This is a genomic window from Pseudomonas sp. SCA2728.1_7, assembly GCF_018138145.1.
Lineage (GTDB): Bacteria > Pseudomonadota > Gammaproteobacteria > Pseudomonadales > Pseudomonadaceae > Aquipseudomonas > Aquipseudomonas koreensis_A.
The window spans coordinates 567,116-682,458 of sequence record NZ_CP073104.1 but is presented as its reverse complement, the minus strand read 5'-3'; the positions used below and the strand labels follow the sequence as shown (position 1 = coordinate 682,458).

The following is a 115,343-nucleotide window of genomic DNA, read 5'->3' as shown; positions in this document are numbered from 1 at the left end:
GTTGGCCGAGGTCGGCCATGATGTCGTGTGCATGGACGTCGACCAGAAGAAGGTCGAGCTGTTGCGCCAGGGCCATGTCAGCATTTTCGAACCGGGGCTGGCCAGTCTGGTGCGCGAAGGTCTGGATTCGAAACGCCTGCAATTCACCACCGATGAACAACTCGCCGTGCAGCACGCTCGCGTGGCGTTTATCGCCGTGGGTACGCCGTCGCGTGAGGACGGTTCGGCAGATCTGCGTTACGTGCTTTCGGTCGGCGATGCGATTGCCCGCCATCGTGAGCAGCCGTTGATCATCGTCGAGAAATCCACGGTGCCGGTGGGCACTGGCGATACCCTGCGCACGCACATCGAAAAAGCCTTGATCAAGGTCGGCCGCCTGCTGCAGTTCGATATCGTCTCCAACCCGGAATTTCTCAAGGAAGGCTCGGCGGTTGCCGACTGCCGCCGTCCGGACCGTATCGTTATCGGTTGCGAAGGCGATGAAGTGCGCGACGTGATGCGTGATCTGTACTCGCCGTTCAACCGCAACCACGACCGCATCATGTTCATGGATCTGCGCAGCGCCGAGCTGACCAAGTACGCCGCCAACTGCATGCTGGCGACCAAGATCAGCTTCATCAACCAGATTGCCGAACTCGCCGAACACCTGGGCGCCGACATCGAATCGGTGCGCCAGGGCATCGGTGCCGACACGCGCATCGGTTACCACTTCATCTATCCGGGCTGCGGTTATGGCGGGTCGTGCTTCCCGAAAGACATGCGCGCATTGATCCATAGCGCCGAAGAGGCGCACTGCTCCAGTGATTTGCTGCAAGCGGTCGAAGCGATCAACCAGCGGCAGAAACACAAGTTGTTCGAGCGCATCAACGCGTTCTACAAGGGTGACCTGCGCGGCAAGACCTTTGCCCTGTGGGGGCTGGCGTTCAAACCCAACACCGACGACATGCGCGATGCGCCGAGCCGTGTATTGCTCGAGGAACTGTGGGCGGCCGGTGCCAGCGTGCGCGCCTTCGACCCGGAGGCCATGCAGGAAACCCAGAACCTTTACCCGGACGAATCGAAGCTGATGCTGATGGGCACGCCGGAATCGGTGCTGCCCGGCGCCGATGCCTTGATCATCTGCACCGAGTGGCAGCAGTTCAAGGCACCGGATTTCGACCTGATCAAACAGCGCCTCAACACCCCGGTGATCTTCGACGGGCGCAATCTGTACGACGCCGAGCGTCTGGCGCGCAACGGCTTCCAGTACTTCCCGATGGGCCGTGGCGAATCGCGTAAGTTGCCGATCCCGCTGCAACAGTGGCCGCACGCGTCCGACGTCGCTTGATCACGTTATCGCCTGAAATCCGCCGGCAGTCCCTGATCGCAGGGTTGCTGGCGTTTTTATTGTTCATGGCCGGGGTCCACGGGCAGGCCCCGATCGGTTTCGATTCGCGGTTCGTGTTGTTCGCGCAGGAAATGCTGCGCCATGGGCCGACGGTGTTTCCGACCACCTATGGTCAGCCGTATGCGGATTACTCAGCGGTTTCGACGCTGTTCATCTGGCTGCTGTCGCTGCCGTTCGGCGCGGTGAATGCGTTTACTGCGTGGGCGCCAAGTGCCTTCGCCGGTGCGCTGATCGTGACGTTGATGTATCGCCTGCTGGCACCGTACTCACGGCGCTGGGCGTTGATCAGTATTGCCTTGCTGATGCTCACCAGTGGCTTTGTCACTGAAGTGCGCGCGGTGTCGCAGGACTTGATGCTCGCAGCGGTGGCCTTTGCGGTGTTCTATCTCGGTTATGCCCATGATCATTTTGCCGGCAAGCGTCACTGGCTGCTGATTTTCGCTTTGCTGTTGCTCGGCTTCGGTATTCGCGGGCCGATTGGTCTGGTGGTGCCGACCGGCATGCTGTGCAGCTATTACCTGCTCAACCGTGAGTGGACGCGGCTGCTGGTGTTCGGCGTACTGGCTTCGATATGGCTGGCCGCGTGTGTCGGGTTGTTGTTATGGCTGGCGCAGGTCAGCGGTGGCGCGGTGTTCCTGCAGGACGTGATCCGCATGCAGTTCATGGGGCGCATGGACGGCAGCGAAGGCGTCAGCGGTTCGCTGTATTACTTCACCAGCTCGCTCGGCAACTATGCGCTGGCCTATCCGCTGGCATTGCTGGTGCTGGCAGCGGCCTGGCTGAGCAGACCGCAGCAGCGTGGCCCGGCGCTGCGCCTGGTGCAGTATTGCGCGGCAGCCGGGCTGATTGTGATGGTCGGCCTGTCGATTCCGCAGGCGAAGAAGGCGCGGTATCTGCTGCCGATGCTACCCATGGCGGCGATCATTGCGGCGTATCCGTTTCAGGTGGCGCATGGGCGGGTGTTCCACTATTTGCGCGGCTTGATCATGGGCTTGTGGCTGGTCACACCGGGCTTGCTGCTGGTGGTTTTGCTGATCGCCCGACGGCGCTTTCCCGAGCAATTGGGTGAGGTTTCCATTGTTTTGATCGCGTTGGGCGTGCTGCAGCTTTTGGCGTTGTCGCGATTATTGATCCGGGGTTGGCGCACCGAGGTATTGGCGTTGTCAGCCGTATTGGCGTTGTGGACGGTGTACTCGGCAGTGTTTGAACCGGTGGAGCGGCGTTTGTACGACACCCGGACGTTCAGTCGCGCGGTGTTCGCCCAGGTGCAGCAAAACCCCGCGCCACTGGTACTGCATGGCATGGGCAAGGACGCGAAAGCGATCAAGTTCATGGTCAATATCGGGCAGGATCTGCAACCGCAGTTCAGCGACTCTATCCAGCAACTGGAGACGATCAAAGGCCCGGTTTGGCTGATGATGGATCGCAGTGATCTGCCCTCCCTCAAGGGCACGCCGCTGGAAAGCGCGCAGCCGGTGTTGAACGGGCGTTTCGACAAAAACGACTATGTATTGCTGTGGCTGAAACCGTAACCTGTCCAGCTCTTGACCGACAGGATGCGCCTCAACATGACCTTCGACGTACGCCGCGCCAGCCTTGCTGACGCGGTAGCCCTCCCCGCGATCGAGCGTTCGGCAGCGCAATTGTTTCGTCTTGATCCGCCGTTGGCGTGGCTGGCTGATGCCGAGGTGCCCGATGCTGCCCGACATCGGCAGTCCATCGAACAGGCATACGTGTGGGTTGCTGAAAACAGCGAAGGGCAACTGACTGGATTTGTTCGTGCTGTCGACATCGATCAGCACCTGCACATCGAGGAGCTATCCGTCAGTCAGGCTTTTCAAGGACAAGGCATGGGTCGCGCACTGGTTGCGGCAGTCATTGAACAAGCGCGCGTGATGCGGTTGAACTCAGTGACATTGACCACGTTTCGCGACTTGCCATGGAATGCGCCGTTTTATCAACGGATGGGATTTGTCGAGCTGACGCTTGCGCAAGCTGATCGCCATTTACGCGATGCGCTGCAAGCCGAAATCGCCTGCGGATTTCCCCCAGAGCGACGCTGCGCCATGTGCCTGCCCCTTTCCTGAAGACAACACAAATCCCCTGTAGGAGTGAGCCTGCTCGCGATAGCGTCTGCACATTCAACACTTCATTGGCAGATCTACCGCTATCGCGAGCAGGCTCACTCCTACAGGGGAATGGTGTTATGGCGGCTTGACCGGTGATGATTGCCCGGTAAGGATGGCGCACGCCCGCCAAGCATTTGAAATAAGGACATTGACCCTTCGTGGCCACCTACTCGCGCCTCATCCGCCGGTTGATGATCAGTTCACTGACCGTTGTCATCAGCCGCGCCCTGATCAGTCCGCTACTGACGCTGTTCCTCAGCAACAAACTCGGCCTCAACCCGCAAGACGTCGGTTTGCTGTTGGGCATCGCGGTGTTCAGCGCCACGTTGTTGTCGCTGTACGGTGGTTACATCATCGATCGGCTCGACAAACGCCAGTTGCTGATCCTGACCATGCTCTCCAGCGGTATCGGTCTGATCCTGCTGACCTTCGCGCAGAACCTGTATCTGGTCACCCTGGTGCTGATCATCAGCGAAACGGCGTCGGCGCTGTTCCTGATTTGCTCTAAAGCCATCCTCAGTGAAAACCTGCCGGTGGGCCAGCGGGTCAAGGCGTTTTCCCTGAACTACACGCTGACCAACATCGGTTACGCCGTCGGCCCGATGATCGGCGTGGTGATCGCCGGCGTTCAGCCGTCAGCGCCGTTTATCGTCGCGGGCGCGATTGCCATCGGCAGCATTTTTCTGCTGTTCGGTGCCGCGCGCGAAGTGAGCCCGGTCGCCGCGGTCGCTCAGCCACAAAGCTTTCTGAAAACCCTGATCATCCTGAAAAACGACCGCACGATGATCCTGTTTACCCTGGGCTGCCTGCTCAGCACGCTGGTGCACGGGCGTTTCACCCTGTACCTGTCGCAATACCTGCTGGTGACCCACACCCAACAACAGACGCTGGACACCATGGCCGCCCTGCTCGCCTGCAACGCGATCACGGTGATTGTGTTGCAGTACCAAGTCGGTCGATTACTCACCCGTGAGCACCTGCGCCACTGGATCGCCGGGGGCACCGCGTTGTTCATCATTGGTCTGATCGGCTTCAGTCTGGCCGACAGCCTGGTCGGTTGGTGCGTGGCGATGTTCATCTTCACCTTGGGCGAGATGATCATTTACCCGGCAGACTTTCTGTTCATCGACACATTGGCCCCGGAAGAACTGCGCGGCAGCTACTACGGCGCGCAGAACCTGGCAGCGCTGGGCGGTGCGGCCAGTCCAGTCATGTGCGGATTTCTGTTGATGCACACGCCAGCGCCGAGCATGTTCTATGCCCTGAGCGCACTGGCGGCTGTGGGCGGCTACTTGTGCTTCGTCAGTGGCCGTCGCGCCGCTTAAATTCAAAATTAATGCACTAAAGCTGCATTAATATGAATTTGTCAGCATCGAGATTGATCGGCAAACTGTGCACGTTCCTCCCCCAATGTTGGAACGCTTCGAGGGCTTTCCGGATATGCCGGACAGTCCTTTTTTTTGCCTCGAATTTGCTGCAAGGATCGGATTCACATGCTCGCTCGCTGGTTGCCCGCCGCCATCAATACCCGCCCGACCGAATGGAGCCGTGCCGCCATCGGCATGGCCTTGGGCACGTTGTTCAGTGTGTGGTTGTGTGCGCAAGTATTCGGCCATGAAGTCGCCTATCACCTGATCGGTCCATTGGGTGCTTCGGCGGTGTTGCTGTTTGCCGTGTCGTCCGGCGCTCTCGCCCAGCCTTGGTCGATTCTCGGCGGCTACTTGTGTGCCGGCGTTGTGGCGTTGCTGGTGGCCCATGTGCTCGGGCGCACGCTCGGCAGCGCCTGTCTGGCGGCGGGCATGGCGCTGATTCTGATGTGCTGGCTGCGTTGCCTGCATCCGCCCGCTGGCGCCTTGGCCCTGACGTTGGTGCTGGCCGATCCGGCGACTATTGCCCTGGACTGGAAAGCCATGGAACCGGTGATGCTCGGCGCGGCGTGCATGCTGCTCAGCGCCTTGGCCTACAACAACCTGACGCGGATTCGTTACCCGAAACGCGCGGCTGAACCGGCGCCGATCGTTGCGCCTGTCGACAGTCACGCGATCACCGCCGAAGACCTCAAACTGGCGCTGGCGGATATGGAGGCGTTCATCGACATCACCCCCGAGGATCTGGAACAGTTGATCCACGCCAGTGAACTGCACGCCAAGCGTCGCAGCATTATCCAAACCTTCCGCTGACTCCGTGTAGGAGCTGCCGCAGGCTGCGATCTTTTGATCTTTAAAATCAAAGTCAAAAGATCGCAGCCTGCGGCAGCTCCTACATGAGCGCGCACATTTCGACCAAGGCAAAAACGCAAACTCCCCCTGCGAATATCCCGGTTGTACACGGCAAATTTGCACTGTTACGATCCGGTAACGCTCGCGCGCGAGCTTCTCGAATAAAGACAATAAAAGCAGGGAGTTACTGATGACAGCTCAGGCTTCATCCCAGCGGACACCGTCCATGGATGCCACGCAACACGAAGTGCTGGCCGACGTTCGCAACCACATCGGTCACCTGACCCTCAACCGCCCCGCCGGCCTCAATGCCATCACCCTCGACATGGTGCGTTTGCTGCAACAGCAGCTCGATGCCTGGGCGACTGACGCCGATGTCCACGCCGTTGTGCTGCGCGGTGCCGGTGAAAAAGCCTTCTGCGCCGGTGGCGATATTCGTTCGCTGTACGACAGTTTCAAAAGCGGCGACACGCTGCATGAAGATTTCTTTGTCGAGGAATACGCCCTCGACCTGACGATTCATCACTACCGCAAACCGGTGCTGGCGCTGATGGACGGTTTTGTCCTCGGCGGCGGCATGGGCCTGGTGCAAGGCGCCGATCTGCGCGTGGTCACCGAGAGGAGCCGCCTGGCGATGCCGGAAGTGGCCATCGGTTATTTCCCGGATGTCGGTGGCAGTTATTTCCTGCCGCGCATTCCCGGTGAGCTGGGGATTTACCTGGGCGTCAGCGGCGTGCAGATCCGTGCCGCCGATGCGCTGTATTGCGGCCTCGCCGACTGGTATCTGGACAGCAGCAAACTGGCGCTGCTCGATGAAAAACTCGATGTGATGGAGTGGCAGGACACGCCGCTGAAAGCGCTGCAGAACCTGCTGGCCAAACACGCCGTGCAGACCTTGCCCGATGCGCCACTTGAGACCTTGCGCCCGGCCATCGATCACTTTTTCGCCCTGCCGGACGTGCCGAGCATGGTCGAGCAATTGCGCGCGGTGACCGTCGCCGACAGCCACGAATGGGCGACCACCACCGCTGACTTGCTGGAAACCCGCTCGCCGCTGGCCATGGCCGTTACGCTGGAGATGCTCCGTCGTGGGCGCCATCTGAGCCTGGAACATTGCTTCGCTCTGGAGCTGCATCTGGATCGTCAGTGGTTCACCCGTGGCGACCTGATCGAAGGCGTGCGCGCGCTGCTGATCGATAAAGACAAGACACCGCGCTGGAACCCGCCGACCCTCGCTGCGCTGGACGCTAGGCATGTCGCGAGTTTCTTCCAAGGCTTTGATGAGAGCGGGAGCTGAGCCATGCACGATCTCGAATTGACTGAAGAACAAGTAATGATCCGCGACATGGCCCGGGACTTTGCCCGTGGTGAAATCGCACCCCATGCGCAGGCGTGGGAAAAGGCTGGCTGGATCGATGACGCGCTGGTCGCGAAGATGGGCGAACTGGGTTTGCTCGGCATGGTCGTCCCTGAAGAATGGGGTGGCACCTACGTCGATTACGTCGCCTATGCCTTGGCCGTGGAAGAGATTTCCGCGGGTGATGGCGCGACCGGCGCCTTCATGAGCATCCACAACTCGGTCGGCTGCGGCCCGGTGCTCAATTACGGCAGCGAAGCACAGAAACAGACCTGGCTGGCGGATCTGGCCAGCGGGCAAACCATCGGCTGCTTCTGCCTGACCGAGCCGCAGGCCGGCTCCGAAGCGCACAACCTGCGCACCCGCGCCGAACTGCGTGACGGCCAGTGGGTGATCAATGGCGCCAAGCAATTTGTCAGCAACGGCAAACGGGCGAAGCTGGCGATCGTGTTTGCGGTGACGGATCCGGATCTGGGCAAGAAAGGCATTTCGGCGTTTCTGGTGCCGACCGATACAGCGGGTTTCATCGTTGATCGCACCGAACACAAGATGGGCATCCGCGCTTCTGATACCTGCGCGGTGACGCTGAACAACTGCAGCATTCCCGAGGCCAACCTGCTCGGTGAGCGTGGCAAAGGTCTGGCGATTGCCCTGTCCAACCTTGAAGGCGGACGCATCGGCATCGCCGCTCAGGCTTTGGGTATCGCTCGGGCGGCGTTTGAAGCGGCGCTGGTGTATTCGCGCGATCGCATCCAGTTCGGCAAACCGATCAATGAGCACCAGAGCATCGCCAACCTGCTGGCCGACATGCACATGCAGATCAATGCGGCGCGGCTGATGATTCTGCATGCGGCGCGACTGCGGACGGCGGGCAAGCCGTGTTTGTCCGAGGCCTCACAGGCCAAGTTGTTTGCGTCGGAAATGGCCGAGAAGGTGTGTTCGTCGGCGATCCAGATTCATGGCGGGTATGGGTATCTGGAAGATTATCCGGTCGAGAAGTACTACCGCGATGCGCGGATTACCCAGATCTATGAAGGCTCGAGCGAGATTCAGCGGATGGTGATTGCGCGGGAGTTGAAGAACTATCAGTTGTAATGGTGTTGGCCCCTCTCCCTCACCCCAGCCCTCTCCCAGAGGGAGAGGGAGCCGACCGAAGTGTCTGGCGTTATCCATCGACCTGAAAGACCGGGTCGATTATGGATTCAATAAAGCACCTTCAGGTCGGCGTACCTCCGCAGCCTTCGCTCTCCGGGAAAGGGGGCCGACCGAGGTATCTGGCGTTATCCATCGACCTGAAAGACCGCGTCGATTATCGATTGGATAAACCAGGTCGATCAGGGATTCAGTAAAGTTCTTTCAGGTCGGCGCAGATCATCAATATCCCCCAATCAGTCCCCTCTCCCTCCGGGAGAGGGTTAGGGTGAGGGGCTTTTCGCTTTAGACGCGTTACTTGCCTTTGAACGCAGCCTCACGCTTGGCAATAAACGCCGCCATCCCTTCCTTCTGATCCTGCGTGGCAAACGCCGCATGGAACACCCGACGCTCGAAACGCACGCCTTCCGTCAGGTTCACTTCAAAGGCACGATTCACGCTCTCCTTGATCATCATCGCAATCGGCAGCGACTTGCTGGCAATCACCGCTGCAACCTTCAGCGCTTCGTCCAGCAACTCATCGCTCGGCACAATCCGCGCAACGATGCCGCAACGCTCGGCTTCTACCGCATCGATCAAGCGCCCGCTCAGGCACATCTCCATAGCCTTGGCTTTACCGACCGCGCGGGTCAGGCGCTGGGTGCCGCCCATCCCCGGCAACACGCCGAGGTTGATTTCCGGTTGGCCGAATCTGGCGTTGTCGCCAGCCAGAATAAAGTCGCACATCAACGCCAGTTCACAACCACCGCCAAGGGCGAAACCGTTAACGGCGGCGATGATCGGCTTACGGCGATTGGCCACGCGATCGCTGTCACTGAACAAGTCGTCCATGTAGATCTGCGGATAGGTCAGTTCGGCCATTTCCTTGATGTCGGCACCGGCGGCAAAGGCCTTTTTCGAACCGGTGAGGACGATGCAACCGATGTTCGCATCGGCTTCCAGCGCATCAAGGGCCTGATTCACTTCATGGACCAGTTGCGCATTCAGCGCATTCAACGCCTGCGGGCGGTTGAGGGTGATCAGGCCAACGCGGCCGTGTGTTTCGAGCAGAATGGTTTCGTAAGTCATAAACAAATTCCTTCTTAAAGATTGCGCGAAATGACCATGCGCTGAATATCGCTGGTGCCTTCGTAGATTTGGCAGACGCGCACGTCGCGGTAGATGCGCTCCAGCGGGAAGTCGTTGAGGTAACCGTATCCACCGAGAGTTTGCAACGCCATCGAGCAGACCTTTTCGGCCATTTCCGAAGCGAACAGTTTCGCCATGGAGGCCTCGACCAGCGCCGGTTGGCCGCTGTCGCGCAGGGCGGCGGCGTAATGCACCATCTGCCGGGCGACGGCAATTTGCGTGGCCATGTCGGCTAGGCGGAATGCTACGGCTTGATGCTCGATGATCGGCTTGCCGAAGGTGTCGCGCTCACGGGCGTAATCGCGCGCCGCTTCAAATGCGGCGCGGGCCATGCCCACCGATTGCGAGGCGATGCCAACGCGCCCGCCTTCAAGGTTGGCCAGAGCAATCTTGTAGCCCTCGCCCTCTTCACCCAGGCGGTTAGCCACCGGCACCTTCACATCCTCGAAAAGAATCTGGCAGGTGTCGGACGCGTGTTGACCGAGCTTGTCTTCGACGCGAGCGACTTTGTAGCCCGGCGAATCGGTCGGCACGATAAACGCAGTGATGCCGCGTTTGCCGGCACTCGGATCGGTCACCGCAAACACAATCACGATCCCGGCGTTTTGCCCGGAGGTGATGAACTGTTTGCAGCCATTCAGCACATAGTGATCACCTTCCAGCCGTGCACGGGTTTTCAGGCTGCTGGCGTCGGAACCGGCCTGCGGTTCGGTCAATGCGAAGGCGCCGAGCATGGCGCCGCTGGCCAATGGTTTTAGAAAACGTTCACGTTGATCATCGTTGCCGAACTTGAGGATCGGCACACAACCCACCGAGTTGTGCACGCTCATGATCGTCGAGCAGGCGCCGTCGCCGGCGGCGATTTCTTCCAGGGCCATGGCGTAGGCCAGATAACCGGTGTCGCAACCGCCCCACTGCTCCGGCACGAGCATGCCGAAGAAGCCCAGCTCGGCCATCTCGCCGATGGCTTCCTTGGGGAAACGGTGCTCGCGATCCCACTCGGCGGCGAACGGCTTGAGGCGTTCCTCAGCGAACTGCCGGGCCATGTCGCGGATCTGGGTTTGGTCTTCGTTGGGAATCATGGTGAATCCTTAAATATCAGTCGCACCGCTTTCCCTGTAGGAGTGAGCCTGCTCGCGATAGCGGTGGATCAGACAGATCATTATTGACTGAAAAGACGCTATCGCGAGCAGGCTCACTCCTACAAGGGGATTGGTGTTGGGCTCAGTAAAGGCATTCCACAGCCATGGCCGTGGCTTCGCCGCCGCCAATGCAGATCGCCGCGATACCGCGTTTGAGCTTCTTCTGGCGCAGCGCCGACAGCAACGTCACCAGAATCCGCGCCCCCGACGCACCGATCGGATGACCCAAAGCACAAGCACCGCCATTCACATTCAACTTGTCATGGGGGATTTCCAGATGCGTCATCGCCGCCATGCCGACCACGGCAAACGCCTCGTTGACTTCAAACAGATCAACATCACCCAGCGACCAACCGGTTTTCTTGATCAGTTTCTTGATCGCACCAATCGGCGCCACCGGGAACAGGCCCGGGGTATCAGCGAACGCGGCGTGGCCATGAATTACGGCCAGCGGTGTCAGCCCGAGTTTTTGCGCCTGCGACTGACGCATCAGCACCAGCGCCGCCGCGCCGTCAGAAATCGAACTGGAGTTCGCCGCTGTCACCGTGCCGCCTTCGCGGAACGCCGGTTTCAGCGAGGCGATCTTGTCCAGTTTGGCTTTCGGCGGTTGCTCGTCATGGCTGATCAGCACCTGCTCTTTGCCGACGGTCACGGTCAGCGGGACGATCTCGTCCTTGAAGCTGCCGTCCTTGATCGCCTGCTGCGCGCGGGTGGTCGAGGTGATGGCAAAGGCGTCTTGCGCTTCACGGCTGAAGTGGTTGGTCTCGGCGCAATCCTCGGCGAAGGTGCCCATCAAGCGGCCCTTGTCGTAAGCGTCTTCGAGGCCGTCGAGGAACATCGAGTCAAGCACGCGGCCATGGCCCATGCGGTAACCGGCGCGCGCGCGATCCAGCAGATACGGTGAGTTGGACATGCTTTCCATGCCACCGGCAATCACCACATCGGCGCTGCCAGCGATCAGCATGTCGTGAGCGAGAATGGTGGTTTCCATGCCCGAGCCGCACATCTTGTTGACCGTGGTGCAACGGGTCGATTTATCCAGCCCGGCGCCCAATGCCGCTTGGCGTGCAGGTGCCTGGCCGAGGCCCGCAGGCAGTACGCAACCGAACAGCACTTCATCAACCGCGTCGCTGGCGACACCGGCGCGCTCAACCGCAGCCTTGATCGCCGCAGCACCGAGTTGCGGTGCGGTGAGGCTTTTCAGTTCGCCCTGAAAACCGCCCATGGGCGTGCGCACGGCGCTGACGATAACAATCGGATCGTTGGAAATAGTCATGACAAATCCTCCTTACTTGGCGGCCATGCGCAAGGCGCCGTCGAGACGGATCACCTCGCCGTTGAGCATGCTGTTTTCGATGATATGCCGAACCAGTGCGGCGTACTCGGCAGGCTTGCCCAGGCGCGGCGGGAACGGCACGCCGGCGGCCAGCGAATCACGCACTTCCGGGGTCATGCCGGCCATCATCGGGGTTTCGAAAATGCCCGGTGCGATGGTCATCACGCGGATGCCGAAACGCGCCAGTTCGCGGGCGGCCGGCAGGGTCAGGCTGGCGATCGCGCCTTTCGAAGCGGAATATGCCGCTTGACCGATCTGACCGTCGAACGCCGCCACAGATGCAGTGTTGATGATCACTCCGCGTTCGCCATCAGCGTTTGGCTCGGATTCGGCAATCGCCGCAGCAGCCAGACGCAGCATATTGAAGCTGCCGATCAGGTTGACGTTGATCACCTGAGCAAAGCTGCTCAGCGCATGCGGGCCGTTCTTGCCGAGGATCTTCTCGCCACGGACGATGCCGGCGCAGTTGACCAGACCATTGAGGCTGCCGAAGGCCTTGACCGTCGCCTGCACAGCGGCTTCGGCAGCGGCTTCGTTGCTGATATCGGCAACCACGCTTTGCGCGCCCAAACGCTGAGCCTGCGCGGCCACCGCTTCGGCATTCATGTCCACCAGCATCACTTTGGCGCCGGCACTCACCAGCAATTCAGCGGTAGCCGCACCGAGGCCGGATGCGCCGCCGGTAACGATAAAAACCTTGTTTTCGATCTGCATGACTGGACTTCCTGATTCAAGCTGAAACGTTATGCGCCGCGGCCTCTTGAGCCTTGGCGATTTCCTGGTTGCGCAAGATAAAGCGCTGCAATTTGCCACTCGGGGTCTTGGGCAATTCGCTGACAAATTCGATTTCACGCGGGTACGAATGCGCGGCCAGACGCTTGCGTACGTGTTGGCGCAGCTCTTCGGCCAGCTCCGGCGCGGCACGGTATTGCGCGCTCAGCACGACGAAGGCTTTGACCAGTTCGGTGCGTTCCGGATCGGGTTTGCCGACCACCGCCGCTTCAACCACCGCCGGGTGTTCGATCAGCGCACTTTCCACGTCGAACGGGCCAACGCGGTAGCCGGAGGTGGTGATCACGTCATCGCTGCGACCGACGAAACTGATGCTGCCGTCCGGGTTCCATTCGACGGTGTCGCCGCTCAGGTAGTAATCACCGACGAAGGCTTTGGTTGGCGCGCCTTCGTAACCGCCGAACCAGCACATCGGCGATTGCGGCCGGTCGATGGCGAGGATGCCCGGCTGGCCGACGCCGAGTTCGTTGTACTGATCGTCGAGTACGACTATACGGTGGCCCGGCGATGCGAAACCGGCGGCGCCGACATGAACCGCGTGGTCGAGACCGTGGTGGTTGCACAGCACCATGCCCAGCTCGGTCTGGCCGTAATGGTCGTGGATCACCACGTTGAGGTTGTCGGCAAACCAGCGGATCACTTCCGGGTTCAGCGGCTCGCCGGCACTGCTGACGATGCGCAGTTTGCCTTTGATCGACTTGGCGAACTCGTCACCGCCAGCAATCAGCAAGCGATAAGCCGTTGGCGATCCGGTGAGATTGGTGATGCCGTATTTGTTGATCACCCGGCAGGTGCTTTCGAGAGTGAACGGGCCATCGTAGAAGGTGATCGGGTGGCCCATCGACAGCGGACCGGTCACACCGAAATAGATGCCGTAAGCCCAGCCCGGATCGGCGACGTTCCAGAATGAATCTTCCGGGCGCAGATCGACGGCATCGCGGGTGTAGCTCTGGAAGGCGACGATGGCTTTTAGCGGTACTGACAGGGCTTTCGACGGGCCGGTGGTGCCGGACGTGAACATCAACAGGAACGGGTCTTCTCCGGTCAGCATGACCGGCTCGCAGACGTTGGAATAGTTGGCCAGTTCGGCCCAGAAGCTGAAATCACCTCGGACAATGCCCTGGCCTTTGGCGCCGCCGACGGTAACGAGCGTCGGGCAATCGGCGACTTCAGCGAGTTTCGGCCGGTTGACCGCGTCGGTGACCACGACTTTGGCGCCGGAACTGTTCAGGCGATGTTCGAGGGCTTTCGGGCCGAACGCGGTGAACAGCGGTTGATACACCGCGCCGATGCGCCAGGTGGCCAACACGGTGATGAGCAATTCAACGTTGCGCGGCAACAGCCCGGCGACTTTGTCACCTTTCTGCACGCCTTGGGCGAGAAGGAAATTGGCGAAACGCGCGGCTTTGTCCTGCAGCTCGCTGAACGTGTACGTCGCGCTGGCGCCATCGCGGCCTTCCCAGAACAGCGCAATGCGCCCCGGCAAGGCATGGCGGTCGCAGCACTCGACGCAGGCGTTAAGCGCCGCAAGCGTACCGCTGAGCGCGGCATCCACGGTGTGCTGATAGTTGAACTGTGCGGTGGCAGACAAGTAATCGCGCATTGCCAGAATCCCTCTGTTTTTTATTAGGCTGGGAAGCGTAAACAACAGAGGGATAGTCGCGCTGTGCGGGGGCTGGGGCAATGGTCAAAGCTATCAATGTGGCTGACTGGTTTGGCCATGCCTCAAGTTTTTTGTTGCATGGACTGGCGTTATCGCGAGCAGGCTCACTCCTACAGGGGAACGCATTTCAAATGTAGGAGTGAGCCTGCTCGCGATAGCGCCAGATCAGACAACCTCATTCAGGATCAGCGTGCGGTAATGGCCCGGATTCGACCCCGACCACTTGCGAAACGCCTTGTAGAACGAACTCGCATCAGCAAACCCCAAACGCGCGGCAATCTCGACAAAACTGATAGAAGGTTCCGCCAGCCAGACAATGGCCAACTCCTTGCGCACGCTGTCTTTGAGGCCTTGATAGGTCTGACCTTCCTCCGCCAGGCGCCGGCGCAAGGTCGAAGCGGACATACACAGTTGCTGGGCCAACGCTTCGGTTTCCGGCCACTGCTCGGCGGGCAGTTGCCGTAGATCCTGTTTGATCCGGCTGGCGAGACTTTCGGGATCGCGGTACTTGACCAGTATGTTGGCCGGGGCGTGGGCGAGAAAGCGTTTCAATTCCTCGGCGGTGCGCTTGATCGGCAGATCGAGGCAATCCGCCGAGAAGATCATCCGCGTACGAGGCCGATCAAAACGCAGGTTTTCCGAGAACATCACCCGATAGTCATCGGTGAATTCCGGCTCGGGACAGCGCAGTTCGATGGCCAGAATCGGAATGCGTCGCCCGGCCAGCCAGCAGGCTACGCCGTGGACAATCATCCAGTAGGTGAAATAGGTAAAGGCGCGGCGCGGCTCGGGATCGTCTTCGAGCAAGACGATTTCCGCCAGACTTTGCTGATGCACCAGTTGCGCCGGCATGCGCTCCAGCATCAGTGAGAGAAAACTCAACCCCGTGCTCAAACCCGCTGCGAGTGTCGGTTGCGCCATGGCGCTGCGACAGAGGAATTCAAGGCTGCCGGACTTGAGCTTGCGCGGGTCCATGCCGAAAAACTCGTCATCACCACGGCGGGCCAGCAGGCGCCAGAGTCTGGCGTATTGCGACGCCGGTACCCGGCCGTGGTCGGTTTGCAGCAACGCCGGATCGATCCCGACCTTGTTCAAGGCTTCTTCCGTGGCCACGCCCGGGGCACAACTTTGCAGCAGCGCTTCACGCACCAGTTGCACGGCGATGGTGTCTTTTTCCGACATGGAGCGCGGTGAACCTTGTTGTTTTTGAGTGGTGGGCATCTTACCGCAGGTGGCGAATTCAACACGAACCCCCTGTAGGCCTTCGCTTGCTCGCGATAGCGGTGGGTCTGAAAAATCAGCGCTGACTGACACGACGCCATCGCGAGCAGGCTCGCTCCCACAGGGTTCTGTGCTGGGGCAAAAAACAGGTTGTTCAGCTTGCGTTCAGGTTTATGTCAATCAATGTCATGTGAGAATGACTTTCATTATGTTACAACTTGTAACCTCTTCGAATGACTTGTTGGATACCGAATGCTCGTTCCCTTCCTGATCATGCTGCGCGAAGGCATTGAAGCCGCGCTGATCGTTGGCATTATCGCCAGTTACCTCCAGCAAACCGGCCGTGGTCAATGGATGCCCGCCGTGTGGATCGGCGTATTTCTCGCCGCCGCTCTCGCCCTGCTGGTCGGCGGTGGTCTGGAACTGGTCAGTGCCGAATTCCCGCAAAAGCAGCAGGAGCTGTTCGAAGGCATCGTCGGCCTGGTCGCCGTGGGCATTCTCAGCTCGATGGTGTTCTGGATGCGCAAGGTCGCGCGCTCGATCAAGCATTCGCTACAAGCCTCGCTGGATCAGGCACTGACTTCTTCGAAACACCAAGTGATCGCCTTGATCGCGATGGTCTTTTTCGCCGTCGCCCGTGAAGGCCTGGAGACGGTGTTTTTCCTGCTTGCGGTGTTCCAGCAAAGCGAAGGCCCGGGCGCGCCGATCGGTGCCCTGCTCGGGCTGATTCTGGCGATCATCGTCGGCTTCCTGATCTACAGCGGCAGCATGCGCCTCAACCTTTCGGCGTTCTTCAAGTGGACCGGACTGTTCATTCTGGTGGTTGCCGCCGGGATTCTCGCCAACTCGGTGCAAGCGCTGCATGAAGCCGGGCTGTGGAATCACCTGCAAACCGTGCTCTTCGACTTCAGCGCGACGCTGCCAATGGACGGCCCGTTGGGCTCGGTGCTGGCCGGCATGTTCGGTTATCAAGATGCGCCGACCGTCAGCACCCTCGGTGCGTATCTGCTTTATCTGCTGGTGGCGCTGGTGATGTTCTTTTACCCGGCTCCCGCGCCGAAGCCCTCCGCACAATCGTCTTCCGTTTCCAGCCAATAAGGGCATTCATGTCAAAGCCTAATACTCCTCAGGCCTCCCCTCCTCGCGCCTTGCGTTGGGCGGTGGCCGGTTCGGTGGTGGTGATGATCGCCGCCGGTGGTATGTTTTATTACGCCTCGAAAATGGCTGCGGCCAAGCGTCAGCACAACCACGATGAAGTGGTGGTGAACATTCATCCCGGCAGTTGCGAACCCAGCGCGCTGACGGTGCCGGCCGGCCGCGCCAGCTTCCGCATCGTCAACCGTTCTGACCGCGCGGTGGAATGGGAAATTCTCAACGGCGTGCTCGTCGTTGAGGAGCGCGAAAACATCGCGCCGGGCCTGAGTCAGGTCATCAATGCCAATCTGCAGCCCGGCGATTACGCGATCACCTGCGGCCTGCTGAGCAACCCGCGCGGCACGCTGCAGGTGACGCCGACGGCCGCTTCTGATGCTGCCGCGAAGGCCAAACCGTCGATGGTCGCTTTCGTCGGGCCGCTGTCGGAATTCCGCGTGTACCTGGCCAGCCAAAGCAGCGCGCTGACCAAAGCTGTGACGGCACTCAATCAAGCCATCGAAAGTGGCGATCTGAGCCAGGCGCAGGCGCTGTACCTGCCGGCACGTGCGGCTTATCAACGTCTGGCCCCTGCCGCGCAACGCTTGGCCGAACTGGACAACAGCATCAACGCCCGCGCCGATTATTTCGAAAAACGCGAGCAGGATCCGGCGTTCGTCGGCTTCCACCGCCTCGAATACGCCCTGTTCCAGCAACGCAAACTCGACGAACTGACGCCGGTCGCCCAGCGCTTGCTCAGCGACGTCACCACGCTCAAACAACAACTGCTCGCGCAGAGCCTGCCACCCGAACAACTGGTCAGCATCATCGTGCGCAACCTCAACACCCTGTCCGACGTCCGTGCTGCCAGCGGTGAAGAAGAACGCTACAGCCACAGCGACCTCAACGGTTTCGCTGCCAACGCGCAAACCGCACACAAAGTCGTCGACCTGCTGCGGCCAATGCTGAGCAAGTCGGCGGCCGAGCTGTTGCCGAACATCGACAAGGCACTGGCGGATTTCGACAGCGAACTCGACAGCTACAAGATCAAGGACGGCTACGCCAGCTACGACGCCATCAGCGGCGCACAACGCAAGCAGATCGCCGACAAGGCCCAGGCTCTGGCCGACGCATTGGATGGCATCGATCCCGCCCTCGGCCTCTCCGGCCTGTAAGCAGAAGACGAATTCCCGATGAAAGATATCGAACCACTCAACCTGCAACGTCGCCGTGTCTTGATGGGCATGGGCGCCGCCGGTGTCGCCCTCGCCGGGTCCGCCTTGAGCTGCCCGGCCATGGCTGCCGCGCCTGCGCAAGTCACCGAAGCACCGAGCAGCGACAAAACCGAAGACCGCCACGATTTCCACGGCGTGCATCAGACCGGCATCGTCACCCCGCGCCCGGCCTCGGGCATGCTGGTTTCCTTCGACGTATTGGCCAGTGATCGCGAAGACCTTGAGCGGCTTTTCCGCACCCTCAACGAGCGCATCGCGTTTCTGATGAAGGGCGGCCCGGTCGCACAGATCGACCCGAAATTGCCGCCGCCGGACTCCGGCATCCTCGGCCCGAACGTGACGCCGGACAACCTGACCATCACCGTTTCCGTCGGCGAATCGCTGTTCGACGAGCGCTTCGGTCTGGCCGAGGCCAAACCCAAACGGCTGATCCGTATGGTCGGTTTCCCCAACGATGCGCTGGATGCCGATTACTGCCACGGCGACCTGAGCCTGCAGTTCTGCTCGAACACCGCCGACACCAACATCCACGCCCTGCGCGACATTGTCAAAAACCTCCCTGATCTGTTGCTGGTGCGCTGGAAACAGGAAGGCAGCGTACCGCCGCAAGCCCCGGCGAAACCCGGTGTGCCGGCACAATCGGCGCGCAACTTCCTCGGTTTCCGCGACGGCTCGGCCAACCCGGATTCCAACGATGGCAAAGCCATGGATCGCCTGGTCTGGGTGCAACCGGGCAGCGACGAGCCGGCCTGGGCTGCGCATGGCAGCTATCAAGCGGTGCGGATCATCCGCAACTTCGTCGAGCGCTGGGATCGCACGCCGCTGCAGGAGCAGGAAAGCATTCTTGGCCGGGTCAAAACCACCGGTGCACCGATGGGTGGCCAGCATGAAAGCGAAGTCCCGGACTACAGCAAGGACCCGGCGGGCAAGCTGACCAAACTCGACGCGCACATTCGTCTGGCCAACCCGCGCACCGCCGCGAGCCAGGCCAACCTGATCCTGCGCCGGCCGTTCAACTACTCCAACGGCGTGAACAAGAACGGTCAGCTCGACATGGGCCTGCTGTTCATCTGTTACCAGGCCGATCTGGAAAAAGGCTTCATCACCGTGCAGACCCGCCTCAACGGCGAACCACTGGAGGAATACCTCAAACCGGTCGGCGGCGGTTATTTCTTCACCCTGCCGGGTGTCACCGGCGACAAGGATTTCATCGGTCGCTCGTTGCTCAACGCCACACAACCGAAAACCGCTGCCTGAAACAACATCTCAACACTGGAGCCGCCCCCATGAAAAAGACGCCACTCGCGCTATTGCTGACCCTTGGTTTGCTCAACACCCCGCTGTCGGCATTCGCCGCGACAGCACCGCTGGATCTGGTCGGGCCGGTTTCGGACTACAAGATTTACGTCACCGAACAACTCGATGAACTGGGCAGCCACACCCAGCAATTCACCGATGCGGTAAAGAAAGGCGACCTCGCCACCGCGCAAAAACTCTACGCGCCGACCCGCGTTTACTACGAGTCGATCGAGCCGATTGCCGAGCTGTTCAGTGACCTCGATGCGTCCATCGACTCGCGCGTCGACGACCATGAAAAAGGCGTTAAAGCTGAAGACTTCACCGGTTTCCACCGCATCGAATACTCGCTGTTCTCGGAGAAAAGTACTCAGGGCCTGAACGAGCTGGCGGACAAGCTCAACAGCGACGTCAAAGACCTGCAGACTCGCGTGGCTGGCCTGACTTTCCCGCCTGAGAAAGTCGTCGGTGGTGCCGCTGCGCTGCTGGAAGAAGTCGCCGCGACCAAGATCTCCGGCGAAGAAGATCGCTACAGCCACACCGACCTGTATGACTTCCAGGGCAACATCGACGGTGCGAAGAAAATCGTTGATCTGTTCCGTCCGCAGATCGAGCAGCAGGACAAGGCTTTTGTCGCGAAGGTCGACAAGAACTTTGCCACCGTCGACAAGATTCTGGCCAAGTACAAGACCAAGGATGGTGGTTTCGAGACGTATGACAAGGTGAAGGATAACGACCGCAAAGCGCTGGTTGGGCCGGTGAATACGCTGGCGGAAGACCTGTCCACGTTGCGTGGCAAGCTGGGTCTGAATTAAGTTTTGTAGCGCCTGTTGAGGCCCTATCGCGAGCAGGCTCACTCCTACATTAGGAATGCATTCCCCTGTAGGAGTGAGCCTGCTCGCGAAGGCATTTTCAGCCACACAAAATAATCTGAAGGTTTACAGAATCCGGTAGAGCAACCGCTCAATCCGCACCCGGCTAACGCGCTTGAGAAACTTGGCCACCCCGGCCGGGTATTCCGGCAACGTTTCCAGAGTCTGGAAGCTGTCGATCCGCGTGGTATGGCGGAAAATCTCTTCCAGTTCCTTCGCCCGCGGCTCCAGCCATTCGCCTTTCGGGTCATCGATCAACAACGCGTTTTCAAGATCCAGGCGGAACGCCCGTGGATTGAGGTTGTTGCCGGTCAGCAGCGTATAGCGCTGATCGATCCACATGCCCTTGAGGTGATAGGTGTTGTCACCATCACGCCACAAGTGCAGGTTCAACTGACCGCTGTCGATGTTGCGCTGATGCCGTTTGGCGAAGCGGCGCAGGCTGATCTCGTACAGATACGGCAGCGCCGCGATCACCTTGAACGGCTCGCTCGGCGGGATATAAAAGTCATTGGCGGTCTTGTCGCCGACGACGATGTCGATCTTCACGCCTCGGGCCAGCGCGCGGTTGATCTCACGGATCACGCCCAGCGGCAGGTTGAAGTATGGCGTGCAGATGGTCAGTTGCTTTTGCGCGCTGGCGATCAACTCAAGAATCGCCCGGTTCAACGGGTTTTTCTTGCCCACACCCAGCAAAGGTGTAACGGACAGACCGTCTCTGGCGGTGGTGCCCGTGGCGGTGTCGTAAGTGGCGTACTTCAGACGGCTGCGCAGATCACCGATGTCGTTGCGCAGGCTACGCGTGGTCGGCAGGTTTGGCAGATCCAGGCGATGCACCGCTTTCGATTCGATCAGGCCGTGCTTGACCAGGTGATGCATCGAGTCGGCCAGTTCGCGGCTTTGCAGGACGTGATAACGGTCGAAACGGTACTTGTCGAACTTGTGCAGGTAAACGTTGTTCAGGCTCGCACCGCTGTAGACCACGCAGTCGTCGATCACAAAGCCCTTCAGATGCAGCACGCCGAACAGCTCGCGGGTCTGCACCGGCACGCCGTACACCGGCACTTCGCTTTGGTGCGTGCGAGTCATTTCCTGATACCACGCCGAGTTGCCCGGCTGCTTGCCGGCGCCGATCAGCCCGCGCTGGGCACGCAACCAGTCGACCACCACGGCGATTTCCAGCTCGGGACGCTTGAGCTTGGCGGCGTGGAGTGCATCGAGGATTTCCTGACCGGCTTCGTCTTGTTGCAGATACAGCGCAACGATGTAGATGCGCTGGGTCGCGGCCGCGATTTTCTCGAGCAGGCAACGGCGGAACTCGGCGGCGCCGGACAGAATAGTCACGGCCTCGGCGGTCAGCGGAAAGCTGCGCAGTTTAGGCAGCAAGGAACGTTTGAAAAGCAACGGCATAGGGCTCGCAATGGGTCGAATCCGAAGAACCCGAGAGCTTACACCATCGCATCCTTCGGGTCTTGTTAGTGTCTGTAATGCCCCCTTCGCGAGCAGGCTCGCTCCCACAGGGGAATGCATTTCAACTGTGGGAGCGAGCCTGCTCGCGAAGGCAATTTCACAGCCGATAAAAATACCCGCTTGACCAAGGAGAACAATCGTTCTACTGTTCGCCACATGAACGAAATCACTAGCAACGACACACGCGACATCATTCTGGATGTCGCCGAAAAGTTGATCTACAAAAGTGGCATCGCTGCCACCAGCATGGATCTTCTGGTGAAAACCGCCGGCGTCTCCAGAAAAAGCATCTACCGTTACTTTGCCGACAAAGACGCCCTGACCGTTGCCGCTCTGCAACGCCGTGACGTGCGCTGGATGCACTGGTACAGAAGCGCTGTCGATCAGGCCGAAACCCCGGCCGATCGCCTGCTCAACCTGTTTACCGTGCTCAAGAGCTGGTTTGCCTCCGAAGGCTTTCGCGGCTGCGCCTTCATCAACACCAGCGGCGAGACCGGCGACCCGCAGGACCCGGTGCGCCTGGTCGCCAAAGAACACAAACAGAAGCTGCTCGACTACGTGTGCGAGCTGTGTACCGAACATGGTGCCGAGGATCCGCAACTGCTGGCCAAACAGCTGCTGATCCTGATTGACGGTGCCATTACCGTAGCGCTTGTGATGGGTGATCACAGTGCCGCCGATAATGCGCAATGCATGGCGCGAAAGTTATTGGACCTGTAACGCCTTAATAAGCCGGACAAGTTGTTTTAACCGTTAACTATTTCGGGAGACTGATATGTCTACTGCAGCCCAGGTACGTCCGCCATTGCCGCCCTTCAACCGTGAATCGGCCATCGAAAAAGTTCGTCTGGCCGAGGATGGCTGGAACTCCCGCGACCCGGAACGGGTATCGCTGGCTTACACCCTCGACACTAAATGGCGCAACCGCGCCGAATTCGCCAACAACCGCGAAGAAGCCAAGGCGTTTCTGACCCGTAAATGGGCGAAGGAACTGGATTATCGTTTGATCAAGGAGCTGTGGGCTTACTCGGATACCCGCATCGCTGTGCGTTACGCCTATGAATGGCACGATGATTCGGGCAACTGGTTCCGCTCTTATGGCAATGAAAACTGGGAATTCGATGTACAGGGCCTGATGTTCCAGCGCTACGCGTGCATCAATGACATGCCGATCAAGGAAAGCGAGCGCAAGTTCCACTGGCCGCTGGGCCGGCGCCCGGATGATCATCCGGGACTGTCTGACCTCGGTCTCTAAGCCAACACAGATCCAATTGTAGGAGTGAGCCTGCTCGCGATAGCGGTGTGTCAGTCAACATATAAGTTGAATGTTCAGACGCCATCGCGAGCAGGCTCACTCCTACAGGGGATGTGTGGGGTTCAAGCTACGGCGGCAGTCTTCTCGGCCTCCAGCTCGCGAACGAGCGGCAACACCCGCCGCCCGAAATATTCGACCTCTTCCTGAAAATGCAGAAACCCCGCCAACACCAGATCCACACCCACCGCTTTCAACGCCACGATCCGTTCGGCAATCTGCAGCGGCGTGCCAATCAGATTGGTCTTGAAACCATCGTTGTATTGCACCAGATCCTCAAACGTCGATTTTGCCCAGTTGCCCTCTCCTTCCGGCGATGCCCGGCCCGCCTGCTTCGCTGCATCGCCGAAGGCGTTCACGGCTTCCGGGTCAGCCTGATCGATGATCTGCGCAAGCACGGCGCGCGCTTCTTCTTCGGTATCACGGGCGATGACAAACGCGTTGACGCCAACTTTCACCGAATGATTATTCGCCGCTGCTTTGGCACGAATATCGTCGACCTGCGCCTTGATCCCTTCAACGCTGTTGCCATTGGTGAAATACCAGTCCGACACCCGCGCGGCCATGTCCCGCGCCGCACGGGAACTGCCGCCCTGAAAGATTTCCGGACGGCCCAGCGGTTTCGGTTTCAGGCTGTAATTGTCGAAGCGATAGAAGTCGCCGCGAAAGGTGAAGTTGTCCTGACTCCACACGCCGCGCAATGAACGAATGAACTCTTCGGAACGACGATAACGCTCGTCGTGCTCCAGCCAATGTTCGCCGATGGCCTGGAACTCGCCTTTGAACCAGCCACTGACAATGTTCACCGCGATGCGGCCATTGGTGAGTTGGTCGATGGTCGCCAGCTGTTTTGCGGCCAACGCCGGTTGCCACGGACCGGGCAGGATCGCGGCGATCACCTTGAGTTTGCTGGTGGCCGCGAGTAACGCGTGGCTGAACGCGACTGACTCATGCTGAAACTCGGCACCGTAACCGGCGGTGAAACGAATCTGCGTCAGCGCATATTCGAACCCGGCGGCTTCGGCGATCTGCGCCAGTTTGCGGTTGTAGTCGATGCCCCAATCGGTGCGCTGTTCGATCTTGCTGACCACCAGCCCACCGCTGACGTTCGGCACCCAGTAGGCAAATTTAACGGCTTGCTGACTCATTGGCGTGTCCTCGGGACATTTGCGGAGATGGGAGTGGTAGAGCAGCAAGCGTGCCAGGGTTGGAGTGCCTGGTTTTGTTGGTTTTTTCGATTGTGCAGATGTTTTGCACAAGGAGATTTGTTGTCTGGGTGTCGGGTGGGCAACAGTGGGTGACGGGGTGGCCGGACTGGCGTCATCGCGAGCAGGCTCACTCCTACGTTTTGGAATGCGTTCCCCTGTAGGAGTGAGCCTGCTCGCGATTGGGCTTTACGGGTCGCCGCAACAGTTGGAAATGAGTAACATGACCGCCCTCCCCGCAGCCAAATCTGCGCCCTGCCGAATAAGCCGATTCCATGCCTTTCGAACTCAGCGTTGACCTCACCACCCTCGCCATTCTGGCCCTTGTCGCTTTCATAGCCGGTTTCATCGATGCCATCGCCGGCGGTGGCGGTCTGTTGACCACGCCTGCACTGCTGACGGCCGGCCTGCCACCGCATCTGGTACTCGGCACCAACAAGTTGAGCTCGACCTTCGGTTCGGCCACCGCCAGTTTCACCTTCTACAAACGCAAGCTGTTCCACCCTCGACAGTGGACGCATGCGATTGTCGGCACTTTGATCGGCGCACTGACCGGTGCCGTCGTCGCCCATTACCTGCCGGCCGAATGGCTGAACAAGATGCTCCCGGTGATCGTCTTCGCCTGTGGCTTGTACCTGCTATTCGGCGGCACGCCAAAAGCGCCGCTTGACAGCGACGCCCCGATCAAAAAGAAATGGCAATCGACCCAAGGCTTCAGCCTCGGTTTCTACGATGGCGTGGCCGGTCCCGGCACTGGCGCATTCTGGACGGTGAGCAGCCTGCTGCTTTACCCGATCGATCTGGTCAAAGCCAGCGGTGTGGCGCGCAGCATGAACTTCGTCAGCAACATTGCGGCGCTGTCGGTGTTCGTGTTTTCCGGGCAGGTGGACTGGATCATCGGCCTGAGCATGGGCCTGTCGGTGATGGTCGGCGCGTTCTTTGGCGCGCGCACCGCGATCAGCGGCGGCGCCAAGTTCATTCGCCCGGTGTTCATCACCGTGGTGCTGGGTTTGACCGTGCGCCTAGCCTGGCAGCACTGGTTCAGCGTGGCCTAAGCGCCGCGCCACGTAGACGTCGATCAGGTAACGGGCAATCGACTTGGACGCCGGCAACGGCGGCAGATCGTGCACGTTGAACCACTGGGCGTCTTCGATCTCGTCTTCCTGACAGACAATCTCGCCACCGGCGTATTCGGCATGGAAGCCGAGCATCATCGAATGCGGGAACGGCCAGCACTGACTGCCCATGTACTGGATGTTCTGCACCTCGATCTGCACTTCCTCGCGTACTTCCCGAATCAGGCAATCCTCGGCCGACTCGCCAGGTTCAGCGAACCCGGCCAGCGTGCTGTAAACCCCGGTGACAAACCGTGGTGAGCGCGCCAGCAGGATCTCGTCGCCACGGGTAATCAGCACGATCATGCTCGGCGAAATGCGCGGATAACTGCGCAGGTCGCACGGCTGGCAATACATCGCCCGCTCACGCGGTACCTGCGTCATCGCTTGGCCGCAGTTGCCGCAGAAGCGATGTTCGCGCGCCCAGGTGCCAATCTGCGCGGCGTAACCGAGCACTTTGTAGATGGTGTGATCGCCATCGAGCATGAACGCCCGCAGACCTTTCCAGTTGCAACCCGGCACCTCACTGGCACTGCGCAACTCCAACAGGTACACCGGCTCACCATCGAGATGGCCAATGCCGTGCTCGGCGAGAACTGACAAGTCCTGACGCTTGAGCCATTCCCGTGGGAACAGCGCGCCGTTGTCGTCGAACAAAAAGCCTTCCGGGCTGCGCGCCACGGCCCAGCCGCCGGGTTGATCGGTGTCCAGTACTGCAGTGGTCCAGCGAGATGTCATGGTTTCTCAGTCCAGAAATTCGGGTTTCTGTTTGCTCATATGGGCGGCCATGGCCACGCGCAAGTCGGTGGATTGCAACATGGCGGCGTTCCAGGTGGCAACGTATTCGAGACCGTCGTCGATGCGATGGTCGCGCATGTAGCTGATCATTTCCTTGGTGCCGGTAACCGCAATCGGTGACTTCGAAGCGATCTCGCGAGCGATGTCCAGCACGCCTTCGAGCAGCGCGTCCTTGTCGCTGTAGACGCGATTGACCAGGCCAATGCTGCGCGCTTCGTCAGCGCCGAAGGTGCGACCGGTGTAAGCCAGTTCACGCAGCATGCCGTCCCCGATGATCCGTGGCAACCGTTGCAAAGTGCCAACATCGGCGGCCATGCCGATATCGATTTCCTTGATCGAGAATTGCGCGTCTTCGGCGGCGTAGCGCATGTCGCACGCGGCGATCAGATCGATCGCGCCGCCCAGGCAGTAACCCTGAATGGCCGCGAGTACCGGTTTGCGGCAGTTGTCGACGGCGTTGAACGAGGCTTGCAGGGTCAGAATTTTTTTACGCAGCAGGCGCGCGTTGCGGCCGACGTCCTTGCCCAGTTCATTGGCGACGCCGGCGAGCATCATCAGGTCGATGCCGGAGGAAAAGTGTTTACCATTGCCGCTGAGCACCACCACGCGCACTTCGTCGGTGTCGTCGATCCACTGGAAGATCTCGACGATCTCGCTCCAGAACGCGGCGTTCATCGAGTTGATCTTTTCCGGGCGATTGATCTGCACATGGGCGATGTTGTCGGCCAGTTCGACGCTGAAGGCGGAGTATTGAGTCATGGCAGTGATCCTTTACCGGGCTGAAAATGAGGCCCGAACTATAACAAGGCATCACAGTGGCGGTTCGGCCAAATGCGGGACTGTCTTGAGTTTTACTTCGCCTGTACTGACCTCTTCGCGAGCAGGCTCGCTCCCACCCTGTTGAAATGCATTTTCCCCTGTGGGAGCGAGCCTGCTCGCGAAAGCGTTCGATCAGTCACTACAAATCATCTGGCCAAACGCCGCAACCCAAACAACATCCCCCCCGCCCCCAACAACATCACCGCCAGAAACAACGGATAGGAAACCCACCACGGCGTCCCCGCCGTCATCATGCTGAACTCCGACATGCCACCAATACTGGCAATCAGGTTCAACGGCAGAAACACCACGTTGATCAATGTCAGTTTGCGCAGCAGGTTGTTCATGCTGTTGTTCATCAGATTGCCGCGCGCATCGATCAACCCGGAAAACACCGTGGAGTAGATTTCCGCCTGCTTGTAGCACTGGTTGTTTTCGATGATCAGGTCGTCGATCAGGCCAATCGCCTCACTGCCGAAATGCTGCTTCTCGGCATGATTGCGCAGGCGGGTCAGCACCGCGCCGTTGCTGTGCAGCGCGTTGATGTAATAGATCAGGCTTTCGCTGAGGTTGAACATCTGCACCAAGTGCTGGTTCTGCATCGATGCATTGAATTTCTGCTGCAGCTCGCGGGCGACCAGTTTGATCACCTTCAGGTGCCCGAGGTAGTGGTGGATGTTGTTGAACAGCAGGTCGAGCAAGACATCCAGCGGCGTATTCAGCGGCTGGCGGGTGCCGAGGCCGTGCAGCGGCGTGTCGTCGGTGGCGATCACCAGCAATTGCCCCGGCGCGAACAGCAATCCGCAGGACGACACCTCAAATGCCAGCGTGCCGCCACCGGAATAGTTTTCCGGGCGCTTCCAGATCAGGAACAAATGGTCGGGGTGAAACTCGATGCGCGAGACCTCGTCCGGATCCAGCGCTGACTCCAGTGCATGCTCATCGACCTTGAAATGACTGTGTAGCAAATCGCGTTCGGCAACATCAGGGTTGCTGAAAAGCATCACCTCGGCGTCCAGTCGTTCGACCCGCTGCAGGGCGCCGTGGCTCAGTGCAAAGCTGTTGATCATCGGCGCATCACCAGGCCTGACCGCGACGCTTGAGTTCCAGACGGCGCACGAATTCTTCCAGCACCAGTGAATACAGATCGTCGTGCAAATAGGCGTCTTCAATGCCGGCGTCGAGGTTGGGGTTGTCGTTGACTTCGATCACCACCACTTTGTCGCCGGCCTGCTTCAGATCGACGCCGTAGAGGCCGTCGCCGATCAGGTTGGCGGTCTTCACCGCCAGTTCCACTACAGCGCGTGGCGCCTCGTGGATCGCCATCGTCCGGCATTCGCCGTTGACGTCCTGACCCTTGGCCTTGTGGTTGTAGATTTGCCAGTGGCCCTTGGACATGAAGTATTGGCAGGCGAAGATCGGTTTGCGGTTGAGTACACCGATACGCCAGTCGTACTCGGTGTAGAAAAACTCCTGAGCCAGCAGCAACACCGAGTGTTCGAACAGTTCGGCGGTGGCTTCGAGCAAGGCCTGCTGACTTTCGACCTTGATCACGCCACGGGAAAAACAACCGTCGGGGATTTTCAATACCAGCGGAAAGCCAAGGCGCTCGCCCACGCGCTCGAAGTCTTCGGGTCGCTCCTTGTAGAGAATTTCGGTGGCGGGCATGCCCAGTTGATGGCTGTTGAGCAAGTCCGTCAGGTAGACCTTGTTGGTGCAGCGGAGAATCGATGTCGGGTCGTCCATTACCACCAGACCTTCGCTCTCGGCCTTCTTGGCGAAGCGATAGGTGTGGCTGTCGACGCTGGTGGTCTCGCGGATCAGCAGGCCGTCGTACTCGGCGAGACGTGCGTAATCCTTGCGTTCAATCAGTTCGACATCGATGCCCATGCCCTTGCCGACCCGGACGAAATTCGTCAGTGCCTTGGCATTGGATGGCGGCAAAGCTTCTTGTGGATCGTGCAGTATCGCCAGGTCGTAACGCGCTACTTGCGGCGAGCGCGGTACACGCCAGACTTTACGGCTGAAACCGTCCAGCGCATTGGCGAACTGATCTTCCTGATCATCGCGCAACTTGTGCAGGGCACCTGACTTTATCCATTCGATGTGCCAGCCGTTAGTTCGACGGAACTCAACTAACAGAATCGGACAGGGAAACACTTCAAACAACTGCCGTGCCAGATCCTGTAATGGCTCGATATGTGTTCGGCCAAAATACAGGGTCAGAGTAAAGCCTTCGGTATCACTGTAGAGATGATGACTGAGGGCTTTCTCCAGGGTTTTATCGAGATCGTCCAGCGCCAGGCCGTAGAGTGATTTTTTCGTCAGCTCGCTGATGGTGCGCACCGACGGAATCACCTTGTGCCCCCGCGCTTCGGCGAGCAACGAGCAGTAGTAGCCGTGGCCCAGGTACTTGTAGCTGCGACACAGGTTGATCACCTGCATGCGCTTGCCCGGTTCGCTGTCACAGCTGTGCTCGAGGTATTCCTGCGCCGTCAGGATGTCTTCGCTGGGGAAATATGAAGCCCAGTCTTCCTTGCGTTCGACAATAATCAAAACCTGACTGGATGTTTTAATCGCTGATTTTAAATAAGTTGCCGCCGGCAAACTTTGCTCGGATACTTCGCGCCAATGACCCTGTACCGCTGACATAGAGATTGATCCGTTGGAGAACAAGACCTTTTCTATTAAGCACGAAGTTTTTCGAAAGTCTCGTTTCGTTACGCAACTTTTACGGTGGTCATATGAAGGCTGTTTTTCGTTTGGCGGTAGTTGAAGACTTGCCGGCGCTGCTGGCGCTGGAAATGCAATGTTTCACCACGGACCGGCTCACCAGTCGCAGCTTTCAGTGGATGATCACCCGCGCTCACGGGCAGTTGCTGGTGGCGGAGTGCGATGGCCAACTGCTGGGCTATGCGTTGGTGTTGTTTCATCGCGGTACTTCGCTCGCGCGGCTGTATTCCATCGCGATCGCGGTTGAGGCGCGCGGCACCGGCCTGGGCAAGGCAATGCTGCAGCGCATTGAGGCGCTGGCGCTGGAACACGACTGCGCGTACCTGCGCCTGGAAGTGCGCCTCGACAACCCTGCGGCCATCGCGCTGTACGAGCGCAATGGCTACCGGCGTTTTGCGCTGATTCACGATTACTACGAAGACCACGCCGATGCGCTGCGGTTGGAGAAACGCATTCTTCAGCACCGCGACTCGCGCAGCATCAAGGTGCCCTACTACCGGCAAACCACCGATTTCACCTGTGGCCCGGCGTGCCTGCTGATGGCCATGGGTGCTCTGCAATCGGAACGTTTACTGGAGCGTCGAGAAGAACTGCAGATCTGGCGGGAAGCAACCACGGTGTTCATGACCTCCGGCCATGGCGGGTGCAGCCCGCAGGGATTGGCGTTGGCGGCGTGGCGTCGAGGCTACAAGGTGGGTTTGCAACTGAGCCTGGCCGGGCCATTGTTTCTCGACGGTGTGCGGGATGCGCATAAAAAAGACGTCATGCGCCTCGTGCACGAAGAGTTCACGGCGCAATTGCAGGAGACCGATGTTGAGTGTTTGATCGGTGCGTCTCTGGATCTGCCGCGACTGCTGGACGCCGGTGGACAGCCACTGGTGTTGATCAGCAGCTATCGACTGACGCGCTCCAAGTCGCCGCACTGGGTGGTCGTGACCGATTGCGATGAGGATTTTGTTTATCTGCATGACCCGGATGTCGACCATAGCCAGCATCGACAGCCCATGGATTGCCAGCACGTGCCGGTCAGTCATGGGGAGTTCGAGAAAATGTGCCGGTTTGGCCGGGGTAAACTGCGTGCGGCGGTGGTGCTGTATTCCCGCGAAACGTAAGCGTCCACATGTAGGAGTTGCCGAAGGCTGCGATCTTTTGATTTTGAAAAACAAGATCAAAAGATCGCAGCCTCGTTGCACTCGACAGCTCCTACAGGGGAATACCCGTCAAGGTGTGGGCTTCAGGCCGATCTGGTACAGCGAGCCGTTCTCTTCATCCGTCAGCACGTACAAGTAACCATCCGGCCCTTGCCGTACATCGCGAATTCGCTGCTTGAGTTCGCCCAGCAAGCGCTCTTCATGCACTACCTTGTCGCCATCGAACTGCAAGCGGATCAGCTCCTGAGTCACCAACGCGCCGATAAACGCATTGTGTTGCCACGGCTTGAAGCGGTCGGCATCGTAAAACGCCATACCGGTGACGCCCGGCGACTTCTCCCAGACATGTTGCGGTGCAACGGTGCCTTCGGCGGTTTTACCCTGGGCTTCCGGGATCGGCTGCATCGAGTAATTGATGCCGTGGGTCGCCAGCGGCCAGCCGTAGTTCTTGCCGCGTTCGATGATGTTGACCTCATCGCCACCGCGCGGGCCGTGTTCGTTTTCCCACAACGTGCCTGTCCAAGGATTGAGTGCCGCGCCCTGCGGGTTACGCAGGCCGTAGGCCCAGATCTCGGGCCGAACGCCGGACTGGCCGACAAAGGGGTTGTCATCCGGGACCTTGCCGTCCGGGTAGATGCGCACGACCTTGCCTTGCAGCTTGTCGAGATCCTGTGCGGTCGGCCGGTCGTTGTTCTCGCCCAGGGTAATGAACAGATAGCCATCGCGATCAAACACCAGCCGTGAGCCGAAGTGATTGCCGACTGAAAGCTTCGGTTCCTGACGGAAAATCACTTTGAAATCCTTCAGTGTCTTCAAGTCATCCGAAAGCCGCCCACGCCCGACGGCGGTGCCCGCCTTGTCGCCGGCCCCACCCCCTTCGGCATAGGACAGATAGACCAGACGATCCTGTTTGAAGTCCGGCGACAGCACGACATCCAGCAACCCGCCCTGCCCCTTGGCCCAGACCTGCGGCACACCGGAGATCGGCGCCGACAGTGTGCCGTCGGCCGCGACCACGCGCAGATTGCCGGGCCGTTCGGTCACCAGCATGCCTTGGCGGTCCGGCAGAAACGCCAGCGCCCACGGATGCTCAAGGCCTGCGGTGATGGTCGTGACTTCGAGGGTGCCCTGTTCGCTTTGCAGCTCTTTGGGGGCCGCGGCGAATGCCGGAGCGCTGATCAGCGCGCCGGCACACAGTGTGGCTAGAAGGGTTTTACGCAACATGCACGATTCCTTTTGTTCGTTTCAAGGGTCGACAGAAGCTCAGTCCTGCCGCTCAACGGTTGCTGTCTCCGCTGCGCGAAGGTGGATTGGGAATGAACGTCGGTGGCGTGCTCGGCACCGAGCGGATCGGCTGGCCGTTGCCAATACCCCGGTTCTCGACCGTAGGCTGACGTGGCGTCGGTACCGTGCTCGGCCCGCGGATGGGTGGAGTGCTGGGCTGGGTGCCCTGCATGCTGTTGGGGTTGGCCCGGCGTATCGGGCTGTTGTAGGGGTTATTGCTGTTGCCGGTCGGGCTTTGCGCCAGCAGGACGTCGGCATGAACCAGCCCGCCACTGAGGGCCAGGACGATGATGCCAAGCAGAATTCGGTTCATGACGCTGCCTCTCGATGGGGCCGGGGATAGAGCCTTCGAGTCCACGCTACGCCGAGGGTTCGGATTTGTTAACCCACAAGCCTTAAACAACATGTAACACGGCTTGACCGAGTCCCCGAAACCCCGTGCATTCCGGGGAAACTTTCAGTCACAGCCGCAGGTCATCCGATCATCACTCGGAGAACTCACCATGGCTCGGGCAATCTGGAAAGGCGCGATCAGTTTCGGACTGGTTCACATCCCTGTCGCACTGGTCTCGGCGACCTCGTCGCAGGGCGTGGATTTCGATTGGCTCGACAGCCGCAGCATGGACCCGGTGGGTTATAAACGGGTGAACAAGGTCACCGGCAAGGAAGTCACCAAGGAGAATATCGTCAAAGGTGTGGCCTATGAAAAGGGCCGCTATGTGGTGCTCAGCGAAGAGGAAATCCGCTCGGCGCACCCTGTCTCGACGCAGACCATCGACATCTTTTCCTTTGTCGATGCCGAACAGATTCCCCTGCAGAACATCGACACGCCCTACTACCTGGCACCCGACAAACGCGGTGGCAAGGTCTACGCGCTACTGCGCGAAACCCTGAGCAAAACCAATAAAGTCGCCCTCGCCCGCGTAGTGCTGCATACGCGCCAGTACCTTGCGGCGCTGATGCCGCTGGAGTCTGCACTGGTTCTGGTGAAACTGCGTTGGCCGCAAGAGGTGCGTGGCCTCGATGAGTTGGAATTAGGTCCTGAAGTGACCAAGCCGCAGCTGGCCAAGGGTGAACTGGACATGGCCAAACGGCTGGTGCAGGACATGAGCGCGGACTGGAAGCCCGAGGATTACAAGGATGAGTTCGAAGACAAGATCATGGCCCTGGTCGAGAAAAAGGCCCATGAAGGCAAGATCGAGGATGTTGAAACGGTGGGTGGTGAGGAAGAGCGCAAAACCGCTGATGTGATCGACTTGACCGAGCTGCTTAAACGCAGTCTGGGTGGGAAAGCGACGGCCAAGCCGAAGGCGAAGGCTGAGAAACCGGCGAAAGCTGCGCCGGCAAAGAAGACCAAGAAGGCTTCCTGATAGTAATCGGTTGCCCTTGAGATCGTCATCGCGAGCAGGCTCACTCCTACAGGGGAACGCATTTCAAATGTAGGAGTGAGCCTGCTCGCGATGGCGTCAGCAGCGTCTGCTTTGAATTCAGATCAGAATGAACACCGCCAGCAAGCCACCGAAGATCGCCCACTTCTCCATGTAGTAGCGCTTGCGATTACGCTTTTTCAGCTCTTTGCCACGCAGGCGGATCTTGTAGATCCGGGTAAACAAACGGTTGATTCCGCCAGTACGGTCGCCAGCATCGTTCGGTGCACCTGCCGCCGACATAACGCTACGGCTGAACCAGGCGTTGAACGCTGCGGCCCAGCGGTACTTCATCGGCCGCTCAATGTCGCAGAACAGGATGATGCGGTTCTTGTCGGTGGTGTTTTCGGCGTAATGAATAAACGTCTCGTCGAACATCACCGCTTCGCCATCGCGCCAGTGGTAGCTCTCACCGTCGACGTTGATATAGCAGCCAGCGTCGTTCGGCGTGTCCAGGCCCAGGTGATAGCGATAGGAACCGGCATACGGGTCGCGGTGACGCACCAGTTTCGAACCCGGTGGCAGCTCGGCAAACATCGCGGCCTTGATCGAACCGATGCTCTGCACCAGCTCGGTGGTGCGCGGGCACAGCTTCATCGCCGACGGATGGCTCTCGCCGTACCACTTCAGATAGAAACGCTTCCAGCCGCTTTTGAAGAACGAGTTGAAACCGACATCGTCGTACTGGTTAGAGCGCTTGATCTCACCGGCACGCAGCAGGTTCTGCCCTTCTTCGCGGATTTCTTCCCAGTGCGCCTGCAACGGGCTCAAGTCAGGAAACTCGCTCGGGTCCAGGTACGGCTGGTTCGGCTTTTTCGAGAACAGATAAAGGAAGCAGTTGATCGGCGCGAGAAACGTCGAATGGTCACTCAGTTGCCGACCGAGCTTGTGGCGCACACGCCCACGCAAATGAACGTATGCAATGGAAATGACATAAATAGCAGCAATGATGAGTTTCACGGAAATCGTCACACGTCAGAAAGTGAACAAACTGCGCACCCGGCGGCCTGAGGCCCAGCGTCTTATGCAGTGGTCTGAATACACATGGCACGTCCCTGGCCCGCGCCGTAACCGGACGCTCGGTGAAAGATGGCATTTTAGCCACAGTTTGTAACCGATAGTGAATCTTCAACTGTGAAAAACTGTCCCGTGATCATGCCAATCGGCGATCGTGGCGTGATCGCCCTATCGTTTAAAGAGCCAGACCAGTACAATCGCCGCCAAACTTTACGCGCCCCCCTTGGTTGATGACGGGACTCTCCCGCTTCAGCGCACTTTGACTCGGGCCAAGCGCTGCAGCCGCACCCTCGCTTTTTAAGAATGCTTCGCAGGAAAAACTCTTGATTTCTACAGCTAACATCACGATGCAGTTCGGCGCCAAGCCGCTCTTCGAAAACGTTTCGGTCAAATTCGGTGCGGGCAATCGCTACGGCCTGATCGGCGCCAACGGTTGCGGCAAGTCGACCTTCATGAAAATCCTCGGCGGCGACCTCGACCCGTCCGGCGGTCAGGTCATGCTCGAGCCGAACGTGCGTCTGGGTAAATTGCGCCAGGACCAGTTCGCTTACGAAGAATTCACCGTGATCGACACCGTGATCATGGGTCACGAAGAGCTGTGGAAGGTCAAGGCCGAGCGCGATCGTATCTACTCGCTGCCGGAAATGAGCGAAGAAGACGGCATGGCCGTGGCCGAGCTGGAAACCGAATTCGCCGAAATGGACGGCTACACCGCCGAGTCCCGTGCCGGTGAACTGTTGCTGGGCCTGGGTATCGGCATCGAGCAGCACTTCGGCCCGATGAGCGAAGTCTCGCCAGGCTGGAAACTGCGCGTATTGCTGGCGCAGGCGCTGTTCTCCGATCCGGAAGTGCTGTTGCTCGACGAACCGACCAACCACTTGGACATCAACACCATCCGCTGGCTGGAAAACGTGCTGACCCAGCGTAACAGCCTGATGATCATCATCTCTCACGACCGTCACTTCCTGAACAGCGTGTGCACGCACATGGCTGACCTGGATTACGGCGAGCTGCGTCTGTTCCCGGGCAACTACGACGAGTACATGACCGTGGCAACCCAGTCCCGCGAGCAACTGCTGTCGGACAACGCCAAGAAGAAAGCACAGATTTCCGAGCTGCAATCGTTCGTCAGCCGCTTCTCGGCCAACGCCTCGAAAGCCAAGCAGGCTACTTCGCGCGCCAAGGCGATCGACAAGATCCAGCTGGCCGAGGTCAAGCCTTCGAGCCGCGTGAGCCCGTTCATCCGCTTCGACCAGAACAAGAAGCTGCACCGTCAGGCAGTCATCGTCGAAAAAATGGCCAAAGGCTTCGACGGCAAACCCCTGTTCAAAGACTTCAGCTTCCAGGTTGAAGCCGGCGAGCGCGTAGCGATCATCGGCCCGAACGGTATCGGCAAAACCACGCTGCTGCGCACCCTGGTCAACGAACTGACCCCAGACGCCGGCGCCATCAAGTGGACCGACGCCGCGGAACTGGGCTACTACGCCCAGGACCACGCGCACGACTTCGAAGACGACGTTACCCTGTTCGACTGGATGGGTCAGTGGACTCAGGGCGAGCAGATGATTCGCGGCACTTTGGGCCGCATGCTGTTCTCCAACGACGAGATCCTCAAGTCGGTCAAAGTGATTTCCGGTGGTGAGCAAGGTCGCATGCTGTTCGGCAAGCTGATCCTGCAAAAGCCGAACGTGCTGATCATGGACGAACCAACCAACCACTTGGACATGGAATCGATCGAGGCGCTGAACCTGGCGCTGGAAAACTACCCGGGCACGCTGATCTTCGTCAGCCACGACCGTGAGTTCGTATCGTCCCTGGCCACGCGCATCATCGAGCTGAGCCCGGATGGCGTGACTGACTTCAGCGGCACTTACGATGACTACCTGCGTAGTCAGGGTGTAGTGTTCTAAAAAAGCAGCTTCTAGCTGTTAGCTTCAATAAAAAGCCCCGTCCTGTGTGACGGGGCTTTTTGCATGTGTTCGGTTAGAAATTCATTGGTTCAGATACCATCGCGAGCAGGCTCACTCCTACAGGGGAATGCATTTCAAATGTAGGAGTGAGCCTGCTCGCGATAGGGCCATCAGCAACGCGATCAATCCTCAGGAAAAATAGTTAGCCTGCTTTCTTTTATCTGACACCCAAGCCATGATGCGAACTCTCCCACCGCCGCCCGCGAACGAGTCCTCATGTCTGCGCAGCAACTGCCACCGCAAAGCTCCATGGCGATCACCCTGCAGATCGTTTCCATCGTGTTCTACACCTTTATTGCCTTCCTCTGCATCGGCCTGCCGATCGCGGTGTTGCCCGGTTATGTGCATGAGCAACTGGGTTTCAGCGCGGTGGTTGCCGGGCTGGTGATCGGCTCGCAGTACCTGGCCACCCTGCTCAGCCGGCCGATGGCCGGGCGTATGTCGGATACGATCGGGACTAAGCGAGCGATCATTTATGGCTTGTGGGGGATTGTCCTCAGCGGCCTGCTGACGCTGGTCTCCACGCTGCTACAGGACTTTGCGCTGACCAGCCTGATCATTCTGATTATCGGCCGTTTGCTGCTCGGTATCGCGCAGGGCTTGATCGGCGTCGGCACCATCAGTTGGTGCATGGGCCAGGTCGGCGTCGAACACACGGCAAAATCGATTGGCTGGAACGGCATCGCTTCCTATGGCGCGATTGCCATTGGTGCGCCATTAGGGGTGGTGATGGTCGCCGAATACGGCTTCACCAGCCTCGGCATCGCGCTGGCCGTGCTGGCGGCCGGTGCACTGCTGCTGATTCGCAATAAACCTTCGGTACCGGTGATACGCGGAGAACGGCTGCCGTTCTGGGCAGTGTTCGGGCGAATCGCTCCGTATGGCGCCAGCCTGACCCTGGCCTCGATCGGCTACGGCACGCTGACCACGTTCATCACCCTCTATTACCTCAACCGTGGCTGGACCGGCGCGGCGTATTGCCTGACGGTGTTTGGTGTGTGCTTCATCCTGTCGCGGCTGATGTTTATCTCGGCGATCAGTCGGTTTGGCGGGTTCAGGTCCGCCATCGCGTGTATGACCATCGAAACCTTGGGGCTGGTGCTGTTGTGGCTGGCGCCGTCGACCGCGTTCGCCTTGATCGGCGCGGGGCTAGCGGGGTTTGGTTTGTCGCTGGTGTACCCGGCGTTGGGTGTCGAGGCGATCAAGCAGGTGCCCAGTTCCAGTCGTGGTTCCGGGTTGGGCGCTTATGCGGTGTTCTTCGATCTGGCGCTGGCGATTGCCGGGCCGTTGATGGGCGCGGTGGCGTTGAATCTGGGGTATTCGTGGATATTCTTCAGTGCGGCGTTGTTGTCGGTGATTGGGTTGGGGCTGACTCTGCTGCTGCAGCGCCGTGCAACAATCTGAAGTCCGACACGGCCCCCTGTAGGAGTGAGCCTGCTCGCGATAGCGGTGTGTCAGTCGACATTTTCTTTTCTGACACACCGCCATCGCGAGCAGGCTCACTCCTACAGGGGATTTGCGGGGTTATTGATCCGCGGTTTGCATGCCCGCCCGGGTCGGTTTGCCCAAAGCATGCGAGAAGAAACGCCCGGCCTCGGAGATGAGGTTGCGGTGAATATCCTCGCGATCCACGCCATCAGCATCGGTACACAACGCCGGCATCGCGCGAATCTGCTCTTCGTTGCACGGCGCCATAAAGACGAAGTGCCCTGCCCCGGCCAGTAATTTGAAATCCGGCGCCGTCGGCAGTTTGCGCGCCAGCGCTGCAGCGTTCTTGTCGAAGGCCACCAGTTTGTCGCCATCGCCGCTGTAAAGCAGCACCGGCACATGCACATCGGCGAGGGTGTGGCGACCAAACTTCAAGCTCAGCGGCGCCATCAACAGCAACGCGTGAACACGCGGATCAGCCACCGGTTGCAGGTCATCGCGATCGACGATCAACTCACCCTGCGTATTGCAGGCATCACGATCATCCGGACGCTCCTGACAGTAACGACGCAGACGATCCAGATCCGGTTGCGCCCCGGACAGGATCAACGCCGTTTCGCCTCCCGCCGAATAACCAATTACCCCGACCTGATCGGCGTTGACGTACGGCGCAAGCATGGGGTCGCCAAGGGTCGCGGTGATAGCTTCGGAAATCTGGATCGGCCGCCCGTAGAGATTACTCAGGGTGCCCAATCGGCTGTGATCTTTGGAGTTGTCGCCTGGGTGGATCACCGCCACCACGACAAAGCCTTTGCGTGCCAGCGATGTCGCGAGATCGTGCAACGCCAGCGGCGTGCCGGTGTTGCCGTGGGAGAGCATTAGCATCGGAAAACGGCCGATGGCGACTTTGGTGTCTTCGCCAGCCTCGACGGAGTACCCCTCGAGCAGACTCATGTGCTCGCGGTCGCTTGAAGGATAGAAGGCGATGGCGCGCATTGGTTGCAGGTCCAGCGGATCGAGAAACGTCATCTCGTGGTAGCCGACGCTCCACACCGGGTGCCGTCCAGGCGCAGCGTGCACTGTGTTAAAGCTGCCCAGCAGGCAAATCAGTAACGTTGCACAAAGACGCATCATGGGATGCCCCACCCTGTTGTGACTCAATCGAAAGTTCCGTTGCGTTGCGGGCCTGAAACGCCGGGGATTCGGCGTTTCGGTACGACAATGCACTCAGACGCTGATTGTGTGACTGCATAACCCGGGCCAGATTATGTAACAGCCAGAAACAAAAAACTCCGTATTCGCCCCTTGCGGAACCAGAATACAGAGTTTTTTGAGTGTTACCTGAACAACAGCTGTTCTTTACGCAAGCCTTACGCCGCGGCGAACAATTGCTCGCTGATTTTCGCTTGAGCGGCGGTCATGGCGTTGTTGCGCACTTCGTCGCCATACGCCAGGCCTTCGGCACGGACGATTTCGATGTCGGTGATGCCGAGGAAGCCCAACACCAGCTTCAGGTATTCTTCGTGAGCGATGCCGCTGGCCTGACCGGCATGAATACCGCCAGCGGTGGAAACGATCACCACTTTCTTGCCACCGCACAGGCCTTCAGGGCCGGCTTCGGTGTAACGGAAGGTTTGACCGGCGACGGCAACGCGGTCGATCCACGCTTTGAGTTGGGTCGGTACGGTGAAGTTGTACATCGGTGCGGCGATGACGACGGCGTCGGCAGCGATGAATTCGGCCAGGGTCGAAGCGCTCAGTTCGGCTTCGTGCTGTTGTGCGGCGTTACGCAGCTCAGCGGTGGTGCCGGCGGCGACCAGAGTAGTCGACGAGAAGTGGCTGATGGCGTCGGCGGCCAGGTCACGGTAGGTCACCACGGCGCTTGGCTCGGCGGCTTGCCAGGCTTTGACGACTTCGCTGCTCAACTGACGGGAAGCCGAGTTGTCGCCCAGAATGCTCGAATCGATATGCAGCAGTTTCATGTGGAATCTCCTGGAAGGAATCGCCGGTGGCGACGGAATGGAGACAATCCTACGCAAGAAACCAATGGATGATTAGCCGCCTTAAATGCGATAGTTTGTCCCACTGATAGAACAGTTGGATTTCCCTATGCAAGACCTCAACGATCTCTACTATTTCGCCAAAGTCGTCGAGGCCGGCGGTTTTGCCGCGGCCGGGCGATTGCTCGGGATTCCCAAGTCACGCCTGTCACGGCGCATTGCCGAACTGGAAGAACGCCTAGGCGCGCGTTTGCTGCAACGCACCACCCGGCAACTCAATCTCACCGCCGTTGGCGAACGTTATCTGCGTCACTGCCAGGCCATGTTGCTCGAAGCAGAAATGGCCGATGAAGCGGTGGCGAGCATGTCGAGCGAGCCGCGTGGACGTTTGCGGGTGTCATGCCCTACCGGTCTGGCCCGGGAAATGTTGCCGTGGGTCATCAGCGAATTTTTAGGCAAATTCCCACAGGTGCAACTGGAAGTCGTCCTGCTCAATCGCCGGGTCGATCTGGTCGGCGAAGGTTTTGATGTGGCGCTGCGCGTGCGTGAACACGGTGATGAAGACCCGTTGCTGGTCACTCGACGCTTGCGTCAGGCGCAAATGGTTGTAGTAGCCAGTCCGGCGTTTTTACAGGGCCAGACGATCAATCATCCGCAAGACCTGAAAAATCTACCGGTGCTCGGCGCGCTGGAGGCGGATCGCATGGTGCATGTGCGCTTGCTTGATCAACAGGGTGAAAGCTTCGAGTTGAACATGGAGGCGCGCCTGGGCATCGATGACTTTATTGTGCGCAAGGCCTGCGTGCTGGCCGGTCAGGGTTTCACTCTACTGCCGATGATGTATTGCGAAGAGGAACTGAGAAACGGCACGCTGGTGCAGATGCTGCCAGAGTGGTCATTGCCTGGCGGCTGGCTGCAAGCGGTGTATCCGCATCGACGCGGGGTGATGCCGGCAGTGCGCGCGTGGATCGATCATCTGGTCGAATCGTTCAATGCCTGTGGGGAGCGGTTGTTATGAGCAAGGGAAAGATGAGCGAAGCCGACGTCGCGGCGTTCTGCCTGGCATTGCCGGGCGCTCGGGAAGATTACAAGTGGGGTGGCGTGCGGGTGTTTTCGATTGCCGGCAACAAGATGTTTGCCTTGCAGGGGCTGCGCGGAGATTCACTGGCGTTCAAGGTCGACAAGGATCTGTTTCTCGGCCATTGCGACCGCCCGGGCATTCACCCGGCGCCGTATCTGGCGCGGGCGCAGTGGATCATCATGCATCCGCCCTACCCGCTGGGTGCAGAGGAATTGCAGGGGTTGTTGCAGCGTTCGCATCAATTGGTGGTGAGCAAGTTGCCGAAAAAGACCCAAATCGGTTTATTGCTGTAAACCCGATCCCTGTAGGAGTGAGCCTGCTCGCGATAGCGGAGTGTCAGTCAAAGAAATTCCAACTGACACTCCGCTATCGCGAGCAGGCTCACTCCTACATAGGGAATTGCGGTGTATTCAGAACAGCGTCAGCAGATTCGAGCCGAGAAACAGCTGGTCGATCCAGAACACTTGGTGCAACACGACAATCACCCAGAACAGAATCTGAAACGAGACCTTGCGCGTCTTGTGCCGGAACACCTGCTGGGCAATCAACGCGCCCGGCCAGCCGCCGGCCAGTTCCACGGCATGCAGAACGTTCTCCGGGGTGCGCCAGGCATCCGTGCGCGCCTTGCGCTTGTCGGCCCAGTACATGAAGAACGCCAGCACGCTGACGATCCCGTAAGCGGCCAACGGCACCAACGAGATCCCGCGCAGCCACATCGATACAGAGCCGAACAGCGGCAGTGCGCAGACGATCAGCAGAACCAGCAGTTTCAGCTTCAGGTTCTGGACGTTGTTGCCGCCCGAAGGTCGTCCTTCGGGCCGGCGTGCGCGGGAAACACTCATGGTTTGGCCGCTGCCCAATCGATCCAGCCAAACTGCCACGTCGCCAGAATCACCAGACCAAACACGATCCGATACCAGGCGAACGCCGCATAGCTGTGGCTGGCAATGAACTTGAGCAGGCCGCGCACGGCGATCATGGCGAAGATGAACGCGGTGACGAAACCGATGGCGAACACCGGGAAGTCCGCCGGGACAAACAGGTCGCGGTACTTGTAGCCCGAGTAAACCGCCGCACCGACCATGGTCGGCATCGCGAGGAAGAAGGAAAACTCGGTGGCGGTCTTGCGCGACAGGCCGAACAGCAACCCGCCAATGATCGTCGAGCCGGAGCGCGAAGTGCCGGGAATCATCGCCAGACACTGGGCGAAGCCGACCTTCAAGGCATCTTTCCAGGTGATCTCGTCGACCGTTTCGGCATGCACTTCATGCTCACGCTTTTCCGCCCACAACATGATGATGCCGCCTACCACCAGCGCGGCCGCGACGGTAATCGGATTGAACAGATATTCGTGGATCAGGTCGGCAAAGATCACGCCCAGCACCACGGCGGGCAGAAACGCGATCAGCAGGTTGGCGGTAAAACGCCGTGCGCTCGGCTGTGTCGGCAAACCGATGACCACATCGAAAATCTTCCGGCGAAACTCCCAGACCACCGCGAGGATCGCGCCGAGCTGGATGATGATATTGAACGCCATGGCCCGTTCGCCGCCGAATTCGAGCAAGTCGGCAACAATGATCTGGTGTCCGGTACTGGAAATGGGCAAAAACTCCGTCAGCCCTTCTACAACTCCTAGTATCAGTGCCTGCAAGGCCGTCCAAAGATCCATCAATCCCCCAAAGAGCGATGCGCGCCGGCATGCCCCGATAGTATTTTTTTACGTTCACTGCGATCAGCGTAGCTGGTTGTGGCTGTACCGATTCCGCGCGCACAGGATCCACACGAAACGGTCAAAATTCCGTGAAATATCAATTTGGATTCAGGTTTTCACGCGCGGGGCCGAAATCCTAACAGACAAGCCTTAATAGCGCTGCCGCGTTATACGACTTGGGTCGCGTATGCCCGCTCACGAAATCGTGGTTGGATACTGGCGGTCGTTTATTACAAGAAAAAGAATCCGGAGTGACAGCGTTATGAACAGCTTGCGCAGTGTGTCGATCAGCCGACGCTTGTGGCTCATCTTGATTGTGGCGGTGGTCATGTTGCTGACCTTGGGCATGTTGATGCTCAAGCAGATCCACGACGATCTCTATCACGCCAAGGCCCAGAAAACCCAACACGTGGTGCAGACCGCCAGCGGCCTGCTGACCTATTACCACGACCTCGAAACCGCCGGCACGCTGACAAAAGACGCCGCGCAGAAACAGGCCCTCACCGCCATTCGTGGTCTGCGTTACGACCAGAGCGATTACTTCTGGATCAACGACCTTACGCCCGTGATGGTCATGCACCCTACCAACCCGAAACTCGAAGGCCAGAACCTCTCGGCGATCCGCGATCCGGACGGTTTTGCGGTGTTCAACGAAATGGTTGCCATCGCCAAGGCCAAAGGCGCCGGCATGGTCGATTACCGCTGGCCAAAACCGGGTGCCAGTGAGCCGGTGGCCAAGACTTCTTACGTCAAACTGTTCGAACCGTGGGGCTGGGTGCTCGGCTCCGGGGTTTACGTCGACGACGTCCAGGCGGAATTCCAGGGCCAAGTGATCAAGGCCACCGTCATCGGCCTGGCGATTGCCGTGATCATGGCGCTGCTGGTGATCCTGATCGCGCGCAGCATTGTGCGCCCGCTGCAGGAAACCGTGAACGCCATGGCCAACATCGCCAGTGGCGAAAGCGACCTGACGCGCAGCCTCGATACCCATGGCAAGGATGAGGTCACTGAACTGGCGCATCACTTCAACGCCTTTACCGCCAAACTACGCCGGGTGATCGGTGATTTGCAGGTGTCGGCCAGCGCTTTGGGCCAGTCGTCCAGCGAACTGGGCAACGACGCCTCGCAGGCCCAGCAACGCAGCCAGCAGCAGTCGCAGCAGATGGAACTGGTGGCCACGGCGATCAACGAGGTGACCTATGGCGTGCAAGATGTGGCGAAGAACGCCGAACACGCCGCCGCGGAAATGCGCGACGCCGAAGCGCAGGCGCAACAGGGTCAGATCAACATCGATGGCAGCTTGCAGCAGATCGACAAGCTGTCCGGCACCATTGATCAAGCGGTTGAAGTGATTCGCACCCTGGCGGCCGAAAGCACGCAGATCGGCAGCGTATTGGAAGTGATCCGCTCGATTGCCGAGCAGACCAACCTGCTCGCGCTCAACGCCGCGATCGAAGCAGCCCGGGCCGGTGAGCAAGGTCGCGGCTTTGCCGTGGTGGCGGACGAAGTGCGCTTGCTGGCGCAGCGCACGCAGAAGTCGACCGCGGAAATCCAGTCGATGATCGAGCGCCTGCAGAACCATTCCGAAGCCGCCGTGAAGGTGATCGGCGACAGCAGCAAGGCGTCGCAATTGACCATCGAACAAGCCGGGCTGGCCGGCGCCAGTCTGAATGCGATTGGCCAGGCACTGCGCAATCTCAATGGTCTGAATGCGTCGATTGCCAGCGCTACGTTGCAGCAGGCGCATGTGGTCGAGGACATCAATCAGAACGTGACACAGGCCGCCGGCCTCTCGCACAGCACGGCGATCGCGGCCGAGCAGTCGAGTGCGGCCAGCGTACGCCTCGGCCAATTGAGCGAACAACTCAACGGCCTTCTGCGCCAGTTCCGCGTCTGATCCGTGTAATTCTGGTGAGCTCCCCCTCACCCCAGCCCTCTCCCCGAGGAGAGGGGGCCGACCGAGGTGTCTCAAGCTATACGTCGACCTGAAAAATCGAGTCGATTATGGATTCAACGCAGAAAGGTCAGGTCGGCGGATCTCGAACATCCAACTCGGTCAGTCCCCTCTCCCTCTGGGAGAGGGTTAGGGTGAGGGGCTTTTGATCTACAGCGATCATCAGTACCTAGCCCAATGCAGTAGAATCCGCCCCCTTCTTTCACTCCCCCAAGGAACCCACATGTCCGGGCTTGAACTGTTTGCCGCCGCTCTCGGTGTGATCGCCGTCTGGCTGACGGTCAAACAGAATCCGTGGTGCTGGCCGATCGGGCTGGTCATGGTCTTGCTCTACAGCTGGATCTTCTTTGAAGTGAAGCTGTACTCGGACATGTTGCTGCAAGTGATTTACGCCGCGCTGCAAGTCTATGGCTGGTGGCAATGGACCCGGGCCGGGACGATGCATGACGGCCGCGAGGTCACCCGCCTCGATCGCCGCACTCTGTTGCTCGGTCTGAGCGTTGGCGCGGTCGGCAGTGTCTTGCTCGGTGCAGCCATGGCCCATTGGACCGACGCCGCGCAACCGTGGCTCGATGCAGCGCTGACCGGTTTCAGCCTGGTCGCGCAACTGTGGATGGCGCAGAAACGCCTGCAATGCTGGGCGCTGTGGTTCGTGCTCGATGTGATCTTTGTCGGCTTGTTCGTCTACAAAGGGCTGTACCTGACCGCTGCGCTGTACGGGCTGTTTACCTTGCTGGCGATTCAAGGCTTTCGCGAATGGCGCGCCGATCCGGCGTTGCGCACATGAAGGTCGTGGTGCTGACCGGGCCTGAATCCACCGGCAAGAGCTGGCTGGCGGCGGGCCTGCAACAACGCTTTGGCGGCTTGCGCGTGGATGAGTACGTGCGCCGCTTTATCGAACTCAATCCCCGTGACACCTGTCTGGCAGACATCCCTGGAATCGCTCGGGGCCAGTTGCAGTGGGAAGATGAAGCGCGGGCGCAACAGCCGTCGTTGCTGATTCTCGACACCCATTTGCTGAGCAATATGCTGTGGAGTCAGACGCTGTTCGGCGACTGCCCGGACTGGCTGGAATCGGAATTGTCGGGGCGGCATTACGACCTGCACCTTTTACTCTCGCCAGAGCAGATCGACTGGACCGATGACGGTCAGCGCTGCCAACCGGATCTGCACGAGCGACTGGCGTTTTACCAGGCCACGCGAAACTGGCTTGAAAACCATCACCAGCGTTTTCAGATCATTCAGGGCAATTGGGGCGAACGCCAGACTCAGGCATTTGCCGCCGTCGAGCAATTACTGGCCCAGTGACCCAGCCAATGGGTCACCTTCCCCGGCGCTTTCCCCTGTTTCGGGGACAAAGTGTCCGTTCCTGAAACACTCACCCGCGTGCAAAGTGCCCGTTTCAGCACTGTTCATCGCTTTGTCATCCCGGTTGTTACAAGGCTGATACACACCGCTGCAAACCCTTGTTCCAGAGCTTTGTTAAGCCAATGGACAGGTCGGCCCAGCAATGCGTGTTTCAAGATTGAAACAGGTTGTGTATCGAACGTGCGCGCTTATTCTGCAACTCATTGAAACCAAAACACTTTTAAAAAGCGGCACAGCTTTCGCTCTCTCCTTCACAACGCTGACTCGGGCCAGCCCACTGAAGAAGGAATTGCAGCCGTGGGGAATATCCAAAAAGGTTTGACCTGCCTTCTGCTGATCGGATCAGCAGCCAGTACGTTTATCAGCTTCAACGTACAGGCAGAAGGCAACGGCGTGATTGTCCTCAATCGCGATGTTCAGCCGATTCCTATTGGTCGCAGCGGCGGTAAAGACCCTTATCCAACCACCGTCAATGCCAACCCTTCAGGCCGCATCAATCAAGCGATGAGCAGCACTGAGCTCAATGACGGCGAGTTTGCCAGCGTGGCCAGTGGCTCTTCGATCCGCGGCAGCATCAACACGCCGACGGCGAATCTGCCCGGCATGAACACCCTGACCAATACCAACGGCCTGCCCGGCATGAGCAGCGGCCACGGCGGCGGCGCCGGCGGTTCCATCTCCAATACCGTCAACCGCGCCATGGGCGCAGGCCTTGCGCCGCTGACCCGCATGGCTGGAGGCCAATAAGATGAATCGTTGCCTGCTCCTGCTTGCCCTCTTCGGCTGCGCCAGTGCCATGGCGGCCGACCCCAGCTCAGTGAACAACGCGAACATTCAGGACACCGGCATTCAGTACCGCGGCAACTACAACGTCAACCAGGCCGCTGGCGACCAGATGCAACAGACCAACACCAAGGCCATCGCCATTGGCACCGCGGCCAGCGCCACCACCACCGTCCGCCAGCACATCGACACACCCGGTAACCCCTCGACGAATGCCAGCGCCACCATCGGCGGCAACTCTTTCAGCAATGGCAACGGAATCCTCGGTGTTAACCAAGGCGCCGGTGCCAACAACCAGATGGCCAACGTCACGCGCATCAGCATCAGTGCTGGCCCGCAGAGCGTTGACGACAGTGCCCTTTCCCAACAGAACGTGGCGCTTTTACCGAGCTCAGGAGCAACTGGTACCTCACCCGGCAGTCGCCAGGTCACGACAAGTGATCAGGCCTTCACCGGCAGCCGCGGGGTAATCCAGGTGAACCAGAGTGCCGGGGTGGGGAACCGAATGGCTAACACCCTGAGCATCCGGGTCGCTGACTGACCCAAACAACAAAAGCAGTGCAATTAGAAAGTACCAACACTTAACCAACTAATAAGCACGATGGAGAAACACCATGAAACCTACAATGGCTCTCAAACCACTGGTTTTCGCACTTGCAGCAGTGATGGCAATCGCAGCACAGGCAGGCGGTCGTGATGACGATCATGGTAACGGGCACGGCAATGGTCATGGCAACCATGAACCAAAAGGCCCTACCCTGGAACAACTTCTGCAAATCGGCGCCGGCGCTGGTGCTGCCGTACTCGACACGCAGAACAGCGATGGCAACCTGGTGGGCAACCAAGGCACCAAAAATGATGCCTCCGTTCGCGACTCGGCCAATGGCACCAACGGCAACGTCGGCATGAACAACACCGCCGGCGATGGCAACCAGCAAGACAACGCCGCTGCACTGGCGACTGCCGACGAAAGCTTTATCTTCGGCACTGCCGTGTCCGTTTCCAGCGCGACTCAAGTCAACAACAACAACGCGGTTGCCAACTACTCGACAACCAACAACGCCAACCTCAACAACGTGGGTAACGGCGGTTCCGGCAACATCGGTGTGAACAACAGTGCCGGCAACTTCAACCAACAGAAAAACAACCTGGCCATTGCTGTATCCGGTGGTCGTGTCGCTAACGCCGCTGCCGCCGCCAACCAAAGCTCCACTGGGTTGACAGTGTCCAACAACGGCACTCAAACCTACAAAACCGATACTCTGAGAGGTACCTTCACCGCTGCTGGCGCATTCGTGGCAGCTGGCAAAGCGACCATCGAAGGCGACAAAGGCCATGGTGGTGGCGGTTATGGCGACAACGACCGTGGTCATGGCGGCAGCGGCGGCAGCAAAGATCAGAAAGCGACCTTTGAAGCTGTCGGCATCTTCGGGCTCGCCGGTGTAACCACGCAACAAGTGCTGACCCCAGACGGCTGGAAAAACCCTGTGACCAACAACGCAAGCATCTCCAACGTTGGTAACAGCTTCTCCGGCAACGCTGGTTACAACAACGCCGCCGGTGTTGGTAACCAACAAAGCAACTCGCTGTCCATCGCTGCAGGTTGCAAAGCCTGCCTGTAGTCGCGATCGAAACGAAAGCCCCGGAAACGGGGCTTTTCCTCAGTCCGCAAAGGCGTATCGATCATGCGTAAGACTGCCCTCCTCCCTCTGCTTCTCGTCTGTGGCCTGACTCAGGCCGGGCAGATGCCCGTGGCTGCCTTGCCGGGTGGCACGCTCATCTACAAGAACGTGCAAAGCATTCGTGAGCGCAAGTTTGCCGACATCGTCGAACAGAAAACCGATTTCAGCTGCGGCGCTGCTGCACTGGCCACGGTGTTACGCCAGGCCTATTGGCTCGACGTCGATGAGGAGCACATCATCAAAGGCATGCTGGTCAACGCTGACCAGAACCTGGTTCGTACTCAAGGGTTTTCCATGCTGGACATGAAGCGCTACATAGAAAGCATCGGCATGCGCGCCAGGGGTTACAAGATTCCATCGGAGAAGCTCGACGCAGTCACTATTCCGGTGGTGGTACTGATGGAAATTCGCGGCTACAAGCATTTCGTCGTGCTGCAGCGAGCGGACAAGGATTGGGTGTACATCGGAGACCCGGTTCTCGGCCATAAACGCTACAAACATGATGACTTTGTCAAAGGTTGGAACGGCATTGTCTTCGCCATCGTCGGTCCCGGATATGACAAGGCCAACGCCTTGCGCAGCCCTCCGGTGCCTTTGACAGCCAAGAACAAGCTGGATGGATTCAACCCGGTCAAAGATGCTGAATTGATGGATTTCGGGTTCATACAGAGCGACTTCTTTTAATCGCCGATTATAGAGAATGGGACTGGATGTCCCGGGAGCAGCAGATGAAAACCTCATACTGGCTGGCCGCCGCCTGCCTGGCAGCGAGTGCGTCAGGCTATGCCAATGCAGGATTCAAACCTATAGAAATACAAGACAAGGAGTTGTCCGAGTTACGTGGTCGTTATGTCATGCCGGGGCGGATTATCAGCTTCGGCATTGTCATGAGCAGTACCTGGCGCAACGCCAGTGGCGATTTGATCGGGGCTTCGACCTCGATGCAACTTCAGGCTGCAACGGTAAAACCTGAATTCTATGTTCAAACCATCAAGGAACACGGCAACGGCGGCACCCTGTCAGCGGGTACTGGCACGATCACCGGTGGCGCCGGCCTTGATAGCAGCCAGGGCGTGACACAAAGCGTGCGTGCCGCTGGCGACAGCAATACGGCCTACAACAACGTCGCCATCAACGTCAAAGAGGCCAATCAGGCGCCAGCACTGGCTCCCGCCCAAGGGCAGGCCTTGATGGCCGGCCAGACAATCGGCGGCAGCAATGCGGCAGGCAGCGTCGCCGTCTCGGCAAGCGGAGGCGGCGTGCAAATGGCCATTCAGGCCTCCGGCAATCAGGGCACGGCCCTGCAACAAGTCGCCCAGGGTGGGTTGCTGCAGAACACCCGTTTGCTGGGCAGTGCCAACGTGGTCAATAACATGACTCAACTCAACGTCGTCCTGAACAATAACGGCATGAGCGCCGGCGCACTGGATTGCAACCTGACTCAACTCAGGGCACTACGCAATATTGGATATTGAACTACGCTGAGTCTCGATCATTGGGCTTAAAGGGACGGCTTATTCATGTATCGATCAGTATCACTGCGTGCCGCTGTTTGTTTGAGCACTCTTCTACCTGCAGCGATGCTGCAAGCGGCACCGGACGCCGACGTAGAAGTCCTGAAACAAGAACTTCTGGAGCTGAAGCAACGTTACGAAGTACAACAAAAAGCCCTGGCGGTACTCGAACAACGGGTTCGCCAGGTCGAAGATCAACCGGCGGCGCCGCAACCGAAACGGTTGGCCAAGTCGCCATCGGATTTGAAAGGCAATCCAAAAGTGGCCACCGGTACCGGGGCCGCAGCAGCGTCGGGGGGCGCAGCCGGAGGTAGTGGGGCTTCTTACGGGCAATCGCTAGCAGATGATTCGCAACCGGCACAAAGTGTGTCCAACCTGTACGACGAGGCCAGTGGCTTCTTCGGCGGTGGCAAATTCAGCTTCGAAACCGGTATCACCTACTCGCGCTACGACACCCGTCAGTTGATTCTCAACGGCTTTCTGGCACTGGACTCGATTTTTCTCGGCAACATCAACCTTGACCGAATCAAGGCTGACACCTGGACCCTCGACCTCACGGGCCGCTACAACTTCGACAATCGCTGGCAGTTCGACCTGAACGTGCCGGTGGTCTACCGCGATTCGACTTATCAATCCGGCGGCGGCAACGGCGGTGCGTCCAACGTCACGACCGAGCAGGACGTAACACGCGATCCAACCATTGGCGACGTCAATTTCGGTATCGCCTACAAGTTCCTCGACGAGTCGGTCAATACGCCGGATGCGGTGGTCACCTTGCGGGTCAAAGCGCCAACCGGCAAGGATCCGTTCGGCATCAAGTTGCGCCAGACCGACGCCAACTCGAACCTGTTCGTGCCTGACACCCTGCCTACCGGCAACGGCGTCTGGTCGGTCACTCCGGGCATCTCGCTGGTCAAGACGTTTGACCCGGCGGTGCTGTTCGGCAGCTTGTCCTACACCCACAACCTGGAGGAGTCGTTTGACGACATCAGCTCGACGGTCAACCAGAAAAACCCGGGCAAGGTAAAGATCGGCGACAGCTTCCAGATCGGCGCCGGTATTGCGTTTGCGCTGAACGAGAAGATGAGTATGTCGTTCTCGATGTCTGACCTGGTGCAACGCAAAAGCAAGCTGAAACAGGATGGCGGCGATTGGCAATCGGTGGTGTCCAGTGACGCCAACGCCGGTTATTTCAACGTCGGCATGACCATTGCGGCCACCGACAACCTGACGATTGTTCCGAACTTGTCGATCGGTCTGACCGACGATGCCCCGGACTTTTCCTTCAGCCTGAAATTCCCGTACTACTTCTAAGCAAAAGCGAAAGATCGCAGCCCGCGGCAGCTCCTGCATTGGGAATGTGTAATCCCTGTAGGAGCTGCCGAAGGCTGCGATCTTTTGATCTTCAGGTATCTAGCGAATCTGGTGTTTATGCAGCAGGCGATAAAACGTCGGCCGGGACACGCCAAGGACCTTGGCGGCAACGCTGAGATTATCGCTGTGCCGGTTCAACACATCACACAGTGCCTGGCGTTCGGCGCGGGTTTTGTAATCTTCCAGCGTGCCCATGGGTGTCGCGATCGAGTGCTGGCTGATCAGCCCCAGGTCTCGGGCCTCGATCTGCCGGCCTTCGGCCAATACCAGCCCGCGCCGCACACGGTTGGCCAATTCACGGACATTGCCCGGCCAATCATGTTTGCCCATGGCAATCAGCGCATCTTCGCTGAAACTGCGTGGGCGTCGGCCGGTTTCATGGCTGTAAAAGTGGGAAAAATGGTTGGCCAGCATTGAGAGATCGCCGTGGCGTTCGCGCAAAGGCGCGGTGACCACTTGCAACACGTTGAGCCGGTAATACAGATCTTCACGAAAACGCTTCTTCTCGATGGCGGCCTCAAGGTCGACGTGGGTCGCCGCCAGAACGCGCACATCCACCGGAATCGGCTGGCTGCCGCCGACACGTTCGATGTGCCTTTCTTGCAGGAAACGCAGCAGATTGGCTTGCAATTCCAGCGGCAGATCACCGATTTCATCGAGAAACAGCGTGCCGCCATTGGCCGCTTCGATGCGCCCGATCTTGCGTTGATGCGCGCCGGTAAAGGCACCCTTTTCGTGGCCGAACAGCTCGGACTGAATCAAATGCTCAGGAATCGCCCCACAGTTGATCGCCACAAACGGTTTGCTGTGACGCTGGGATTGCCGGTGCAGCGTGCGCGCGACCAGTTCTTTACCGGTGCCGCTCTCGCCGCGGATCAATACAGGCGATTCGGTCGGTGCCAGTTTACTGAGCAATTTGCGCAATTCACGGATCGGTTTGCTGTCGCCAAGCAGTTCATGTTCGGGCTGATCCACATGGATCGTGCCCTGCCCGCGCAACCGCGCCATGCCGAATGCCCGGCCGAGGGTGACCTGCACCCGCGACACGTCGAACGGCAAGGTATGGAAATCGAAAAACCATTCACAGACGAAATCACCGACATTTTGTAAACGCAGGACTTCCTGATTGAGCACAGCGATCCATTCGGTGCCGCTGCGACTGATCAGTTCTTTGACGGCTTCTGGACGTTCGAGGTGAAACGGCTGCAATCGCAGCAAACCGACATCACAACTTCTATCGCCGGCGTTTTCCAAAGTACAGCTGTCGACATCCCAACCTACGCCGCGTAATCCGGGCAATAAGCGGTGGCAATCGTCGCACGGATCGACCACCAATAAACGTCGTAACGCAGGCGCTTCGCTCATGACTGTTCCTTGGCGCCAAATTAGAAATGATTGTAAAAACAGTCATTTGGCAGACCCGACTGTAACATTAGCAAGATTTTGACAGGGCCTTGTATCGATTGCTTATAGGCGTACAAGCAAACACGTTATAAGAACAGAAGTTGTTAGTAAGCTATCGACTAATTCCAGCCTTAACCTTTCAGGGAGCTTTCAAAAACCTCTCTGTAAAGCAACGCCATGAAAGAAAGTTGAAATTTCTTTGTTTCATGTGTGACCTGCCTGCGGGTTCGGTGCATCAGTACAAGTACCAGCCGCACGGTAAGCCCAACCGACGGCACATCACTTGATTGGGCACGACAGAGAGAAAAACCCATGACCGCCCCGCTCCGTATCAACGAAGCTCTTCTGATTGCCAACCACGCGTTCAAACCTTTCCAGTGCGTGGCCTGGGCGCCACAAGACGGCAATGGCGAACTGAGCCTGACCGTCGTCGACCGGACCAATTCCCATATCGGTCGCAAACAGATCCCAAGCAGCGCCTATTCCGATCCGGCGCAACTCGAGCAACTGCTGCAGCAGGCTCGCGCTGAACTCAGCGAAGAAGGTTACAGCCTGCAATCCTGGTCGATGCCACACTAACAGCCGGGCGATGCGGATGACGTTCAGGTCATCCGCCCTCTTCTATTAGTTGTTTTCTTTTTAACCCTTCGTACTTTTGTACAACTATTTGCAACTTCCTCAGGCTTAACTGCTTGGCCGGCTTGCTATTGGTTCAAAAAGACACTGTTCTGGCACAGTGCGACTCTCCACCTGTTAGTTCTTACAGTTGTACTTCTCCCGGTTCAGGGATTGAATGTTTCGCTCATGCAGTTACCCGCCCGGCTCCCGGTACGGGTCAACTCGCAAGGAGATGCGTGCATGTCCACTCTGAACACTTTTACGCTACCGGCGTTATCAGCGACGTTATTGAACCGGACCGGTCAACTCGACAGGACATTTGCCGGGACTGGCGTTGCCCAAGTGTATTTCGCTGGTAGCGTGTCGAGCCTGACGGTGGATGTCGCCGTCGATGCGCAGGGTCGGATTCTGGTCGCAGCGAAAGTCGGCGTCGCCGCCGGCAGCCGATTCGGACTGGCCCGCATGCTCGCCGATGGCTCCGCCGATCTGTCCTTCGGTGTTCAAGGCAGCGTGATCGATACCTTCGTCCCTGGCTTCGAAGCCACCGCCGGCAAAGTCCGGACACTCCCCGACGGGCGCATCCTGCTCGCTGGTCTGCATTATGAAAACGCTCATCGCACCTTGCCGGCGCTGGCCTTGTTCGATGCACAGGGCAAGCCGGATCTGAGCTTCGGTGACAACGGTCGTCAAGTGGTGCGCCTGCCCGGCGATCTGTCCATGGGCAGCCGGGATGCCTGGCTGCCGCCGGGCGTACCGGGTGCCGAAGCCTGCGACTTCGTCGTGCAGGACGATGGCCATATTCTGCTGATCGCCAATCACCACTTCGAACTCGCCGACCATGCCGGCATGCTGATTCGCCTCAAGCCCGATGGTAGCCTCGATGAAACCTTCAACGGCCTTGGCTTCGTGATGATTCGCCACTTGCTGCTCAACACCTGGCTGAGCAGTCTGATGCTGCAAAAGGACGGGCGCATCGTGGTGGCAGGTTCAATCGACTTTCCGCAGGAGGGTTTGCTGGCGCGCTATGAGCCCAATGGCCGTCTCGACGAGCGTTTTGCCGTAGACGGATTCATGGCCTTCAGGGCCCACGGCAAAAGCGCCCAAGTCAGTCGGGTGATTGAATCTTCAGATGCACTGCACTGCTTCGGCAGCAGCCGCGACCCAATCCGTTGCATGGCGTACAGCCTGCACGCCAATGGCCGTCCGAACCTGCACAACCATGGCGGCCAGCCCCACCTGCTGGAAATCGGCCCCAGCGGCTGCCAATGGAGCGCCGCCCAGCGCATGGCGGACGGCCGCATTATCGCGGTCGGCGCAACCATTGGTGGAATCGAAGCGGATTTTATCGTGGCCCGTTATTTGAGTGATGGCGGCCTGGATCACAGTTTCGGCGACGACAAAGGCTGGCTGCGCACGCGTCTGGGGCGCAGTCTCGACACGGCTAATTCGCTGGCTCTGCAGGCGGATGACGCGATCCTCGTCGGCGGTTATTCGCTGGATGGCAACTACCGAGCAATGGTCGCGCGCTACCTCAATCATTGAAAAACACGGACTGTACTTGATCTTCCGCAAGGCATCCGGCAACTTGCGCGCTTCTAAAGACAAGGAGCAACCGATGTCCGGTTCAATGGCCCAGGCGTTCGCGCACAACTTTCTCGGGCAGTCGCCACGCTGGTACAAGGCGACCATCGTCGGTTTTCTGATCCTCAATGCGCTGGTGCTGTTCACCGTTGGCCCGGTCGCGGCCGGCTGGCTGTTGGTGATCGAATTCATCTTCACTCTGGCGATGGCGCTCAAGTGCTATCCGCTGATGCCCGGCGGCTTGCTGCTGATCGAAGCCCTGCTGTTGAAGATGACTACACCGCAGGCGCTTTACGATGAACTGGTGCACAACTTTCCGGTGATCCTGCTGCTGATGTTCATGGTGGCTGGCATCTATTTCATGAAGGACTTGTTGCTGTTTCTGTTTTCGCGGCTGTTGTTGGGCGTGCGCTCAAAAGCGGCGCTGGCCTTGATGTTCTGCTTTCTTTCCGCGTTTCTGTCGGCGTTTCTCGATGCTCTGACAGTGACCGCTGTGATCATCAGTGCGGCAGTCGGTTTCTATTCCGTTTATCACCGTGTCGCGTCCGGCAACGATCCGCGTCAGGACAGTGAGTTTGCCGACGACCAGAACCTGCCGAAACTGCATCACGAAGACCTGGAACAATTCCGCGCGTTCTTGCGCAGCCTGTTGATGCACGGCGCTGTCGGTACGGCGCTGGGTGGCGTGTGCACACTGGTGGGCGAGCCGCAGAACCTGCTGATCGGCCATGAAATGGGCTGGCACTTCGGCGAGTTCTTCACCAAGGTAGCGCCGGTTTCGCTGCCGGTGCTGGCGGCGGGTCTGGTCACCTGCGTGTTGCTGGAAAAGCTGCGCTGGTTTGGTTACGGCACGCTGCTGCCGGACAACGTTCGCACTGTGCTGGCCAACTACGCCGCCGAAGACAACGCCGAACGTACGGCGCGTCAACGCGCGGCACTGCTGGTGCAAGGCGCGGCGGCATTGATTCTGATCGGCTGCCTGGCCTTTCACATCGCTGAGGTCGGTCTGATCGGCTTGATGGTAATTGTGTTGATCACCGCGTTCACCGGCATCACCGACGAACATCGTTTGGGCAGTGCATTCAAGGACGCCATGCCGTTCACCGCATTGCTGGTGGTGTTTTTTGCGGTGGTCGCGGTGATTCACGATCAACAACTGTTCGCACCGCTGATCCAGTGGGTGCTGGCCCTGCCGGTCGAACAGCAACCGGGCATGCTGTTTATTGCCAACGGCCTGTTGTCGGCGATCAGTGACAACGTGTTTGTCGCGACGATCTACATCACTGAAGTGAAACAGGCATTCCTCGCCGGGCACATGAGCCGTGAGCATTTCGAGACGTTGGCGATTGCGATCAACACCGGTACGAACCTGCCAAGCGTAGCGACGCCGAATGGCCAGGCCGCGTTTCTGTTCCTGCTGACTTCGGCGATTGCACCGCTGGTGCGTCTGTCGTATGGGCGGATGGTGTGGATGGCGTTGCCGTACACCTTTGTGATGGGGCTGTTGGGTTGGTATGCGGTCAGCTACTGGCTCTAACTCACAACGAGATAAGGACTGTGGGAGCCAGCCTGCTGGCCCCCGCGCCCTCAACACCGACCGATAGAACAATAATTCTTTTTTGTTTCAAGCAATTACGAACACGTCGGCGCCCTTGCTTCCAGTCATCCGCTGGGGTCTTCATCCTCTAAAATCACCTTGCCACCGTCACGACCGAAGCGCGTGCCCAATTTCCTCAATCGCGAAACCAACGTCATGACCTGCACGAATCAGCTCCGCAAACCGAAGCATAACCGCGGATCCCGCGTCATGCGCCAGCGCGATGGTCATCAACTCTCGCACGGGCTCGTGAAGCTCTGCTTCGAAAGTTGGTGAACATGCCTGTCCGGTGAGCCAGGTCACAACGGCAGAAACCAGATGGCCCGAGGTATTTTCATCAATACCCAAAATCTCTCCTAACACCATGCCCAATGTACCTGCGGGATGCTGTTCCGGGCGGCTCCATGCCTTGAGTTCCATCGCCTCGCGCTTCACCTTCTCCAGGTTCCGCCGAATCTTCCCAGGAATGGTCGCAGCCGCTTTGGGACGGTTGTAGTACTCGCGATTGGCTAGACTTGCGGCGTCTCTGACGACCTTCCAGACCACCGACCAAAGTTGTGAAACGCTGTAGGTTTCCAATGCAGAGCGCATCGTACTTTTAATCTCCTCCAGTTCTTGCTCCGACAAATCATGGTTGTAGAGCTCGCATTGGGCACCCAGATAGCGCATGACATCTGCGACCGAGTAATCAAGCCACAGGTTGAAAATTCCTTCAGCATCTGTGTACACCCTATCCGACAGGCTACGGATGAGCTCGTCCGCACTCTTTGACGCGGTATCTGGAGCCAAACGATAGACCACCTGTTCCCTCAACATCCAGATCTCATCGCCCTCCCAATAGTAGGTGCCCGGCCTTGCTTTAGTTGGATCTTCAAGAAGCAATCCAGCCTCACGCAATTGCAGCACAAATTCACCGACGTACCGAGGCGCCAGTCCTCGGCAGTCACCTACTGTGAAGGCGCCATTGGTCAATCTCGGCGTAATAGCCCTGTCTAACGCCAATAGAAGGAGCACCAGATTATCCGGTATCTGCGAGTAGTCCACCGTTCGGGTTGACTGTTTGCGGGCGTATTCGGACAACTGCCGTTCAAGCTCTGCGGCTTTCGTCTTTTCAGTATCAAGCGCAACTGCGTCTTGGTCTTTCTGACAGTGGGCACAAAGTTTAGGGGATCGCGCAGGGACCTTCTTTGCCTCGGAGCGATTTCTGATTTCGATCAGTTCTGCGCACTTGGGACAGGCCTGATTCTCATCGAACGCGTTGCAGCGTTGCCTTATAAAGCTGGCCAGTGAAACGCCCTGAGCCATTTCAATCAGGCCTCCAAGATCACTCACTTTTTCGAGATATTGCCCTGACACATCGACTGCCCAGTAACGCTCAATCAACGCAATTTCCTGTGGGTCTTCAGTCAATATTTGTAGCTTGATTGCCATTTAAACGTTCCTGTTTCACTGGTGGTTACTTGTTATCCAGCATTCGCTGAATTAGTTTCGCTCTTCGCTGAACGCAGTTGCGGCGCCCCCCTCAACCTTATTTATGGTTTTCTTTGATCGACGTTCCTCTAGCAACGTCCTGGGCAACACAAACCCTTCAAAACTGCGCTGGGTAATCGGGTTGTTCGCCTTCTCCGCCCCAATCCGATAACGCATCAGCCCATCGGCGACGGCAAAGGTCAGGTCCACACTGGTGTCGGTGCGGCCATTGAGATGCCCGCGGCTGAGCAGCCGGAACAACGACCACGGTCCGCGATAGCTCAGGCTGGCGGTGTTGCCGGTGCTGTGCACCAGCGTCAGTTGGCTGCCATTGGTGTCGCCCAAACTATTGGGCCACACCAGCCCCGTGCGTTGCGGCGCGCCGTGCTGGTAGGGAATCAGTTGGCCGTCGACGCTGAGCATGCTGCTCAGGCGGGTCGCGCTCAGGGCCAGGGGTTCGATGGTGAGTTGCACGGCCAGGTGGCCGCGGTGGTTGAAGAAAGTGTCGCGGATGCGCTCGACCTTCTTGAGCTGTTCCAGCACGTCGCTGCGCACCAGGTAGCCGCCGAGGCTGTCGGAGTACAGCGCGTCGAGATTGTCCTTGAGGAACACGTTCAAGTATTGATCGTGGAACTGCTGCAGACGCCCCTGCGGGCCGAAGAAGGCTTCGAAGTCTTCCAGCGAGGCGTCCTCGCCGCTGGCTTTGAACGGGTAGCGGCCTGCCAGGCGGTCGCGGTAGAAGCTGTAGATTTCACTGTCCCAGCGTTTTTCAAGTTCGCGCAGGGCGGCAATCACCAGGACCTGAGAGGTCTGGTCGGCGAGTTTTTTGACGTGCTGATTGAGTGGTTCAGGCAGGCCCACGGCGACACGTTGCAGGTTGGCAATCGGGTCGGCACCGCCAAGGGAGAAACGATTGAGCACGGTTTTCAGCGCCGCTTTGCCGGGATCGGGATTGTCGTGCACGGCTTTGGCGTAGTCGTAGACGGCGCTGACAGAGCGTAGCGTTTCTTCGTAATAGGACGGCTGCTCGCCGCGCGCGGTGGTTAGTTCCGCTAGGCTGGAAAACGCGCGCCGGATGCCAGTGGCTTGTTGCTGACCGTCCGATACCTTGTCCAACGTCAGCGGTGCCTGCCCTTCGACCAAGGGCACCGACGGGTAGATCACGCTATTGTCGCGCAGAGTCTCCAGCAAACGCCGCAGAGGGGCGGCCGGGCCAGTGACTTGCTCGAGCACGGCCACGCCGTGGCTGAGGTCGTCGAACTCGGTGACCGCGAACTGATTCAGCGCACGTCGCCAGCTGTCGACGTAATCGGCGCTGTATAACGCGCGGACCCGCTGGGTCAGCACTTTGCGGTCTTCGTCGGAGTAGTCCAGGCGTTGTCGCTCGCCGAGCACCCACTGGTCGATCATCGCCAGTTCGATGATGCCTTCGGTGCCAGGCTCGAAGTAGTCCCTGAAACCCTTGGCAGTGAGCAGCGGTGCCAGCATCAAGCCGCTCCCCTCTTGATCGGTGTTCATCGGACGGTAGACGATGTCGAATGCCGGCCCGACCTCGGCGCGCAGGTCCAGCGGGCGGTGCAAGCGCTCTTGGGCATCCTGTTTCAGGTTCATGTAGACCCGTTCAGCCATAGGCAACTGGCGCAATTGTTGTTGCACCTGGGCAATGCGCTCACGGTAGTGCGGCAGATCGGCGTCGGCATATTTCAGTGCGTAGCCCAGGTGCCCCATCAGATCTGCCTGCAATTGGCCCTGCCCCGGATAGGCCCGCTGCCACTGTTTGGCAACCCACTCCTCGACGATGGCCGGGCGGCGGTTTTGCCGTTCTTCAAGCATGCGGTAAACGCGCAAGGCAGCCAGTTGCTGATTACTGCCGGCGGGTGCGGCGTTGATAGCATCCAGCACACCGCTGGCAATCGCCGGCAGAAAACGTTTGGACAGTAGATTCAGATAGGCCTCATCCACCGTCGGGCCAATTGCCCTCCCCTGATACAGCCCCATATCCGACAGCAACGGCCAGGCCTCGCGATAGTCACCGTACACCTGCACCGCATCGCGGATCTGGTCCAGCGGCACCAGCAGGTTGCGACCCGTGGTGTCGACCTTGGCATCGATGTCCCGTCCACTGAACTCCTGACTCTTGGCCAGGACGCTGGCAGCCTTGTCGCGGTTGATGTTGAAGTAAAACTGCCAGGTTCCGATGACTACTAAAACGCCCAAGGACGCGACGCTGAAGCCCGCGATCAGAAGCCGTCGCTTGTTGCGTGCCACCTTGATGTTGTCACCCGCCAGACCCGCTTCCGGGTAAATCACTCGCTGGAACAGTTGCTGGGCAAAGTAGATGGCGGTGCCACCAGCAGGTTTGACCTCGGGGGGCGGTGGCGGCAGTTGATACGCTTGCCCTGCCTCTTTGACGAAGGCATTGCTCAAGGTGCCCTGCTGAAATACCGAGGAGAAATACAGCCCGCGCACCAACGCTGGGGTGGTGAATCGATCACTGCCGAGCATCTCGCTCAGAAAACCCAACAGTGCTGGGCGCAGGCCCGCCATCTGACGTAACAGACCCTGCAATCGGTCGCGTTCGGTCAACCCACGCGACTCCTTGACGCTGTCGAAGATCTGTTCACTCAGGTAGGTGACAAAAGTCTGGTACTGGCGGGTCAACTCCGCCAGCCAGACATCGAAATCATCCACCGCGTCCAGGCTGAAGGTGAAGCCCAGCAGGTCTTCGCGCCCACTGCGCGACAACCGAGCGAAGAACTCTTCAAACCCTTCCAGCAGATCAAACTTGCTCAGCGTCACGTACACCGGCAAGCGCGTACCCAATTGCCGCGTCAGCTCAAACAGCCGGGTGCGCAGAAGGTTGGCGTGCGCCTTGCGTTGTTCGGGACGTTGCCCCAACAAAGCCTGCACATCAATCACCAAAACAACCCCGTTGAGCGCCCGACGGCTGCGGTTGCGCGCCAGCCAGTCGAGCAGGTGCAGCCATAGACGCGAGTGGGCGCCTTCGGGCAATACCGGTTTGACCTTGCCCTGGGTCGCGCCCTGCTGCTCGGTGTTATCTGCCGTTGGCTCCGGGTGACTGAGGAACTCACCCGGTGGGTCGATCAACACCGCCTCGTCACCGATCCACCAGTCCACCGGAAAGGCCAGTTGCTCTTCCTGGTGCGCCCTGACTCCGGCCTTGGTCACATGGGACAAGGCAAAGCTCTGATTGGAGCGGGTGATCAGGCTGGTCTTGCCGGCATTTTCCTCGCCCAGCACCAGATACCACGGCAGTTGATAGAGCGAACGGCGGCGCTCCATGTTGTTTAGCAAGTTGCCCAGGCTGCGGTCCAGTGCTCGCTCCTGCGCCTCGATGTAAGGCAGGCACGGGTCGGCCTGCACCGCGGCCTCATGGTGGCGTTCAAGCTGCAGCCGGTGGTAACGACTACGCACCCGCCATGCCCAGATCAGCAACGGCACCACCAACACCACGACGCTGGCCGAGACGCGCATCGCCAACTCACTCAGCGGCTGATGTTCACGCCAGACCCACTGCGGGCCCAGCCACCAGATGGCAATCAATAAAAACACCACGCCCAGCAGCACCAGTATCGGCAATGCCTGGTTGAACTGACGCAGTACCGGCAGGCCCCAGCGTTTGAGGTAACCCCAGAACATCCCCATAAATGGCTCCTACTCCTTAACCGCTTTGATCAAATGACTGTCGTCGATGGGTTGCGCCACTTTCCGGTACAACTCCGGCTCCCACCCCTGCGCCGTGGTATCGCGCATCAGTCGCGCGACGCTGGCGTACAGGTCGTCCGCTAACCAAGACAGGCCACGTGACGCCAGCAGGTCGGCGGCAATCACCGTGGCGTAACTGCGTTGGCGTGGGGCGTCATGGGTAGCGTGCAGGTCCTGCAGGCGCAGCAGCACCACTTCAACGCCTTCAGTATTGAGCTGGGTGGTTAGTTCGTCGCGCAGGCCGGCATATTCCTGCACCGGGCTACCGGTGGTTTGCGCCTGATCGGCACCGGTGATCCATGCTTGGGTTTGTGCATCAACGAACGGCGTGCCGTCGCTGAAACACAACTCCAGCAGAGCCGGCAGGCGGCAGACGAAACGTTCGCAGGTCTGGCGGATGGCAGCGGCCACTTGCTCCATCGCCAGGCGCGAGGCGACCTGGGCGGCCAGGTAACTGCCGCGCAGCCAGTATGGTGAGGCGCAGACGCTTTTTTCGAGGCGCAGTAGCAGGTTCGGATCCAGCGCATTGTGATTCAGCGCATCCTGATAGCCGTCGACGATGTCCTTGGGCACGGCCGTCAATTCAGTGCGACGGTCACGGGTGATGGGAGGCGCGGTGCGCAAATGCGACCACAGACCGAAGCGTCGCAATTGATAGCCAGTGGGGTCGTAGGGGTCCTGCTGATTGATCTGCTCGGCCATGCTCAACACGGCGCGGCGTTGTTCACGCTCATTCCCCGGCGCCTGCGGTTTGGGGCTGGTGAAAAACGCTGAATCCAGAACGCTGCCGGAGGTGACTACACGGGTGGTTTCGGTCGCAACAACCGGCTCGCTGTATTTGCCCAACTGACGTTGCAATGCCTCCAACGGGGCGGGATCGAACCTGGCGTTTTCCACGCATCGTTGCAGGGTAGCCACGGCCGACTCCGCAGCCGCTTGGTAAGCCGGGGTAAAGCTACCGCGATCCAGGGACGGCAACACCTGCCCCAGGTTCTCCAACAGTCGCTGCACCTGCTTACGCTTGTTCAGGTAGCCCGTCGGGCCGGGCTTGGGGTAGGCACTGTCCCAATACAGTTCGACCATACCGGCCACCAAACCCAACGCATCTGCCCAGCGCGCCCATTGCCGGGTGCGCAACCACACTACTTGCAGATGACCGAGGATGCGCCAGTGCTTGCACTGAGTGGCCAGATATTCGCGGGAGGCTTCGTCGATATACGGCCAATCGATGTCGCTTTCACGCAGGCCGCCGAGCTTGACCATTTCCTGGTCGATGGCCTGATAGGTTTCGTCCTCCACATCGAAATGGCCGGCGAGTTGCTCTGGGTCGATGGGGGTCAGTAGCCGCTTGACGGTGTCCGCCGGCACGTCGATCACCAGCGACATACTTGGCGCTCCTGCTCGATCAGTTTGCCAAGCCCTTCAGCGTCGAACACCAGTCCGTGCAGCCGTGGGTAGTCACTCTCCAGTCGCAGGCGCTGGCCGCCACCCATGTTGCGTAACAAGGCAATGGCCTGCAGGCCACGTCCCGCATCCACCACCAGACCGGCATCGTCCAGCACTTGCCACTGATAGGCCTCGGAGACCGGGCGCTCGTCCTTGAATAGCTGGATGCGAATTTTGTTGGGTTTGGCCGGCTCATCCAGCACCAGTTGCAGGCGAGAAATTTTCGATTCGCAGCTGATGGCCAAGTAAGGTCGAGGTGGCAACGCGCCCAAGGCTGGGGCGGAAATCACCAGCCGTTGTTGCTGCTCATCGTCCGGTTCTGGAAACGACGACAGCAGAAAACGCTGATCCTCGGGTGGGCGCTTGACTTCATTGCGTTGCACCAGATCAACAATTGGCAGTACCTGCCCAACGGCGCGTGGCGCCGCTGGCGCGTGATGGATGGGCGTACCAGCGGCCAAATCAAAACACTCAAGACGCTTCAAGGGCGAGACGATTGAAGGGCAGTCTTGTGTTGCCGCCTGCACTTCCATTACGGCCACCACCGCCAGACAAAGCCCCCATTTCCATCCTTGCCCGCGCATCAACAGCCTCCAGATATTTCTCGTCGAAATCAAAACCGCATGTTTTGTTCAACTTTCAAAACACCTTCACCCGTCTTGAAAGTTCAACAAATTAACTTTCAGAGCCTCACCAGAATCCAATGAATAAGCAAGTAAAAGACAAACAGCGCATTGCAAAAACCCTAACAAAAGGACAAGTCCTTCAGATTCATCCGTAGAAGGCGTAGGAAAATCAGAAACAATCTTCCAGGTATTATTTCCTACAATAAAAACCCACGAATCGCGTCCGCAACGTCCTACAAGACAAACATTGCAACAACTGTTTCTAATACGCCGACCTTATGAAAAGGATTCTTCCTATGTCGAAAAATCACGGCTCTGTCGCGCCCAAAGAGCGCATCAACATCAAGTACGTCCCAGCCACGGGTGACCAACAAGCCGAAGTAGAGCTACCTTTGAAACTGTTGGTTACGGGCGACTTCAAAGGCCACGGCGAAATCACCGCCCTTGAAGATCGGCAATCCACTCGCATCGACAAAGACACTTTCAACGAAGTACTGATCAAAGCCGAAGTTGCCTTGGACATGGCAGTACCGTCCGTTCTGAACAACGACCGCGATACCGACTTGAATGTGCAACTTCAATTCAAAAGTATCAATGACTTCGGCCCCGACGCCGTCGCTCGCCAAGTACCCGAACTGAACAAGTTGCTGGAACTTCGCGAAGCCCTGGTTGCGCTCAAAGGCCCGATGGGCAACGTCCCGGCCTTTCGCAAACACCTGCAAAACCTGCTGACCGATGAAACCGCCCGCCAACGCCTGGCCAGTGAACTGAACCTGGTGCTAGACGCGCCAAACAACTGACTTGAACGCCCTTCTCAACGGAGTACTCCCCATGCCTAAGGAAAGCGCCGCCGCCCAAGTGTTGGTGGCTGACGAACAACCGTCGCTACTTGATCAACTGCTGGCCAACACCACCATGCGCCCGTCTCAGGAAGGCTACGCGGTAGCTCGCCAAGGCGTGGCTGCGTTCATCAGCGAGATTCTGCAAAGCGGCGATCACCAGCAACCGGTGAACAAGCATCGGGTCGACCAGATGATTGCCGAGATTGATCGTGCCCTGAGCAAGCAGATGGATGTGATTCTGCATCAGCCGCAGTTCCAGCAACTGGAGTCGTCGTGGCGTGGGCTGAAGCTGCTGGTGGATCGCACGGATTTTCGCGAAAACATCAAGCTGGAAATGCTGCATGTCACCAAAGAAGAGCTGCTGGACGACTTCGACAATGCCGGTGACATCACCCGCAGCGGCTTGTACAAGCACGTCTACACCGCCGGCTACGGCCAGTTTGGAGGTGAGCCCGTTGGGGCTATCGTCGGCAACTACACCTTTGGCCCTAGTTCGCCAGACATCAAGTTGCTCAGTTACGTGGCCTCCATCGGCGCCATGTCCCATGCACCGTTCGTCTCGGCGGCAGGCCCAGAGTTGTTCAACCTGGAAGGTTTCCAGGGGCTGCCCGACCTTAAGGAAATCAGCGACATTTTCGACGGCCCACGCCACACCAAATGGCGCAGCCTGCGTGAGTCCGAAGATGCCCGTCATCTGGCCCTGACACTGCCACGCTTCCTGTTGCGCACGCCGTATAGCACCGACGACACCACCACCCGCAGCTTCGGCTATAACGAAAACGTCGACGGCAACCACGACAATTACCTGTGGGGCAACACCGCCTTTCTGATGGCTTCGCGGATCACCGACAGCTTCGCCCGCTACCGCTGGTGCCCGAACATTATCGGCCCGCAATCCGGCGGCGCGGTGGATGATCTGCCGGTGCATCTGTACGAATCTCTCGGCCAGTTGCAGGCCAAGATCCCCACCGAAGTACTGATTTCCGACCGCAAAGAGTTCGAGCTGGCCGAAGCCGGGTTCATCCCGCTGACCATGCGCAAGGACAGCGACAACGCGGCGTTCTTTTCCGCCAACTCGGTGCAAAAGCCCAAGAATTTCCCCAAGACCCGCGAAGGCCAGGAAGCCCAGACGAACTACAAACTCGGCACCCAGTTGCCGTACCTGTTTATCGTCAATCGCCTGGCCCACTACATCAAGGTGCTGCAACGCGAGCAGATCGGCAGTTGGAAAGAACGCCAGGACCTGGAGCGCGAGCTGAACATGTGGCTCAAGCAGTACATCGCCGATCAGGAAAATCCGTCGACCGACGTGCGCAGTCGTCGACCATTGCGTGCCGCGAAAATTGAAGTTCAGGACGTGGCCGGTAATCCGGGTTGGTACCAAGTGTCGCTGGCAGTACGCCCGCACTTCAAGTACATGGGCGCCAACTTCGAGATCTCACTGGTCGGTCGACTGGATACGCAATAAGTGGGCGGTTCCAGCCTGTTCGAACGCCTTGAACCCGACGCACCGCGCTACCGCCCCGGCAGCGCGGATGAGCAGGCGTGCCAGCGTGTCGAGGCGATAAAACGCCATCTGGAACAAGTGCTCAACTCACGCCAGGGCTGCTCGCAAAGCAGTCCTGAACTGGGCCTGCGTGACTTCAACGGGGTCACCCAGGCCAGCAGTGATCTGGTGGTCGCCATCAGCACCGACATCCGGCGCTCGGTGGAGGCATTTGAACCACGCATTAAGGTGACGGGCGTGCGCTATCAACCCGACCCGGACTTGCCGCTGGAGCTGAACTTTCGCCTGGATTGCCAGGTGCGGGTCAACCACAAGGAAGAACAGGTGCAGATCGAAGTGGCCATGCACGGCCGCGACGGCTACACCCGCGTGAGATGAGGAAGCAATGGACCTGAAACAACGCTTTGCCGAGGAGTTGCGCTACCTGCGCGAACTCGGCCGCGAGTTCGCCGAAGACAACCCGCAACTCGCGCAGTTTCTCGGCGATCAGGCCGGCGACCCGGACGTGGAGCGACTGCTGGAGGGCTTCGCCTTCCTCACCGCCAAGCTGGGAATGAAGATCGACGACGACTTGCCGGAACTGACCCATCCGCTGCTGCAGATGCTCTGGCCCAACTACCTGCGGCCCCTGCCCAGTGCAACCATCATTCGCTTTGCACCACTGCCCGATGCAATCAGCCAGCGCCAAGTGATTCCCAAGGGCACGCCGTTGTTTGCCAAACCGGTGGATGGCATCTCCTGCCAGTTTCGCACGTGCACCGACGTCAACCTGTACCCGCTGGCCTTGCAGGAGGTCAGCGACGCTCACAGTCGTGAGGCCTCGGTGATGCGCATCGATCTCAAGGTGTTGACGGAGCAACCGCTCACCAGCATGGCCTGTGATCAGCTGGATTTTCATCTGGGCGGGGATAACGCCACCGCGCTGACCTTATACTTGTGGATCGCCCATTACCTGGACAGCGTCACGCTGCAGATCAATGGCCAAAGCTATCGCTTGTCCGCCAAGGACATTGGCTTCCCCGGCTTCACTGCCGAAGAGGCGTTGCTGCCCTACCCGCGCAATGTGTTCGATGGCTACCGCATCCTGCAGGAATACTTTGTATTCCCGCAACGCTTCCACTTTTTCAGCCTGACCCGCCTGGCTCACGTCTGGCCGGATGTCAGCGCCACCACCCTGCGTTTCGAGTTTCAGTTCACCCGGCCCATGCCGCCGGACATCCGCTTGCGTACCAACGACCTGCACTTGTACTGCGCGCCGGCGGTGAACCTGTTCCGCCACGATGCCGACCCAATCGCACTGGACGGGCGCAGCCAGGAGCGGCGTATCAGCCCCAGCGGAAACCGTCCCGAAGCCTACGAGATTTTCAGCGTCGACAATGTGGCCGGCTGGGACGCCGCCGACAAGGAGCACAAGGGCGATCCGCTGCGCAGGTTTACCCCGTTCGAATCGTTCCAGCATGAGATCGAGCACGCACGGGGCCGCACGGCGCTGTACTTCCGCACGCATATCGAGGAATCACATGGCCGCGAGGGCTTGCGCCATCGCATCGCCTTCGTGCGTGGCGATGAGAGCTTGTACATCGGCGAGCACGAAGCGGCGTCCATCGAACTGACCTGCACCAATTGCGACCTGCCGCAGTTGCTGGGCGTGGGGGATGTTTCGCTGTCCACCGAAGTCACTCCGTCGTTCGCCACCTACACCAACCTGATCGCACCGACGCGCAGCTACCGGCCAGTATTGGACAGCAGCCTGCACTGGACGTTGATTTCCAACCTGTCGCTGAACTACCTGTCACTGCTCTCGGCCGAGCCGCTCAAGGCGGTGATCCGCGCCTATGACTTCGCTGCGCTGCACGACCTGCAACAGGCCCGCGCCACCCGCAAACGCCTCAACGGCATCCACGAGGCGGTAACCACTCCCATCGACTGGCTGATGAAAGGCCAGCCGGTGCGCGGCCTGCGGACCCGCTTGCAACTGGACCAGAACGCCTTCCTCTGTGAGGGCGAGTTGTTCCTGTTTGCCAGCGTGCTTTCGCACTTCTTCGCCCTGTACGCGAGCATCAATTCCTTCCATCGCCTGGAAGTGATCAATACCACTAACAACGAGTGCTATGAATGGCCACTGTTGACCGGCAGACAACCCGTGATCTAGCCGATGTGCTGCTGGCCGACGCGCGGAACTATTCGTTTCACCGTCTGCTTGAGCATCTGCACGCTTTGCACGGCGATGACCTTGAAGCACAGCCCTTGAGTGCGGCGGCGCGCCGCCGTGTGTGTCTGCAAAGCCATGCGGGGTTGGGCTTCCCGGCCTCCGATGTAATCGTGGCGGCACGTCTGGAGGAGGATCGCGGAGAAGTGCGTTATCGCCTGCAGACCAGCTTCTTTGGCCTACATGGCACCGACTCGCCGCTGCCCGGTTATTACCTGGATCGTCTGGCCTACGAGCAGGCCCAGGAGCGCGGTATTCGCCCGGCGTTCATGGACTTTTTCAATCATCGTTTGCTGACCCTGCTGCACCACAGTTGGCGTAAATACCGCTATTACATCCGCTTTCAGGTCGAGGCCAGCGACCGTTTTTCGCGTTATGTGTTTTCACTGATCGGCCTGAACGATAACGACCTGCGTGGCGCGACACCGCTGCCATGGGGTCGCCTGTTGAGCTTTGCCGGGTTGATCGCCAGTCGCAGTCGTTCGCCCTCGGTTGTGTCTGGAATTGTCGAGCATTGCTTTGATCTGCACGGCGTGTACATCCGTGAATTCGAGGTGCGTTCGGTGAGTTTGCCGCAGCGTCAGCGCATGGCGTTGGGCAAAGCCAATGGCACGCTGGGCAGCGATTTTGTGGTGGGTGACCGCAGCAAGACCCGCGCCAGCAAGTTCACCCTGGTGATTCCTAATCTGAGCCAAGCTCGCTTCCGCCAGTTTTTGCCCAGCGGTGAGCAGTTTGGGCGGTTGCGCCAGTTGATGGATTTTCTGCTGCGCGACGTCACCGCCTATGACCTGGAACTGGGGTTGCGCGAAGAGGATGTACCGCCGTTCAACCTGCAACGCCACAGTGGCACTCACTTGGGCTGGACCAGTTTTATCGAACATCAGCACCGCTATCGCGCCGTGGTACGGATTCGGGGGCGCGCATGAAACTGAGCATGGTTATCAGCAATCCTGCGCAGTTGCTGCACGGGTATCTGCCCAGTCATCAATTTGACTCGCGGGGTGGCAACATCGGCGGTGTCTCGGCGGACTGGTGCCTGGTGGATCGCCAAAACAGCGTCCAACCGAACCATTGCGAAATCCGGGTCGTCGAAGGACGTTTCTGCGTGATCGACCGCAGCGGCAGAACCTGCGTCAATGGTCATGATTTACCGCTGGATCGCCATGTTGCCGTGAGCCTGAACGATGGGGACCTTCTGCAAATAGGGGCTTACCAGGTTGCGGTGCAGTTTGGTGAGCACGCCGCAAGTCAGCGTTCGCTCGATGACCTGTTCACCGGCCTCCCACAAGGCACGCAAGCCTGGCACCTGGAGGATTTACCGAACCTGCCCCTGTCCGATCCGCGACCGACTGTTTGCCCGGAATTCGAACGCCTTTGCCAACCTGTGAATTTGACTGAGCAAGGCGATCCGCTGCGGGCGATGAATGAAGTGCCGCCGCCAAAACCGCTGGCTGACATTAAAGCGGTAATACCCGATAGTCCCGTCAGCCTGTTCAGCAACCTGCGCCTGAGCACCTTGTTGCTGGCCTGCCTCACGCTCGGCGGCTGCACCATGCTCGATAAAGTCGGTCAAGTGATCTGGGACCCATCGATCCCGGTCGGTTGCCCCGACGATCAACCCAGCCGCTACTCCCTGAGCCTGCACGCCAGCGACCATGTCAACCAGCGCCTGATCAGCACCGGTACCGCACCGGATGAGGACGCGAGCCTCTCGCCCTACAACCTCTACGTTCAGGCGACCAGCCCGCAAGCACTGACGGACAAAGTGCAAACCCTGCTCAATCACCTCTACGAAGCTGTGCCGGCACAGTCGTTGCTGACCGTGAAACCGACGCCCGAGGTGACGATGTCGCCCCTCGAAGACACGCTACTGGGCGACTACGACGCCCAAGGCGTCAGCCTGACCACGCCATGGGGCGACCCGACGTTGCAACACGTCGCCACGCCGATCGCCTTCAAGGTCTTGCAGTTGACCGACGATTCGCTGCTGGTTAACGCCAGCCCCCAGGCCATGGCCGAAGACCTGAAAAAGACCTTGGGCAGCACCTACATCCGCGCCGACGACTACCTGCTCCAGCCGGGTCAATTCAAGTTCGTCGACCTGCGCCCCCTGGAGGAAGACACCCGATTTATCGCGGTGATCGCCAACTACCACAACAGCGATGTCGGCCAGTGGAAACAGCATCTGCGGGTCGAGCCCAAGGGCCGCAGATACGCCGTGCTGGTGCAGTTGGACGCCGAGCAGGTCAGCCTCAAAGGGGAGACCCGATGACGTCATTTTCAGCCGCTTTTGCGCAGAGTAATTACCGATGAGTTCACGCAACCCCGTCATCTGGCATGAAGGTTTGTTCGTCAAGCCTCAGCACTTCCAGCAACAGGCTCGCGCCGCCGAAGCTGCCGTGCATCAGCGCGTGCATAGCCTGAACGACGCTCTCTATGGCTTCAGCGAGCTGGAGTTGAACAGCGAATATTTGAGCTTCGGCAAGGTCGCCCTTACCAAGGCGTGTGGAATCATGCCAGACGGCAGTGTCTTCGATATCCCCCACGACCTGGCGTCGCCCCCTCCTCTAGAGATCGCCGACAGCAGCGCAGTGAACCAGATCGTCTACCTGGCCCTGCCGCTGCGCTCCAGCGGCGCCCTCGAAGTGCGTTGGCCCGATCAGTACGGCAACAGCCGCTACATCGCCCGCCGCGAAGAAATCCGCGATACCCACAGCGATGACGGCGACCAGGTGGCTATGGATCTGGCTGTGCCCAACCTGCAATTGATGCTCGAACGCAGTGACCGCAGCGCCTTCACCGGCATCGCCATCGGCAGGATCAAAGACAAGCGCCCGGACGGCAGCCTGGTGATGGATGAGCATTTCTACCCTACCAGCCTGTCCCTGCAAGCCGTACCGGCGCTACACCGCTACCTGGGCGAAGTGGCCGGGCTGATGCGCGAGCGCGCCAAGAACCTGGCCCAGCGCATCGGTTCGCCGGGGCAGTCGGGGGTCGCCGATGTCACCGACTTCAACCTGCTGCAAACCCTCAATCGTTTGTTCCCGCTGTTTCAGCACCTGGCCCGCCAGCGCCAGGTTCATCCGGAACGGCTGTACATCGCACTGGCCCAAGCGTGCGGCGAGCTGGTGACCTTTACCGATGAGGGTCACCTGCCCCAGGAATACCCGGCCTACCAGCACGACAACCTGCGCGAGTCCTTCCAGATTCTGGAGCACACCCTGCGCCGCGCCTTGGGCACCGTGCTGCAACCGCGGGCGGTGTCGCTGCCGATCATCGAGCAGCAATACGGCGTACGCACCGCTGCGTTGAACGACAGACGCCTGCTGGACAACGCCGAATTCATTCTCGCCGTGCGGGCCGAACTGCCAGCGGAGACCCTGCGTCAGCAACTGCCCAAGCAGATCAAGATCAGCTCCACCGAAGGCCTGGAGCAATTGGTCAGCCTGCAACTGCCGGGCATCCCGTTGATCCCACTGCCCGTGGCGCCACGGCACCTGCCGTTTCACGCCGGTTTCAGTTACTTCGAACTCGACCGCCACCACCCCACCTGGCAGGGCCTGAGTAGCGGCAGCGGGTTTGGCTTCCATATCGCTGGCGAATTCCCGGAGCTGGAGTTGCAGTTCTGGGCGATCAGGAGTGAGAAAGATGACTAAGCCAACACCAGATGCATGGCTTCACGAGGAAGTCTCCGGCGCCATCAACTTTGATAGCGAAACAATCACTGTTAGCAACCCAACCCTTTTGGCTGATCCAGAGTTCGACATGCGCGGTCTGGCCTGGAATCCGTTATGCGATGCCGCCACACCGTTGATCGGCCTGGTGATTCGTCTGCGTCGCCTGGACCAGCACAACGACGTGCCCGCGCTGTACCAAAGCGTCAGCAACCAGATCATCACGATCATGGAAGAAGTCAGCCAGCTCGACTAAGACTCCGGCACACTCAAGGCCTATTCCTACAGCCTCTGTCTGTTGCTGGATGAGGTGGTCATGAGCACCTCCTGGGGCAAATCCTCCATTTGGAGTGCGCGCTCATTGCTTAGCCAATTTCATGAAGAAACCTGGGGTGGCGAAAAATTCTTCACGGTGCTGACTCGCATGACCCTCGAAGCCACCAAATACCAGCATGTGCTGGAGTTCATGTACCAATGCCTGATTTCCGGCCTGAAGGGCAAGTACGGTAACCAGGCCAAGGGCGATGACGAAATACAAAAGATCATCAACCAACTGCACAGCTTGCTTCGCCCACTGCGCGGCGAAACGCCCCAACGCCTGACCGACCCGTTGAGCAACGTCGCGCCGCGCAACTACCGGATCAAACGCGCCTGGCCGTTGTGGACGCCATGGGCATTGGCCGCCGCCGTCCTGACCTGCGCCTACACGGCCTACTCGATCCGCCTGAACGCCATCACTCAGGAAGTGCTGGTGTCCCTGGAGCGGATTCTCAATCTGTAAACGTTTTTTCAGCGTACTCATCCAGAGCACCTGCAAAGCCATGGCCGTGTCGGCCATAACCCGCGACCCCACGGGTCGTTCAATTGATCGCGACAAGGAGTTTGTCATGTCAACACCTGCATACATCAGCATTCACGGAAAAAACCAGGGCCATATCACCAAGGATGCATTCACCGCTGACTCGGTGGGTAACGTCTTTGTGGAAGGCCACGAGGACGAAATCCTTGCACAGGAAATCGATCATCGGATCACCACGCCCACCGACCCGCAAAGTGGTCAGCCCGCCGGTCAGCGCGTGCATAAACCGCTGACCTTCACCAGCGCGCTGAGCAAAGCCTCCCCCATGCTCTACCAGGCCCTGGCCACCGGTGAAATGCTGCCGACCGTCGAGGTCAAGTGGTTCCGTACCAACACCGATGGCATACAAGAGCACTTCTTCACCACCAAACTGGAAGAGGCCACCGTCGTCGAAATCCACACTGTGCTGCCACACGCGCAGGACAGCTTCAACGCCAGCTACACCCAGTTGATCAAGACCAGTCTGGCCTATCGCAAGGTGAGCTGGAGCCATGTCGTGGCCGGCACCGAAGCCTCGGATGACTGGCGAAAACCGGCTTAACCAGCAACCGGCACGTTCCGCCGTGCAGACGGCGGAATGTTCACTGACTCGATGCTATCTGGAGGTTCTATGCCCGCCGTCGTTCTGGTCGGACACGACCATGATTGCCCCTTGTGTGGCTCTACCACCGTGGACAGTGGATCGCCGGCCTTCAAAGTCAACGGCCGCGCCGTCGCCCGCGTCGGCGACACCCTCGGCTGCGGCGCCGTGATCACCAGTGGCGCGTCCTCCATGACCATCAACGGACAACCTGTAGCCCGTGTCGGCGACACCACCGACCACGATGGCGAACTGGAAAACGGTGATAGCAGTTGGTTGATCGACTGACATTCACACACTCGACAGGGAGGCCCCATGCCCCGCCAAAGCGACCTGCGTTTCACCTTTGAGCCCTTGAAGGGCGATCCCTTCGAAGTGGTCTCGTTCACTCTACAAGAAGGACTATCCCAGCCCTTCAAACTCGAACTGGAACTTGCCAGCCATAACGCCGCCATTGACTTCAATCGCGTGCTCGATCTGGCCGGGCTGTTCACGATCTGTCGCGGCGAAACTGCGGTGCGTTACGTCCACGGTCTGGTCAGCCTGTTCAGCCAGGGCGACACCGGCTTTCGCCGCACCCGCTACACCGCCGTAGTCGAGCCGACCCTGGCGCGTTTCAACCTGCGTTCCAACTGGCGCATCTTCCAGGCCCAAACCGTGCCCGACATCATCACCAGCGTGCTGACCGAGCAGAAGCTGACCGACCTGCGCAGCGAAATCTGCTTCGAGCACCAACCCCGCGAATACTGCGTGCAGGCCGGCGAAACCGACCTCGATTTCATCGCCCGCCTCGCCGCCGAGGAAGGCCTGCTCTACACCTTCGAACACCGCGCCGACGGCCACACCCTCGTTCTCACCGACCGCGTCGGCGGGCTCGGCACCATCGGCACCCACACCGATTGCCCGGTGATCTACCAACCCATGGGGGGCGGCGACTCCACGGAGCCGGCGTTGACCCGTTTCCACTACACCGAACAAGTGCGCACGGCGGTGCAGGTGCAGCGCGACTACACCTTCACCCACCCTCGCTATAACCAGCAGCACACCGCGAGCGGTGATCAGGATCTGAACAACCAGCATAAGGATTACGAACGCTACGACTATCCCGGCCGCTACAAGCGCGACATCGCCGGAAAGCCCTTCACCAAGACCCGGCTGGCTGCGCTGCGCAACGACGCCAAACTCGCGCATCTCAAAGGTGACGATGCGCGTTTGCAACCGGGATTGGCGTTCGATCTCAGCGACCACCCGCGCGAGGACTTCAACGATCGCTGGCGCACCATCGCCATCACCCACGAAGGCAAACAACACGCCAGCCTGGAGGAGGAATCGTTCGGCAGCGCACACGGCACGTACTACGAAATGACGGCCACAGCCATCCGCTGGACTTCAGACTGGAAAGCGCCGTTGCGGAACAAACCGTGCATCGACGGCCCGCAGATCGCCACGGTGGTCGGGCCTCCGGGGGAAGAGATTTATTGCGATGAATGGGGCCGAGTCAAGGTGCAGTTCCCGTGGGACCGTTCGGATAAAAACAACGACCAGAGCTCCTGTTGGATTCGTGTGGCGCAAGGCTGGGCCGGGGCGACCTGGGGCGCCATGGCGATACCTCGAGTCGGACAGGAACTGATCATCAGCTATCTCGACGGCGACCCGGATCAACCGATTGCCACCGGGCGTGCATATCGGCAAACCAACTTGCCGCCGTATGAACTACCGAAACACAAAACCCGGATGACCATCAAAAGCCGCACTCATAAGGGGGCAGGTTTCAATGAGCTGCGGTTTGAAGATGAGGTGGGGCAGCAGGAGGTGTTTATTCATGCGGAGAGGGACAAGAACGTTCATGTCAAAAACGACAATGGGGTGTTTGTTGGCAATGATCGTAAAAAAGAGATTGGGAACGATGAGCATGTTTTGATCGGTAATGATCAATGCCATGAAATTGGTCGGGATCATACTCTGTCCACTGCACGTGATCATGAAGCCACTATCGGTCGGGATCGCAGTGAGCGTGTCGGCAATAATCGCTATGACACCACAACAGCCGATCACCAAAGCAAAGTGGGCGGTCACTGCGAGCAAACGATCTCTGGACAACATCGCCTGACTGCCGGCCAAGGTATGCACCAGGCCACCACCGTCTATCAACTGAATGCCAGTGAGCGCGTGGTCTTTCAGGGCCCCGGGGGGAGCCTGACGCTGGACGCGCAAGGCATTCATCTCAATGGCGTGGCGATAACTTTACGTGGTCCGGTCACCGCGACAGCTCCAGGCAACGGCCAGGCGCTGACGCTGCAGTTACAGCCCGGGGCGGGCCAGACGTGCGTGGAGAAAAACCGATGAACCAGGCTCGCGTCCATGCGTTCGTCGCCGAAGAGCATCTACCGGATGCTGCACTGTACTTGTTACTCGACCCCTCGGCCGATTGTGCCGCGGATGATCCCTTGCACATCGAGGCGCTGCGCCAAGCGCTTGGCGGGGACGCCGTCACGTCTCTCCATCGGCCCGATCTGATTCATACACCGTCGGCCTGCCCAGTGTTGGTGACTCTCGCTATGCCCGGCGTCTCGCCGTCGCAGGGACTATTGGCGCTATCTGCCTTACGCGCATTTGAGGATCTGGCCCGTCACAAACGTTATGTGTGCGGTTGGCTGAGCAGCAACGCCGAAGCCCGGTATTTAAGTGCTCACATCGTTTCGCTCGGATTACTTCCACTGGAGCAGGGCCGAGCGTTTTTCCCGATCCACGAACCCCTTCGTCTCGAGCTGCTGGCCGGCACCTTGCGCCAGAACGAAGTCGGGCCGTGGTGGCCGATTCGACATTGGCTACTGCCCACCAGCAGCGGCGCCACCAGCTTACTGACTGGCGTTCCCGAACGTGGCACCGCCCCGGATACCCGAGCGACGGCAGTACAGCGGGATGCCCCTCTTGTGTCGGCCTTGCTGAGCGGTTGGCGTCGCGCCCTTCAGTTGCCGCTGACGTATGCGCCCGCCCGCTGGAACGGCGCTACTGCACTCCCGCCCCAAGCGGCGGTACGGGCCTATAACCAGATACAGCAAGCCCGCCATCTGGGGCTAAGCCAGCAAGAAGACATTCTGACATTGGCCTTGCACTGTCTGATGCTGCACCCACAACTGCATCAGCACGCAGGCGTTCGCGCCCTGATTGAACAAGCAGCCCAAGGACAAGCGCCACTTAGCCAATTGTTGACCCCCTACAACGATCACGCCTGGCAGCGGGCCGTGGCGGATGTGACCTGTTCCGGAGCACTTCAATGACCTTGGGCACCCAACTGCGTATCGCTATAGCCGAAACCACGGCTTCAAAAGATCAATGCAAAGCCTGCCAACGTGAAGGGTTGCCCATTCTGCCGTTGCGCCACGCGCTGGTGCCACGCTCACCGAGTGATCCGCTGGGGCCGGAGCACCTGCATATCGACACTCGCCCAGGTTTGCGCACCTTGCGTGCGGGCTACCTGTACGTGTTGCTGGATCGCACGATCTGGCACGCGTACCAGGTGACCCCGGATGGTTATTTGCGTCAGTTCAATCCCTACGCGCCTGCGCCGGCCAACGACACCTCACTTGGCGAGGCATGCGTTTCGGCCAATCATGATTGCCCGGCGTCGTTCCTCAACATTGACACCCACAAACACACCCAGGCGTGGCTGGCCTTTGCCAGTGACCCGTGGCCGATCAGCGTATTGGATGCTTACAAGGCCGGCCATGCTTCAGAGCGTTTCCACAAACTCGACCTCGCCAGCGCACGCGACAATCCCGCCAGCGTTGGACTGGCCATGACGGATGAAAACCTGCAGGTGGACAAGCAGGTCTACGAATACCAGCAGACGCAATTGTCTGCCACGACCGGGTCCGACTGGCGTTTCTACCAGCATTCGGCGCAGACAGGATTCCATAGCGTGCATGGTTTCCATAGCCGTGCTCATCGCCTCAGTGCACTGAAAGGTTTTCTGCGCAACGTCATCCCACAGCACAATCTTCAACAAGGCGTTCTGGCGTTTGTGCTGGATGACACAATTGGCCTGGTGCAGGAGTTCAACAACACTCGCAACGGCTGGATCCAGAAACGACAAGACTGGATGAGCGATCCTGACCGCGCCTACCAGTACCAGACCTCCCAGCTACTGCTGGCCATTCGTGAAGTTCATCGAGAGCGCGCAGAAAACACAACGCCCCTGCCAGCGTTCGTCGAACCCGTGACTGGCGATGGCCCCCCTGTATTTTCCAGCCCCGAGGCTCAACGCGAACGGATCGTTCAAAAGCGCACCCTGGGCTACAACCAAGACCTTGAGGAACGCTACAACGAGCCGAGCCGCGCCAGGTTTCACCGGTGGTATGAGCAGGAATGCGAAAAATATCAGCATTACATCGATCAAAGCGGACACGCTTACGCGGCAGCGTGTCGCTCCCTGCAATTTGTGTGTATCGAGCAAAATGACTACGACGGCGATGATCGTCCGTCGGGGCGGGCCTACAGCCAGACCATGGCGTTGTGTCTGAGCGGTGGCGTCAGCGAGTCTTCGGCCAGACAAGCGGATCACCCGCAGGAAACCGCTCCCGTTGAAGATACAGGCCACACAGTTTCCCTTTGGAGCGATTGGCTGAAGAACCCGCAAAGTCCCATCTATCGGGCGCTTTTACTACGCGACAAACAGTTACTGGCCGATCTCTTACCCAGCTTCAATGCGACGGGTGACATCGACTGGAACGACAGTGAAAAATTGTACGCGGCCGTGACCAAGCTCATCGGCAACGACGATTTCAAGCACCATGTCCGCCCCCACCTACAGCAAGCCATGGCCCAGCTTCTCGGCGCCCTCAATGCCGCTGCCACCCGCTTGCAGCCGTCGCTCGGCGAGGGTGTGAAATGCGTGGTTTCGCGAATCAACAGTGCCAGCCAGTTGCTGTACAACGGCGTTCATCTGACCGAGCTCAAGCTGAAGATGAAGCTGGGCGAGTACTACGCCCTGCAATGCGAACAGCTGCGCAACCTGCAAGGCAAAGCCGCTGACGCCATCGATCGCACGTGGGAGGACACCAAGAACAACCTGGCGAAAACCGACGATGAGGCGCGAAAAGTGCGCAAGCAGGTACGTCCGCTGATCCAGAGCGGCCTGCTGAGCCTGGCGGTGCTGGACCCGAAAATAGCCAACCTCAGTGTGACCATCAGCGTCTGGGTCGAGGGCGAGGTCACCGCACTGCAGGACACCCTTATGCGCCAGGCCAACCTCGGCGTGGACCAGTTGGGCAAGCAAGCTCACGCAACACTGGTCGACATTGCCGTCGGTGTTGCCACGCTGGACCCGCAGGCACGCGGAGCATTGCAAGGTGTCAAGGTGAGTTCGACACAGGTGGCCAAGTGGGTACGTACCGGATTCACCGGGCTGCGCGGAGCGGCAGGTAGCAGCGAATTGTTACTGGCGATGGGCGGGATATACCTGCTCAGTGATTCGTTGAGCAAGAGTCTCAAGGACGTTGAACAAGCCATGGGGGACAGAGCGTTTGAAGCCAGGTTGGCGTTGTATGGCAGTAGCCTCGGGGTGCTGGGTGGAGGGGTTGAACTGGTCGGTATTGCGTTGGAAAACGGCGCGAAGCGGGTGCAGAAGGTTGGCAATTTGTCTAATCAGGCGTTGACTGCCGCAAAAGCAAGTGCGCAGGCGGGCAACCTGATTGTAAGGGCCGGGGGGAGTATTGGTGCAGTAGCGGGACTGTACGATGCGACACGTGCGGGGTTTGCTGCTAGTCGTACTTGGAAGGAAGGTGATACCTCTGCTGCGGGTCTCTACACGGTTTCAACTGTGTTTTCAGGTGCTGGAGCTGGAATGGGGATCTGGGCCGCTGCTATAGGCGCCAGCACGCTGTTTGGCCCACTGGGGATAGCCATATTTCTCGGCCTAGCGGGATATGGTTTGTATAAATTGGCCGAAGGGAAGGAGTCGACCCCTCTCGACCGCTGGGCGCGCCGTTGTTATTTCGGCAAGCACAACGAAAATCCGCCCATTCACTGGAACAAACCTGAACACGCCCACGTTGCCATCGCCGAACTTAATGCGGCGACCTTAGGGCTTGAAGCCGGTGTCAGTTTTCGCTTACTCATCGTCGGCAGCGGCTCGCATGGCTTGGGCGGTCCGATGGGCAGCGTCGGCGCGCAGGACCATGAGCAGCGCCTCGAATATCGCCTGGTTTTGCCGCTCTTCGACGCCAAGCGCTCGGCCTATCGGTGGTCGCTGACGGTTCATCGCTACGGTGATGGGTCCGCCGACCATTACACCGGGGGTGAAGTGCTGGCCGAGGGCGCGTTGAGCCCACCCACGCTGGCCACCGCGGCAGGCGAACGGCGGACGGCGCTGGCGGTATCCAAGCGGCCGAAAAAGCCTGATTTTCGGAGCGACAGCAACACCCCAATCCAGGAAGTACGCACCCTCACGCTGCCCGACGCCAGTACCCAGCAGGTCAAGGTGATCAGAGGCGCATTAGTACTGCTGCCCAGCACCCGTCGGCACAACATTGAAGCAGCCACCTTGTCGGTAACCTACTGGCCCGATCGCGACATTCAGGACGCCTATGCGGAGCTCATCCTGATGGACAGCCTGTAGACCACAGCCGGCAGCGCACTCAGCTTGATGAATTGTCTGACTACCCCATCGCAAGCACCACCATCGTCCTCAGCACCGCGCTGTAACCTGGGCTTTAGCATTCCTGGGTTACGAAGGTTCTCACTTAACCTTGGATCTATCTACATGCTTTTTACAGCACCTTTACTCGACAAACCCGCGCCCGGCTGGAAGCACGACTTGCCGGGGCCAAACGAATCGCCGTCCACAGAACCGTATCCGCCCGTACTGTCAAATTCACCCAACCATGTTGATGACGTGTGTCTCGAATTAGCGCGAGCCACAATGAGAATTCGGGGAGTTGGTGTTTGGCTCACACCCTTCATGTTCGCGCTTGCTCTCATCCCTCCTAGCGTTTGGATCATTCTTTTTATAGCCACTGGAGTTGTACCTTCTTTTGTATTCAATTTGTTCGGACTCATCGCACTTATCATCACCATATGGGCAGGCGTGTTTTTCTGGCGAATGGACACTGAAGCCCCCCGCGACGAACCCATCCGCTTCAACCGCGCCCGACGCAAAATATATGTCTACCGCTTTCATCACGACGGCCTCAGACCCTTCAGCCGCACCGCTTGGGGTGTGCGCGTCGAGGTTTTTGACTGGGATGATCTGCGCGCCGAGGCCTGTAGCATCTACGGTCCCATGGGCAGTGGCGGTCTCATCGAAACCGTCACTCTCGCCGTGGTGAAACCTGGCACCCATCAGGTAATAGATCGCTTTCATTTCGCCCATGAAATTCAACAAGGCGAAATGTACTGGGCCATGGCCCAACTGTTCATGCAGCAAGGCCCACAAGCCCTGCCCACCTTCCCCAGACCGCCGCGCGACTGGAACAACGAAGACGTGCGCTTCAACCTCGCCCGCCGCCTCGCTCCCAAAGTGCAGTGGCCTGCGGAAATAGACTTGGAATCACGCAGCGCTCCCTGAATACGGACCCGCCGCGATAGGGCATATGCCCCTTTGGCTACCTGCCGGCGCGTCTGCAAATTTAAAGCTGCAAGCAGCACTCACATAGAACCGGAACTGCTCATCATGCTATTTACAGCTCCTTTGCTCGACAAACCCGCGCCTGCCTGGAAACGCGATCTGCCAAAGCCGGATCAAACTCCTAACAACCTCCCATATCCACCCGTAATGCCAAGTCCGCCTAATCATGCGGATGCCATTTACCTTGAACTGCCCCGCTCGGCACTGAGAATACGGGGGCTAGGCGCCTGGTTGGCGATAGCTATTCTAGGTTTGTCCTTTCTCCTGCTTACAACTCCCCTAATCCTCCCTCCTGCACCATGGGAATCTGTTGATTGGGGCTTCATTCTAGTCTGCCTCGGTTTATCCATTGTCCTGTTTTGGTTCGGTATTCATGTCTGGCGAATGGATGTAGAAGCCCCCCTCGACGAACCCATCCGCTTCAACCGCCTGCGCCGCAAAGTTTACGTCTATCGCTTCCACCACAACGGGCTACGCCCTTTCAGTCGAACTGCCTGGGGCGTGCGTACGGAGGTTTACGACTGGGATGATCTGCGTGCCGAGGTGAGCAGCGTATATGGCCCCATGGGCACTGGCGGCCTGATCGAGTCGGTGAGCATCGCCGTGGTGAAACCCGGCACCTGTCAGGTGCTCGAACGCTTCCATTTCGCCCACGGCACCATGCAAGGCGAAATGTACTGGGCCATGGCCCAACTGTTCATGCAGCAAGGCCCACAAGCCCTGCCCGCCTTCTCTAAACCGCCGCGCGACTGGAACAACGAAGACGTGACGTTCAATCTTGCGCGCCGCTTGGCGCCCAAAGTGCGGTGGCCCGTAAATATTGATCTGGAATCGAAGACGGCGCCGTGACGTTGCTCATTTTTCTTCCCTCGACAAACCTGCGACTGGAATCGAGATTTGACCCAAAAACATTCCGACAATGGCCTCACCGACTACGCCTACGTCAGCGCCGATAACCTGTTGCCCGATGAGGGAGTGTTAGAGACAAATAGGTGAATGACACACCGCTTTCGCGAGCAGGCTCGCTCCCACATTTGGTTTTTGGTGGTCTCAGTGAGGGAGGATGTAGTTTTCGATCGCTTGGGCTACGCCGTCTTCGGTGTTCTGCGCTGTGACCACGTCGGCTTGGCGTTTCACCGCCTCCTCCGCCTGGCCCATGGCGATCGACAAGCCTGCGCAATGGAACATCGCCGGGTCGTTGCCGCCATCGCCGATGGCCGCCGTCTGCTCCAGCGGGATACCGAGATGCTCGGCCAGGGTCGCCAGCGCGGTGCCCTTGTTGGCCTCCAGCGCTGTCACGTCCAGATACACCGGTTGTGAACGCGATACCTGCGCCATGCCGTTGACCTTGGCCAGCAGTTGCGCCTCCAGCTCGATCAACAGGTCAGTGTTGTTACTGGTCGCGACAATCTTGTCGATGCGTTCCAGATACGGCTCGAAACTCTCGACCACCACCGGCGGATAACCGAGGCCATGCTGTTCGCGCGGCACCATCGGCCCGTGCGGATCCTTGAGCAGCCAGTCACCGCCGCTGAACACCCAGATCTCCACATCCGACTGATCGGCAAACGTGGCCAGCGCAATCAGCGCGGTGGTCGCCGGCAGGTAATGCGCAACCAGCAAACTGCCATCCGGATTGACGATGGTTCCACCGTTAAACGCCGCTGTCGGCAGATCAACGCCCAGGGCTTCGATCTGCTGCAGCATGGCTTTCGGCGGTCGGCCCGTGGCGAGGCTGAACAACACGCCCGCCTCACGCAACGAACGCACCGCATCAATGGTGCGCTGACTCAGCGTGTGATCCGGCAGCAACAGCGTGCCGTCCATGTCGCTGAGCAGAAAACGGACAGGTTGTTTCGGCAAGTCACTCATCCGAGGCCATGCCAGACGCGACCATCGCGAGTCAGTAGATCTTCGGCGGCTTGCGGGCCGTCTTCACCGGCGGCATAGGTCTGCACGCTCGCGTCCTGTTGCCAGGCGTCGAGGAACGGTTGCACCGCGCGCCAGCCGTTCTCGATGTTGTCGGCGCGCTGGAACAGCGTCTGATCGCCGGTCAGGCAGTCGTAGATCAGGGTTTCGTAACCGGTCGACGGCTGCATCTCGAAAAAGTCTTTGTAGGCAAAACCCAGTTCGATGTTGGCCATGTTCAACGCCGGCCCCGGCCGTTTGGCCAGCAGGTCGAACCACATGCCTTCGTTGGGCTGGATCTGGATACGCAGATAGGTTGGCTGCAATTCGTCGACTTCGGTGTCACGGAATTGCGCATACGGCGCCGGTTTGAAGCAGATGACGATCTCGGTATCGCGCACACTCATGCGCTTGCCGGTACGCAGGTAGAACGGCACGCCGACCCAACGCCAGTTGTCGATCATCACCTTCAGTGCAACGTAGGTTTCGGTGCTGCTCTCAGGCGAAACGTTAGGCTCTTGGCGATAACCGTTCAGTGACTTGCCATCGACTTCGCCTGCGCTGTACTGGCCGCGAACCGAGTTGGCCCGCGCCTCTTCAGTGGTCCACGGACGAATCGCGCCAACCACTTTGGCCTTCTCGCCGCGCACCGCATCGGCGCCGAACGCAGCCGGTGGTTCCATCGCCACCATGGCGAGCAACTGGAACAGGTGATTGGGCACCATGTCACGCAGTGCGCCGGTGTGCTCGTAAAAACTGCCACGGGTTTCGACACCGACGGTTTCAGCGGCGGTGATCTGCACGTGGTCGATGTAATGATTGTTCCAGAACGCTTCGAACAGGCTGTTGGAGAACCGGCTGACCAGAATGTTCTGTACGGTTTCCTTGCCCAGATAATGGTCGATCCGATAGATCTGCTTCTCGGACATCACCTTGAGCAAGCAGGCGTTCAACGCTTCAGCGGTTTGCAGATCGGAGCCGAACGGCTTCTCGATCACCACCCTTCTGAACGCTTCAGGGGTTTCTTCCAACAAACCGGCGCTACCGAGTCGGCGCACCACTTCGCTGAAGAAACGCGGCGCGGTGGCCAGGTAGAACACCGCATTGCCGGTGCCGCTGTCGGCGATTTTCGCCGCCAGGGCTGAATAGGTGCTGTCGTCCAGAAAGTCGCCCTGAACGTAGCTGATACCTTTGGCGAGCTTGGCCCACAAGGCCGGATCAAGCATCTGATCGCCCTTGCCGACCTTCGCCGCCACTTCGGTACGGATGAAGTCTTCAAGCTTCTGCGCGAAGGCCTCATCGGTAATGGCGTTGTGGTCAACGCCAACGATCCGCAGATTTTCGTCAAGCAAGCCGTCGCGACTGAGGTTGTACAGCGCTGGCATCAGCAAGCGCTTGACCAGGTCGCCGTGGGCACCGAACAAAAACAGCGTGGTCGGTGGTGCGGGTTCTGCCTTGGATTTTCTGCGGATCGTATGGGTCATTTCTTCGGTGTCTCCACGTGGCCGCCGAAGCCGAAGCGCTGGGCCGAAAGAATCTTGTCGCCAAAGGTGCCCTGACCGCGCGAACGGTAGCGCGAGAACAGCGAGTTCGACAGCACCGGCACCGGCACCGCTTGTTCCATGGCCGCTTCGATGGTCCATTGACCTTCGCCGCTGTCGGCAACAGAGCCGGAGAAACCGTCGAGCTTCGGATCGCTGGCCAGCGCATCGGCGGTCAGGTCGAGCAACCACGACGACACCACGCTGCCACGACGCCACACTTCGGCGATGTCAGCCACGTTCAGATCAAAACGCTGATCTTCCGGCAGTCGCTCGCTGGATTTGGTCTTGAGAATGTCGAAGCCCTCGGCGAACGCGGCCATCATGCCGTACTCGATACCGTTGTGAATCATCTTCACGAAGTGCCCGGCACCGGCAGGACCGGCGTGGATGTAACCGTGCTCGGCACGATGGTCGTCGGACTTGCGATCCTTGGTGCGCGGGATATCACCCATGCCCGGCGCCAGTGCGGCGAACAGAGGGTCGAGGCGCTGCACGGTTTCAGCGTCGCCGCCGATCATCATGCAATAACCGCGCTCCAGGCCCCAGACGCCGCCGGAAGTACCGACGTCGATGTAGTGCAGGCCTTTTTCGGCCAGGGTCTTGGCCCGGCGAATGTCATCCTTATAGTTGGTGTTGCCGCCGTCGATGATCGTATCGCCGGCTTCAAGCAGTGTGCTCAGGGTGTTGATGGTGTCTTCGGTGGGTGCGCCGGCCGGCAGCATGACCCAGACCGCGCGCGGTTTGGCCAGGCCGGCAACCAGTGCCGGCAAGTCGGCGACGCCGGTGGAGCCCTCGGCGACCAGGTTATCGATGAAAGCGGTATTGCGGTCGTAAACAACGGTGGTGTGACCGTTGAGCATCAGACGTCGCGCAATATTGCCGCCCATGCGGCCCAGTCCAATAATCCCGAGTTGCATGTGCTGATGCTCCTTACTACAAATAAATGTGTGTCATTGGTTATAGCCCAACGCGACTGATGGAGGTTAGTCCAGAGCGTTGCGATGAAGTTTCCGGGCATTGTGCCCGATCCAGACTGATAACGCCCCGAATCATGCAGAAGACACACCGACCATGAAAAATAAAAAAGTTCCATTCACAGGCAAAAGAAATCAAAATCGGCGCCGATAGTAAGTCAGCGACCCAAATCGGGCGCGACCTACAGTTGATGCACGCCATTTGCGAGGTGAGCAATGGGCACAGTACACACAGCAATGCCGCCACAAACCCTGTACGTGACGATTCGTCGCGATGAATTGCGTCAGTTGAAAGACGAACGCGACCAGTTGAAGCAGGAGCTGGCGCAGCTGCGCCTGTTGACCCAGGGTGCGCAACCGCAACCTTTGCCGGTCGTTCAGCGTCACCCCCACGCCTGATCCCCCGCACGATTCGGGAACGGCCGCCGCTGTTCCCGGCATGATGCACCGCTGCCCGCCTGGCGAAAGCCAAAAAGCGGCAACTCACAAACTTTTCACATTCTCTTCGTAATACTCCGCCCCATTCTGGCCGTACCTGCGTGTACGGCCTCCGTTCGTCGGCTTCATGGATGTTCCGGCGGTGGTTGTAACGAGTGAGCTGGAGCGCCGAATGGCATTGTTCAAACGCAGCAAAACGACTGCGACAGGTTTCGACTGGGCCGGACTTCTCTGGCTGTTTGTATTCTTCTGGTACTTCTCGGGTATCACCCAACTGCTGATCCAGCTGACCGGCACCTCCGGCTTCAGCGGCTTCCGTCAGGCGTTCTTCATGAGCGCACTGTGGCTGGCGCCAATGCTGCTCTTCCCCAAACGCACCAAAGTCCTCGCCGCCGTGATCGGCGTGGTGTTGTGGGCCTGCTCGATGGCCAGTCTTGGCTATTTCTTCATTTATCAGCAGGAATTCTCGCAAAGCGTCATCTTCATCATGTTCGAGTCGAACATCTCTGAAGCCGGCGAGTACATGACCCAGTACTTTGCCTGGTGGATGGTGGTGGCGTTCCTTGCACATACCGCGTTCGCGTATTTCCTGTGGACCCGCCTGCGCCCGGTGTACATGCCCCGTGGCCGTGCGATGGTCGCCGCCGCTGCGATCGTGATCGCGGTGGTTGGCTATCCACTGGTCAAACAAACGCTACGCATGGGTTCGTTCGCCCAAGGCTTCGAAAAATTCGAAACCCGCATCGAGCCTGCAGTGCCATGGCAGATGGCTGTGGCTTATCACCGTTATCTGGACACCCTCGCTGACATGCAGGGCATGCTGCATAACGTCAGCAAGATCCCGCCGCTGAAAAACCTCAAGGACGCCTCGGCCGACCAACCGAAGACCCTGGTGCTGGTGATCGGTGAATCGACCAACCGTCAGCGCATGAGCCTTTACGGCTATCAGCGCAGCACCACGCCGGAACTGGACAAGCTCAAGGATCAACTGGCGGTGTTCGACAACGTCGTCACCCCTCGCCCGTACACCATCGAAGCGTTGCAGCAGGTGCTGACCTTTGCTGACGAAGAGCATCCGGATCTGTACCTGTCGACCCCGTCGCTGGTCAGCATGATGAAACAGGCAGGCTACAAGACCTTCTGGATCACCAACCAGCAGACCATGACCAAGCGCAACACCATGCTCACGACCTTCTCCGAACAGGCTGACGAGCAGGTGTACCTGAACAACAACCGCAACCAGAACGCCGCGCAGTACGACGGTGATGTGATCGAGCCGTTCAACAAGGCACTGGCTGACGCGGCACCGCGCAAGCTGATCGTCGTGCATTTGCTCGGCACGCACATGAGCTACCAGTACCGCTATCCGCCGACGTTCGACAAGTTTCAGGATCGCAACGGCGTGCCACCCGGTGTGCGTGATGATCAGGTACCGACCTACAACAGCTACGACAACGCCGTGCTGTACAACGACTTCGTGGTGTCGAGCCTGATCAAGGATTACGCCAAATCCGATCCGAACGGCTTCCTGCTGTACCTCTCGGACCACGGTGAAGACGTGTTCGACTCGGTGGGCCACAAGACCCTGGGCCGCAACGAAAACAAACCGACCGCGCCGATGTACACCATCCCGTTCATGGCTTGGGCGTCGCCGAAGTGGAAGGAAAGCCACGACTGGAACTTCGCCGCTGACCTTGATCGTCCGTACAGCAGCTCGCACCTGATCCACACCTGGGCTGACCTGGCTGGATTGAGCTTCGATGAACTCGACCGCAGCAAGAGCCTGGTCAGCGACAGCTTCAAAGTGCGTCCACTGCTGATCGGCGACCCGTACCAGACTGAGCAGCGCGCGTTGATCGACTTCAGTTTGATGAAGCCGAAGAAACCCGACGCAGCACCTGCGGGCGTCGCGCAGCAGTAAAGCTGCTGTGGATCTCTCTAGGTGAACGCAACCGAAGTGCGTTGTGCCTGATCCATTGAAAAGCTCTGTATCGAAAGATGCAGAGCTTTTTTTATTCCAAGGGCCGGAAACATGGGTACCGTACGTCGGATTTCAGCCCGCACCTGTCAGATCTGACAGGTGCGCAAACTGCCGTTTAGCCGTTCAATCACTCCATCGCTCAAACCCACGGAGTGCCACGCCATGTCCGCCAACGCCCCATCCAACAACGCCCCGCGACTGCTCAAGGAGCTCAAAATCCCCGGCCGTACCGGTCCGGTGACGCAGACGCCTCTGACGTGGGGCATCAATCTCGCCGCACTGAAGCTCAACTTCCCTCGTCAGGGTCTGCTATGCCAGGCCGGGCCTTGGGGGACGATGGATATCGGCGACACGCTGCGGATCTGGCGGGGTTCCGACCAGCTGATAGGGCTGAAAATCGTTGATAAGGATGAGGTCAACACCGAGCTGCAAATATTCGTGCAGGCCATACACTTTCCCGATGGTATGCACAAAATCTCCTACGCCGTCACCCGCCTCGGCGGTACGCCCGAACACTCGGAAGTGATGCAGGTGCTGGTCAAAACCACCCTCCCCGGTGGCCCTGACCACAGCGAAACCCCGGGCCATCCAGCTCTGGTCATGTCCATCGCCAAGGAGATTTTGGAGGGTGGCATCAATATGGAGAACGTCAAAAACGGCATACCCGTCACCCTCGGCAAGGGCGACGGCACGCCGCCTTATCCGTTCGCTTCCGCCGGCGATAAGCTCCAGTTCACCTGTGGCGGTATATTCTACGAAGCCCAGGAGCTGACCGAGGAGCAGGCAAACGGAACGACTCCGCTCGTCGTGACCATCCCCGAGGAGACGATAAGAAAAGCCGGCGACTCCGACGCTACAGGTATGCCCATAGCCTTCGAGGTCTACGACCCCGTCCACAACCGTTCCGAAGACTGGAGTAGAGAACAACGGGTGGTGGTGACACTTGAAACGACGTTATTGGTCGCACCGTTGCTCAAGGAGGCCATCAACAATGAGCTGGATGTCGATAAACTGGCCGGCGGCGCCGGTACGGCCCAGGTCTGGATCTCAGGCAACTCGTTTAAAGTCGGCGACCGGCCCGTCCTGCGAATCAGGGGGACTCCGCGCGAAGGCCAACCGATTGATCTCGAAGTGCGTGGTGAAAAGTTGGTCAGCGTGCCAACCACTCATGAAACCAATATTCCCAACGCCGTACTGCGCCAGTTGGTGCAAACCCAGATTGCTCTCTCTTACCGCTTGGAGAAGGCCGACGGCTCAACCGAACTGAAATCCAAGACCCAATTCATCAGCGCCATCGGCGAGATCCACCGGCTGGCCGCCCCCGTGGCCCTTGATGCGGAGCAAGGCGCCATTGACCCTCTGGATCCGGATCTGAAACAGGTGCGTATCGAGATACCGTTCGATGCCTCGTTCCAGCCCGGCCAGGCGATCAAACAGTTCTGGCTCGGCACCCGCCCCGACTTGAGTACCTACTTGCCGACCCTGCCATTACGGCCGATTAGCCAAGGCGATTACGAGGCCAAAGAACCGTTGCTGATCATCGTCGACATTCAGCACCTGACAGCGATCATTGGCGGAAAACTGGAGCTGTATTACCAGTTGCTGATCGACGACTCGGTGCTCGGCACCATGACCCAACTCAGCCAGACCCACGCCATCCGCGAATCGATCCACGCCGACATCCTGCAGATCGGCGAACCACGCAAGGAATTGCCCGAGCCTCAAGTGGACGGCGTAGTCGACGGCATGCTGCCACCCGACACCAACGGCACCACGCTGACCGTGAACTACCTCAAGACTTCCGTTGGCGACATCGTCACCCGCTTCTGGAGAGGCTCAAACACTGGCGTAAACAGCGACTGGGTCAAACTGAGCTCCTTCACCGCCGGCCAGCCTGTGCCGTTCCCGATCAAGGCCGAACTGATCAAGGACAACGAAGGCGGGACGGCGGAGGCGGATTACCAGATCGAGTGGGCGGCGGGTGGGACGAGTTATTCGGATACGCTGAAGTTCAATGTCGGGGTAAAGCCGGATCTGAAAGCTCCCGAGATCAAGGAAGCTGTCAATAACGTCCTTCAGCCCATCGCTGCCAGAAACACACTGACCGCGATTGTCCGGGCGTTCCCGAACATGGTCGGTACACAGGTGAGCGTGACCTGGGCTGGCACGCCCGGTGAAGGCAGCACAACCGTCGGCCCGATAACCGTGACGGCGCAGCAGGATCTGGAGGTTTCGCTGGATAATTTGCTGGTTGCGTTAAATTTGGGCAATAAAGATGTGAAGGTCAGTTACATCGTTACTCTTAATGGAACACCGCTGGGTTCGAAAGAGTCGACGCTGCATGTAGCGGCGATTGTTGATGGCGATAACAATCTGCCGACGCCATCAATCGATGGAGCGGTCGGCAATGAACTGGATGTAACACTACTGAAAGATTCGGCGCAGTTACGCATCGACAAATGGTTACTGCAGGCTTTGTACCAGTGCATCTGGTTGCGCTATGACGGTACTGACAAAAACGGCAAGCCCGTAGAGTACGTGTTCTGGGCAGGTGAGGCGCATCAGCAGGCGGAGGGGTTGGTGACAGCTGCGCTAGTTGCATGGTTACGGGAGCTTAAGGATGGAACTACGCTGACGATTACGTTCAAGGTGAACTATGACAAAGTGGCGAATGCTGAAAAGGCAGTGGCTTTTCCGGAGCAGGCTTATACAGTAAGGGCTGTACCAGAATTAATTATCGACGATCGTGACGTATTTCTGACCGGGCCAAAATGGGTATTTCATAATCCGTTCTATGTCACCGTACCTTCTCTTCATCAGGGTGACTATGCAGATCGGTATCCTGACCAAGGAACTCCACCCTATACCTTCACCTCAGACAACGACGGAATCGCCACAGTACTTGAACAAGGCATTGGCCGGATTCAAGGCACCGGGAACGGTACAACTTACATTACCGTATCAGACATGTGCGGACAGAAAAAACGAATCAAAGTGACAGTGGAAGGAGTACGAATTATTCACAACACATCCACAAGAATGTTGCCCCTCCAAGCCCACACATGGCGTGAGATCAACTCACTAAGACCATTAACCGACGACATGTTCGCATCTTTTAAGGCCGCTTTTCCAGCGATCAATCAACCCACTCTTCATCAAAGTTTCTGGGTAAACAGATTTAATAGCTATTACATCGAAAGGGATGAGGGACCCGCTTTTTGGAGAAACATCCGCGAGACTCTAAACCAGGGTTATAGAATCGGGATCGGCTGGACAGACACTCCATCATAGTCCGAAACACAGGCGAGAATAGGCCACAATTTCTTAATCGCTGAATTAAATATCCAATGGTCGCAACCTTCGGTAATTCCTAAACAATTCAACTTAGGAACTGCCGCAGGCTGCGATCTTTTGCGCTGGAGAAAACTGGCGGTATGCCAAAGCACTTAGCTTCGCACCTACAAGAAATCTCGGAGAACTCCCGCAGACTGCAGCGGTTGACTCCCCTCCCCCCACTCCCTATCCTCGCGCCCTGTCACGACTCATTCGTGATCGGGTTTGACGGCCTGAAAAATTCAAGACGCACATTGCTCTCCAATGCGCGCGCACTCCTGTGTCCGACGCACTGCTCAATGGTGACTGTGTGCGGGGCATCTTCGGGTGCGCCGGGTGTCTTGGACCGGTCCGTCAACCTGCACACAGTTGCCACCTATTCGTTTGACGGCGATGAAGTGGCGGTTCTCTGACTTCCAAGAGGCTGCACCCATGACCGATCCAACCACAAAATCCACCCCCTTCGCCCCCTGCGACCACGTCGCCCACCATCTCTTCACCGTCCAACCCGACATCCCCCTACTCGACGCCCTCGAACACGCCTCCGTTTACCTCAACTGCGCCGAAGCCCTGGCTCATCAAGCCCCAACCGCCACCCGCCCGGAACACAGCGGCTCGCTGCACTGGGCCAGCCAGCAAATGCTCGCCACCGCCCGCGCGTTGGTGCTGGCATCGGTCGCCGGTTTACACGCCGCGCAAGCCGGAGGTGAGGCATGAGTTCGCACATTTCGATGACTCACAACGAAGACAGCATTCCGGTTTTATTGATCTCCAGCGAAGCCCCGCTGGATGTCTTGCACAGCAGCGCAGCCAGTCGGTTTCTGGCGGTGACACAGATGATGGAAAGTCTGGCCAGTCTGGATATTTCGTCCGCCAAAGGTGCCGATGTGCAGCAACTGGCCCATGCCGCGGCGATGTTGCTGCGCGATGGCTGTGACGTGATGGATGTGTTGGGGCGGCAGATTCGTTTGCGCGTCTGATAGCGGCAAGAGCAAAAGATCGCAGCCTTCGGCAGCTCCTGCACCGACCTTTGTGGGAACGGCCGAAGGCTGCGATTTTTTGATTTTCAAGCGAGGTCGAGACCTACCGCTGGAACACCCACAAATAACAATATTTCTCGTTTGACACTAAATCCCAACGCCACCCTTCGTCTTTGAACAAACGGAATTTTTCCCTCGAAGACAAGGAGTCGGCTGCGATGTTCGCGCCCATTACCCGTTCCATGACCCTCGCCCTGGGTCTCTGCAGCGCTGCTTTCAGTGCGGATCTGCTGGCTGAAAGCGAAGCCGAAAAGCAACCGGAGCCCGCCGCGCCGGCACTGGAGCTGGCCACCACCAACGTCAGTGCTCAAGGCCTGGGCAGCACCACCGAAAACACCGACGCCTACACCACGGGCGCGATGAGTACGGCGACTCGGCTGAACCTGTCGATCAAGGAAACCCCGCAATCGGTGTCGGTGATCACGCGTCAGCAGATGGACGATTTCAAACTCGGTACATTGTCCGAGGCCATGCGTCAGACCACGGGCGTGGTGGTTCAGCACCTCGACTCGGATCGGGTGAGCTATTCGTCACGCGGCTATACGATCAAAAACTTCCAGATCGACGGGATGCTCAACACCTTCGATCGCATGCAGTCCGACGCTGACACCATCATTTATGACCGCATTGAAGTGGTTCGCGGCGCCACCGGACTGACCACCGGTGCGGGCGATCCCTCGGCCACCATCAACATGGTGCGCAAGCGTCCGACCGCACAATTGCAGGCGCTGGCGGGCGTCAGTGGTGGCAGCTACGACAATTACTACAGCTACGTCGACGTGGGTGGCCCGCTGGCGTTCGACGGCCGCTTGCGCGGTCGCACGGTGCTGGCCTACCGCGACAACAAGTCGATCCGCGATCACTATGCGCTGCAACGGGAGGTCGGTTACGGGATTCTCGAAGCGGATCTGACGGATAGCACGGTGCTGGCGGTCGGCTACGACTATCAAAACAAGCACGTGCAAGGCTCATCGTGGGGCACGGTGCCGTATTGGAATGCCGAGGGCGGCAAGGCCGGTCTTGGCCGGTCGACCAACATGGCGACATCCTGGAGTTCGTGGCCGCTGAAGGACAAAACCGCGTTTGCTACCGTCGACCAGCAGCTGGCTGGAGGCTGGCATCTGAAGGCCGCCTACACCCATCGCAAAAGTGAGACCGACGGCAAGATCTACTACGGCGGTGGCGGTTTTCCCGAGGCCGATCGCAGCGGCATGAGCGCTTACATGGGCCATATGCTCGGCGAGCAAACCATGAAAGTGTATGACTTCAACGTCGCCGGCCCCTACTCGCTGTTCGGGCGCGAGCACGAAATGATGTTCGGCTATGGCGAAGCCGAACGCGGCGCCGAGTCGCCTTATATGATCGATGGCCCAGAGGCGGCGGATTACGGCAGCATCCGTGACTGGAAATACATGAGCGACATCGGCAAGTTTTCCGATACCGTCACTGACCGCAATGGCTCACGAAGCAAGACCCGGCAAAAGGCCGGATACCTGGCTACTCGCCTGAGCTTTACCGACGAACTTCACGCCGTGCTCGGTAGCCGTTATGGCAGTTGGGAAGAGTCCCAACGCGACAATTACTACGACAGCCAACTGCAGTTGAGCAGCTTCGACGCAACCAGCCAGCGCCAGAATGACATCTGGACACCCTACGCAGGCCTGCTCTACGACCTGACGCCGGAATACACCGCGTACGTCAGCTACACCGACATATTCAAACCGCAAAGCAATCGCGACAGCAGTCGCAAATACCTGGAACCGGTGGTGGGCAGCAATTACGAGCTGGGCCTCAAGGGCAGCTTGCTGGACGAACGCCTGAATGTGGCGACCGCGCTGTTCTGGAGCAAACAGGACAATGTCGCCGAGGTGGACGATTCCGTGGCGCCAGATCCGGTGACCGGAGAGGAGTTTTACAAGAGCGGTGGCAAGGGCAACAAGGTCAATGGTTTCGAAGCCGAAGTGTCTGGCGAACTCCTTGATGGCTGGAACATGACCGCTGGTTACACCTACACCCACTCGGCCAATGGCGACAAGGAACGCAGCAACACCAACCAGCCGTTGAACATGTTCCGGCTGTCCACGGCTTATCGCCTGCCCGGCCACTGGAACGCGTTGACCGTGGGTGGCGCCGTCAACTGGCAGAGCGACGTCTACGGCAACTCCAACCGCCCGGTCGGGCGCGGCGCCAATGGACGCATCATCACCGAACGCACACGCATCAGTCAGGACGCCTACACCGTGGTCAATCTGATGTCGCGCTACGAGTTCGACCGACACCTGTCGGCCTCACTGAACGTCAACAACCTGTTCGACAAGAAGTATTACGACAACGTCGGCTTCTATAACGGCGTGTATTGGGGTGACCCGCGCACCGTCACCCTGAGTCTCGACTGGAAGCTCTGAGCCCTGCCTCTCGTGCGCGGCGCACCTTCGCATGGAGGTGCGCCGCATCTGTCTGATATCGCCCCGCAACATGCTGCAAAACCTACATTGAATCGCCGTTAACCCCGTGTTAATTCATGCCACCCAGACTCTCCTCCGAGATCTGCTTCATGGACGAACGGCTCCCACTTGTTCAGTAGGAGGCACCATGAAAATCACTACCGTAATCCTTGCCGGGCTGTTTGCCCTGGGTTTTGCCAGCGTTTTCGCCGAGGGCGGCGCTGAGCGCATGCGTTATTACTACGACAACTTCCCGGTCCACCACGCCCAGAGCGAACAGAAGAGCGACGCCAACGCGAAAGAAATTCGCGTTCCCGCCGACCAGACGGCGCAAGTGACCGAGTCCTACCGCGACTGAGATTGACCGAGCAACCGATGGACCTTCCGTGGCTCCGCTCTGGCCTGGAAGAAGACAGTTTGGCGCCCTGATTGGGGCGCCTTTTTTTATGGGCGTTGAGTTGGGTGTTCGGCTTTCGACCGTGGCGAATTCGCCCCTCATCGGAACGCCGCCCGCCCAGCCCTCTCCCGAGGGAGAGGGAGTTGTTTTGTGGTGTTTTCGGGATCGGGGTTTGCCTGGTAGGCAGCAGTGTGTTTGGCGTTTGATTTGTGGTGAATTCGCCCCTCACCCCAGCCCTCTCCCGAGGGAGAGGGAGCCGATTTGTGGTGTTTTCGGGATCGGAGTTTGTCTGGTAGGCAGCTGTGTGTTTGGCGTTTGATTTGTGGTGAATTCGCCCCTCATCGGAACGCCGCCCGCTCAGCCCTCTCCCGAGAGAGAGGGAGCTGATCTGTATGCTTTTCAAAACCTGAGTTCGGCTCGATATTTCAGGTCGGCGTACCCCGCCCAAACACCTCGGTCAGTCCCCTCTCCCTCTGGGAGAGGGCTAGGGTGAGGGGCTTCTAGGCCTGCAGATTCTTGATCCAGAACAGCATCCGCCCATGATCGGGGTCGAACATGCCTGGCGCGAAGCCGAATTTGCTGTAGGCATTCTGCGCTACGGCGTTGCCTTCCAGCACTTCGAGGGTGATCTTGCAGCAGCCGCGCTGGCGAGAAATCTCCTCGACTTTCTGCAGCATTTTCTGGCTCAGACCGAGACCGCGGAATTTATCCACTACCGCCACGTCGTGGACGTTGACCAACGGTTTGCAGGCAAACGTGGAGAACCCTTCAAAGCAGTTCACCAGCCCCGCCGGCTCGCCCCCGACAAAGGCCAGCACACTGAACGCATGCGGGCGTCGGGCCAGTTCTTCGGGCAGTCGACGCAACAGCTCAGGGTCGAGCGAATGACCGCCGCCCATGGGGTCTTCTGCGTAATGATTGAGCACGATACCGATGGCCTCGGCGTGCGTTGGATTGCTGTAGCTGGCTTGAAGCACAAGAATTTCTGCGGAATCCATTTCCATCCCCGAACACACAAAAGCCCCGGCGCGCAAAGTGCGTGCTGAAAGGCTGTCTGACCTTAGCGCGGGGGTGATCGGGCGGGCAACCCGCAAATGCAAAAGATCAAAAGATCAAAAGATCAAAAGGTCAAAAGATCGCAGCCTTCGGCAGCTCCTACAGATAATCGGATGTAGGAGCTGCCGAAGGCTCGGGCCGCGATCGGACGATCTTTGGCTTTTTCAGTGGCCCCAAATCAACTCTTCAGTCCAGCCCAGTTCAGCAAAGTCCTCGGCGCGTAGACTGCTCTCGCCGAGACAGAAAAACTCATCCAGTTGCGGCGGCTCCACCGCGGTGCCGCTGAGCATCGCATGCACCTGGCCACGGTGATGAAGCTGATGTTCAAACAGGTGCGAAAGCATGCGCAAACGGCTGTCGTGCTGCGGCGTATCGCGGGCGATGGTGACGATGCGGGCCAGATCGGCATCGCGCAGTTGCTCGCAATAAGCAATCAGCCGCCGATCAACGTGAGCCTGCTCTTCACGCAACTGCGCGCCCTCGGTAAACGGCTCATCCGCGTTGAAAAACACATAGCAATCGGGATGCGGCTCGTCCCCACGCAACTCGCGTTCCAGCGCATCGACGTAGAACCAGTCGCAGGTGAGGATGTGATTGAGGGTCAGACGAATGCTCGGGAAGAAACTCACCCGGGGCGCGACCAGATCTGCCGCTTCGAGCTGGCTCCAGGCCTTGGCCAGACGATGATTGGCCCAGGCATTCTGATAAGCCATGGTCAGCAGATGATGGGAAAGCGGTTGGCTCATGGTGGCGCCCTCTTCACTCAAGTTTCGGCAAAGCGCTGCAGTTGCATCTCCTGCAAGCGACTGAGGGTGCGGCGGAACGGGAATTCCAGATAACCCTCGGTGTACAGCGCAGCCATTGGCACTTGCGCCTCGATGTACAGCGGCACCTTGCGGTCGTAGCACTCGTCGACCAGCGCGATGAAACGCCGCACGCCGTCGTCGTGAACCGACAATTGCGGCAACTCGCGGTCACCGGCCACCACCCGTTCGGCGCCATCTTCGGTACCGCGAGCGATGCGCCCTTCGCGTTTCTGTGCGCTCAGGTTGGGCACTTCGCTCAACAGAATAGCCGTGTAGCGGTCACACAGCGCGATGAAATCCATGGCGGCGAACGGTTGCTCGCAGAGATCCGCATAGCGACACCACACCACCGTTTCACTGGCCTGCACCACGTTCAACCGGCGATGCCCGACCGACACCGGTTCAGCGCTGGCCGATTGCCCGGCGGTCAGTGCCTGAAAAACTTCGTCCAGCGCACTGACCCCGGATGTGGCCACAAAGTAGCGTTGCAACCCCGCCCCCGGATGCAGGCGATGGTCCTCGGCGCCATTCACCGCCACCACCTGCATATGCGCCTTGATCGCGGCAATTGCCGGGACAAAACGGTCGCGATTGAAACCATCGGCGTACAAGTCATCCGGCGGCAGGTTGGACGTGCACACGATCACCACGCCTTCGTCGAACATCACCTGAAACAGCCGACCGAGAATGATCGCGTCACCGATGTCGTTGACGAACAGCTCATCGAAACACAGCACCCGCACCTCGGATGCCAGCTCCCTGGCCAGCGCGCGCAACGGATCGGCAATCCCGGTCAACTGGAACGAGCGCTGATGCACCCAGCCCATGAAGTGATGAAAATGTTGGCGTCGCGCCGGCACGCGCAGGCTCTGATAGAACTGATCCATCAGCCAGGTCTTGCCGCGTCCGACCGGGCCCCACAGATAAACGCCGCTGACCGAACGGGCACCGGCGTGCAGGGCTTCGTGGCATTTTTGCAGCGCCCAGACTGCGTGTTCCTGGGCTTCATCCTGGATGAAGCCCTTGTGTTGCACGGCGTGTTGCCAGGCGCTGAGGGGGGAGTCGAAAGTCATGCGCGGCAGTATGCCACGCCGATTACAGGGAAATATCCAGTCGGGCGATTTTCCCCTGCTCGTTCAAACGAAACATGTAGCGCAGTTGCGCCGGACTGCCGGGGAAGGTGGATCGGCGCGCCGAGGGCGGTCAGTTCCGCGATATCGCGATAAAGCGTGCGTTTGGATACTTCCAGTTCGGCAGCCAGAGTCGCCGCCGTCACCGGGCGCTTCTTGCCACGCAACACTTGCAGCAAAATCAAAAGACGAGTGGTACGCGACACGATGTTCAGGCTCTGGACGGGAAGGATGGCGGAGCTTAGCAAAGGCTAGTGTCAGAAAACTGGCAGGAGCAATGTGCGAGCGAGCCTGCTCGCGAAAGCGGTGTGTCAGGCAACAATGATGTTGGCTGAGCTGACGCCTTCGCGAGCAGGCTCGCTCCCACAGGGGTACGCAGTGTTGCGTCAAATATCGACTTTGTGGCGGGCGGCGTAGAGGCAGAGCATTTCCATCGCCAGTGTCGCGGCAGCCAATGAAGTGACTTCGGCGTGGTCGTAGGCCGGGGCGACTTCCACCACGTCCATCCCGACCAGATTGATCCCACGCAAACCACCGAGAATTTCCAGCGCTTGCACGGTGCTCAAGCCTCCACAGACAGGGGTGCCAGTGCCCGGTGCGAAGGCCGGATCCAGACAGTCGATGTCGAACGTCAGGTACACCGGGTTATCGCCCACCCGCGCGCGGATCGCTTCGACAATCGCTTCGCAGCCACGGCGATGCACCTGTCGGGCATCCAGCACCTGAAAGCCCATGTGATCGTCATTGGTCGTGCGCAAACCGATCTGCACCGAACGCGCCGGATCCACCAAGCCTTCCCGAGCGGCGTGCCAGAACATGGTGCCGTGATCGACCCGCTTGCCCTCTTCGTCTGGCCAGGTGTCGCTGTGCGCATCGAAATGAATCAGCGACAGCGTGCCATGTTTGCGCGCGTGAGCCTTGAGCAGCGGATAGCTGATGAAGTGATCACCGCCAAACGTCAGCATCGCGCTGCCGGCGTTAAGAATTCGCTCGGCGTGAGCTTCGATGCTTTCCGGAACGCTGTGTGGCGCGCCGAAATCAAAGTCGCAGTCGCCATAATCGATGACCGCCAGATGATCGAACGGGTCAAACGTCCACGGCCAGTGGCGTTCCCAGGCAATCCCGGTGGACGCGGCGCGAATCCCCCGTGGCCCGAAACGTGCGCCGGGGCGGTTGCTGGTGGCGGTGTCGAACGGCACGCCGCTGACCGCAACATCCACGCCGCGCAGGTCTCGGCTGTAGCGCCGGCGCATGAAACTGGTGATGCCGGCGTAGGTGCTTTCGGCAGAGGTGCCGTAGAGGCTGTCGCGGGTCAGGGCCTGGTCGTTTTGCATGGGCACATCCATCGTGGTGCTCCTGTTGTTATTGATGGCTACGGAAAGTGGTCCACAGACGCGTGCGCTGACGCATGTCCTTGAGGCTCATGCTGCGATCGGCGTAGAGCCGCGCACGCACGTCGCTCGGCGGATAGATGTCGGGGTCGTTGCGCACGGCCTCATCCACCAGCGGCGTGGCGGCCTGGTTGGCGGTGGCAAAAAACAACGTGTTGGTCAGTTCGGCCACTGAGTCCGGGCGCAGCATGAATTCGATGAACGCCCGCGCGGCTTCGGGGTGCGGCGCGTCTTTGGGGATGGCGAGATTGTCCTGCCATACCAGCGTGCCTTCCTTGGGAATGCGGTAGGCCACTTCGTACGGTTTATTGGCCTTGTGCGCCTGATCTGCGGCCATGCTCGCGTCGCCGTTGTAGGTCAGCGCGAGGCACACGTTGCCGCTGGCCAGATCATTGATCTGCCGACCGCTGGCGACGTACAGCACCGATGGCTGGAGTTTCTGCAACAACGCCTCGGCGGCGGCCAGGTCGTTTTTGTCGGTGCTGTAGGGATCCTTGCCCAAATAATGCAGGGCCAGACCGATGACCTCCTGCGGCGAATCGAGAATGGCGATGCCGCAGTCCTTGAGCTTGCTGGCGTTCTCGGGGTTGAACAGCAGATCCAGGCTGTTCAGCGGCACATCGGGCAAGCGTTTCTTCACTGCCTCGACGTTCATACCCAGACCCAGCGTGCCCCAGGTGTAGGGCACGCCGAATCGATTGCCGGGGTCGACAGCAGCCATTTTCTCCAGCAAATCCGGATCAAGATTGGCGTAGCCCTTAAGGCCCTCGTGAGGGATTTCCTTCAACGCGCCGGCCGCGAGTCCCCGCGCCAGAACGCTGGACGACGGCACCACCACGTCGTAACCGCTGCCGCCGGTGAGCAACTTGGTTTCCAGCACCTCGGAGGTGTCGAAGGTGTCGTAACGCACATGAATGCCGGTTTCCTGTTCGAACCGTTGCAGGGTTGGCGGCGGCACGTAATCGGCCCAGCTGTAGAGATTGAGGGTTTTGTCCTCGGCCTGAGCCTGAACAACCACGGACAACAGCAGCGCGGGGAAACACAGCTTGAACACGGGAGCCATGACGAACACCTGACCGGAGGAAGTGGTTGCAGGATGCGCCGTCGGATACATTAGAAAAATAGCCGAATAATTATCCTGACTTTATCCCGGAGTAATGTGATGTTGGGTCAACTGCACGACGTCGATTTGCAGCTGTTGCGCCTGTTTGTGCGGGTGGTCGAGTGCGGTGGCTTCAGCGCTGCCCAAGGTGATCTGGGCCTGAGCCAGTCAAGCATCAGCCAGCAAATGGCCAAACTGGAAACCCGCCTCGGTTACCGTTTGTGCAGCCGTGGCAAGGCTGGTTTCAGCGTTACGCCCAAGGGTGAACAGTTGTTGATCGCGGTACGCACGTTGTTTGAATCGATCGAAACCTTCCGCCATCAATCCAACGGCGTCGCCGGGCGCTTGATCGGTGAAGTGCGCCTGGGGATTTCCGAGTCGGTCGATCAATCCGTATTACAACGCGTGGCTGAGGCGATCCGGCGTTTTCGCGAGCGCGATGAGTCGGTGCGCATCGAGCTGATCAGCGCCATGCCCGGCGAAATGGAACGGCTGCTGTTGCAACAGCGGCTGGATCTGGCGATCGGTTATTTCTCGCAAGTGCAAAGTGCCTTCGACTATCAGCAGTTGTTCAGCGAAACCCAGCATCTGTACTGCGCTGCCGGCCATCCCTTGTTTTCCGATGAAACGCCGAGCGATGCCGCGTTACAGGCCTGCGACCGGGTCGATCACCCCTATCGTTTTTTCCGCAGTGACGAACCGTTTCAGGGCAAGGTCTGCTCGGCGCGGTCGGAACAGGTTGAGGGCACGCTGACGTTTATTCTGTCCGGCAAACATGTGGGTTATCTGCCGGATCACTATGCGCGGAGCTGGCAGGAAAAGGGCCTGCTGCGGCCAATTCGTGAGGGCGAGTTGAGTTTCGAGGTGGCGTTTCATCTGGCCCGGCATCGGGCGCAGGTACCGGGGGATGCGCAAAAGGCGTTTGAAGAGGATTTACTGGCCGCATTCAATCTCGCGTAGGAGCTGCCGCAGGCTCGGGCCGCGATCGGACGATCTTTTGATCTTCAAAGATCGCAGCCTCGTTTCACTCGACAGCTCCTACACGGGCGTTTGCCGATAGCGACCAATAAAACCTGACCTTTCAGGCAGTTATTGCTCGTTGCCCTCGCCGCCCTCTTCCGGCATCCTGCGCCTCCATTTTCTGACCCGGCCCCGCCTCGCGGCGCGCAAAACACCATGACCGCCTCTGAAAAAGCCCCGCGCAACAACGATCTGATCTACGGCCTCAACGACCGCCCACACCTGACTGCCACCGTATTCGCTGCGCTGCAACACGTGTTGGCGAGCTTCGTCGGCATCATTACCCCCACCCTGATCATGGGCGGCGCCCTCGGTCTGCACAGTGAAATCCCTTACCTGATCAGCATGGCGCTGTTCGTCTCCGGCCTCGGCACCTTCGTCCAGGCCAAGCGTTTCGGCCCGGTCGGTTCGGGATTGTTGTGCCTGCAAGGCACCAGTTTTTCCTTTATCAGCGTGATTCTCAGCGCCGGCTTCATGGTCAAGGCGCGCGGTGGCGGCACCGACGAAATCCTCTCGACGATCTTCGGCGTGTGCTTTTTCGCCGCCTTCATCGAAGTGGTGCTGAGCCAGTTCATCGGCAAACTGCGCATGCTGATCACTCCCGTAGTCACCGGCACCATCATCACCCTGATGGGCCTGTCGCTGATCAAAGTGGCAATGACCGACATCGCCGGTGGTTTCGGCGCGCCGGATCTGGGCGCGGCCAGCCACATCTTCCTGGCAGCGCTGGTGATCGGCACCATCGTCGTGTTGAACCGCGTCGACGTGCCGTTTTTGCGTCTGGGCGCAATCGTTATCGGCCTGACTTTGGGCTATGTGGTCGCGTGGCTGATGGGCACCGTGGATTTCGCCTCGATGCCCGAAGTGCCACTGGTCAGCGTGCCGGTGCCGTTCAAGTACGGTTTCAACTTCGACTGGGTGGCGTTCGTACCGGTGGCGGTGATTTTCCTTGTCTCGCCACTGGAGGCTGCGGGCGATCTGACCGCCAACTCGATGATCTCCCGGCAACCGGTCAAAGGCCCGCTGTACATCCGCCGAATCAAGTCCGGCCTGCTCGCCGACGGCCTCAACTCGGCCATGGCGGCGGTGTTCAACAGCATGCCGATGGTGACCTTCGCGCAGAACAACGGCGTGATTCAGCTGACCGGTGTGGCCAGCCGTTACGTAGCCTTCTTCATCGCCGGCTTGCTGGTGCTGCTGGGGCTGTTCCCGATGATTGGCGCGGTACTGCAACTGATGCCGAAACCGGTGCTGGGCGGTGCTGAACTGGTGATGTTCGGCACCGTCGCGGTGGCCGGGATCAAGATCCTCGCCGAAGCCGGCCTGCACCGACGCAACATGCTCATCGTGGCGATTTCGCTGGGCATGGGCCTGGGCATCGCGGCCGTGCCGGAAGTCCTGCGCGAGTTGCCGCAAGCGCTGCGCAACATCTTCGAATCGCCGATCACCGTCGGTGCGTTGTGCGCTATCGTGCTGAACATCTTCCTGCCGGAAGAATTCATCGAACTGGAAGAAGACGATTTCGACCCGGAAGCTTCTATTCTTCAGGTCATGGAAAACCCGGACATGCCGGCCAAAGGTGAACCTGCCCCGGCGGCGGCTGTCGCACAGTTGAACCGCTAACGTCTGGCCTTTGCTAGAAAGGGCTGAGCCGGTGACGGTTCAGCCCTTTTTTGTTGAGAGACCGTTTATGCGCCGTTTTCAAGCCGTCATTCTGTCACTGCTTCTGCTGTCGCTCAGCGCCTGTGCGCTGTTTCCCAACCGTGATCCGGTAAACATCAACGTGGTCGGCCTCGAGCCGTTGCCGAGTCAGGATCTGGAAGTGCGCTTCGCCATCAAGATTCGCGTGCAAAACCCTAATGAAACGGCCATCGACTACAACGGCATTGCGCTGGATCTCGAAGTCAACGGCCATTCACTGGCCTCGGGTGTCAGCGATCAGAGCGGCTCGATCCCACGGTTTTCCGAAAGCATCGTCACAGTACCGGTCAGCATCTCGGCGTTCTCGGTACTGCGCCAGACGTTGGGCCTGAGTCAGACGCAAACCCTCGACAACCTGCCCTATGTGCTGCGCGGCAAGCTTGCCGGCGGTCTGTTCGGCACCATGCGCTTTGTCGACAGCGGCAAGCTCAGCCTGCCCAAAGCTACTGCCGCGACCTGGTAAAAATGCGTTAGCCTGCTTCGTTCATCAAAGACATTCAGGGAGGCTGCAGGTTTATGGAAGACATACCGACGCTGTACACCGAACGACTGATCCTGCGCCCACTGCAACTGGCCGATGCCGACGCCGTGCAGCGCGAATTTCCGCATTGGGACGTGGTGCGCTATCTGAACGCGGCCGTGCCATGGCCGTACCCGGAAGACGGTGCCCTCGCCTATCTGCGCGACATTGCCTTGCCGGCGGTTGCGGCGGGCAAGGAATGGCCTTGGACGATTCGCCTGAAATCGGCACCGGAACTGTTGATCGGCAAGATCAGCCTGATGGATCAGGCGGACAACCACCGCGGCTTCTGGCTGGCGCCGGCGTGGCAAGGTCAGGGTTTGATGACGGAAGCCTGCGCGGTGGTGACCGATTACTGGTTCAACGTTCTGCAACGCCCAGTGATGCGCGTGCCGAAAGCGGCGCCGAACATCGGCTCGCGCAAGCTCTCGGAGCGCGCGGGGATGCGCTTGATCCGGACCGATGAAGGCGATTTCGTCGGTGGGCGTTTCCCTCGGGAGCTGTGGGAAATCACCCGCGAAGAATGGCAGCAACGGCACTGATTTCCAGACACACCACCGATCCATTGTAGGAGTGAGCCTGCTCGCGATAGCAATCTGTCAGTTAACGATTATGGTGTCTGGCAGACCGCTATCGCGAGCAGGCTCACTCCTACAGGTTTTGTGTCAGCCAGTGGGTTAAGTGTTGAAACGCACGCCCGGTTTTGCCCGCTCATCCACACTCAACTCAAACACATCCGGCCGCGCATAGTGGCCGACCACATCGTAGTCATACCGCGCGCGGACCAGTTCATCGGTGTCGATTTCAGCCGTCAGCAACCCCGTCTCCCCGCGCAACGGCCCCGCCAGCACATCGCCCATCGGCCCGACAATCACGCTGCCACCGGCAATCAACGGGCGCTCCGCCGGCCAATTGGCAATCTCCACGCCCAGTTCGTTGGGCGAAGCCTGCACCTGACAGGCACTGACCACAAAGCAGCGGCCTTCATGGGCGATGTGGCGCATGCTGACCTGCCACATCTCGCGCTCATCGACAGTCGGCGCGCACCAGACTTCGATGCCTTTGGCGTACATCGCCGTGCGCAGCAGCGGCATCATGTTTTCCCAGCACACCACCGCGCCAAGCTTGCCGACCTGTGTGTCGAACACCGGCAAGGTCGAGCCATCACCCTTGCCCCAAATCAGCCGCTCGGTGCCAGTGGGCATCAGTTTGCGGTGTTTGCCGACGAGGCCGGCCTGCGGGTCGAAATACAGCGCGGTGCAATACAGCGTGCTGCCGGAGCGTTCGATCACACCGATCACCAGATTGGCTCCGGTGCGCGCCGACATACCGGCCAGTGCTTGCGTCTCGGCACCCGGCACGTCGATCGCGTTGGCGAAGTAACGGGCGTACGCTTCACGCCCCTCAGGCAGGCGATAACCCAATTGCGTGCCGAATCCCTCGCCTTTCGGATAGCCGCCCAGCAGCGCTTCGGGCATCACCACCAATGCCGCTCCGGATTCAATGATCGCGCCTTCCCAACTGAGAATCTGCTCCAGGGTCGCGTCTTTGCCTTCGGGCAAGGAGCCGATTTGCAGCGCAGCAACGATTGATTTGACCATCGCGGTAACTCCATCAGGTTCAGTGGTTGCCGATTCTGCGGCGTCACGCGATCATGAATAAAGCCCCGTTCGCTGCTGAATGATATGAGCCAAATGAATATCGCCACCGTCGACCTCAACCTGCTGAAAGTCTTTGAAGCCCTGCATGAAGAATCCAGCGCCAGCCGCGCAGCGTTGCGTCTGGGCGTTACGCAATCGGCGGTCAGTGCGGCGCTGCGCCGGTTGCGCGAGGTCTACGGCGATCAGTTGTTCGTGCGCACCGGACGCGGACTGGCGCCGACGCTCCAGGCCAATCAATTGAAACCGGTGGTCAGCGAAGCGCTGAACAAATGCCGGCAGAGCCTGGCGATGGTCGACCCGGCGGCCAACCAATACGAGGGCCGTTCGGTCACGGTGGGGCTGTCGGATGACTTCGAGATTGCCTACGGTCGCCGCCTGATCGAGGAAATTGCCCGCAGCGCACCCAAGCTGCGGCTGATTTTTCGTCAGACCCACAGCCAGATCGTCGCCCGCGCGCTGATGGAGCGCAGCATCGACCTGGCAATCACTGCCGGTGGCTTTGCCGAGCGTTTGCTCAGCCGTCAGGTGTTGGGCGAAGGTGGCTATGCCTGTCTGCTCGATCCAGCGAGCCTTGCGCCCGGCCAGCAGCACATCGACCTCGACGAGTTCGTCGCCCGCGAGCACATTCTGGTGTCGTCCGGCGGTTTTATCGGAATTACCGATGAGGGTTTGGCGGCGCTGGGCCTGAGTCGACGGGTGTGCGCCTCAACCACACATTTCGCCGCGTTGCCGTATCTGCTCAAGGGCAGCCGGGCGGTGGCGACGATTCCGGCGCATGCCGCCGAAAGCATCGCAGCACTCAGCGGTCTGGCGCTACTGCCCTGCCCGCTGAAGTTGCCGCGTTATCCGATCGAACTGGGCTGGCGCACCAGCACGCAGATTGATCCGCTGGTGGTCAAAGTGCGCGAGGCGATTGCCGCAACGTTCACCTGAGACTTTACTTGTTGGCGGCCATCAGGCGATTGACTTCACTGCGCACCATGTTGGCGAACTCCGGCGGCGACATGCCGTCCAGTTCCGCACGGACCCACTCGGCCCATTTGCCTTTGCGCTTGCCGCGCTCGCCGAACAGACGCGCGGCTTCGCCTTTGGCTTTGCCCAGATTGTTCTGCCAGAGTTCGAACAGACGGGATTTCTCGTCTTCCAGCGCAGCGCGCTCTGCGAGGGATTTGTCGGCCAGATTGAAACTCATGGGGAATTATCCTGCTGCGTAAAATGGCGACATCTTACACGCTCGACGGAAATCTCCCGCGCAGGTTTTTCTTTCTGACCTAAATTCAGTGCAACTTTTCAGCAAGCGCCACACTCCATTGATCACTGTCCATTCAACTGCAAGGAGTCACCCAATGGCCCGCAAATCCGCCGTGCAAGCCGCCGAAGATCAAATCAAGGATCAGGCCTTCAGCGAACTTCAGGCTCTGATTCAAGAGTCCGACAAACTGCTCAAGAGCAGCGCCTCACTGGTCGGCGAAGAAGCGGAAACGCTGCGCGGACAGATCGCCCTGAAACTGCAGCAGGCGCTGGATTCGGTCTCGAGCGTACGTGACCGCACCAAACCGGCAGTCGATGCCACCGAAAGCTATATCGGCGGCCACCCGTGGCAGACCGTGGCGATCTCCGCCGGTTTCGGTCTGGTGGTCGGCTTGCTGCTCGGCCGTCGCTGAGTCAAACGCACACTAAAAAGGCGAACCCGGTGGGTTCGCCTTTTTTATGCCTGCTTGATTCCAGCGGCTTAGGGACCAGCGTCAGGCTTTCAAAACCCGAGCTCAGCTCGATCTTTCACGTCGGCGCACATCCCCCATTCACCTCGGTCAGTCCCCTCTCCCTCTGGGAGAGGGCTAGGGTGAGGGGCCTTTGCTCTTTGCTCAGCCCCCAGCCAACTCACGCAACTGCGCCAACGTCTGCGCCTCCAGCACAATACCCTCAGCCAACGACTTACTACGCTGCCAATGCCGACGATCCCCCGGCAAACGCTTGAGCCCGACGCCATGCATCTGCCGCACCAGCTCGCCACTGCGCTCGGCAAAACTCTGCCCGGCGGCTTTGCTCGGATCGATGACGATCAGCAACTGCCCGGTCCACGGCGTTTTCGCCCCCGGATGATTGGACCAATCAAATTCGAAGGAAAAATTGCCTCCCGTCAATGCTGCGGCCAACAGCTCGACCATCATCGACAGCGCCGAACCTTTATGGCCGCCGAACGGCAACAACGCCCCGCCCTCAAGAATCGCCTTGGGATCCTGAGTCGGCTGACCGAGGCTATCCACGCCCATCCCGGCCGGCAGCCGCTCGCCTTTGCGCGCGGCGATCTGCACGTCGCCATGGGCGATCGCGCTGGTAGCCAGGTCGAAGACAATCGGCGCAGCACCGGCCCGTGGTGCGGCGAACGCAATCGGGTTGGTGCCGAACAGCGGCCGGTCGGCGCCGTGGGGCACCACGCAAGTCATGCTGTTGACCACACTGAGCGCCACCAGGCCTTCATCGGCGAACGGCTCGACGTCCGGCCACAGTGCGGCGAAGTGATGCGAGTTACGAATCGCCAACACGGCAATCCCGGCGTTGCGCGCCTTCTCCACCAACAACGGCCGAGCGGCGGCGAGTGCCGGTTGCGCGAAACCGTTACCGGCATCGACACGGACAAATCCCGAGGCGACATCTTCGACGTGCGGCACCGCCTGTCCGTTGACCCAGCCGCTGGCCAGCGTCGAGACATAGCCGGGAATGCGGAACACACCGTGGCTGTGGGCACCATCGCGTTCGGCCCCGGCGCAGTTGGCGGCCAGTACTCGCGCGACTTCGACAGAGGTGCCGTGGCGCAGAAAAATCGTTTCAAGCAGTTGCGTCAGCGCGTCGAGAGACAACGAAGACGAGGCAGCGGAAGACACATGATCGTGTGGCGCAGACATCTGAAGCTCCAGAATGATTATTGGAGGGAACAACAGCGTACGGACGACTTGCTCGCCGATTAACCATGGCGCGACGACCGCCTGTCAACCCTTGGTCGCGAGATCAACAAATTCCGCCGGGATGCGGTAACTGGCTACCACCCGTGCATACAGCGTTGTTCTTAGTCTTGGCCTCACTTGCGTGTCGAACACACGCGCCCCTACCGAGGCTCGATCATGTCTGAAGCGGCGTCCCCCCTGTTTTTCCCCGAAGCATTGAATTCCCCCGGTCTGTGGCCGGCCCTCGGCAAAAACCACGGTCTCGAAGACGAGGATTTCAAATGGCTTGGCCACATCAAACTGTCGACCCATGCGCTGCGCATCAAGCAACCCCGCCCGATGTTCGCCCAGCGTATTCGCCTCAATGCCGGCAAACTGGCGCCCATCACGCTGTCGGGCAGTTTCATCCTCAGTGAAAACGCCGAGAAAAAGCGTGCGATTCTCTACACCCCCTACGAAGGCATCAAGCCATACGAAGACCTGGAAACCCTTGAAACCCTGCTCGAAACACGCTTGAACAAAGCGGGTGAAGAGGATGACGTTCTAGCGTTTCTTGCACTGTCGGAGCGCAGACAAGTAGTCGAACAGAGCGGCATCAGTCTGACTTACGAAACCATTGAAGGCGATATTTTCGATAGCCAGCAAGAAGTCATTCTCGCCAGCCAGCGCATCAATGCCGAGGCCGTGCTTGGCGAACTGAAACAATTGCCTGCGCTCACCGCCCTGCTGGAAACAATCCTTGATGACCTGCTAGAGGTGAATTTTCCCGACGTACGTCAGGCGCAGACCCGGGTGAATTTTTATACCGACGCGCTCAGCGATGACAGCGGTTCCGCGCCGACAACGAGCAGGCATTGGCACGCATCAATGAGCTTGAGCGAAGCCCTGCTTATGTACTATCGGCACCAGAAATGGCCAGTCGACCAGTTGCACGAATTCATCAATCCCGGGCACACCTCTGTCCCCGGAGACCACGCCATTTGGGAAGCCGCGCTCAAGCTAGCCTCGGACAAGCTCCCGGTTTTGCTGTTTGGCGAATTGGAAAAATACTGGAGTGCACCCGCCGTTTCGGGATCTGCGCGCCGCACGTTTTTCAGCGCGGTGCTGGAGGAACAGGCGCGCGCCGAACTGCTGATCAAACGCGAAACCGGGATCATCGACGCCACACAGTTCGCCACCCTGCATCACATGATCAAACCCACCGACGTGCCGGCCCGCCGTCCAACCATCGAGAGTGTGCGCCTGTGGGAGTACGAGCCCAACTACGTCGAACTCGCGGGATCGTTGATGATCAGTCATGCCGACGCCTGTCTCTACACGCCGACCATGGGCCTGCAAGTCCTGCACGATTACCTTGATCTGAAAAACACCGTATTGAGCAAATTCCGCGCACCCGGCCACGAGGATGAATTGTATGGACTGCTGAACCTCGAAGAGCGCAAACGCTTCGTCGGCTTCGACCAGCCGCATGTCACCGGAGAAAGCATCAGCGGTGAGACCTTCAAAGTGCTGTTCGAGGCCATCATCACCAAGCAACGACAGAACATCGCCTATGCCACGCAGGTGTTCCGGCAGAGCGATGGCGCGGTGGACCTCCATGCCCTGTTCGACAAGGCACTGGACATCCGCGCCATGATTCACGAGCGCCTGCTGGCACTGGATGCCGGCGAACGCTGGTCGACCAGACCGGTGTTCGCCGGGGTCCAGCAACCGTCCGTGGTGCTCGCGCACAAGGCAGAAGAAGTCATCAGGTCATTTTCGGGGATCGATGCCTTGCTCACTGGCATGTTCAGAAGCCAGCCGACAATCACGCCGACCCAGCAACGTAGCTTCCTTGAAAACATGAAGGCCCAACTGGCCCACTCACTGTTTGTCGGCGTCACGGGTGAAGCCGCGTTGCGGGTGCTCAGTGGCTCGCTCGACACGGCTGAACAGGCGATTGTCGATACCGTATTCCATCCCGATCAACCGAGCCGTGACAATCGGCGCTCGCTCAACGGTTTTCGGCCTGATGCCTGGTCACTCACGGTGCAGCACCCCAAGACCCAGGCACCATTGCCACTGGCTCACTGTATCTTGCTGACCGAACGCGGTGGCCTTGACGACATGCATTCAGGCAAAGCCATGCTGTGGACACCGGCTCAGGGCCTTGAGGGTTTTCCGGGAATTGCCAGTGCGCGGCGGGCACTTGGCCGCCGACTGCAGGACAGTGTCGGGCGCCTTTCGCTGCTGGAAAACCTCGCTCCGGAAGATCGCCTGTTCCATCAAGACTACGCTTTGGGGGCGTTGCGCTTGATCGAGGACAATGTCCTGCACCACTGCGTGCAATCCGGCATCGAGCATGTACTTGCGCATTGTGACTGGGCACGCGAACGGTTCAAGGACCAGCCCGGGCTGACAGCGACGCTCAATCGCCTGAAAAAAACACCGATCGACACCAACCTGCTGCGCAGCATCGACGTGGCCAAGGCGATCAATCAACAGCAATCACTGCCCGCCTGGCTCGGCATGGCGCGAGTGGAAGAGCAGCAATTGCACCTCGAACTGCTTGAGCAGTGGCGCCACAGCATGGCCGACCACAAGGATTACCTCAGCGATCTGCCCACCCTGCCCGATTACGTAAATACAACCCTGAAAACACTGCTGGATGCGCGATTTAGCGGCCATCAACTCGATCCACAGGACATCGAGATCATTCCCAACCTGGCCTTGGCCGGGCCCGCTCGGGCGCTGAGCGAATTTGCCCTGAACCACATCAACATCGCCCAGGGCACCGGCTTCAGCGTTATCTCGAAAACGGCCAAGACGCTGCCGCCCGACTTCGATCAGAACGCAGTCCGGCAACTGTTGCTGTCGCTGGACATACCGACCACCTACGCCCGGTCCGTGACCGCTGCGTTGTCGACTGGCCACGCCGAGGCCGATGCACGCAAGCAGCGCTTCTTTCGCCAATTGCCCTGGCAATTGCTGCAGCACGCCCATGAACTGAAGTTGCAACAGCTGTTGTCGAGCAAAGCGTTCGATCAGCTCTGTCAGGTACTGGATATGCCGGATGGCATTGCGCGTACAACGGTTGAGGGTGCGCACGCCATCGTCTCGCCCCTGTCGCTGGTCAAAACCGCCGGTGCCAGCGCCGTACAAACCCTGGGTTTATATGTGATTGGCCCCGGTAGCGGTCATGAAGGACCACTGGTCCTGTACGCACCGTATGCCGAACAGGTGCTGCGCGAGTTCACTGACGCGGCCAGCCTGATTGCGGCGGTGAATACACCGGGCCAATTTCAGGACCTGCTGATTCGCCGGTTGCCGGCAGCGCAGCAATCGGTGTTTACCGGCCTGTTGCGATCGACCGTAGGGGAAACCAGTGAGATGACCCTGTCCAGCAACGCCATAACCGGCAACCTCTTGCACCGCTTCCATGCGGACAATCTCAAGCTCCTGCCACAGTTGCTCGCGTGTCAGTTATAGCACCATGCTCAGGCCGACTGGGAGGCGGCGAAACACCTGTTCAGTCGCGGCTTCCATCTGACGGCGGGGCTGCTGCCGGGCAAAATCTCCTACATAACGTTTCTCTGGCAAGCCTACAAAGCGTTCAAGGATTCGGCGGAAAACCTGCAGGATCATCACTGGTCACGTGCACTGAAGTCATTTATCGAGGGTGCGCTCCAGATGATCAGTCTGGGGCGGCTGAGCATTGAATCCACGGAAGCCGTCGCTGCGGCGGCGCCAACATCCTCAACACCTTCCCCAAGCGCATCTGACGGGGCCGAAATCACAAATTCACCCGCACCAGCGGCCGTTGCCTGGTCGCAGTTGCGGATAACTTCGCCGTTACGCACTGAACTGCGAACCTTCGAAACGAGCGCCGTGGCACTGGAAGATCTCAAGCGTCAGACCAAAAAGGGCACCTTCGAAGACCCGATCAGCAAGCGCACGTACACAGCCATCGATGGCAAGGTTGTACGGATTGAACAGCCGGGAGCTGTGTGGCAGATGGTCAACGAGAAAATTGCCGGCCCGTCATTGACCCTGTCTGGCTCACGATTGTTGTTGGCGCCCGACCGCCACGCTGTGCACTACGGCAAAGCGATGTCGACACTCTACAAGCGCCACGGGGTGAATCAGAATCGTCGCGCGCTGATGAATATCGAAGCGGTGGGCATGACCGAAATTCGACGCAACTATCCGTATAAAGCCTGGGTCATCCAGCATGCCATCAACCTTGCCCGTTCTTATGCTTTCAACTGCCTGCATAACCTCGCGCAACTGAAAGCCAACGTCCCCGGCACTCGACTCGATGGTTTTCTCAAGATGTGCTTTGGTGTTCCCCAGGTCGATCTGAACTTGCTGAGCAAACTCAACAAAAGCATCGCGCCCATTTGCAAGGCACTGGTGGACCCCAACGATGACTTGATGAATACCGAACGTTTCGTGGTCGGCACCAACACCTACTTCTCCCACATCATTGCGTTTGTACTGAACAATGACGATCTGAAGAAGGTGCACTTCACCGAGAACTTCTTCCACCCGTTGCTGGATTTGTACAAACCGCTAGTGCCTGCCGACTTCGATGTTGATGGCCATGCCCAAGCCGCGACGATAATCCACGAATTTTCCCATCAGTTTTCAATGGCTGAGGACATAGCCTCGCTGGAAGCGCGACGCCCGTTTCACGATCTGGTCTCTACCGTCTCCGCCTATGGACGTGCTGCTCAGGCTGAACTGGAAAGATTCCAGACCGAGGCGCTTTCACTCGCGACACCTCGAGATGAACTGTTTGCTCGATGGGACAAAAATAGCGGCTCATTTCTCACACTGGAACACTTCAAGTCTACCAAGGGCCTGGCCAAGGAAATCCTCAAGCTAACCCGCAGCTCCGACATGGAGAAGGCGCGCGATGCGTTTCTGGATCAGGCGTCAGCGGACATTCGTATCGATGTGATCTTGCGCAACGCCGATTCGATCGCCCGTATTGTCTGCGAGATGGGTCGACAGCTCGATCCGGTTCCGCTGCCCTGAACCGCAAAAAAAAGCGCAGGTCGAAACCTGCGCCTGCTTGCGGTCATGACCGGCTAATCAGTCTTTCTGATCCCGCAATACATTGCCCGACGCGCCGTCGATGCGGAACTCGTAGACAACACCATCAGCCTTGCGCCCTTCGCCCTTCCAGTAGCCGTCGTTGTCGGCCTCGATCTCATAGACCTCGACGTAACCGGCCTTGGTTTTGACGATCTCGATGGCTTTTTCGATGGTAATCCAGCCTGCGCCCGGCCGGTCAGCCAGCGCGGCGCCTGCACTCAGCAAACCGGCAGTAGCGATCAAGGCTGCGAATGTCTTTTTGATCATTTTTTCACTCCATTTGTGGATAGTGGTCATTGGCGTCCTGCTTTTTGGGTGCCTGAGCGAAAAATAAGTTCCACTTTGATGGGCAAATGCCATGACGGATGTTCTCGGTAACTTCCCGACAAGGTTAGAATGTGCGAAATCAGGACGAGTCAATGACCCAAGACACCCTTTCGGAAGCCGAATACGATGCGATCACCGATGCCGCTGCGCATTGGTGCATGCGTGTGCACGCCGCCGACTGCACGGAAGAAGAGCGTCGCGCGTTCAAGCAATGGCACGACGCTCATCCACTGCACGCGTTCGAGTATGAAGCCATGCTGGAAATCTGGGACGTGGCCGAACACCTGCCGCGCCCCGAATCGCCCTCGGTCGTGACACCGCGGCCAACTTCTTCGCGCTCGTGGCGCCAGTTCGCTGTAGCCGCAGGTGTCTTTGCACTCGCACTGCCGCTGGCGGCTTATACCGGCTGGAATCTGGGCTGGTTGCCGAACAGCTACCAGCATTTCGCTGCCACCGATAATGTCCGGCAGGTTACCTTGAGTGATGGCAGCCAGCTCGAATTGAACCTGAACACCGATCTGACCTTCAGCAATTACAAGGACGAACGCCGCGTCACCCTGAAAAAAGGTGAAGCGTTCTTTACGGTCAGTCACGACATGGCCCACCCGTTTGTCGTTCGCGCAGGCGAAGGCAGGATTCGCGTCACGGGGACGCGTTTCAATGTCTGGATGTATCAGGACCAGGTGCGCGTGAACCTGATCGAAGGTTCAGTGCTGGTCACCAGCAATCGTTCATTACCAGGCGACGGCTTGCGCCTCGGCCCATCGATGCAGGCACGTTACAAACAAGGCGACTACATGCCGCAGATCAGCCAGACCTACGCCGATGACAGTTCATTGGCCTGGCGCAACGGCAAACTGGTGCTGGATAACCTCGCGCTGAGCGACGCCCTGCCACTGATCAATCGATATCTGAGCAATCCATTGGAGCTGGCTGACACTCACACCGGTTCGATTCGCGTGGGCGGCATCTACAACATCAAAGAGCTGAGCAACCTCGCCAACAGCCTGCCCAAGGTGCTGCCGGTCTACCTGAGCCGCAACAAGGAAGGTAACCCGGTGATCAACTCGATACCGCAACAGCCGCCAAAAAGCTGAAGGCCGCACCCTTTGCAGGATGCGGCCTTCAGACTCGTCGACACTAACGCTCGGGTTTATTGAGCGGCAACGTTCCCCGCCTTGTCCAACGTCTCGCGAACAGTCTGCACCTGATACTGCGGGTCAGCCTGAATCTGCTGTTCGGTGAACGGCAGCACACTCCACTGTTTCTTCGAGAACGCCTCGGTCTGGTCCCGCGAATACTTCGACGCCGGATCGCTCGACAGCGAGAATGCCAGCAGCCCTTGGGCGTGCGGGCCCTTGTCATCGAACGTCACGACTTGCAGGTAGCTGGTGCCACTGACCACTTCGAGTTTGCCGTCCTCACGGGGCACGCTCTGGATGGCGTTGTAGATTCCCAGGGTAGCCGGCCCGCCGTGAATCGGCGTCTGTTGCCCGCCACTGCTGACCACCTGGATATCACCCC

100 protein-coding genes and 3 pseudogenes (2 of these 103 running past the window's edge) are annotated in these 115,343 nt (G+C 59.1%); 64 read left to right on the top strand and 39 right to left on the bottom strand.

Features of this window, described 5'->3' with window-relative positions:
* From KBP52_RS03030 to KBP52_RS03000, 7 genes are all read left to right on the top strand, one after another.
* On the top strand, positions 1-1,327 hold the 3' portion of the coding sequence (locus KBP52_RS03030) for a UDP-glucose/GDP-mannose dehydrogenase family protein (RefSeq protein ID WP_212622014.1). 53 nt of this gene lie to the left of the window's left edge; 1,327 of the gene's 1,380 nt are visible here — the last part of the coding sequence; the start codon falls outside the window, past its left edge; its stop codon occupies positions 1,325-1,327.
* Complete coding sequence (locus KBP52_RS03025) at positions 1,324-2,919, top strand: glycosyltransferase family 39 protein (protein WP_212622013.1); 1,596 nt, start codon at positions 1,324-1,326, stop codon at positions 2,917-2,919. Before KBP52_RS03030 ends, KBP52_RS03025 begins: the two co-directional genes overlap by 4 nt.
* Before the next feature lie 36 nt (positions 2,920-2,955).
* Positions 2,956-3,474 carry a GNAT family N-acetyltransferase gene (locus KBP52_RS03020; protein ID WP_212622012.1) on the top strand — a complete coding sequence of 173 codons (519 nt, stop codon included), beginning with the start codon at positions 2,956-2,958 and terminating at the stop codon, positions 3,472-3,474.
* 200 nt (positions 3,475-3,674) lie between these two features.
* On the top strand, positions 3,675-4,841 hold the full coding sequence (locus KBP52_RS03015) for an MFS transporter (protein WP_212622011.1): 1,167 nt from the start codon (positions 3,675-3,677) through the stop codon (positions 4,839-4,841).
* Positions 4,842-5,009: 168 nt separating this feature from the next.
* Positions 5,010-5,696, top strand: coding sequence for an HPP family protein (locus tag KBP52_RS03010; protein ID WP_212622010.1), 687 nt, complete (start codon positions 5,010-5,012; stop codon positions 5,694-5,696).
* A 229-nt stretch (positions 5,697-5,925) separates the two neighbouring features.
* Positions 5,926-7,032 (top strand): enoyl-CoA hydratase/isomerase family protein, encoded by a 1,107-nt coding sequence (locus KBP52_RS03005; RefSeq protein WP_212622009.1) that lies wholly within the window; start codon positions 5,926-5,928, stop codon positions 7,030-7,032.
* 3 nt (positions 7,033-7,035) lie between these two features.
* Entirely contained in the window at positions 7,036-8,187 is a 1,152-nt protein-coding gene (locus tag KBP52_RS03000) for an acyl-CoA dehydrogenase family protein (RefSeq protein WP_003224706.1), read from the top strand.
* 351 nt (positions 8,188-8,538) lie between these two features.
* Here the strand turns inward: KBP52_RS03000 and KBP52_RS02995 are convergent, their stop codons facing one another.
* The 6 genes from KBP52_RS02995 to KBP52_RS02970 form a co-directional block, all read right to left on the bottom strand.
* Positions 8,539-9,312 (bottom strand): enoyl-CoA hydratase, encoded by a 774-nt coding sequence (locus tag KBP52_RS02995; RefSeq protein ID WP_212622008.1) that lies wholly within the window; start codon positions 9,310-9,312, stop codon positions 8,539-8,541.
* Positions 9,313-9,326: 14 nt separating this feature from the next.
* Positions 9,327-10,454 (bottom strand): acyl-CoA dehydrogenase, encoded by a 1,128-nt coding sequence (locus tag KBP52_RS02990; RefSeq protein WP_007918873.1) that lies wholly within the window; start codon positions 10,452-10,454, stop codon positions 9,327-9,329.
* A gap of 142 nt (positions 10,455-10,596) precedes the next feature.
* Positions 10,597-11,790: an acetyl-CoA C-acyltransferase gene (locus KBP52_RS02985; protein ID WP_212622007.1), complete on the bottom strand. Its 1,194-nt coding sequence runs from the start codon at positions 11,788-11,790 to the stop codon at positions 10,597-10,599.
* Between the two features lie 12 nt (positions 11,791-11,802).
* The gene (locus KBP52_RS02980; protein ID WP_127927794.1) at positions 11,803-12,564 is read right to left on the bottom strand and encodes an SDR family NAD(P)-dependent oxidoreductase; all 762 of its coding nucleotides are present in this window, start codon (positions 12,562-12,564) and stop codon (positions 11,803-11,805) included.
* Between the two features lie 16 nt (positions 12,565-12,580).
* Positions 12,581-14,245: an AMP-binding protein gene (locus tag KBP52_RS02975; RefSeq protein ID WP_212622006.1), complete on the bottom strand. Its 1,665-nt coding sequence runs from the start codon at positions 14,243-14,245 to the stop codon at positions 12,581-12,583.
* Positions 14,246-14,470: 225 nt separating this feature from the next.
* Complete coding sequence (locus KBP52_RS02970; protein ID WP_212622005.1) at positions 14,471-15,487, bottom strand: AraC family transcriptional regulator; 1,017 nt, start codon at positions 15,485-15,487, stop codon at positions 14,471-14,473.
* Positions 15,488-15,778: 291 nt separating this feature from the next.
* On the opposite strand from KBP52_RS02970, the gene efeU reads away from it, so the two are divergent.
* Genes efeU through efeO (KBP52_RS02950) form a run of 4 tightly spaced genes read left to right on the top strand, consistent with a single transcriptional unit; the run spans position 15,779 to position 20,003 of the window.
* The gene (gene efeU, locus KBP52_RS02965; RefSeq protein WP_212622004.1) at positions 15,779-16,624 is read left to right on the top strand and encodes an iron uptake transporter permease EfeU; all 846 of its coding nucleotides are present in this window, start codon (positions 15,779-15,781) and stop codon (positions 16,622-16,624) included.
* Between the two features lie 8 nt (positions 16,625-16,632).
* Positions 16,633-17,832: an iron uptake system protein EfeO gene (gene efeO, locus KBP52_RS02960; protein WP_212622003.1), complete on the top strand. Its 1,200-nt coding sequence runs from the start codon at positions 16,633-16,635 to the stop codon at positions 17,830-17,832.
* 18 nt (positions 17,833-17,850) lie between these two features.
* The gene (gene efeB, locus KBP52_RS02955) at positions 17,851-19,149 is read left to right on the top strand and encodes an iron uptake transporter deferrochelatase/peroxidase subunit (protein WP_212622002.1); all 1,299 of its coding nucleotides are present in this window, start codon (positions 17,851-17,853) and stop codon (positions 19,147-19,149) included.
* A 29-nt stretch (positions 19,150-19,178) separates the two neighbouring features.
* Complete coding sequence (gene efeO, locus KBP52_RS02950; RefSeq protein ID WP_212622001.1) at positions 19,179-20,003, top strand: iron uptake system protein EfeO; 825 nt, start codon at positions 19,179-19,181, stop codon at positions 20,001-20,003.
* 123 nt (positions 20,004-20,126) lie between these two features.
* On the opposite strand, the gene pssA is transcribed toward efeO (KBP52_RS02950), so the two are convergent.
* Positions 20,127-21,470, bottom strand: a complete 1,344-nt coding sequence (pssA, locus tag KBP52_RS02945) for a CDP-diacylglycerol--serine O-phosphatidyltransferase (protein WP_077572780.1) — start codon at positions 21,468-21,470, stop codon at positions 20,127-20,129.
* Positions 21,471-21,686: 216 nt separating this feature from the next.
* Here pssA and KBP52_RS02940 point away from each other — a divergent pair, with 216 nt between their 5' ends.
* Positions 21,687-22,250: a TetR family transcriptional regulator gene (locus KBP52_RS02940; RefSeq protein ID WP_212622000.1), complete on the top strand. Its 564-nt coding sequence runs from the start codon at positions 21,687-21,689 to the stop codon at positions 22,248-22,250.
* Between the two features lie 55 nt (positions 22,251-22,305).
* A complete protein-coding gene (locus KBP52_RS02935; protein ID WP_212621999.1) occupies positions 22,306-22,785 on the top strand; it encodes a nuclear transport factor 2 family protein in 480 nt (159 codons plus the stop codon).
* A gap of 122 nt (positions 22,786-22,907) precedes the next feature.
* Here the strand turns inward: KBP52_RS02935 and sfnG are convergent, their stop codons facing one another.
* Entirely contained in the window at positions 22,908-23,990 is a 1,083-nt protein-coding gene (sfnG, locus tag KBP52_RS02930; RefSeq protein WP_038361253.1) for a dimethylsulfone monooxygenase SfnG, read from the bottom strand.
* 332 nt (positions 23,991-24,322) lie between these two features.
* Between sfnG and KBP52_RS02925 the strand changes: the two genes are divergently transcribed.
* The gene (locus KBP52_RS02925) at positions 24,323-25,102 is read left to right on the top strand and encodes a TSUP family transporter (RefSeq protein WP_212621998.1); all 780 of its coding nucleotides are present in this window, start codon (positions 24,323-24,325) and stop codon (positions 25,100-25,102) included.
* Here the strand turns inward: KBP52_RS02925 and nudC are convergent.
* From nudC to KBP52_RS02905, 4 genes are all read right to left on the bottom strand, one after another.
* A complete protein-coding gene (gene nudC / locus KBP52_RS02920; protein ID WP_122598156.1) occupies positions 25,070-25,900 on the bottom strand; it encodes an NAD(+) diphosphatase in 831 nt (276 codons plus the stop codon). The two genes, KBP52_RS02925 and nudC, sit on opposite strands and share 33 nt — an antisense overlap.
* Before the next feature lie 6 nt (positions 25,901-25,906).
* The gene (locus tag KBP52_RS02915; RefSeq protein WP_137216946.1) at positions 25,907-26,719 is read right to left on the bottom strand and encodes a crotonase/enoyl-CoA hydratase family protein; all 813 of its coding nucleotides are present in this window, start codon (positions 26,717-26,719) and stop codon (positions 25,907-25,909) included.
* Between the two features lie 206 nt (positions 26,720-26,925).
* A complete protein-coding gene (locus KBP52_RS02910) occupies positions 26,926-27,849 on the bottom strand; it encodes a magnesium transporter CorA family protein (protein ID WP_137216945.1) in 924 nt (307 codons plus the stop codon).
* A gap of 7 nt (positions 27,850-27,856) precedes the next feature.
* On the bottom strand, positions 27,857-29,431 hold the full coding sequence (locus KBP52_RS02905) for a RimK family protein (protein ID WP_249122246.1): 1,575 nt from the start codon (positions 29,429-29,431) through the stop codon (positions 27,857-27,859).
* A gap of 92 nt (positions 29,432-29,523) precedes the next feature.
* On the opposite strand from KBP52_RS02905, the gene KBP52_RS02900 reads away from it, so the two are divergent.
* A complete protein-coding gene (locus tag KBP52_RS02900; protein ID WP_212621997.1) occupies positions 29,524-30,624 on the top strand; it encodes a GNAT family N-acetyltransferase/peptidase C39 family protein in 1,101 nt (366 codons plus the stop codon).
* Between the two features lie 108 nt (positions 30,625-30,732).
* On the opposite strand, the gene KBP52_RS02895 is transcribed toward KBP52_RS02900, so the two are convergent.
* The gene (locus tag KBP52_RS02895) at positions 30,733-31,887 is read right to left on the bottom strand and encodes a PQQ-dependent sugar dehydrogenase (RefSeq protein WP_212621996.1); all 1,155 of its coding nucleotides are present in this window, start codon (positions 31,885-31,887) and stop codon (positions 30,733-30,735) included.
* Positions 31,888-31,939: 52 nt separating this feature from the next.
* A complete protein-coding gene (locus tag KBP52_RS02890; protein WP_116030389.1) occupies positions 31,940-32,260 on the bottom strand; it encodes a hypothetical protein in 321 nt (106 codons plus the stop codon).
* Positions 32,261-32,450: 190 nt separating this feature from the next.
* Between KBP52_RS02890 and KBP52_RS02885 the strand changes: the two genes are divergently transcribed.
* Positions 32,451-33,317 carry a Ku protein gene (locus KBP52_RS02885; protein ID WP_077572771.1) on the top strand — a complete coding sequence of 289 codons (867 nt, stop codon included), beginning with the start codon at positions 32,451-32,453 and terminating at the stop codon, positions 33,315-33,317.
* A gap of 117 nt (positions 33,318-33,434) precedes the next feature.
* Here KBP52_RS02885 and lpxO read toward each other — a convergent pair whose 3' ends face one another.
* Entirely contained in the window at positions 33,435-34,334 is a 900-nt protein-coding gene (gene lpxO, locus KBP52_RS02880; RefSeq protein WP_212621995.1) for a lipid A hydroxylase LpxO, read from the bottom strand.
* 380 nt (positions 34,335-34,714) lie between these two features.
* On the opposite strand from lpxO, the gene KBP52_RS02875 reads away from it, so the two are divergent.
* Positions 34,715-36,301 (top strand): ABC-F family ATPase, encoded by a 1,587-nt coding sequence (locus KBP52_RS02875; protein ID WP_077572769.1) that lies wholly within the window; start codon positions 34,715-34,717, stop codon positions 36,299-36,301.
* A 276-nt stretch (positions 36,302-36,577) separates the two neighbouring features.
* Positions 36,578-37,765, top strand: a complete 1,188-nt coding sequence (locus KBP52_RS02870) for an MFS transporter (RefSeq protein WP_137216939.1) — start codon at positions 36,578-36,580, stop codon at positions 37,763-37,765.
* A 120-nt stretch (positions 37,766-37,885) separates the two neighbouring features.
* On the opposite strand, the gene KBP52_RS02865 is transcribed toward KBP52_RS02870, so the two are convergent.
* On the bottom strand, positions 37,886-38,923 hold the full coding sequence (locus KBP52_RS02865; RefSeq protein ID WP_212621994.1) for a dienelactone hydrolase: 1,038 nt from the start codon (positions 38,921-38,923) through the stop codon (positions 37,886-37,888).
* A gap of 236 nt (positions 38,924-39,159) precedes the next feature.
* Positions 39,160-39,771 (bottom strand): FMN-dependent NADH-azoreductase, encoded by a 612-nt coding sequence (locus KBP52_RS02860; protein ID WP_077572766.1) that lies wholly within the window; start codon positions 39,769-39,771, stop codon positions 39,160-39,162.
* Positions 39,772-39,898: 127 nt separating this feature from the next.
* On the opposite strand from KBP52_RS02860, the gene KBP52_RS02855 reads away from it, so the two are divergent.
* Positions 39,899-40,807: a LysR substrate-binding domain-containing protein gene (locus KBP52_RS02855; RefSeq protein WP_212621993.1), complete on the top strand. Its 909-nt coding sequence runs from the start codon at positions 39,899-39,901 to the stop codon at positions 40,805-40,807.
* Positions 40,804-41,163, top strand: a complete 360-nt coding sequence (locus KBP52_RS02850; RefSeq protein WP_095118795.1) for an MmcQ/YjbR family DNA-binding protein — start codon at positions 40,804-40,806, stop codon at positions 41,161-41,163. Before KBP52_RS02855 ends, KBP52_RS02850 begins: the two co-directional genes overlap by 4 nt.
* Positions 41,164-41,280: 117 nt before the next feature.
* On the opposite strand, the gene KBP52_RS02845 is transcribed toward KBP52_RS02850, so the two are convergent.
* Positions 41,281-41,712 carry a DUF1294 domain-containing protein gene (locus KBP52_RS02845; protein WP_212621992.1) on the bottom strand — a complete coding sequence of 144 codons (432 nt, stop codon included), beginning with the start codon at positions 41,710-41,712 and terminating at the stop codon, positions 41,281-41,283.
* Positions 41,709-42,539: an undecaprenyl-diphosphate phosphatase gene (locus KBP52_RS02840; protein WP_212621991.1), complete on the bottom strand. Its 831-nt coding sequence runs from the start codon at positions 42,537-42,539 to the stop codon at positions 41,709-41,711. Before KBP52_RS02840 ends, KBP52_RS02845 begins: the two co-directional genes overlap by 4 nt.
* Positions 42,540-42,843: 304 nt before the next feature.
* Between KBP52_RS02840 and KBP52_RS02835 the strand changes: the two genes are divergently transcribed.
* From KBP52_RS02835 to KBP52_RS02795, 9 genes are all read left to right on the top strand, one after another.
* Positions 42,844-44,478, top strand: coding sequence for a methyl-accepting chemotaxis protein (locus KBP52_RS02835; RefSeq protein ID WP_123596113.1), 1,635 nt, complete (start codon positions 42,844-42,846; stop codon positions 44,476-44,478).
* Positions 44,479-44,758: 280 nt separating this feature from the next.
* A complete protein-coding gene (gene pnuC / locus KBP52_RS02830; RefSeq protein ID WP_077572760.1) occupies positions 44,759-45,322 on the top strand; it encodes a nicotinamide riboside transporter PnuC in 564 nt (187 codons plus the stop codon).
* Positions 45,319-45,843: an AAA family ATPase gene (locus KBP52_RS02825; protein ID WP_116030422.1), complete on the top strand. Its 525-nt coding sequence runs from the start codon at positions 45,319-45,321 to the stop codon at positions 45,841-45,843. The genes pnuC and KBP52_RS02825 overlap by 4 nt, the downstream gene beginning before the upstream one ends.
* Positions 45,844-46,200: 357 nt before the next feature.
* Positions 46,201-46,650, top strand: coding sequence for a hypothetical protein (locus tag KBP52_RS02820; protein ID WP_212621990.1), 450 nt, complete (start codon positions 46,201-46,203; stop codon positions 46,648-46,650).
* A 1-nt stretch (position 46,651) separates the two neighbouring features.
* A complete protein-coding gene (locus KBP52_RS02815) occupies positions 46,652-47,227 on the top strand; it encodes an adhesin (protein WP_116030400.1) in 576 nt (191 codons plus the stop codon).
* Between the two features lie 73 nt (positions 47,228-47,300).
* Positions 47,301-48,308 carry a heme utilization protein gene (locus KBP52_RS02810; RefSeq protein WP_077572757.1) on the top strand — a complete coding sequence of 336 codons (1,008 nt, stop codon included), beginning with the start codon at positions 47,301-47,303 and terminating at the stop codon, positions 48,306-48,308.
* A gap of 63 nt (positions 48,309-48,371) precedes the next feature.
* Positions 48,372-49,052, top strand: a complete 681-nt coding sequence (locus tag KBP52_RS02805; RefSeq protein WP_077572756.1) for a C39 family peptidase — start codon at positions 48,372-48,374, stop codon at positions 49,050-49,052.
* 44 nt (positions 49,053-49,096) lie between these two features.
* Positions 49,097-49,843, top strand: coding sequence for a hypothetical protein (locus KBP52_RS02800; protein WP_077572755.1), 747 nt, complete (start codon positions 49,097-49,099; stop codon positions 49,841-49,843).
* 45 nt (positions 49,844-49,888) lie between these two features.
* The gene (locus tag KBP52_RS02795) at positions 49,889-51,196 is read left to right on the top strand and encodes a hypothetical protein (RefSeq protein ID WP_077572754.1); all 1,308 of its coding nucleotides are present in this window, start codon (positions 49,889-49,891) and stop codon (positions 51,194-51,196) included.
* Between the two features lie 99 nt (positions 51,197-51,295).
* Here the strand turns inward: KBP52_RS02795 and KBP52_RS02790 are convergent, their stop codons facing one another.
* On the bottom strand, positions 51,296-52,621 hold the full coding sequence (locus KBP52_RS02790; RefSeq protein WP_137216741.1) for a sigma-54 dependent transcriptional regulator: 1,326 nt from the start codon (positions 52,619-52,621) through the stop codon (positions 51,296-51,298).
* A gap of 351 nt (positions 52,622-52,972) precedes the next feature.
* On the opposite strand from KBP52_RS02790, the gene KBP52_RS02785 reads away from it, so the two are divergent.
* The 3 genes from KBP52_RS02785 to nhaB all read left to right on the top strand — a co-directional run bounded on the left by KBP52_RS02785 (position 52,973) and on the right by nhaB (position 56,396).
* Positions 52,973-53,239: a hypothetical protein gene (locus KBP52_RS02785; RefSeq protein ID WP_116030401.1), complete on the top strand. Its 267-nt coding sequence runs from the start codon at positions 52,973-52,975 to the stop codon at positions 53,237-53,239.
* A 279-nt stretch (positions 53,240-53,518) separates the two neighbouring features.
* A complete protein-coding gene (locus tag KBP52_RS02780) occupies positions 53,519-54,820 on the top strand; it encodes a hypothetical protein (RefSeq protein ID WP_212621989.1) in 1,302 nt (433 codons plus the stop codon).
* A gap of 73 nt (positions 54,821-54,893) precedes the next feature.
* Positions 54,894-56,396 carry a sodium/proton antiporter NhaB gene (gene nhaB, locus KBP52_RS02775; RefSeq protein WP_212621988.1) on the top strand — a complete coding sequence of 501 codons (1,503 nt, stop codon included), beginning with the start codon at positions 54,894-54,896 and terminating at the stop codon, positions 56,394-56,396.
* Positions 56,397-56,564: 168 nt separating this feature from the next.
* Here the strand turns inward: nhaB and KBP52_RS02770 are convergent, their stop codons facing one another.
* Genes KBP52_RS02770 through vasI form a run of 4 tightly spaced genes read right to left on the bottom strand, consistent with a single transcriptional unit; the run spans position 56,565 to position 63,682 of the window.
* Positions 56,565-57,887, bottom strand: coding sequence for a hypothetical protein (locus KBP52_RS02770; RefSeq protein WP_212621987.1), 1,323 nt, complete (start codon positions 57,885-57,887; stop codon positions 56,565-56,567).
* A gap of 51 nt (positions 57,888-57,938) precedes the next feature.
* Positions 57,939-61,592 carry a type VI secretion system membrane subunit TssM gene (gene tssM, locus KBP52_RS02765; RefSeq protein WP_212621986.1) on the bottom strand — a complete coding sequence of 1,218 codons (3,654 nt, stop codon included), beginning with the start codon at positions 61,590-61,592 and terminating at the stop codon, positions 57,939-57,941.
* Positions 61,593-61,601: 9 nt separating this feature from the next.
* A complete protein-coding gene (gene tssA / locus KBP52_RS02760; RefSeq protein WP_212621985.1) occupies positions 61,602-63,038 on the bottom strand; it encodes a type VI secretion system protein TssA in 1,437 nt (478 codons plus the stop codon).
* Positions 63,026-63,682: a type VI secretion system-associated protein VasI gene (vasI, locus tag KBP52_RS02755; protein ID WP_249122245.1), complete on the bottom strand. Its 657-nt coding sequence runs from the start codon at positions 63,680-63,682 to the stop codon at positions 63,026-63,028. Before vasI ends, tssA begins: the two co-directional genes overlap by 13 nt.
* 338 nt (positions 63,683-64,020) lie before the next feature.
* Between vasI and tssB the strand changes: the two genes are divergently transcribed.
* From tssB to KBP52_RS30730, 16 genes and pseudogenes are all read left to right on the top strand, one after another.
* A complete protein-coding gene (tssB, locus tag KBP52_RS02750; protein WP_137216747.1) occupies positions 64,021-64,524 on the top strand; it encodes a type VI secretion system contractile sheath small subunit in 504 nt (167 codons plus the stop codon).
* 31 nt (positions 64,525-64,555) lie between these two features.
* Positions 64,556-66,034 (top strand): type VI secretion system contractile sheath large subunit, encoded by a 1,479-nt coding sequence (gene tssC / locus KBP52_RS02745; protein ID WP_212621984.1) that lies wholly within the window; start codon positions 64,556-64,558, stop codon positions 66,032-66,034.
* Entirely contained in the window at positions 66,035-66,451 is a 417-nt protein-coding gene (gene tssE / locus KBP52_RS02740) for a type VI secretion system baseplate subunit TssE (protein ID WP_137216749.1), read from the top strand.
* 7 nt (positions 66,452-66,458) lie between these two features.
* Positions 66,459-68,225, top strand: a complete 1,767-nt coding sequence (gene tssF, locus KBP52_RS02735; RefSeq protein WP_212621983.1) for a type VI secretion system baseplate subunit TssF — start codon at positions 66,459-66,461, stop codon at positions 68,223-68,225.
* Positions 68,189-69,208 (top strand): type VI secretion system baseplate subunit TssG, encoded by a 1,020-nt coding sequence (gene tssG / locus KBP52_RS02730; protein ID WP_212621982.1) that lies wholly within the window; start codon positions 68,189-68,191, stop codon positions 69,206-69,208. Before tssF ends, tssG begins: the two co-directional genes overlap by 37 nt.
* Positions 69,209-69,216: 8 nt before the next feature.
* Positions 69,217-70,554: a type VI secretion system lipoprotein TssJ gene (tssJ, locus tag KBP52_RS02725; protein WP_249122244.1), complete on the top strand. Its 1,338-nt coding sequence runs from the start codon at positions 69,217-69,219 to the stop codon at positions 70,552-70,554.
* A 37-nt stretch (positions 70,555-70,591) separates the two neighbouring features.
* Positions 70,592-71,938: a type VI secretion system baseplate subunit TssK gene (gene tssK, locus KBP52_RS02720; RefSeq protein WP_137216753.1), complete on the top strand. Its 1,347-nt coding sequence runs from the start codon at positions 70,592-70,594 to the stop codon at positions 71,936-71,938.
* Positions 71,931-72,212 (top strand): hypothetical protein, encoded by a 282-nt coding sequence (locus KBP52_RS30425; RefSeq protein ID WP_249122243.1) that lies wholly within the window; start codon positions 71,931-71,933, stop codon positions 72,210-72,212. Before tssK ends, KBP52_RS30425 begins: the two co-directional genes overlap by 8 nt.
* 21 nt (positions 72,213-72,233) lie before the next feature.
* Positions 72,234-72,737 (top strand): annotated as a pseudogene (icmH, locus tag KBP52_RS30420) (type IVB secretion system protein IcmH/DotU); the annotation flags it as partial.
* Positions 72,738-72,843: 106 nt separating this feature from the next.
* The gene (locus KBP52_RS02710; RefSeq protein ID WP_137216755.1) at positions 72,844-73,356 is read left to right on the top strand and encodes an Hcp family type VI secretion system effector; all 513 of its coding nucleotides are present in this window, start codon (positions 72,844-72,846) and stop codon (positions 73,354-73,356) included.
* Positions 73,357-73,425: 69 nt separating this feature from the next.
* Entirely contained in the window at positions 73,426-73,683 is a 258-nt protein-coding gene (locus tag KBP52_RS02705; protein WP_137216756.1) for a PAAR domain-containing protein, read from the top strand.
* 27 nt (positions 73,684-73,710) lie between these two features.
* On the top strand, positions 73,711-75,741 hold the full coding sequence (gene tssI, locus KBP52_RS02700; RefSeq protein ID WP_212621980.1) for a type VI secretion system tip protein TssI/VgrG: 2,031 nt from the start codon (positions 73,711-73,713) through the stop codon (positions 75,739-75,741).
* A complete protein-coding gene (locus KBP52_RS02695) occupies positions 75,738-76,676 on the top strand; it encodes a hypothetical protein (RefSeq protein WP_137216758.1) in 939 nt (312 codons plus the stop codon). The genes tssI and KBP52_RS02695 overlap by 4 nt, the downstream gene beginning before the upstream one ends.
* Positions 76,673-80,014, top strand: a complete 3,342-nt coding sequence (locus tag KBP52_RS02690; protein ID WP_212621979.1) for a T6SS effector BTH_I2691 family protein — start codon at positions 76,673-76,675, stop codon at positions 80,012-80,014. Before KBP52_RS02695 ends, KBP52_RS02690 begins: the two co-directional genes overlap by 4 nt.
* A gap of 144 nt (positions 80,015-80,158) precedes the next feature.
* Positions 80,159-80,962 carry a DUF6708 domain-containing protein gene (locus KBP52_RS30735; RefSeq protein ID WP_349251752.1) on the top strand — a complete coding sequence of 268 codons (804 nt, stop codon included), beginning with the start codon at positions 80,159-80,161 and terminating at the stop codon, positions 80,960-80,962.
* A gap of 105 nt (positions 80,963-81,067) precedes the next feature.
* Positions 81,068-81,871, top strand: a complete 804-nt coding sequence (locus KBP52_RS30730) for a DUF6708 domain-containing protein (protein WP_349251751.1) — start codon at positions 81,068-81,070, stop codon at positions 81,869-81,871.
* Between the two features lie 201 nt (positions 81,872-82,072).
* Here KBP52_RS30730 and KBP52_RS02675 read toward each other — a convergent pair whose 3' ends face one another.
* Genes KBP52_RS02675 through gnd form a run of 3 tightly spaced genes read right to left on the bottom strand, consistent with a single transcriptional unit; the run spans position 82,073 to position 85,391 of the window.
* Positions 82,073-82,894, bottom strand: a complete 822-nt coding sequence (locus tag KBP52_RS02675; RefSeq protein WP_212621977.1) for an HAD family hydrolase — start codon at positions 82,892-82,894, stop codon at positions 82,073-82,075.
* Positions 82,891-84,414: a glucose-6-phosphate dehydrogenase gene (gene zwf / locus KBP52_RS02670; RefSeq protein WP_077572749.1), complete on the bottom strand. Its 1,524-nt coding sequence runs from the start codon at positions 84,412-84,414 to the stop codon at positions 82,891-82,893. Before zwf ends, KBP52_RS02675 begins: the two co-directional genes overlap by 4 nt.
* Positions 84,411-85,391, bottom strand: a complete 981-nt coding sequence (gene gnd / locus KBP52_RS02665; RefSeq protein WP_007914838.1) for a phosphogluconate dehydrogenase (NAD(+)-dependent, decarboxylating) — start codon at positions 85,389-85,391, stop codon at positions 84,411-84,413. Before gnd ends, zwf begins: the two co-directional genes overlap by 4 nt.
* A gap of 273 nt (positions 85,392-85,664) precedes the next feature.
* Between gnd and KBP52_RS02660 the strand changes: the two genes are divergently transcribed.
* The 7 genes from KBP52_RS02660 to KBP52_RS02630 all read left to right on the top strand — a co-directional run bounded on the left by KBP52_RS02660 (position 85,665) and on the right by KBP52_RS02630 (position 95,042).
* Positions 85,665-85,847 (top strand): DUF6026 family protein, encoded by a 183-nt coding sequence (locus KBP52_RS02660; RefSeq protein WP_016983768.1) that lies wholly within the window; start codon positions 85,665-85,667, stop codon positions 85,845-85,847.
* Between the two features lie 211 nt (positions 85,848-86,058).
* Positions 86,059-87,807 carry a phosphoethanolamine transferase CptA gene (locus tag KBP52_RS02655; protein WP_212621976.1) on the top strand — a complete coding sequence of 583 codons (1,749 nt, stop codon included), beginning with the start codon at positions 86,059-86,061 and terminating at the stop codon, positions 87,805-87,807.
* A 222-nt stretch (positions 87,808-88,029) separates the two neighbouring features.
* A complete protein-coding gene (locus KBP52_RS02650) occupies positions 88,030-91,158 on the top strand; it encodes a hypothetical protein (RefSeq protein ID WP_212621975.1) in 3,129 nt (1,042 codons plus the stop codon).
* Positions 91,159-91,632: 474 nt separating this feature from the next.
* Positions 91,633-91,917 carry a DUF3077 domain-containing protein gene (locus KBP52_RS02645; protein WP_123596090.1) on the top strand — a complete coding sequence of 95 codons (285 nt, stop codon included), beginning with the start codon at positions 91,633-91,635 and terminating at the stop codon, positions 91,915-91,917.
* Entirely contained in the window at positions 91,914-92,180 is a 267-nt protein-coding gene (locus tag KBP52_RS02640; RefSeq protein WP_212621974.1) for a short-chain dehydrogenase, read from the top strand. The genes KBP52_RS02645 and KBP52_RS02640 overlap by 4 nt, the downstream gene beginning before the upstream one ends.
* Positions 92,181-92,398: 218 nt before the next feature.
* Entirely contained in the window at positions 92,399-94,645 is a 2,247-nt protein-coding gene (locus tag KBP52_RS02635; protein ID WP_212621973.1) for a TonB-dependent siderophore receptor, read from the top strand.
* A gap of 187 nt (positions 94,646-94,832) precedes the next feature.
* Positions 94,833-95,042 (top strand): hypothetical protein, encoded by a 210-nt coding sequence (locus KBP52_RS02630; protein ID WP_212621972.1) that lies wholly within the window; start codon positions 94,833-94,835, stop codon positions 95,040-95,042.
* A 539-nt stretch (positions 95,043-95,581) separates the two neighbouring features.
* On the opposite strand, the gene KBP52_RS02625 is transcribed toward KBP52_RS02630, so the two are convergent.
* The 7 genes and pseudogenes from KBP52_RS02625 to KBP52_RS02595 all read right to left on the bottom strand — a co-directional run bounded on the left by KBP52_RS02625 (position 95,582) and on the right by KBP52_RS02595 (position 100,527).
* Positions 95,582-96,079, bottom strand: coding sequence for a GNAT family N-acetyltransferase (locus tag KBP52_RS02625; RefSeq protein WP_123596084.1), 498 nt, complete (start codon positions 96,077-96,079; stop codon positions 95,582-95,584).
* 222 nt (positions 96,080-96,301) lie between these two features.
* Positions 96,302-96,883, bottom strand: coding sequence for a DinB family protein (locus KBP52_RS02620; protein ID WP_212621971.1), 582 nt, complete (start codon positions 96,881-96,883; stop codon positions 96,302-96,304).
* Between the two features lie 17 nt (positions 96,884-96,900).
* Entirely contained in the window at positions 96,901-98,016 is a 1,116-nt protein-coding gene (gene zapE / locus KBP52_RS02615) for a cell division protein ZapE (protein WP_212621970.1), read from the bottom strand.
* Between the two features lie 22 nt (positions 98,017-98,038).
* Positions 98,039-98,125 (bottom strand): annotated as a pseudogene (locus KBP52_RS02610) (nuclear transport factor 2 family protein); the annotation flags it as partial.
* Positions 98,124-98,279, bottom strand: a pseudogene (locus KBP52_RS02605) (HTH domain-containing protein); the annotation flags it as partial. The pseudogenes KBP52_RS02610 and KBP52_RS02605, both read right to left, overlap by 2 nt.
* Before the next feature lie 180 nt (positions 98,280-98,459).
* The gene (gene speB / locus KBP52_RS02600) at positions 98,460-99,419 is read right to left on the bottom strand and encodes an agmatinase (protein ID WP_212621969.1); all 960 of its coding nucleotides are present in this window, start codon (positions 99,417-99,419) and stop codon (positions 98,460-98,462) included.
* A gap of 16 nt (positions 99,420-99,435) precedes the next feature.
* Positions 99,436-100,527 (bottom strand): polyamine ABC transporter substrate-binding protein, encoded by a 1,092-nt coding sequence (locus KBP52_RS02595; protein WP_212621968.1) that lies wholly within the window; start codon positions 100,525-100,527, stop codon positions 99,436-99,438.
* 99 nt (positions 100,528-100,626) lie between these two features.
* On the opposite strand from KBP52_RS02595, the gene KBP52_RS02590 reads away from it, so the two are divergent.
* The 4 genes from KBP52_RS02590 (at position 100,627) to KBP52_RS02575 (ending at position 104,349) form a co-directional block, all read left to right on the top strand.
* A complete protein-coding gene (locus tag KBP52_RS02590; RefSeq protein ID WP_212621967.1) occupies positions 100,627-101,526 on the top strand; it encodes a LysR family transcriptional regulator in 900 nt (299 codons plus the stop codon).
* A gap of 216 nt (positions 101,527-101,742) precedes the next feature.
* Complete coding sequence (locus KBP52_RS02585; RefSeq protein ID WP_077572736.1) at positions 101,743-103,209, top strand: nucleobase:cation symporter-2 family protein; 1,467 nt, start codon at positions 101,743-101,745, stop codon at positions 103,207-103,209.
* Between the two features lie 67 nt (positions 103,210-103,276).
* Positions 103,277-103,750: an LEA type 2 family protein gene (locus KBP52_RS02580; RefSeq protein WP_160057733.1), complete on the top strand. Its 474-nt coding sequence runs from the start codon at positions 103,277-103,279 to the stop codon at positions 103,748-103,750.
* Between the two features lie 53 nt (positions 103,751-103,803).
* Entirely contained in the window at positions 103,804-104,349 is a 546-nt protein-coding gene (locus KBP52_RS02575; RefSeq protein ID WP_212621966.1) for a GNAT family N-acetyltransferase, read from the top strand.
* A 135-nt stretch (positions 104,350-104,484) separates the two neighbouring features.
* Here KBP52_RS02575 and KBP52_RS02570 read toward each other — a convergent pair whose 3' ends face one another.
* Positions 104,485-105,408 carry a carbon-nitrogen hydrolase family protein gene (locus KBP52_RS02570; RefSeq protein ID WP_212621965.1) on the bottom strand — a complete coding sequence of 308 codons (924 nt, stop codon included), beginning with the start codon at positions 105,406-105,408 and terminating at the stop codon, positions 104,485-104,487.
* Between the two features lie 84 nt (positions 105,409-105,492).
* Between KBP52_RS02570 and KBP52_RS02565 the strand changes: the two genes are divergently transcribed.
* Complete coding sequence (locus KBP52_RS02565) at positions 105,493-106,401, top strand: LysR family transcriptional regulator (protein ID WP_212621964.1); 909 nt, start codon at positions 105,493-105,495, stop codon at positions 106,399-106,401.
* A 4-nt stretch (positions 106,402-106,405) separates the two neighbouring features.
* On the opposite strand, the gene KBP52_RS02560 is transcribed toward KBP52_RS02565, so the two are convergent.
* On the bottom strand, positions 106,406-106,660 hold the full coding sequence (locus KBP52_RS02560) for a hypothetical protein (protein WP_007917411.1): 255 nt from the start codon (positions 106,658-106,660) through the stop codon (positions 106,406-106,408).
* A 154-nt stretch (positions 106,661-106,814) separates the two neighbouring features.
* Here KBP52_RS02560 and KBP52_RS02555 point away from each other — a divergent pair, with 154 nt between their 5' ends.
* Complete coding sequence (locus KBP52_RS02555; RefSeq protein ID WP_007917413.1) at positions 106,815-107,132, top strand: DUF883 family protein; 318 nt, start codon at positions 106,815-106,817, stop codon at positions 107,130-107,132.
* A 201-nt stretch (positions 107,133-107,333) separates the two neighbouring features.
* On the opposite strand, the gene KBP52_RS02550 is transcribed toward KBP52_RS02555, so the two are convergent.
* Positions 107,334-108,374 carry an Ldh family oxidoreductase gene (locus KBP52_RS02550; protein WP_123596066.1) on the bottom strand — a complete coding sequence of 347 codons (1,041 nt, stop codon included), beginning with the start codon at positions 108,372-108,374 and terminating at the stop codon, positions 107,334-107,336.
* Between the two features lie 216 nt (positions 108,375-108,590).
* On the opposite strand from KBP52_RS02550, the gene KBP52_RS02545 reads away from it, so the two are divergent.
* Both KBP52_RS02545 and KBP52_RS30725 read left to right on the top strand, forming a co-directional pair.
* Complete coding sequence (locus KBP52_RS02545) at positions 108,591-111,881, top strand: DUF6543 domain-containing protein (protein ID WP_349251750.1); 3,291 nt, start codon at positions 108,591-108,593, stop codon at positions 111,879-111,881.
* A gap of 201 nt (positions 111,882-112,082) precedes the next feature.
* On the top strand, positions 112,083-113,432 hold the full coding sequence (locus KBP52_RS30725; RefSeq protein WP_349251749.1) for a hypothetical protein: 1,350 nt from the start codon (positions 112,083-112,085) through the stop codon (positions 113,430-113,432).
* 57 nt (positions 113,433-113,489) lie between these two features.
* Here the strand turns inward: KBP52_RS30725 and KBP52_RS02540 are convergent, their stop codons facing one another.
* Positions 113,490-113,759, bottom strand: coding sequence for a PepSY domain-containing protein (locus tag KBP52_RS02540; protein WP_077572729.1), 270 nt, complete (start codon positions 113,757-113,759; stop codon positions 113,490-113,492).
* A gap of 152 nt (positions 113,760-113,911) precedes the next feature.
* On the opposite strand from KBP52_RS02540, the gene KBP52_RS02535 reads away from it, so the two are divergent.
* Positions 113,912-114,916: a FecR family protein gene (locus KBP52_RS02535; protein ID WP_077572728.1), complete on the top strand. Its 1,005-nt coding sequence runs from the start codon at positions 113,912-113,914 to the stop codon at positions 114,914-114,916.
* A 56-nt stretch (positions 114,917-114,972) separates the two neighbouring features.
* Here the strand turns inward: KBP52_RS02535 and KBP52_RS02530 are convergent, their stop codons facing one another.
* On the bottom strand, positions 114,973-115,343 hold the final stretch of the coding sequence (locus KBP52_RS02530; protein WP_212621963.1) for an acylase. Its footprint extends 1,954 nt past the window's final position; the window shows 371 of its 2,325 coding nt (coding positions 1,955-2,325); its start codon lies beyond the right edge, outside the window; its stop codon occupies positions 114,973-114,975.

Bases quoted from the DNA above. Each gene is read 5' to 3' on its own strand.
- efeO (WP_212622001.1), top strand. From the start codon at position 19,179: ATGAAAAAGACGCCACTCGCGCTATTGCTGACCCTTGGTTTGCTCAAC.
- tssK (WP_137216753.1), top strand. From the start codon at position 70,592: ATGAGTTCACGCAACCCCGTCATCTGGCATGAAGGTTTGTTCGTCAAG.
- gnd (WP_007914838.1), bottom strand. From the start codon at position 85,391: ATGCAACTCGGGATTATTGGACTGGGCCGCATGGGCGGCAATATTGCG.
- KBP52_RS02865 (WP_212621994.1), bottom strand. From the start codon at position 38,923: ATGATGCGTCTTTGTGCAACGTTACTGATTTGCCTGCTGGGCAGCTTT.
- KBP52_RS02590 (WP_212621967.1), top strand. From the start codon at position 100,627: ATGTTGGGTCAACTGCACGACGTCGATTTGCAGCTGTTGCGCCTGTTT.
- KBP52_RS02535 (WP_077572728.1), top strand. From the start codon at position 113,912: ATGACCCAAGACACCCTTTCGGAAGCCGAATACGATGCGATCACCGAT.
- KBP52_RS02770 (WP_212621987.1), bottom strand. From the start codon at position 57,887: ATGGCAATCAAGCTACAAATATTGACTGAAGACCCACAGGAAATTGCG.
- KBP52_RS02815 (WP_116030400.1), top strand. From the start codon at position 46,652: ATGAATCGTTGCCTGCTCCTGCTTGCCCTCTTCGGCTGCGCCAGTGCC.
- KBP52_RS02555 (WP_007917413.1), top strand. From the start codon at position 106,815: ATGGCCCGCAAATCCGCCGTGCAAGCCGCCGAAGATCAAATCAAGGAT.
- nhaB (WP_212621988.1), top strand. From the start codon at position 54,894: ATGTCCGGTTCAATGGCCCAGGCGTTCGCGCACAACTTTCTCGGGCAG.
- KBP52_RS02910 (WP_137216945.1), bottom strand. From the start codon at position 27,849: ATGATCAACAGCTTTGCACTGAGCCACGGCGCCCTGCAGCGGGTCGAA.
- KBP52_RS02595 (WP_212621968.1), bottom strand. From the start codon at position 100,527: ATGGCTCCCGTGTTCAAGCTGTGTTTCCCCGCGCTGCTGTTGTCCGTG.
- KBP52_RS02805 (WP_077572756.1), top strand. From the start codon at position 48,372: ATGCGTAAGACTGCCCTCCTCCCTCTGCTTCTCGTCTGTGGCCTGACT.
- KBP52_RS02790 (WP_137216741.1), bottom strand. From the start codon at position 52,621: ATGAGCGAAGCGCCTGCGTTACGACGTTTATTGGTGGTCGATCCGTGC.
- KBP52_RS30730 (WP_349251751.1), top strand. From the start codon at position 81,068: ATGCTATTTACAGCTCCTTTGCTCGACAAACCCGCGCCTGCCTGGAAA.
- KBP52_RS02660 (WP_016983768.1), top strand. From the start codon at position 85,665: ATGGGCACAGTACACACAGCAATGCCGCCACAAACCCTGTACGTGACG.
- KBP52_RS02975 (WP_212622006.1), bottom strand. From the start codon at position 14,245: ATGCGCGATTACTTGTCTGCCACCGCACAGTTCAACTATCAGCACACC.
- KBP52_RS02625 (WP_123596084.1), bottom strand. From the start codon at position 96,079: ATGGATTCCGCAGAAATTCTTGTGCTTCAAGCCAGCTACAGCAATCCA.
- KBP52_RS02675 (WP_212621977.1), bottom strand. From the start codon at position 82,894: ATGAGTGACTTGCCGAAACAACCTGTCCGTTTTCTGCTCAGCGACATG.
- KBP52_RS30425 (WP_249122243.1), top strand. From the start codon at position 71,931: ATGACTAAGCCAACACCAGATGCATGGCTTCACGAGGAAGTCTCCGGC.
- efeB (WP_212622002.1), top strand. From the start codon at position 17,851: ATGAAAGATATCGAACCACTCAACCTGCAACGTCGCCGTGTCTTGATG.
- KBP52_RS02825 (WP_116030422.1), top strand. From the start codon at position 45,319: ATGAAGGTCGTGGTGCTGACCGGGCCTGAATCCACCGGCAAGAGCTGG.
- KBP52_RS02575 (WP_212621966.1), top strand. From the start codon at position 103,804: ATGGAAGACATACCGACGCTGTACACCGAACGACTGATCCTGCGCCCA.
- tssA (WP_212621985.1), bottom strand. From the start codon at position 63,038: ATGTCGCTGGTGATCGACGTGCCGGCGGACACCGTCAAGCGGCTACTG.
- sfnG (WP_038361253.1), bottom strand. From the start codon at position 23,990: ATGAGTCAGCAAGCCGTTAAATTTGCCTACTGGGTGCCGAACGTCAGC.
- KBP52_RS02810 (WP_077572757.1), top strand. From the start codon at position 47,301: ATGAAACCTACAATGGCTCTCAAACCACTGGTTTTCGCACTTGCAGCA.
- KBP52_RS02855 (WP_212621993.1), top strand. From the start codon at position 39,899: ATGCAAGACCTCAACGATCTCTACTATTTCGCCAAAGTCGTCGAGGCC.
- tssI (WP_212621980.1), top strand. From the start codon at position 73,711: ATGCCCCGCCAAAGCGACCTGCGTTTCACCTTTGAGCCCTTGAAGGGC.
- KBP52_RS02565 (WP_212621964.1), top strand. From the start codon at position 105,493: ATGAGCCAAATGAATATCGCCACCGTCGACCTCAACCTGCTGAAAGTC.
- KBP52_RS02800 (WP_077572755.1), top strand. From the start codon at position 49,097: ATGAAAACCTCATACTGGCTGGCCGCCGCCTGCCTGGCAGCGAGTGCG.
- KBP52_RS02925 (WP_212621998.1), top strand. From the start codon at position 24,323: ATGCCTTTCGAACTCAGCGTTGACCTCACCACCCTCGCCATTCTGGCC.
- KBP52_RS03000 (WP_003224706.1), top strand. From the start codon at position 7,036: ATGCACGATCTCGAATTGACTGAAGAACAAGTAATGATCCGCGACATG.
- KBP52_RS02940 (WP_212622000.1), top strand. From the start codon at position 21,687: ATGAACGAAATCACTAGCAACGACACACGCGACATCATTCTGGATGTC.
- KBP52_RS02935 (WP_212621999.1), top strand. From the start codon at position 22,306: ATGTCTACTGCAGCCCAGGTACGTCCGCCATTGCCGCCCTTCAACCGT.
- KBP52_RS02705 (WP_137216756.1), top strand. From the start codon at position 73,426: ATGCCCGCCGTCGTTCTGGTCGGACACGACCATGATTGCCCCTTGTGT.
- KBP52_RS02710 (WP_137216755.1), top strand. From the start codon at position 72,844: ATGTCAACACCTGCATACATCAGCATTCACGGAAAAAACCAGGGCCAT.
- KBP52_RS02785 (WP_116030401.1), top strand. From the start codon at position 52,973: ATGACCGCCCCGCTCCGTATCAACGAAGCTCTTCTGATTGCCAACCAC.
- KBP52_RS03010 (WP_212622010.1), top strand. From the start codon at position 5,010: ATGCTCGCTCGCTGGTTGCCCGCCGCCATCAATACCCGCCCGACCGAA.
- speB (WP_212621969.1), bottom strand. From the start codon at position 99,419: ATGGATGTGCCCATGCAAAACGACCAGGCCCTGACCCGCGACAGCCTC.
- KBP52_RS02620 (WP_212621971.1), bottom strand. From the start codon at position 96,883: ATGAGCCAACCGCTTTCCCATCATCTGCTGACCATGGCTTATCAGAAT.
- KBP52_RS02690 (WP_212621979.1), top strand. From the start codon at position 76,673: ATGACCTTGGGCACCCAACTGCGTATCGCTATAGCCGAAACCACGGCT.
- pnuC (WP_077572760.1), top strand. From the start codon at position 44,759: ATGTCCGGGCTTGAACTGTTTGCCGCCGCTCTCGGTGTGATCGCCGTC.
- tssB (WP_137216747.1), top strand. From the start codon at position 64,021: ATGTCGAAAAATCACGGCTCTGTCGCGCCCAAAGAGCGCATCAACATC.
- efeO (WP_212622003.1), top strand. From the start codon at position 16,633: ATGTCAAAGCCTAATACTCCTCAGGCCTCCCCTCCTCGCGCCTTGCGT.
- KBP52_RS02990 (WP_007918873.1), bottom strand. From the start codon at position 10,454: ATGATTCCCAACGAAGACCAAACCCAGATCCGCGACATGGCCCGGCAG.
- KBP52_RS02695 (WP_137216758.1), top strand. From the start codon at position 75,738: ATGAACCAGGCTCGCGTCCATGCGTTCGTCGCCGAAGAGCATCTACCG.
- KBP52_RS02585 (WP_077572736.1), top strand. From the start codon at position 101,743: ATGACCGCCTCTGAAAAAGCCCCGCGCAACAACGATCTGATCTACGGC.
- KBP52_RS02635 (WP_212621973.1), top strand. From the start codon at position 92,399: ATGTTCGCGCCCATTACCCGTTCCATGACCCTCGCCCTGGGTCTCTGC.
- KBP52_RS02540 (WP_077572729.1), bottom strand. From the start codon at position 113,759: ATGATCAAAAAGACATTCGCAGCCTTGATCGCTACTGCCGGTTTGCTG.
- tssC (WP_212621984.1), top strand. From the start codon at position 64,556: ATGCCTAAGGAAAGCGCCGCCGCCCAAGTGTTGGTGGCTGACGAACAA.
- KBP52_RS02915 (WP_137216946.1), bottom strand. From the start codon at position 26,719: ATGACTCAATACTCCGCCTTCAGCGTCGAACTGGCCGACAACATCGCC.
- KBP52_RS02870 (WP_137216939.1), top strand. From the start codon at position 36,578: ATGTCTGCGCAGCAACTGCCACCGCAAAGCTCCATGGCGATCACCCTG.
- tssG (WP_212621982.1), top strand. From the start codon at position 68,189: ATGGCCACTGTTGACCGGCAGACAACCCGTGATCTAGCCGATGTGCTG.
- KBP52_RS02895 (WP_212621996.1), bottom strand. From the start codon at position 31,887: ATGTTGCGTAAAACCCTTCTAGCCACACTGTGTGCCGGCGCGCTGATC.
- KBP52_RS02640 (WP_212621974.1), top strand. From the start codon at position 91,914: ATGAGTTCGCACATTTCGATGACTCACAACGAAGACAGCATTCCGGTT.
- KBP52_RS02570 (WP_212621965.1), bottom strand. From the start codon at position 105,408: ATGGTCAAATCAATCGTTGCTGCGCTGCAAATCGGCTCCTTGCCCGAA.
- KBP52_RS02885 (WP_077572771.1), top strand. From the start codon at position 32,451: ATGGCTCGGGCAATCTGGAAAGGCGCGATCAGTTTCGGACTGGTTCAC.
- KBP52_RS03020 (WP_212622012.1), top strand. From the start codon at position 2,956: ATGACCTTCGACGTACGCCGCGCCAGCCTTGCTGACGCGGTAGCCCTC.
- KBP52_RS02630 (WP_212621972.1), top strand. From the start codon at position 94,833: ATGAAAATCACTACCGTAATCCTTGCCGGGCTGTTTGCCCTGGGTTTT.
- nudC (WP_122598156.1), bottom strand. From the start codon at position 25,900: ATGACATCTCGCTGGACCACTGCAGTACTGGACACCGATCAACCCGGC.
- zapE (WP_212621970.1), bottom strand. From the start codon at position 98,016: ATGACTTTCGACTCCCCCCTCAGCGCCTGGCAACACGCCGTGCAACAC.
- tssF (WP_212621983.1), top strand. From the start codon at position 66,459: ATGGACCTGAAACAACGCTTTGCCGAGGAGTTGCGCTACCTGCGCGAA.
- vasI (WP_249122245.1), bottom strand. From the start codon at position 63,682: ATGCGCGGGCAAGGATGGAAATGGGGGCTTTGTCTGGCGGTGGTGGCC.
- KBP52_RS02985 (WP_212622007.1), bottom strand. From the start codon at position 11,790: ATGACTATTTCCAACGATCCGATTGTTATCGTCAGCGCCGTGCGCACG.
- KBP52_RS02900 (WP_212621997.1), top strand. From the start codon at position 29,524: ATGAAGGCTGTTTTTCGTTTGGCGGTAGTTGAAGACTTGCCGGCGCTG.
- KBP52_RS02890 (WP_116030389.1), bottom strand. From the start codon at position 32,260: ATGAACCGAATTCTGCTTGGCATCATCGTCCTGGCCCTCAGTGGCGGG.
- KBP52_RS02645 (WP_123596090.1), top strand. From the start codon at position 91,633: ATGACCGATCCAACCACAAAATCCACCCCCTTCGCCCCCTGCGACCAC.
- KBP52_RS02995 (WP_212622008.1), bottom strand. From the start codon at position 9,312: ATGACTTACGAAACCATTCTGCTCGAAACACACGGCCGCGTTGGCCTG.
- KBP52_RS02545 (WP_349251750.1), top strand. From the start codon at position 108,591: ATGTCTGAAGCGGCGTCCCCCCTGTTTTTCCCCGAAGCATTGAATTCC.
- KBP52_RS02840 (WP_212621991.1), bottom strand. From the start codon at position 42,539: ATGGATCTTTGGACGGCCTTGCAGGCACTGATACTAGGAGTTGTAGAA.
- KBP52_RS30725 (WP_349251749.1), top strand. From the start codon at position 112,083: ATGATCAGTCTGGGGCGGCTGAGCATTGAATCCACGGAAGCCGTCGCT.
- KBP52_RS02850 (WP_095118795.1), top strand. From the start codon at position 40,804: ATGAGCAAGGGAAAGATGAGCGAAGCCGACGTCGCGGCGTTCTGCCTG.
- KBP52_RS02560 (WP_007917411.1), bottom strand. From the start codon at position 106,660: ATGAGTTTCAATCTGGCCGACAAATCCCTCGCAGAGCGCGCTGCGCTG.
- KBP52_RS02795 (WP_077572754.1), top strand. From the start codon at position 49,889: ATGTATCGATCAGTATCACTGCGTGCCGCTGTTTGTTTGAGCACTCTT.
- zwf (WP_077572749.1), bottom strand. From the start codon at position 84,414: ATGACCCATACGATCCGCAGAAAATCCAAGGCAGAACCCGCACCACCG.
- tssM (WP_212621986.1), bottom strand. From the start codon at position 61,592: ATGGGGATGTTCTGGGGTTACCTCAAACGCTGGGGCCTGCCGGTACTG.
- KBP52_RS02655 (WP_212621976.1), top strand. From the start codon at position 86,059: ATGGCATTGTTCAAACGCAGCAAAACGACTGCGACAGGTTTCGACTGG.
- KBP52_RS03005 (WP_212622009.1), top strand. From the start codon at position 5,926: ATGACAGCTCAGGCTTCATCCCAGCGGACACCGTCCATGGATGCCACG.
- KBP52_RS02835 (WP_123596113.1), top strand. From the start codon at position 42,844: ATGAACAGCTTGCGCAGTGTGTCGATCAGCCGACGCTTGTGGCTCATC.
- KBP52_RS02780 (WP_212621989.1), top strand. From the start codon at position 53,519: ATGTCCACTCTGAACACTTTTACGCTACCGGCGTTATCAGCGACGTTA.
- KBP52_RS02650 (WP_212621975.1), top strand. From the start codon at position 88,030: ATGTCCGCCAACGCCCCATCCAACAACGCCCCGCGACTGCTCAAGGAG.
- KBP52_RS02860 (WP_077572766.1), bottom strand. From the start codon at position 39,771: ATGAAACTGCTGCATATCGATTCGAGCATTCTGGGCGACAACTCGGCT.
- efeU (WP_212622004.1), top strand. From the start codon at position 15,779: ATGCTCGTTCCCTTCCTGATCATGCTGCGCGAAGGCATTGAAGCCGCG.
- KBP52_RS02845 (WP_212621992.1), bottom strand. From the start codon at position 41,712: ATGAGTGTTTCCCGCGCACGCCGGCCCGAAGGACGACCTTCGGGCGGC.
- pssA (WP_077572780.1), bottom strand. From the start codon at position 21,470: ATGCCGTTGCTTTTCAAACGTTCCTTGCTGCCTAAACTGCGCAGCTTT.
- KBP52_RS02905 (WP_249122246.1), bottom strand. From the start codon at position 29,431: ATGTCAGCGGTACAGGGTCATTGGCGCGAAGTATCCGAGCAAAGTTTG.
- KBP52_RS02550 (WP_123596066.1), bottom strand. From the start codon at position 108,374: ATGTCTGCGCCACACGATCATGTGTCTTCCGCTGCCTCGTCTTCGTTG.
- tssJ (WP_249122244.1), top strand. From the start codon at position 69,217: ATGGTTATCAGCAATCCTGCGCAGTTGCTGCACGGGTATCTGCCCAGT.
- KBP52_RS02980 (WP_127927794.1), bottom strand. From the start codon at position 12,564: ATGCAGATCGAAAACAAGGTTTTTATCGTTACCGGCGGCGCATCCGGC.
- KBP52_RS02580 (WP_160057733.1), top strand. From the start codon at position 103,277: ATGCGCCGTTTTCAAGCCGTCATTCTGTCACTGCTTCTGCTGTCGCTC.
- KBP52_RS30735 (WP_349251752.1), top strand. From the start codon at position 80,159: ATGCTTTTTACAGCACCTTTACTCGACAAACCCGCGCCCGGCTGGAAG.
- KBP52_RS02970 (WP_212622005.1), bottom strand. From the start codon at position 15,487: ATGTCGGAAAAAGACACCATCGCCGTGCAACTGGTGCGTGAAGCGCTG.